Source organism: Pseudomonas weihenstephanensis, from assembly GCF_001043055.1.
Classification (GTDB): Bacteria; Pseudomonadota; Gammaproteobacteria; order Pseudomonadales; family Pseudomonadaceae; genus Aquipseudomonas; species Aquipseudomonas weihenstephanensis.
In genome coordinates this window covers 168992-284334 of record NZ_JYLF01000002.1, presented here as the reverse complement: position 1 = coordinate 284334, position 115343 = coordinate 168992, and the positions used below count along the sequence as shown (strand labels likewise).

General features: G+C 58.5%; 96 protein-coding genes and 2 pseudogenes (2 of these 98 running past the window's edge). 49 read left to right on the top strand and 49 right to left on the bottom strand.

All coding sequences use genetic code 11. The features are described 5' to 3' along the window. On the bottom strand, positions 1 to 1194 hold the 5' portion of the coding sequence (gene ffh / locus TU86_RS05510) for a signal recognition particle protein (protein WP_048363292.1). Its footprint begins 183 nt before the window's first position; only the first 1194 of its 1377 coding nucleotides appear in the window; it begins with the start codon at positions 1192 to 1194; the stop codon falls past the left edge of the window. 208 nt (positions 1195 to 1402) lie between these two features. Here ffh and TU86_RS05505 point away from each other — a divergent pair, with 208 nt between their 5' ends. The 3 genes and pseudogenes from TU86_RS05505 (at position 1403) to TU86_RS05490 (ending at position 4681) form a co-directional block, all read left to right on the top strand. Then, on the top strand, positions 1403 to 2215 hold the full coding sequence (locus TU86_RS05505) for a cytochrome C assembly family protein (protein WP_048363291.1): 813 nt from the start codon (positions 1403 to 1405) through the stop codon (positions 2213 to 2215). Positions 2216 to 2413: 198 nt separating this feature from the next. Next, positions 2414 to 3106 (top strand): annotated as a pseudogene (locus tag TU86_RS05500) (transporter associated domain-containing protein); the annotation flags it as partial. A 258-nt stretch (positions 3107 to 3364) separates the two neighbouring features. Continuing rightward, on the top strand, positions 3365 to 4681 hold the full coding sequence (locus TU86_RS05490) for an MFS transporter (protein ID WP_048363288.1): 1317 nt from the start codon (positions 3365 to 3367) through the stop codon (positions 4679 to 4681). Between the two features lie 68 nt (positions 4682 to 4749). Here the strand turns inward: TU86_RS05490 and purT are convergent, their stop codons facing one another. From purT to TU86_RS05465, 5 genes are all read right to left on the bottom strand, one after another. Beyond that, the gene (purT, locus tag TU86_RS05485; RefSeq protein WP_048363287.1) at positions 4750 to 5931 is read right to left on the bottom strand and encodes a formate-dependent phosphoribosylglycinamide formyltransferase; all 1182 of its coding nucleotides are present in this window, start codon (positions 5929 to 5931) and stop codon (positions 4750 to 4752) included. 99 nt (positions 5932 to 6030) lie between these two features. Further along, the gene (locus tag TU86_RS05480) at positions 6031 to 6495 is read right to left on the bottom strand and encodes a 7-cyano-7-deazaguanine/7-aminomethyl-7-deazaguanine transporter (RefSeq protein ID WP_048363286.1); all 465 of its coding nucleotides are present in this window, start codon (positions 6493 to 6495) and stop codon (positions 6031 to 6033) included. A 153-nt stretch (positions 6496 to 6648) separates the two neighbouring features. Continuing rightward, positions 6649 to 6855, bottom strand: a complete 207-nt coding sequence (locus TU86_RS05475) for a DUF1289 domain-containing protein (protein WP_048363285.1) — start codon at positions 6853 to 6855, stop codon at positions 6649 to 6651. Next, positions 6852 to 7376 carry a gamma carbonic anhydrase family protein gene (locus TU86_RS05470; protein WP_048363284.1) on the bottom strand — a complete coding sequence of 175 codons (525 nt, stop codon included), beginning with the start codon at positions 7374 to 7376 and terminating at the stop codon, positions 6852 to 6854. Before TU86_RS05470 ends, TU86_RS05475 begins: the two co-directional genes overlap by 4 nt. Positions 7377 to 7421: 45 nt before the next feature. Beyond that, positions 7422 to 8024: a CoA pyrophosphatase gene (locus tag TU86_RS05465; RefSeq protein ID WP_048363283.1), complete on the bottom strand. Its 603-nt coding sequence runs from the start codon at positions 8022 to 8024 to the stop codon at positions 7422 to 7424. A gap of 146 nt (positions 8025 to 8170) precedes the next feature. Between TU86_RS05465 and TU86_RS05460 the strand changes: the two genes are divergently transcribed. Both TU86_RS05460 and TU86_RS05455 read left to right on the top strand, forming a co-directional pair. Continuing rightward, positions 8171 to 8728 carry an NUDIX hydrolase gene (locus TU86_RS05460; RefSeq protein ID WP_048363282.1) on the top strand — a complete coding sequence of 186 codons (558 nt, stop codon included), beginning with the start codon at positions 8171 to 8173 and terminating at the stop codon, positions 8726 to 8728. A gap of 41 nt (positions 8729 to 8769) precedes the next feature. Beyond that, on the top strand, positions 8770 to 9336 hold the full coding sequence (locus TU86_RS05455; protein ID WP_048363281.1) for a L,D-transpeptidase family protein: 567 nt from the start codon (positions 8770 to 8772) through the stop codon (positions 9334 to 9336). 72 nt (positions 9337 to 9408) lie between these two features. Here the strand turns inward: TU86_RS05455 and TU86_RS05450 are convergent, their stop codons facing one another. Together TU86_RS05450 and purL are read right to left on the bottom strand one after the other, a co-directional pair. Then, positions 9409 to 9720, bottom strand: a complete 312-nt coding sequence (locus TU86_RS05450) for a YqfO family protein (RefSeq protein WP_048363280.1) — start codon at positions 9718 to 9720, stop codon at positions 9409 to 9411. A gap of 5 nt (positions 9721 to 9725) precedes the next feature. Then, complete coding sequence (gene purL / locus TU86_RS05445; RefSeq protein WP_048363279.1) at positions 9726 to 13622, bottom strand: phosphoribosylformylglycinamidine synthase; 3897 nt, start codon at positions 13620 to 13622, stop codon at positions 9726 to 9728. A 285-nt stretch (positions 13623 to 13907) separates the two neighbouring features. Here purL and mltF point away from each other — a divergent pair, with 285 nt between their 5' ends. Then, positions 13908 to 15365, top strand: a complete 1458-nt coding sequence (gene mltF / locus TU86_RS05435) for a membrane-bound lytic murein transglycosylase MltF (RefSeq protein WP_048363277.1) — start codon at positions 13908 to 13910, stop codon at positions 15363 to 15365. A gap of 75 nt (positions 15366 to 15440) precedes the next feature. On the opposite strand, the gene pdxJ is transcribed toward mltF, so the two are convergent. The 8 genes from pdxJ to lptF all read right to left on the bottom strand — a co-directional run bounded on the left by pdxJ (position 15441) and on the right by lptF (position 23926). Beyond that, on the bottom strand, positions 15441 to 16184 hold the full coding sequence (gene pdxJ, locus TU86_RS05430) for a pyridoxine 5'-phosphate synthase (protein ID WP_048363276.1): 744 nt from the start codon (positions 16182 to 16184) through the stop codon (positions 15441 to 15443). Positions 16185 to 16234: 50 nt separating this feature from the next. Beyond that, positions 16235 to 16924 (bottom strand): DNA repair protein RecO, encoded by a 690-nt coding sequence (recO, locus tag TU86_RS05425; protein WP_048363275.1) that lies wholly within the window; start codon positions 16922 to 16924, stop codon positions 16235 to 16237. Between the two features lie 161 nt (positions 16925 to 17085). Beyond that, positions 17086 to 17988 (bottom strand): GTPase Era, encoded by a 903-nt coding sequence (gene era, locus TU86_RS05420; RefSeq protein WP_048363274.1) that lies wholly within the window; start codon positions 17986 to 17988, stop codon positions 17086 to 17088. Then, a complete protein-coding gene (gene rnc, locus TU86_RS05415; RefSeq protein ID WP_048363273.1) occupies positions 17981 to 18670 on the bottom strand; it encodes a ribonuclease III in 690 nt (229 codons plus the stop codon). The genes era and rnc overlap by 8 nt, the downstream gene beginning before the upstream one ends. 261 nt (positions 18671 to 18931) lie before the next feature. Next, complete coding sequence (lepB, locus tag TU86_RS05410) at positions 18932 to 19786, bottom strand: signal peptidase I (RefSeq protein ID WP_048363272.1); 855 nt, start codon at positions 19784 to 19786, stop codon at positions 18932 to 18934. A 5-nt stretch (positions 19787 to 19791) separates the two neighbouring features. Further along, the gene (gene lepA / locus TU86_RS05405; protein WP_048363271.1) at positions 19792 to 21591 is read right to left on the bottom strand and encodes a translation elongation factor 4; all 1800 of its coding nucleotides are present in this window, start codon (positions 21589 to 21591) and stop codon (positions 19792 to 19794) included. Positions 21592 to 21753: 162 nt separating this feature from the next. Beyond that, complete coding sequence (gene lptG, locus TU86_RS05400; protein WP_048363270.1) at positions 21754 to 22815, bottom strand: LPS export ABC transporter permease LptG; 1062 nt, start codon at positions 22813 to 22815, stop codon at positions 21754 to 21756. Then, on the bottom strand, positions 22808 to 23926 hold the full coding sequence (lptF, locus tag TU86_RS05395; protein WP_048363269.1) for an LPS export ABC transporter permease LptF: 1119 nt from the start codon (positions 23924 to 23926) through the stop codon (positions 22808 to 22810). Before lptF ends, lptG begins: the two co-directional genes overlap by 8 nt. Before the next feature lie 320 nt (positions 23927 to 24246). Here lptF and TU86_RS05390 point away from each other — a divergent pair, with 320 nt between their 5' ends. The 5 genes from TU86_RS05390 to rlmF all read left to right on the top strand — a co-directional run bounded on the left by TU86_RS05390 (position 24247) and on the right by rlmF (position 30826). Then, complete coding sequence (locus tag TU86_RS05390) at positions 24247 to 25737, top strand: leucyl aminopeptidase (protein ID WP_048363268.1); 1491 nt, start codon at positions 24247 to 24249, stop codon at positions 25735 to 25737. 59 nt (positions 25738 to 25796) lie between these two features. Further along, positions 25797 to 26237 (top strand): DNA polymerase III subunit chi, encoded by a 441-nt coding sequence (locus tag TU86_RS05385; protein ID WP_048363267.1) that lies wholly within the window; start codon positions 25797 to 25799, stop codon positions 26235 to 26237. 7 nt (positions 26238 to 26244) lie between these two features. Continuing rightward, the gene (locus TU86_RS05380) at positions 26245 to 26619 is read left to right on the top strand and encodes a hypothetical protein (RefSeq protein ID WP_048363266.1); all 375 of its coding nucleotides are present in this window, start codon (positions 26245 to 26247) and stop codon (positions 26617 to 26619) included. A 196-nt stretch (positions 26620 to 26815) separates the two neighbouring features. Continuing rightward, complete coding sequence (locus tag TU86_RS05375; RefSeq protein ID WP_048363265.1) at positions 26816 to 29662, top strand: valine--tRNA ligase; 2847 nt, start codon at positions 26816 to 26818, stop codon at positions 29660 to 29662. Positions 29663 to 29809: 147 nt separating this feature from the next. Beyond that, entirely contained in the window at positions 29810 to 30826 is a 1017-nt protein-coding gene (gene rlmF / locus TU86_RS05370) for a 23S rRNA (adenine(1618)-N(6))-methyltransferase RlmF (RefSeq protein WP_048363264.1), read from the top strand. Positions 30827 to 31107: 281 nt separating this feature from the next. On the opposite strand, the gene TU86_RS05365 is transcribed toward rlmF, so the two are convergent. Then, a complete protein-coding gene (locus TU86_RS05365) occupies positions 31108 to 31389 on the bottom strand; it encodes an HU family DNA-binding protein (RefSeq protein ID WP_003440137.1) in 282 nt (93 codons plus the stop codon). 398 nt (positions 31390 to 31787) lie between these two features. Between TU86_RS05365 and yejK the strand changes: the two genes are divergently transcribed. Continuing rightward, a complete protein-coding gene (gene yejK / locus TU86_RS05360; RefSeq protein ID WP_048363263.1) occupies positions 31788 to 32792 on the top strand; it encodes a nucleoid-associated protein YejK in 1005 nt (334 codons plus the stop codon). Beyond that, on the top strand, positions 32792 to 33142 hold the full coding sequence (locus TU86_RS05355) for a glutaredoxin family protein (RefSeq protein WP_048363262.1): 351 nt from the start codon (positions 32792 to 32794) through the stop codon (positions 33140 to 33142). Before yejK ends, TU86_RS05355 begins: the two co-directional genes overlap by 1 nt. A 45-nt stretch (positions 33143 to 33187) precedes the next feature. Here TU86_RS05355 and TU86_RS05350 read toward each other — a convergent pair whose 3' ends face one another. From TU86_RS05350 to TU86_RS05320, 7 genes are all read right to left on the bottom strand, one after another. Continuing rightward, positions 33188 to 33571, bottom strand: a complete 384-nt coding sequence (locus TU86_RS05350; protein ID WP_238936304.1) for a GIY-YIG nuclease family protein — start codon at positions 33569 to 33571, stop codon at positions 33188 to 33190. Then, positions 33496 to 33966, bottom strand: a complete 471-nt coding sequence (locus TU86_RS05345; protein ID WP_048363260.1) for a nuclear transport factor 2 family protein — start codon at positions 33964 to 33966, stop codon at positions 33496 to 33498. Before TU86_RS05345 ends, TU86_RS05350 begins: the two co-directional genes overlap by 76 nt. Before the next feature lie 65 nt (positions 33967 to 34031). Continuing rightward, positions 34032 to 35351, bottom strand: coding sequence for a CynX/NimT family MFS transporter (locus TU86_RS05340; RefSeq protein WP_082152864.1), 1320 nt, complete (start codon positions 35349 to 35351; stop codon positions 34032 to 34034). Positions 35352 to 35743: 392 nt separating this feature from the next. After that, on the bottom strand, positions 35744 to 36508 hold the full coding sequence (locus TU86_RS05335; protein ID WP_048363258.1) for an amino acid ABC transporter ATP-binding protein: 765 nt from the start codon (positions 36506 to 36508) through the stop codon (positions 35744 to 35746). A gap of 12 nt (positions 36509 to 36520) precedes the next feature. Further along, positions 36521 to 37618, bottom strand: a complete 1098-nt coding sequence (locus TU86_RS05330) for an amino acid ABC transporter permease (RefSeq protein WP_048363257.1) — start codon at positions 37616 to 37618, stop codon at positions 36521 to 36523. A gap of 10 nt (positions 37619 to 37628) precedes the next feature. Beyond that, positions 37629 to 38810 (bottom strand): amino acid ABC transporter permease, encoded by a 1182-nt coding sequence (locus TU86_RS05325; protein WP_048363256.1) that lies wholly within the window; start codon positions 38808 to 38810, stop codon positions 37629 to 37631. 68 nt (positions 38811 to 38878) lie between these two features. Then, positions 38879 to 39907 (bottom strand): amino acid ABC transporter substrate-binding protein, encoded by a 1029-nt coding sequence (locus tag TU86_RS05320; RefSeq protein WP_048363255.1) that lies wholly within the window; start codon positions 39905 to 39907, stop codon positions 38879 to 38881. 419 nt (positions 39908 to 40326) lie between these two features. On the opposite strand from TU86_RS05320, the gene TU86_RS05315 reads away from it, so the two are divergent. Together TU86_RS05315 and rhlB are read left to right on the top strand one after the other, a co-directional pair. After that, on the top strand, positions 40327 to 40983 hold the full coding sequence (locus TU86_RS05315) for an alpha/beta hydrolase (RefSeq protein WP_048363254.1): 657 nt from the start codon (positions 40327 to 40329) through the stop codon (positions 40981 to 40983). An 84-nt stretch (positions 40984 to 41067) separates the two neighbouring features. Then, on the top strand, positions 41068 to 42558 hold the full coding sequence (gene rhlB / locus TU86_RS05310) for an ATP-dependent RNA helicase RhlB (RefSeq protein ID WP_048363253.1): 1491 nt from the start codon (positions 41068 to 41070) through the stop codon (positions 42556 to 42558). A 190-nt stretch (positions 42559 to 42748) separates the two neighbouring features. Here the strand turns inward: rhlB and TU86_RS23180 are convergent. The 4 genes and pseudogenes from TU86_RS23180 to moaC form a co-directional block, all read right to left on the bottom strand. Further along, positions 42749 to 42964, bottom strand: a pseudogene (locus TU86_RS23180) (hypothetical protein); the annotation flags it as partial. Positions 42965 to 43205: 241 nt separating this feature from the next. Next, on the bottom strand, positions 43206 to 43655 hold the full coding sequence (gene moaE, locus TU86_RS05305) for a molybdopterin synthase catalytic subunit MoaE (protein WP_048363690.1): 450 nt from the start codon (positions 43653 to 43655) through the stop codon (positions 43206 to 43208). A 5-nt stretch (positions 43656 to 43660) separates the two neighbouring features. Continuing rightward, on the bottom strand, positions 43661 to 43903 hold the full coding sequence (gene moaD, locus TU86_RS05300) for a molybdopterin converting factor subunit 1 (RefSeq protein WP_048363252.1): 243 nt from the start codon (positions 43901 to 43903) through the stop codon (positions 43661 to 43663). Further along, complete coding sequence (moaC, locus tag TU86_RS05295) at positions 43900 to 44373, bottom strand: cyclic pyranopterin monophosphate synthase MoaC (protein WP_048363251.1); 474 nt, start codon at positions 44371 to 44373, stop codon at positions 43900 to 43902. Before moaC ends, moaD begins: the two co-directional genes overlap by 4 nt. Before the next feature lie 201 nt (positions 44374 to 44574). On the opposite strand from moaC, the gene TU86_RS05290 reads away from it, so the two are divergent. The 6 genes from TU86_RS05290 to ribD all read left to right on the top strand — a co-directional run bounded on the left by TU86_RS05290 (position 44575) and on the right by ribD (position 50405). Beyond that, complete coding sequence (locus TU86_RS05290; RefSeq protein ID WP_048363250.1) at positions 44575 to 45021, top strand: DMT family transporter; 447 nt, start codon at positions 44575 to 44577, stop codon at positions 45019 to 45021. Positions 45022 to 45110: 89 nt separating this feature from the next. After that, positions 45111 to 45848 carry a class I SAM-dependent methyltransferase gene (locus TU86_RS05285; protein ID WP_048363249.1) on the top strand — a complete coding sequence of 246 codons (738 nt, stop codon included), beginning with the start codon at positions 45111 to 45113 and terminating at the stop codon, positions 45846 to 45848. A gap of 92 nt (positions 45849 to 45940) precedes the next feature. Next, a complete protein-coding gene (locus TU86_RS05280; protein WP_048363689.1) occupies positions 45941 to 46891 on the top strand; it encodes a formylglycine-generating enzyme family protein in 951 nt (316 codons plus the stop codon). A 41-nt stretch (positions 46892 to 46932) separates the two neighbouring features. Further along, the gene (locus tag TU86_RS05275; protein WP_048363248.1) at positions 46933 to 47532 is read left to right on the top strand and encodes a GTP cyclohydrolase II; all 600 of its coding nucleotides are present in this window, start codon (positions 46933 to 46935) and stop codon (positions 47530 to 47532) included. 69 nt (positions 47533 to 47601) lie between these two features. Further along, entirely contained in the window at positions 47602 to 49302 is a 1701-nt protein-coding gene (locus TU86_RS05270) for a WD40 repeat domain-containing protein (RefSeq protein ID WP_048363247.1), read from the top strand. Continuing rightward, positions 49299 to 50405, top strand: a complete 1107-nt coding sequence (gene ribD, locus TU86_RS05265) for a bifunctional diaminohydroxyphosphoribosylaminopyrimidine deaminase/5-amino-6-(5-phosphoribosylamino)uracil reductase RibD (RefSeq protein ID WP_048363246.1) — start codon at positions 49299 to 49301, stop codon at positions 50403 to 50405. The genes TU86_RS05270 and ribD overlap by 4 nt, the downstream gene beginning before the upstream one ends. Here the strand turns inward: ribD and TU86_RS05260 are convergent. After that, on the bottom strand, positions 50384 to 51310 hold the full coding sequence (locus tag TU86_RS05260) for a LysR family transcriptional regulator (RefSeq protein ID WP_048363245.1): 927 nt from the start codon (positions 51308 to 51310) through the stop codon (positions 50384 to 50386). The genes ribD and TU86_RS05260 overlap by 22 nt on opposite strands. A 47-nt stretch (positions 51311 to 51357) precedes the next feature. Between TU86_RS05260 and TU86_RS05255 the strand changes: the two genes are divergently transcribed. From TU86_RS05255 to TU86_RS05245, 3 genes are read left to right on the top strand one after another with little or no spacing between them, the layout of a single operon-like run. Beyond that, complete coding sequence (locus tag TU86_RS05255) at positions 51358 to 51771, top strand: VOC family protein (protein ID WP_048363244.1); 414 nt, start codon at positions 51358 to 51360, stop codon at positions 51769 to 51771. Between the two features lie 23 nt (positions 51772 to 51794). Then, a complete protein-coding gene (locus TU86_RS05250; RefSeq protein ID WP_053075985.1) occupies positions 51795 to 52922 on the top strand; it encodes an efflux RND transporter periplasmic adaptor subunit in 1128 nt (375 codons plus the stop codon). Beyond that, on the top strand, positions 52919 to 55996 hold the full coding sequence (locus tag TU86_RS05245) for a MexW/MexI family multidrug efflux RND transporter permease subunit (protein ID WP_048363243.1): 3078 nt from the start codon (positions 52919 to 52921) through the stop codon (positions 55994 to 55996). Before TU86_RS05250 ends, TU86_RS05245 begins: the two co-directional genes overlap by 4 nt. 274 nt (positions 55997 to 56270) lie before the next feature. Here TU86_RS05245 and TU86_RS05240 read toward each other — a convergent pair whose 3' ends face one another. The 9 genes from TU86_RS05240 to TU86_RS05200 form a co-directional block, all read right to left on the bottom strand. Beyond that, positions 56271 to 58910 (bottom strand): T6SS phospholipase effector Tle1-like catalytic domain-containing protein, encoded by a 2640-nt coding sequence (locus TU86_RS05240; protein ID WP_082152863.1) that lies wholly within the window; start codon positions 58908 to 58910, stop codon positions 56271 to 56273. Continuing rightward, entirely contained in the window at positions 58895 to 59428 is a 534-nt protein-coding gene (locus TU86_RS05235) for a Tli1a family immunity protein (RefSeq protein ID WP_239658768.1), read from the bottom strand. The genes TU86_RS05240 and TU86_RS05235 overlap by 16 nt, the downstream gene beginning before the upstream one ends. Next, positions 59413 to 59946 (bottom strand): Tli1a family immunity protein, encoded by a 534-nt coding sequence (locus TU86_RS05230; RefSeq protein WP_048363242.1) that lies wholly within the window; start codon positions 59944 to 59946, stop codon positions 59413 to 59415. The genes TU86_RS05235 and TU86_RS05230 overlap by 16 nt, the downstream gene beginning before the upstream one ends. Next, a complete protein-coding gene (locus tag TU86_RS05225) occupies positions 59931 to 60461 on the bottom strand; it encodes a Tli1a family immunity protein (RefSeq protein WP_048363241.1) in 531 nt (176 codons plus the stop codon). The genes TU86_RS05230 and TU86_RS05225 overlap by 16 nt, the downstream gene beginning before the upstream one ends. Next, positions 60446 to 60976: a Tli1a family immunity protein gene (locus TU86_RS05220; protein WP_239658767.1), complete on the bottom strand. Its 531-nt coding sequence runs from the start codon at positions 60974 to 60976 to the stop codon at positions 60446 to 60448. Before TU86_RS05220 ends, TU86_RS05225 begins: the two co-directional genes overlap by 16 nt. Positions 60977 to 61053: 77 nt before the next feature. Further along, on the bottom strand, positions 61054 to 61863 hold the full coding sequence (locus tag TU86_RS22115) for a toxin Tle1 chaperone Tla1 (RefSeq protein ID WP_053075984.1): 810 nt from the start codon (positions 61861 to 61863) through the stop codon (positions 61054 to 61056). Between the two features lie 35 nt (positions 61864 to 61898). Next, positions 61899 to 63974 (bottom strand): type VI secretion system Vgr family protein, encoded by a 2076-nt coding sequence (locus TU86_RS05210; protein WP_048363240.1) that lies wholly within the window; start codon positions 63972 to 63974, stop codon positions 61899 to 61901. Positions 63975 to 64060: 86 nt separating this feature from the next. Next, the gene (locus TU86_RS05205; RefSeq protein WP_048363239.1) at positions 64061 to 64579 is read right to left on the bottom strand and encodes an Hcp family type VI secretion system effector; all 519 of its coding nucleotides are present in this window, start codon (positions 64577 to 64579) and stop codon (positions 64061 to 64063) included. Between the two features lie 396 nt (positions 64580 to 64975). Next, positions 64976 to 66370, bottom strand: a complete 1395-nt coding sequence (locus TU86_RS05200) for a PhoH family protein (protein WP_048363238.1) — start codon at positions 66368 to 66370, stop codon at positions 64976 to 64978. Positions 66371 to 66970: 600 nt separating this feature from the next. On the opposite strand from TU86_RS05200, the gene TU86_RS05195 reads away from it, so the two are divergent. Next, on the top strand, positions 66971 to 67291 hold the full coding sequence (locus TU86_RS05195) for a hypothetical protein (protein WP_048363237.1): 321 nt from the start codon (positions 66971 to 66973) through the stop codon (positions 67289 to 67291). A gap of 42 nt (positions 67292 to 67333) precedes the next feature. On the opposite strand, the gene TU86_RS05190 is transcribed toward TU86_RS05195, so the two are convergent. Then, positions 67334 to 68461 carry a polysaccharide deacetylase family protein gene (locus tag TU86_RS05190; RefSeq protein WP_048363236.1) on the bottom strand — a complete coding sequence of 376 codons (1128 nt, stop codon included), beginning with the start codon at positions 68459 to 68461 and terminating at the stop codon, positions 67334 to 67336. 229 nt (positions 68462 to 68690) lie between these two features. On the opposite strand from TU86_RS05190, the gene yaaA reads away from it, so the two are divergent. The 15 genes from yaaA (at position 68691) to TU86_RS05115 (ending at position 88012) form a co-directional block, all read left to right on the top strand. Continuing rightward, on the top strand, positions 68691 to 69470 hold the full coding sequence (yaaA, locus tag TU86_RS05185; RefSeq protein WP_048363235.1) for a peroxide stress protein YaaA: 780 nt from the start codon (positions 68691 to 68693) through the stop codon (positions 69468 to 69470). Between the two features lie 703 nt (positions 69471 to 70173). Next, entirely contained in the window at positions 70174 to 71490 is a 1317-nt protein-coding gene (locus TU86_RS05180) for a nucleotide sugar dehydrogenase (protein WP_048363234.1), read from the top strand. Between the two features lie 90 nt (positions 71491 to 71580). After that, positions 71581 to 73062, top strand: a complete 1482-nt coding sequence (gene alg8 / locus TU86_RS05175; RefSeq protein WP_048363233.1) for a mannuronan synthase — start codon at positions 71581 to 71583, stop codon at positions 73060 to 73062. A 35-nt stretch (positions 73063 to 73097) separates the two neighbouring features. Further along, the gene (locus TU86_RS05170; protein ID WP_048363232.1) at positions 73098 to 74267 is read left to right on the top strand and encodes an alginate biosynthesis protein Alg44; all 1170 of its coding nucleotides are present in this window, start codon (positions 73098 to 73100) and stop codon (positions 74265 to 74267) included. Between the two features lie 2 nt (positions 74268 to 74269). Continuing rightward, positions 74270 to 75775 (top strand): alginate biosynthesis TPR repeat lipoprotein AlgK, encoded by a 1506-nt coding sequence (gene algK / locus TU86_RS05165; protein WP_204369775.1) that lies wholly within the window; start codon positions 74270 to 74272, stop codon positions 75773 to 75775. Continuing rightward, positions 75772 to 77244: an alginate export family protein gene (locus TU86_RS05160; RefSeq protein WP_048363231.1), complete on the top strand. Its 1473-nt coding sequence runs from the start codon at positions 75772 to 75774 to the stop codon at positions 77242 to 77244. Before algK ends, TU86_RS05160 begins: the two co-directional genes overlap by 4 nt. 26 nt (positions 77245 to 77270) lie before the next feature. Further along, positions 77271 to 78842, top strand: a complete 1572-nt coding sequence (algG, locus tag TU86_RS05155) for a mannuronan 5-epimerase AlgG (protein ID WP_048363230.1) — start codon at positions 77271 to 77273, stop codon at positions 78840 to 78842. A gap of 11 nt (positions 78843 to 78853) precedes the next feature. Continuing rightward, a complete protein-coding gene (locus tag TU86_RS05150) occupies positions 78854 to 80302 on the top strand; it encodes an alginate O-acetyltransferase (protein ID WP_048363229.1) in 1449 nt (482 codons plus the stop codon). Between the two features lie 8 nt (positions 80303 to 80310). Beyond that, entirely contained in the window at positions 80311 to 81429 is a 1119-nt protein-coding gene (locus TU86_RS05145; RefSeq protein WP_048363228.1) for a mannuronate-specific alginate lyase, read from the top strand. 234 nt (positions 81430 to 81663) lie between these two features. Next, complete coding sequence (locus TU86_RS05140; RefSeq protein WP_048363227.1) at positions 81664 to 83103, top strand: MBOAT family O-acyltransferase; 1440 nt, start codon at positions 81664 to 81666, stop codon at positions 83101 to 83103. A gap of 12 nt (positions 83104 to 83115) precedes the next feature. After that, the gene (locus TU86_RS05135) at positions 83116 to 84294 is read left to right on the top strand and encodes an alginate O-acetyltransferase (protein ID WP_048363226.1); all 1179 of its coding nucleotides are present in this window, start codon (positions 83116 to 83118) and stop codon (positions 84292 to 84294) included. A gap of 31 nt (positions 84295 to 84325) precedes the next feature. Beyond that, positions 84326 to 84982, top strand: a complete 657-nt coding sequence (locus tag TU86_RS05130) for an alginate O-acetyltransferase AlgF (protein ID WP_048363682.1) — start codon at positions 84326 to 84328, stop codon at positions 84980 to 84982. A gap of 108 nt (positions 84983 to 85090) precedes the next feature. Next, entirely contained in the window at positions 85091 to 86542 is a 1452-nt protein-coding gene (locus TU86_RS05125) for a mannose-1-phosphate guanylyltransferase/mannose-6-phosphate isomerase (protein WP_048363225.1), read from the top strand. Positions 86543 to 86691: 149 nt separating this feature from the next. Beyond that, a complete protein-coding gene (locus tag TU86_RS05120) occupies positions 86692 to 87156 on the top strand; it encodes a hypothetical protein (protein WP_048363224.1) in 465 nt (154 codons plus the stop codon). Between the two features lie 31 nt (positions 87157 to 87187). Next, positions 87188 to 88012 (top strand): SDR family oxidoreductase, encoded by an 825-nt coding sequence (locus tag TU86_RS05115; protein WP_048363223.1) that lies wholly within the window; start codon positions 87188 to 87190, stop codon positions 88010 to 88012. Positions 88013 to 88026: 14 nt separating this feature from the next. On the opposite strand, the gene TU86_RS05110 is transcribed toward TU86_RS05115, so the two are convergent. Then, complete coding sequence (locus TU86_RS05110; protein WP_048363222.1) at positions 88027 to 88911, bottom strand: LysR family transcriptional regulator; 885 nt, start codon at positions 88909 to 88911, stop codon at positions 88027 to 88029. Between the two features lie 109 nt (positions 88912 to 89020). Between TU86_RS05110 and TU86_RS05105 the strand changes: the two genes are divergently transcribed. Beyond that, complete coding sequence (locus TU86_RS05105) at positions 89021 to 90223, top strand: MFS transporter (protein WP_048363221.1); 1203 nt, start codon at positions 89021 to 89023, stop codon at positions 90221 to 90223. A 14-nt stretch (positions 90224 to 90237) separates the two neighbouring features. Further along, positions 90238 to 90633 carry a hypothetical protein gene (locus tag TU86_RS05100; protein WP_048363220.1) on the top strand — a complete coding sequence of 132 codons (396 nt, stop codon included), beginning with the start codon at positions 90238 to 90240 and terminating at the stop codon, positions 90631 to 90633. Positions 90634 to 90715: 82 nt separating this feature from the next. Here TU86_RS05100 and TU86_RS05095 read toward each other — a convergent pair whose 3' ends face one another. From TU86_RS05095 to TU86_RS05080, 4 genes are all read right to left on the bottom strand, one after another. Further along, entirely contained in the window at positions 90716 to 91600 is an 885-nt protein-coding gene (locus TU86_RS05095) for an efflux RND transporter periplasmic adaptor subunit (protein WP_048363219.1), read from the bottom strand. Positions 91601 to 91610: 10 nt separating this feature from the next. Beyond that, positions 91611 to 91811: a DUF1656 domain-containing protein gene (locus TU86_RS05090; protein ID WP_016781859.1), complete on the bottom strand. Its 201-nt coding sequence runs from the start codon at positions 91809 to 91811 to the stop codon at positions 91611 to 91613. Further along, positions 91801 to 93987: an FUSC family protein gene (locus TU86_RS05085; RefSeq protein WP_048363218.1), complete on the bottom strand. Its 2187-nt coding sequence runs from the start codon at positions 93985 to 93987 to the stop codon at positions 91801 to 91803. Before TU86_RS05085 ends, TU86_RS05090 begins: the two co-directional genes overlap by 11 nt. Before the next feature lie 112 nt (positions 93988 to 94099). Continuing rightward, positions 94100 to 95611, bottom strand: coding sequence for an efflux transporter outer membrane subunit (locus TU86_RS05080; protein ID WP_048363217.1), 1512 nt, complete (start codon positions 95609 to 95611; stop codon positions 94100 to 94102). A gap of 220 nt (positions 95612 to 95831) precedes the next feature. Here TU86_RS05080 and TU86_RS05075 point away from each other — a divergent pair, with 220 nt between their 5' ends. Together TU86_RS05075 and TU86_RS05070 are read left to right on the top strand one after the other, a co-directional pair. After that, on the top strand, positions 95832 to 96764 hold the full coding sequence (locus TU86_RS05075) for a LysR family transcriptional regulator (protein ID WP_048363216.1): 933 nt from the start codon (positions 95832 to 95834) through the stop codon (positions 96762 to 96764). Between the two features lie 210 nt (positions 96765 to 96974). Then, a complete protein-coding gene (locus tag TU86_RS05070; protein ID WP_048363215.1) occupies positions 96975 to 97964 on the top strand; it encodes a 2-hydroxyacid dehydrogenase in 990 nt (329 codons plus the stop codon). Between the two features lie 45 nt (positions 97965 to 98009). On the opposite strand, the gene TU86_RS05065 is transcribed toward TU86_RS05070, so the two are convergent. Then, a complete protein-coding gene (locus tag TU86_RS05065; RefSeq protein WP_157395881.1) occupies positions 98010 to 103529 on the bottom strand; it encodes an NEL-type E3 ubiquitin ligase domain-containing protein in 5520 nt (1839 codons plus the stop codon). Between the two features lie 1014 nt (positions 103530 to 104543). Further along, positions 104544 to 105449 carry a DMT family transporter gene (locus TU86_RS05060; protein ID WP_048363213.1) on the bottom strand — a complete coding sequence of 302 codons (906 nt, stop codon included), beginning with the start codon at positions 105447 to 105449 and terminating at the stop codon, positions 104544 to 104546. Between the two features lie 134 nt (positions 105450 to 105583). Between TU86_RS05060 and TU86_RS05055 the strand changes: the two genes are divergently transcribed. Then, positions 105584 to 106459, top strand: a complete 876-nt coding sequence (locus tag TU86_RS05055) for an AraC family transcriptional regulator (protein ID WP_048363681.1) — start codon at positions 105584 to 105586, stop codon at positions 106457 to 106459. A 33-nt stretch (positions 106460 to 106492) separates the two neighbouring features. Here TU86_RS05055 and TU86_RS05050 read toward each other — a convergent pair whose 3' ends face one another. From TU86_RS05050 to TU86_RS05040, 3 genes are all read right to left on the bottom strand, one after another. Further along, entirely contained in the window at positions 106493 to 108928 is a 2436-nt protein-coding gene (locus TU86_RS05050; RefSeq protein ID WP_048363212.1) for a TonB-dependent siderophore receptor, read from the bottom strand. 173 nt (positions 108929 to 109101) lie between these two features. After that, positions 109102 to 110091: a FecR family protein gene (locus tag TU86_RS05045; protein ID WP_048363211.1), complete on the bottom strand. Its 990-nt coding sequence runs from the start codon at positions 110089 to 110091 to the stop codon at positions 109102 to 109104. Further along, complete coding sequence (locus TU86_RS05040) at positions 110088 to 110642, bottom strand: RNA polymerase sigma factor (protein WP_048400158.1); 555 nt, start codon at positions 110640 to 110642, stop codon at positions 110088 to 110090. Before TU86_RS05040 ends, TU86_RS05045 begins: the two co-directional genes overlap by 4 nt. A gap of 184 nt (positions 110643 to 110826) precedes the next feature. Here TU86_RS05040 and TU86_RS05035 point away from each other — a divergent pair, with 184 nt between their 5' ends. The 4 genes from TU86_RS05035 to TU86_RS05020 all read left to right on the top strand — a co-directional run. Continuing rightward, a complete protein-coding gene (locus TU86_RS05035; protein ID WP_048363209.1) occupies positions 110827 to 111315 on the top strand; it encodes a sigma-70 family RNA polymerase sigma factor in 489 nt (162 codons plus the stop codon). Then, the gene (locus tag TU86_RS23835) at positions 111312 to 112277 is read left to right on the top strand and encodes a FecR domain-containing protein (protein WP_048363208.1); all 966 of its coding nucleotides are present in this window, start codon (positions 111312 to 111314) and stop codon (positions 112275 to 112277) included. Before TU86_RS05035 ends, TU86_RS23835 begins: the two co-directional genes overlap by 4 nt. A gap of 110 nt (positions 112278 to 112387) precedes the next feature. Continuing rightward, positions 112388 to 114712, top strand: a complete 2325-nt coding sequence (fecA, locus tag TU86_RS05025) for a TonB-dependent Fe(3+) dicitrate receptor FecA (RefSeq protein ID WP_048363207.1) — start codon at positions 112388 to 112390, stop codon at positions 114710 to 114712. Between the two features lie 203 nt (positions 114713 to 114915). After that, positions 114916 to 115343: the 5' portion of an HPF/RaiA family ribosome-associated protein gene (locus tag TU86_RS05020; protein WP_048363206.1), read on the top strand. Its footprint extends 1 nt past the window's final position; only the first 428 of its 429 coding nucleotides appear in the window; its start codon is at positions 114916 to 114918; the stop codon is cut by the window's right edge — 2 of its three bases fall inside, at positions 115342 to 115343.

The window sequence follows — 115343 nt, the reverse complement described above, 5'->3', positions numbered from 1 at the left end:
GCTGATCAGGTCAGGGTCGCGGCGCTCGGCCGGGGTCATGGAGTTGATGATGGCTTCCATTTGCTTGAACTGCTTCTCTGCTGCGCCCTGGGCATTGCCCATTTGCGCCAGATTCACGCCACCCATGTTCGGCAGTTTGTCCATGAGACCGCCCAGGCCGCCCATGTTTTTCATCTGTTGCAGCTGATCGCGGAAGTCTTCGAGGTCGAAGCCCTTACCTTTCTTGAGCTTTTTGGCCAGTTTGTCGGCTTTGTCTTTATCGAGGGTCTGTTCGGCCTGCTCGATAAGGCTGAGCACATCGCCCATGCCCAAAATGCGTGACGCAATACGGTCCGGGTGGAACGGGTCCAGCGCGTCGCTCTTCTCGCCCATGCCGAGGAACTTGATCGGCTTGCCCGTGATTGCACGCACGGACAGTGCAGCACCGCCACGGGCATCACCGTCGACCTTGGTCAGGATCACGCCGGTCAGCGGCAGCGCGTCACCGAAGGCTTTGGCCGTGTTGGCGGCATCCTGACCGGTCATGGCGTCAACCACAAACAGGGTTTCTGCCGGTTTGACCGCGGCGTGCAGCGCTTGAATCTCGGCCATCATGTCGGCGTCGATGTGCAGGCGACCCGCGGTATCGACAATTACGACATCAATGAACTTGAGCTTGGCTTCATTGATAGCCGCCAGCGCAATCGCAACCGGCTTTTGGCTGATGTCGGACGCAAAGAACGTAACGCCCACTTCACCCGCCAGGGTTTCCAGCTGTTTGATCGCCGCCGGACGGTAAACGTCTACCGAAACCACCATGACGCTTTTCTTTTTGCGCTCTTTAAGGAAGCGCGCCAGCTTGCCCGCGGTGGTGGTTTTACCCGCACCCTGCAAACCGGCCATCAAAATAACAGCGGGAGGCGTGACGTTGAGGATCAAATCCTCGTTGGCAGCGCCCATCAGGCTTTCGAGTTCAGCCTGGACGATCTTCACAAACGCCTGGCCCGGCGTCAGGCTGCGCGACACTTCTGTGCCCACAGCGCGCTCTTTGACCGCGTTGACGAAGTCTTTGACCACTGGCAAAGCCACGTCGGCTTCCAGCAACGCCATGCGCACTTCGCGCAGGGTGTCTTTGATATTGTCCTCGGTCAGCTTGGCCTTGCCGGTGACATGGCGCAGCGTCTGCGAGAGACGGTCGGTTAAATTTTCAAACATGCGCGATCCTTTCAGGCCCAAAGTAGACCGGGGTTATTGCGGCCCAGCCCGTGTAAAACTGATGCTCGGCGAGCCTGCGGCGTGGGCAGGTCGCGGATTATAGCGAAGACTGATCGCGGCGGACACCTTACCGTCAGCTTATGTGGCCTTTCGTGTTCAGGCGGTTGTATGCCAAACTCAGCCCTTTCGGGCTTGCCTAACAGGATTTATGCTCCCCTTGTCACCGAGTTTGCTCCCCAGCCTCGCCGCCGCCTGCTTATACGCCGCTGCGACCTTCTATCAAGGCAATTGCCTGCGCCACGGCGCGAAGGCAAACAATCGTCTGTTGGTGACGCTCGGCATCCTTGCCGTCCTCGCCCACGCTGCGAGCCTGTTTACCCATTTGATGACTCCTGCCGGGCTTGAGCTGGACTTTTTCAGCGCGGCCAGCCTGATTGCTGTTGCCGTCATCAGCGTGACGCTGGTTGCGTGTGCGCGTATCCCGGTCGAGAACCTGTTGCTGCTGTTATACCCGTTAGGGGCACTCACGGTACTGATGTCCGAGTTCGCCCCGCCCGGCACCGTACAGGTCATTAATGAACAACCCGGCATTCTGGCCCATATCCTGCTGTCGATCCTGGCGTACGGAATGTTCACCATTGCGGTGTTCCAGGCCTTGTTACTGTCATTGCAGAACTACCAGCTCAAACACAAACACCCCAAGGGCCTGATCAAGAACTTCCCGCCGCTGCAAACCATGGAGAGCCTGCTGTTTGGCTTTTTGTGGGCAGGCTGGGCATTACTGTCGCTGTCACTGATTTCGGGCTGGCTGTTTTTGGGCAACCTGTTTGCCCAGCATCTGGTGCATAAAACCCTGCTGGCGTGCCTGGCGTGGATCGTTTTCAGCGTGCTGCTGTGGGGCCGTCATCACCTTGGCTGGCGCGGCCACAAAGCCATCCGCTGGACGTTTGCCGGGTTCTGCCTGCTGATGCTGGCCTACTTTGGCAGCAAGTTGGTTCGTGAATACATTCTGCATATCTGACGGGCGTTGATTATGGATAGCTTGCCCCCCGGGCCATTACTCGCCCTCTTGGCGCTGGTGTTTGCAGGGCTGGGATTCTGTATCGGGATTGTTTCGCGCAAGCCTCAGGCCGTGACACAACGCGGCGACGCCCACCCGCCGCATAACGCCCAGCCCGCTGAGGATAATGAACAACCTGGCAGCCGCCCACAGCTGCTGTCGGGCATTCATGCACTGGACAACATCACGGTTAACGACATCCTTATCCCGCGCAGCGAAGTCGAGGGCCTGAACCTGGACGACTCGATCGAAGACTTGATCGAACAACTGCGCCAGACCAAGCGCACGCGACTGCCGGTGTTTCACAACGACATCAATCAGGTCGAAGCCATCCTCAATACGCGCCACATCCAGCACATGCTGCCCGATGCCAGCTTGACCAAAGAGGCGATTCTGGCCGTCTGCCACGAACCCTACTTCATTCCTGAAAGCACCCCGCTGCAATTACAGCTGCTCAACTTTCATAAACAGCAGCGGCGCATCGGCATCGTGGTGGATGAGTACGGCGAAGTGCTGGGCATCGTGACCCTTGAGGACATTCTTGAAGAGATCGTCGGTGAGTTTGAAGACGAGCAAAACGCCGACAATCCGCACGTAGAACCACTGCCCGACGGCCGTTACGTGGTGGATGGCGCCGCGTCCATCCGCGAGTTGAACAAAAGCCTGGGCTGGCAACTGCCTTGCGATGGCCCGAAAACCTTGAACGGCCTAGTCACTGAAGCACTGGAAACCATCCCCGAAACCACGGTGTGCCTGAAAATCGGTCGTTACAGACTGGAAATTCTAGAGACCGAAGAAAACCGTGTCAGCCGCGTACTGATCTGGCACAACAGCGTCAAGCCTGCGGCCTGATCCCAGCCGCGCAGCTTGTTCCACCCCACCGCCGCTCCCTATAATCACTCCCGCTTACCCAAGCCTGGCCGACACGCGTGCTACCCGCACTCAGCGTCGTCGGCCTGCCGCTGCTGGCTGTACCTGCGCACGCTCCCATCCCGAGCGGCGCTTGCACCCTGGTATCCCTCAGGGCCAATGACCATAAAAAATCGCTCAGCCTTGTCTGGCCTCACCGGCAGATAACGCCACGGGCACATAACTGTCAGGGATATGCACATGACCACAACCACTACGTTCAGCGAAGCCTCGTGCGATAAACCGGTTAACTCGGCCTCCCGCGTGGCCACTGCCAGCTTTATCGGGACGGCCATCGAGTTCTACGATTTCTACGTGTATGCCACCGCCGCAGCGCTGGTCATCGGCCCGGTTTTCTTCCCGCAAACCTCTGGCACCGCGCAAATGCTGTCGGCGTTTCTGACGTTCGGCATTGCCTTCCTCGCCCGCCCGCTCGGCTCCTTTGTGTTTGGCCACTATGGCGACCGCATTGGGCGCAAATCCACGCTGGTGGCATCGCTGCTGTTGATGGGCGTGTGTACCACGCTGATTGGCGTGCTACCGGGCTACGCCACAATCGGTGCCTGGGCACCTATTCTGCTGTGCGTGCTGCGTTTCGGGCAGGGCCTAGGCTTGGGCGGGGAATGGGGCGGCGCAGCGTTGCTGGCCACCGAGAACGCACCGAAAGGCAAGCGCGCCTGGTTCGGAATGTTTCCGCAATTGGGGCCCTCAATTGGCTTTCTGGCGGCCAACGGGTTGTTCTTGATGCTGGCAATGACCCTAAGCGATGAACAGTTTCGCTCATGGGGCTGGCGGATTCCGTTCCTGCTCAGCGCAGCCTTGGTCATGGTCGGTTTATATGTGCGGCTCAAACTCGAAGAGACCCCGGTGTTCGCCAAAGCCGTGGCGCAACACGAACGGGTGAAAATGCCGATCGTTGAACTGTTAAGCAACTACTGGGCACCGATGCTGCTGGGCGCCGCCTCGATGGTGGTGTGCTACGCGCTGTTTTATATCTCAACCGTGTTTTCGCTGAGTTACGGCGTGTCCACGCTGGGCTATACCCGCGAGACTTTCCTCGGGCTGCTGTGCTTTGCCGTGCTGTTCATGGCCGCTGCAACACCCCTTTCTGCATGGGCCAGTGACCGTTATGGGCGCAAACCGGTGCTGATCGTGGGCGGCGTGCTGGCGATCGCGTCAGGTTTTTTGATGGAACCGCTGCTCACCCACGGCACGACCTGGGGCGTGGCGCTGTTCTTGTGCATCGAACTGTTTCTGATGGGCGTGACGTTTGCACCGATGGGCGCGCTGCTGCCTGAGCTGTTTCCAACGCGCGTGCGGTATACCGGCGCCTCGGCTGCCTACAATCTGGGCGGCATTGTCGGCGCGTCAGCCGCACCCTTCTTCGCCCAAAAGCTGGTAAGCATGGGCGGTTTGAGCTGGGTGGGCGGCTACGTGTCAGGCGCGGCGATACTCAGTTTGATCGCCGTGCTGTGCTTGAAGGAAACCAGAGAGGCTGACCTGAACAAGGTCGGGTAAAAAAGCTATATCCCGCAGGCTGCGTTTTTTGATCTAAAAGATCGCAGCCTGCGGAAACTTCCAACTGTTTACAGCTCGACGACGACCGCTTTGGCAGCACGAGTCGCTTTGGCGCGAGCCGCTTCAATCGACTCGTCACGCGCCAGGGCCACGCCCATGCGGCGCTGACCATTGACTTCAGGTTTGCCAAATAGGCGCAAAGCCGTGTCCGGCTCACTCAACGCAGCACCCAGGTTGGCGAAGGCGGTCTGGGTCGACTGCCCTTCCACCAAAATCACCGCCGAGGCCGATGGCCCAAACTGACGAATCAAGGGAATCGGCAGGCCGAGAATCGCGCGGGCATGCAGCGCAAACTGCGACAAGTCCTGCGAAATCAACGTCACCAAACCCGTGTCATGCGGGCGCGGCGAGACTTCGCTGAACCACACTTGATCGCCTTTGATAAACAGTTCGACACCAAACAGGCCGCGCCCGCCCAACGCCTCAGTCACCGACTTGGCCACGCGCTCGGATTCAGCCAGTGCAATCGGGCTCATGGCCTGTGGCTGCCATGATTCCTGGTAATCGCCCTTCTCCTGACGATGACCTACCGGCGCGCAGAACGTTGTGCCGCCGACATGGCGCACCGTGAGCAAGGTGATTTCGTAATCGAAGTCGATGAAGCCTTCGATGATGACCCGGCCTTTACCGGCGCGGCCGCCTTCTTGCGCGTAGTCCCAGGCTGTTTGCACGTCATCGGCACCGCGCAACAGGCTTTGGCCTTTGCCCGACGAACTCATCACCGGTTTGACGACACACGGGAAGCCGAGGTCTTGCACAGCACGGCTGTACTCCTCGAACGTGTCGGCAAAGTGATAAGGCGAAGTGGGCAGGTCCAGCTCTTCTGCCGCCAGGCGACGAATGCCTTCACGGTTCATGGTCAAGGACGTGGCACGCGCGGTCGGGATCACGGTGAAGCCTTCGGCTTCCAGCTCAACCAGCGTGGCGGTGGCGATGGCTTCGATTTCCGGCACGATGAAGTGCGGCTTTTCAGCTTCGATCACGGCGCGCAACGCCGCACCATCCAGCATGTTGATCACGTGACTGCGATGCGCAACTTGCATGGCCGGTGCATTGGCGTAGCGATCTACGGCGATCACTTCGACACCCAAACGCTGCAATTCGATGACGACTTCTTTACCCAGCTCGCCGCAGCCACACAGCAATACGCGGGTCGCGGTCGGCGACAGTGGAGTTCCGATACGGGTCATTTCAGGTCCTCAAGGAAACAAATCATCGAAGGCGCTCGCCAGGCCAGCGCCTGCTGGGGGAGAAAGGCCGGCATTTTACATGATCTGGGGCGCGTGACCTTATTGAGCCGCGGCTTTGCGCAAACGCCAGGCCATCGCCAACCACACGCAGGTCACACCGGCGAACTTTGAACCCATCGCGGTGAGGATCACGCCGGGGGTGAAGGCGTCGATCATGCCGAAGAAGATGAAGGTATCAATCGGAATACTCAGCGCCGAACTGATCCACAAGCGGTCTTGCAGCGGGCGCTTGGTGATACTGAACACCAGCCAGTCAATGCATTCGGACACCGCAAAGGCGGTGGCGCTGGCCAGGGCAATCGAAGGGTCTGAGGTCACATACGACAGCACCAGCGCCGCGAGCATGGCCACAATGGCGCCGTGGCCAAAGCGGATTTGCACCATGTCGCGCAACACGAATACCAGCCCGCCCCAGGCCGACCAGATGATGTCCAGATGCGGGGCGGTAGAAAACGCGTAGTTGATCAGTACGACGCTGGCGATATAAGCGATAAGAAACAGCATGGGAACGGGCAGCACCTGTGAATAAGGCGCACAGGGTACTTGAGTCAATCACAACTGTGTAGTCGCTGCCGCAGGCTGCGACAAGGCCCATGCAGACGTCAAGTCAACGGGGTGTGCAACCCTTCGCAGCCTGCGGCAGCGACTCCAAAAGCATTACGCACTGCCCAGCAGCCACACCACCCCGCTGGACGCAGCACGCTCATTACACAACGCCAGCACTTCGCGCCGTTCAGGGTTGGTCATGCGGCTCCAGCGGGTGATTTCGGCCACGCTGCGCTGACAGCCGGTGCAGATGTCCGCCTCGTCCAATGCGCAGATATTGACGCAGGGGGATGCGACCGGGCGCTCCGGCTCGCTCACGATGGCTGCTCTTCAAGATCGCGGGCATAGCGCTGGCCGTTCTGCACATAGTGCGCAGCGCTGGCTTCAAGCAGTTTTTTCTGCTCATCCGTCAGGTCGCGAACCACCTTGCCCGGTGAACCCATGACCAGTGAACCGTCAGGGATGACCTTGCCTTCACCAATCAGCGAATTAGCGCCGATGATGCAGTGCTTACCGATGTGTGCGCCGTTGAGAATCACCGCGTTGATGCCTATCAGGCTGTAATCGCCCACGGTGCAACCATGCAACATGGCGTTGTGACCGATGGTCACGCCCGTGCCCAGCGTCAGCGGATAGCCCATGTCGGTGTGCATCACCGCGCCGTCCTGTACGTTGCTGTGTTTACCGATCAGGATCAGCTCGTTGTCGCCGCGCAACACCGCGTTGAACCATACACTGGCACCTTCTTCCAGCCGGACCTTACCGATCAGGGTGGCATTGGGCGCGGTCCAGCTGTCGGGGTGGGTGTCGACGAACGAGTCGCCCAAACGGTATTTCATGCGAATGTCCTCAAGGCAGGCGTGACCTTCTTTCTATAGAAGGCTCTAGATATTGATAAAACGTTCCGGCGGGGTGTGCAGGTTGATATTCACGTCGTCGTAAAGCAGGTTCATCAGTTCAACGATCATGATTGCCGTCAGCCCCCAGATCTTGTAATCGCTAAAACGGTAGCTCGGCACGTACCAACTGCGGCCCTGGTAATCGATACGGTGGGTATGCTCACGCGGGTCCTGGCGAAAGAAATCCAGCGGCACACTGAACACAGCGGCAATTTCGGCATCGTTGGCCAGGTATTCGACGTAATCGGGCACCACGCCAACATAGGGCGTGACGCGGATGCCATGCAGGGAAATCAAGGGACTGAGCGGGCCGATAACTTCGACCAAACCCGGCGGCAGGCCGATTTCTTCTTCGGCTTCACGCAGGGCGGTGAATACGAGGTCCAGGTCTTCGGGGTCACGCCGGCCACCGGGAAATGCCACCTCGCCACCATGGGTCGACAACCCGCTGGCGCGCAAGGTCAAAATCAGTTCGGGCTTGTCATTGCGGGTCACTGGCAGCAATACCGCAGCTTCGGGGAAACTACGCTCTGTTACCAGCGTTCGCGGGGTATAGCGGCGCACGCGGCCAAGCAGCTCGTCCAGCATAGGTCATCTCGATCCGTCACTTATCGGGCATCATGCACCAAATCACCCGGAGCACCCAAGCCCCACACTGTCGCAGTGTCGCGATGCAGCACTTGCCCAGGCCCTGCTTCAGCCCCCAAGATAGGCGCCACAACAGAGAGCACAGCATGAAATTTTGCAGCCAGTGTGGTCATTCCGTCAGCCAGCACATCCCGCAGGGTGACTCGCGCCTGCGGTATGTGTGTGACCACTGCCAGGTCATTCACTATCAAAACCCGAATATCGTCGCCGGTTGCGTCGCGACCTGGGGCACGCAGGTGTTGCTGTGCCGACGTGCAATCGAGCCACGCAAGGGCTATTGGACCCTGCCCGCAGGCTTTATGGAGAATGGCGAAACCGTCGAACAGGCCGCCCAACGCGAAACCCGCGAAGAAGCCTGTGCCGAAGTGGCCAACCTGAGCATCTATACCCTGATTGATGTGCCGCACATCAATCAGGTGCATATTTTCTACCGTGCCCAAATGCTGAACCCACACTATGCGGCCGGTGAAGAGAGCCTTGACGTGCGGTTGTTTGATGAAGCCGACATCCCTTGGTCCGAGCTGGCTTTTCGCACGGTCAGTCGTACCTTAGAATGCTTTTTCGCTGACCGCCCGAACCAGGTTTACCCCGTGCGCAGCGAAGCCGTTGCACCTTTGGCCGGTTTGGCCAAGCCCCAACAATAACGACGCCCGTCACCCATTTGTACCTTTAGGGATACCGCTCCATGCGCTGGTTGTTCGCCGCCCTTTGCCTCTCATTCGCTGTTACGTGCCAAGCCGCTGTTGTCGTCACGATCAACGGCAAACCTGTCGATAAAAATGCGGTCATAAAGCCGGTTCATACGGCTCAGCCCACCCGTGGCAGCAAGCCGGTGGAGAAAATCCTCGTGCTCAAGTCAGCGCGCCAGTTGCAGCTGATCAGCGACGGCAAGCCGATCAAGACTTACCGCATCTCGCTGGGCAAGCAGCCTAAAGGGCCGAAAACCCGCGAGGGGGACAAACGCACCCCAGAGGGGCTGTACTGGGTCGACTGGCGCAAAAAAAGCGAGAAGTTCAACCTTGCGATGCACATCTCGTATCCCAACATCAGCGATGCTGCCCACGCACGCCGTGAAGGTGTAAGCCCCGGCTCGATGATCATGATCCACGGCACGCCCGACACCGAAGAAAACCCGGAAAACCTGTTCCACACGCTGGACTGGACCGATGGCTGCATCGCCATGAAAAATGTCGAAATGCGCGAAGTGTGGAACCTCACCAAAGACGGCACGATGGTTGAGATTCGCCCTTAACAGCTGAATCCGCCGACAGCAAAAAGCCCGCTGACCGTTACCGGTTCAGCGGGCTTTTGGCATGGCAAAGGGCTAGAAATCAGCCAGGCGCCACACTTCATACGCCGGTGTTTCGTACGGGTGGCTGAGCTTGAGCGCAGCCACCACGGCTTGAATCAGATCATCGGCAACGACCAGCTCAACTTTCCACTCCCCCACATACTCAACCTGGCCGGTTTGCCCGATAAACGGCTGACTGCCGTCCAGCGCACGAAACTGGCCTTGGCCCATGGTCTGCCAGGCGCAGTGATCGTACTGGCCGATTCGACCGCCACCGGCAGCAAAGACGGCGTCCTTGACCCCGTCGACATGGCTGGGCGGCACGAAAAAGCTGAGCTTGTACATCGCGCTTAATCCACCCAGACGCGAGCGTTACGGAACATGCGCAACCACGGCGCATCTTCGTTCCACTCCTCGGGACGCCACGAGTTCTGCACGGCGCGGAATACCCGCTCCGGGTGCGGCATCATGATGGTCACACGGCCGTCACGACTGGTCAGACCGGTAATCCCGCGCGGCGAACCGTTCGGGTTGGCCGGGTAGTTTTCAGTCACTTTGCCGTGGTTGTCGACGAAACGCAGCGCCACCGAACCGGACAAGTCGGCTTGCAGCAAGGCTTCTTCGCTGGCGAACTCGGCATGGCCTTCACCGTGCGCGATAGCGATTGGCATGCGCGAACCGGCCATGCCTTGCAGGAAGATCGAGTTCGACTCCTGCACTTGCACCATTGCCACACGCGCTTCGAACTGCTCGGAACGGTTGCGCACAAAGTGTGGCCACAACTCGCTGCCCGGAATCAGTTCGCTCAGGTTGGACATCATCTGGCAACCGTTGCACACACCCAGCGAGAAGCTGTCGGAGCGTTCGAAGAAGCTCTGGAACGCATCGCGGGCACGGGTGTTGAACAGTGCTGACTTGGCCCAGCCTTCACCGGCACCCAGCACGTCGCCGTAAGAGAAACCACCGCAAGCCACCATGCCCTTGAACTCGTTCAGGTCGACACGGCCGGCCAGAATGTCGCTCATGTGCACGTCGATCGCGTTGAAACCGGCACGGTCAAACGCCGCCGCCATTTCAACCTGACCGTTGACGCCCTGCTCGCGCAGTACAGCCACTTGCGGGCGAATGCCTTTTTTGATGTACGGCGCACTGATGTTGTGGTTGACGTCAAAGCCCAGCTTGACGCTCAGGCCCGGATTGTCTTCTTCCAGCAACACGTCGAATTCCTGATCCGCACAGTCGGCGTTATCACGCAGACGCTGGATCTGGTAGCTGGTCTGCGCCCACTGACGCTGCAACGCGCCACGCTGACCTTCAAAGACGGTTTCGCCTTTGAGGCTGATGGTCACTTCGCTGTTGTTCAACGGCTGGCCAATCACGGCCACGCACTCACCCAGGCCTGCCACGCTGAACTGGGCCAGAATTTCGGCCGTAGCGTCCTGACGCACTTGAATCACGGCACCAAGCTCTTCGTTGAACAGGATGGCCGGGATTTCGCTGGCGTTTTGGGTCAGGCAATCGAGCGTCAAGCTCAGGCCACAGTGACCGGCAAAAGCCATCTCCAGCACGCTGGTCATCAAACCACCGTCGGAACGGTCGTGGTAGGCCAGCAAGTGACCGTCCGCGTTCAGCCCCTGAATCACGGCGAAGAAGGCTTTGAGGTCTTCTGCGTCATCGACGTCTGGCGCCTGCTTGCCCAGCTTGCCGTAGGTTTGCGCCAGGATGGAGGCCCCCATACGGTTTTGGCCACGGCCCAGATCGATCAGGATCAGATCGGTCAGCCCCTTGTCCATGCGCAGTTCAGGGGTCAGGGTTTGACGGATATCCACCACGGGGGCGAAACCGGTCACGATCAGCGACAACGGCGAGGTGACGCTCTTGTCGGCGCCCTCTTCGCTCCAGCGGGTTTGCATCGACATCGAGTCTTTGCCCACTGGAATGGTGATGCCCAACTCTGGGCACAGTTCCATGCCGACCGCTTTGACTGTGTCGAACAGGCGCGCGTCTTCACCGGGATGACCCGCAGCGGACATCCAGTTGGCCGACATTTTGATGTCAGACAGCTTGCCGATGCGCGACGCGGCAATGTTGGTCAGGGTTTCGCCGATGGCCATACGGCCCGATGCCGGAGCATCCAGCAGAGCCAGCGGAGTGCGCTCGCCCATCGCCATCGCTTCACCGGTGTAAACGTCAAAGCTGGTGGCGGTCACGGCCACGTCAGCCACGGGCACTTGCCACGGGCCAACCATTTGGTCGCGAGCAACCAGGCCGGTGATGGTGCGGTCGCCAATGGTGATCAGGAAGCTTTTGCTGGCAACGGCCGGGTGATACAGCACGCGCTCAACGCACTCGGCGATGCTCAGCGTTGCAGGATCGAAATCATCGCCCAACTCCGCTTCACGCACGGCCGAACGGTGCATGCGCGGTGCTTTGCCCAGCAACACTTCCAGTGGCATGTCCACCGGGTTGTTGCCGAAGTGGCTGTCGGTGACCGTCAGTTGCGGTTCAGCCGTAGCCTCACCGACCACGGCAAACGGGCAACGTTCACGTTCGCAAATGGCCTGGAAGCGCTCGAAATCTTCTACGCCCACTGCCAGGACGTAACGTTCCTGGGATTCGTTGCTCCAGATTTCGTGCGGGGCCATGCCCGGCTCGTCGTTTGGAATGTTGCGCAGTTCGAAGCGACCACCACGCTCGCCGTCATTTACCAGCTCGGGGAAGGCATTGGACAGGCCGCCTGCACCCACGTCGTGGATGAAGCTGATCGGGTTTTTGTCACCCAACTGCCAGCAACGGTCGATCACTTCCTGGCAACGACGCTCCATTTCCGGGTTTTCGCGCTGTACCGAAGCGAAGTCCAGGTCAGCCGAGCTTGCGCCCGTCGCCATAGAGGAAGCGGCACCGCCGCCCAGACCGATCAACATCGCCGGGCCGCCCAGCACGATCAGCTTGGAGCCGACCGTGATCTCGGCTTTCTGTACGTGCTCGGCGCGGATGTTGCCCATGCCGCCCGCCAACATGATCGGCTTGTGATAGCCGCGCACTTCGTCGCCATGCGGGGTGGTGATGGACTGCTCAAAGGTACGGAAGTAGCCGGTCAGGGCCGGACGACCGAACTCGTTGTTGAACGCGGCGCCGCCCAGCGGGCCTTCGATCATGATGTCGAGCGCGGTCACAATGCGCTCAGGCTTGCCGTACGGCACTTCCCACGGCTGTACGAAGCCCGGAATTTGCAGGTTGGACACGGTAAAACCGGTAAGGCCCGCTTTGGGCTTGGCACCACGCCCTGTTGCGCCTTCATCGCGGATTTCGCCGCCAGAACCGGTCGCCGCACCCGGAAACGGGGCAATGGCGGTCGGGTGGTTGTGCGTCTCGACTTTCATCAAGATGTGCACCGGCTCTTGTACCGCGCCGTATTGGCGGGTGTCAGGGTTGGGGAAGAAACGACCGGCCACGCTGCCGACAATCACCGAAGCGTTGTCTTTATAGGCCGACAACACACCTTCGCTGTGCATCACGTAGGTGTTTTTGATCATGCCAAACAGGCTTTTTTCCTGATTTTGGCCGTCGATGTCCCAACTGGCGTTGAAGATCTTGTGGCGGCAATGCTCGGAGTTGGCCTGGGCAAACATCATCAGCTCGATGTCGTGCGGGTTACGACCCAAACCGTTGAAAGCATTGACCAGATAGTCGATTTCGTCATCTGCCAGCGCAAGACCCAACTCGACGTTGGCTTTTTCCAGCGCAGCACGACCACCACCCAACACATCAATCGCGGTCAGCGGCTTGGGTTCGGCGTGGCTGAACAAACCAGCCGCCTGCTCCAGATCGCCCAACACAATTTGCGTCATGCGGTCGTGCAAGGTCGCGCCAATCAGCTCGGCTTCAGCGTCGCTGAATTGACCTGCCACATAGAACGCAATGCCACGCTCCAGGCGCTGGATTTTAGCCAGGCCACAGTTACGGGCAATGTCGCTGGCCTTGCTCGACCAAGGGGAGATGGTGCCAAACCGCGGCAACACCAGGAACAGTCGGCCGCTCGGCTCTTGGACCGGCACACTTGGACCGTACTTCAGGAGACGAGCCAGTACCAATTGCTCATCGCGGGTCAACTCACCAGTAACATCGGCGAAGTGGGCGAATTCAGCGTACAAGCCACTGACAGCTGGAACCTTTTGGCTCAGTTGTGCGAGAAGTTTGTTGTGGCGAAAGGCAGATAGGGCAGGAGCGCCGCGCAGGATCAACATCTTCGGGACAGCCTCGGGAGGGGTGTGCTTTGAGGCCCGGCATTCTAACGTAAACCTTTGGTCTCGGCACCCGAAACGGCACACCTTGCGCACGTCAAACGTCGTTAATCGATCAGGGCCTTATTCTTTATGGCTATCAGCGTCCCCAGGCCAAGTCTGTTTGGGTCTTTGAAGAACCCTAAAAGGCCCATTTCACAAGGGTTTGAGCTGATTTGAGGGTTATCAACCGGCTGACAGCAGATTGCCGTGATATGGCACTCGCGCTGCTTTGCGTATACTGCGCCCATGTTTTCTCTATCTGTATTCCGCCAGCGTTGCGCCAAATGGCTCCTCGCAACCGGACTCTTCCTGATGCTCGGTGCCTGCGTTGAAAAACCCAGCACCCTGGAGCGCGTAAAGGAGGATGGGGTACTGCGGGTGATCACCCGTAACAGCCCGGCCACCTACTTCGAGGATCGCAACGGCGAAACCGGCTTTGAATACGAGCTGGTGAAACGCTTTGCCGATGATCTGGGCGTGGAGCTGAAGATCGAAACAGCCGATAACCTGGACGACCTGTTTACCCAGCTCGGCCAACCTGACGGCCCGGTGCTGGCTGCTGCCGGACTGGTCAGCAGCGAAAATCGCCTCCAACAAGCCAAGTTTTCTCACCCCTACCTTGAGGTCACGCCGCAGATCATCTATCGCAACGGCCAGTCACGCCCTACCTCTGCGGCAGACCTGGCAGGCAAGCGCATCACGGTGCTCAAAGGCAGCTCCCACGCAGAGCAACTCGCCGAACTCAAAAAGCAATACCCCGGCATTGAGTACGAAGAGTCTGACGCTGTTGAAGTCGTCGACCTGCTGCGTATGGTCGATGAAGGTCAAATCGACCTGACACTGGTTGACTCCAATGAAGTGGCCATGAACCAGGTGTACTTTCCTAACGTGCGCGTGGCCTTCGACCTGGGCGATGCTCGCAGCCAGCGCTGGGCGGTGATGGCAGGTGAAGACAACAGCCTGTTGAACGAGATCAACGCCTACCTCGACAAGGTTGAAAAGAACGGCACGTTGCAGCGCCTCAAAGACCGTTATTACGGCCACGTCGATGTGCTGGGTTACGTGGGCGCTTACACCTTTGCTCAACACCTGCAACAACGCCTGCCCAAGTACGAAAAATTCTTTAAGGAGGCCGCCAAAAAAGAAGGCGTGGACTGGCGACTGCTGGCAGCGATGGGCTATCAGGAATCCCTGTGGCAACCCACCGTCACCTCAAAAACCGGGGTTCGCGGCCTGATGATGCTCACCCAGAACACCGCACAGGCGATGGGCGTGGCCAATCGACTGGACGCCAAGCAAAGCATTTATGGCGGCGCGAAGTATTTGGCACTGATCAAGAGCGAGCTGGACGACGACATTCAGGAGCCGGATCGAACCTGGTTTGCGCTGGCCGCGTATAACGTTGGCGGCGGGCACCTGGATGACGCACGCAAACTGGCGAAAAAAGAAGGCCTGAACCCGAACAAGTGGCTGGACGTTAAAAAAATGCTGCCGCGCCTTGCGCAGAAACAGTGGTACAGCAAAACCCGCTACGGCTACGCCCGCGGCGGCGAGCCCGTGCACTTTGTGGCCAACATCCGTCGTTACTACGACATCCTGACCTGGGCCACGCAGCCGCAACTGGAAGGCGACCAGGCCGCCGACAGCACACTGCACATCCCCGGCATCGACAAGACCAAGCCCAAAGAAGAGCCGCAGCTTTAACCCTGCACTGATAAAACCCGTCAAACCCTGTAGCCGCTGCCGAGCAACGAAGGCTGCGACTACAGTCAGAACTGCTTAAACTTTGGCAGCCGCCTCAATCAGCGCTTTCATCTCGGCCACTGCCGATTTGAAGCCCACAAACAGTGCGTGCGCCACCAGTGCATGGCCAATATTCAACTCGTTGATGCCCTTGATCGCTGCCACGTCTTGCACGTTGTGATAGTGCAAACCGTGACCGGCGTTAACGATCAGACCCTGGGCCAAACCAAACGCCACGCCATCAGCGACACGCGTCAATTCTTCAGCCACCTCGGTTGGCGTCTGTGCATCGGCGTAACGCCCGGTGTGCAGCTCAATCGCCGGTGCGCCCACGCGACGGGAAGCTTCGATCTGGCGCTCGTCGGCATCGATAAACAAGGACACTTCGCAGCCGATCCGGCTCAGGCGCTCTACGGCGGCCTTGATTCGTGCTTGCTGCCCCGCTACGTCCAGGCCCCCTTCTGTGGTCAGTTCCTGACGTGTTTCGGGCACCAGGCAGATGTGCGCCGGACGAATGCGCTCGGCGAATACCATCATTTCTTCGGTCACGCCCATCTCGAAGTTCATGCGGGTTTGCAGCACGTCCTTGAGCAGCAACACGTCGCGCTCTTGTATGTGACGACGGTCTTCACGCAGGTGCACGGTGATCCCATCAGCGCCCGCCTCTTCTGCGTCCAGCGCGGCCTTGACCGGGTCAGGGTAACGCGTGCCGCGCGCCTGGCGCAGCGTGGCTACGTGGTCGATGTTCACGCCGAGAAGAATGCGATTGCTGTGGGTCACGGTGGCTCTCCTGAAGAGTTGCAGATTCGGCGCACAGCATACCGGTCTATTCAGGGCTTGCGAAACAACTCGCGACTGGCCAGCGGCTTGCCCGCCAAATGCACGGCCAAGGCCTGACGCATCAGACGCTTGGCCGCAGACAAGGCACCGGGCGTGCTCCAGTCGGCATCCGCCATCGCGTGCAGTTCAACACCGTGAAACAACCCCGGCTGCACCAGATAAATGCGCTCAAGGCCAGCATCGACTTGCAAACGGTACATGCCGTCCACGGCGACGGGGTCACCGTGGATGTCTTGAGTCAGTGAGAAGCCATAGCCCAGGTCATCCAGCAGGCGCCATTCAAAGGCCCGCAACAATGGTTCAAGCGCACGACCTTCGGCGAGCGCCAGCAAGGTGGCGGCGTAGTGATCGAATACGGCGGGATGGGGGTCTTCAGCCGGTAGCAGGCGCACCAGCAACTCATTGAGGTAAAGGCCACTGAACAAGGCCTCGCCGCTGAGCCAGGTTGAAAGGCCTGCGCTTTCCATGCGCCCGACGTTCTTGAGTTCGCCCCGGCCCCGAAATTCGATTTCCAGCGGGACAAAAGGTCGGGCTTGAGAGCCGGCCTTGCCGCGCGCACTGCGCAAAACGGCCCGCAATCGCCCTTGCGGGGTAATAAAGTCGACCAGTGCACTAGTTTCGCGATAGGGGCGACTGTGCAGGACATAGGCGAGTTGGGGAGTGGGGGTTTTGCTGGACATGCCTGCCTGCTATCTCGGGGGCCAACAGACAATCTCTGTAGATACTTGGTTGGCGGTCAAGGATCGCGGAATCAGTACAGGTAGCCGCTGAGGAGCAAGCGAGGCTGCGTCATGCCTTGGCAGCTCCTCCAGCGCGCGGAAGGAGCTGCAGCGGGCTGCGATTACAGGTCGCCGTAGCCCAGCGAACGCAAGGCGCGTTCATCGTCGGACCAGCCGCCTTTCACTTTCACCCACAGGTTAAGCATGATTTTGGAGTCGAACAGCAGCTCCATATCTTTGCGCGCTTCGGTGCCAATGCGCTTGATGCGCTCGCCCTTGTCGCCAATGATGATTTTTTTCTGACCGTCACGTTCAACCAGAATCAAGGCATGGATATGCAAGGTTTTGCCCTGCTGCTTGAATTCTTCGATCTCAACGGTGATCTGATACGGCAGCTCGGCGCCCATTTGACGCATGATTTTTTCACGCACCAGCTCAGCGGCGAGGAAGCGGCTGCTACGGTCAGTGATCTGATCTTCCGGGAAGAAGTGCTCGTTTTCCGGCAAATGCCCGGCGATCACACGCTCAAGCGCTTCAAGGTTGTGGCCGTGCTGAGCGGAGATCGGAATGATCTGGGCGTTCGGCAGTTGCTCCTGAAGCCAGCTCAGGTGCGGCATCATTTCGGCTTTGTCTTCAATGCGGTCGGTCTTGTTCAACGCGACGATCAGCGGGCCGGTCACGTACTGCACGCGCTCCAGCACCATCTGGTCTTCGTCGGTCCACTTGGTGCGGTCGACCACAAAGATCACCACGTCGACGTCTTTCAACGCTGCCGAAGCGGTTTTGTTCATGTAGCGGTTCAGGGCTTTTTCGCCGCCTTTGTGCATGCCCGGGGTATCAACGTAGACCGCTTGTACAGCGCCTTCGGTTTTAATGCCCAGCATGTTGTGACGGGTGGTCTGCGGCTTGCGCGAGGTGATCGCCAGCTTTTGACCCAAAATATGGTTCAGCAGTGTGGATTTACCCACGTTTGGTCGACCAACAATGGCGACATAGCCACAGCGTGTTGCAGTTGAATCAGTCATGGCCATTCTCCACGCCAAGGGCAATCAGTGCTGCTGCGGCCGCTACCTGTTCGGCAATACGACGGCTCACACCCTGACCCCGGCTTTTTTCATTCAATAAGGCAATTTCACACTCCACAAAGAAAGTGCGGCAATGCGGTTCGCCCTGGATATCTACCACTTCGTAGCGCGGCAGATCACAGGCACGCGACTGCAAGAACTCTTGCAGCCGCGTCTTTGGATCTTTGTTGGTGTCGACCAGGGTTAACGTCTCGAACTCGCTGGCCAGCCAGGCCAATACGCGGTCGCGGGCAACGTCCATGCCTGCATCCAGGTAAATGGCGCCGATCAGCGCTTCGAGGGCGTCTGCCAGAATCGACTCACGGCGGAAACCGCCGCTCTTGAGCTCGCCCGAGCCCAAACGCAGGTACTCGCCCAGCTCAAAACCACGGGCCAGCACGGCCAGGGTTTCGCCTTTTACCAGGCGTGCGCGCAGACGCGACAGCTGGCCTTCACGGGCCAACGGGAAGCGGTCAAACAACGCCTCGCCCGCCACAAAATTGAGAATTGCATCACCCAGAAACTCCAGGCGCTCGTTATTGCGCCCCGCGAAGCTACGGTGAGTCAGGGCCAGAATCATCAGTTCCTGGTCTTTGAAGGTGTAGCCGAGCTGACGCTCTAAACGCTCTAAAGAAAAACTCACGATTTACCCACGCTGAGTTCGTGGCCGAATGTCACCACCGGACCGATATTAGGGATCAGTGATGCTCGTTTATCGCATAGCAAATGGACAGGGAACACACTGTTCGCCGCCGTCACACTTAACGCTTTGTTCAAATCCACATCCTGAATACTGTTGACCGCCCTGTCTGACGCGACAAAGCGGTTGTAAGAACCGTCAGGCAACCGATTTATTCGGACACCTGAAAAGCATTCGGCGCTGTTATTAACAGCGCCGTCTTGGCTACTTGATCAGACCCACTCGCGAGAAGTTCGGCAAATGGCTGGTTTTCGGTTCGGGCCAGCTCATCCAAACAGCGAAGGCCTTGCCGACAATGTTCTCGTCGGGGACCATGCCCAACTCGTCTTTGGGAATGTTCGGATCATCCCAGTAACGGCTGTCGTTCGAATTGTCGCGGTTGTCACCCATCATGAAGTAGTGCGCGGCCGGGACCGTCCACTCATGATCGGGCGGCGTGCGGTAGCGGCTCATTTCCTTGCGGATCATGTGCTCCACTTCGCCCAGCTTCTCTTTGTACAGCTCGGCACTGCCCAGCGTGCCAGGCTCCGAACCCACCAGTTGTTCAGCCACCAGTTGGTCATTGACGTACAGCTTTTTGTCGCTGGTGTAGCGAATCTTGTCGCCCGGCAGGCCCACTACACGCTTGATGTAGTTGACTGTCGGATCGCTTGGGTAGCGAAACACCATCACATCGCCACGCTTCGGATCACCCACTTCGATGATTTTCTTGTCGATCACCGGCAAGCGGATCCCGTAAGAAAACTTGTTCACCAAGATGAAGTCGCCCACATCCAGCGTCGGCTTCATCGAGCCGGACGGGATCTGGAACGGCTCAACCAGAAACGAACGCAGCACCAGCACGATGAACAACACCGGGAAGAACGACTTGCCGTATTCAACCAGCAACGGCTCTTTGTTGAGCTTCTCGATCACCTGCGTATCAGCCGGCTTGACGCTGGCTTGATAGTTGGCAATAGCCTTGCGCCGGCGCGGAGCCAGGAAGACCAGATCGAGCAGCGCCAGCAAACCGCAGACGGCTACAGCAATGACCAGCAACAGCGGGAAATTTAGTGACATAGGACCTAGCTATCCAACCTGAGCACCGCAAGGAAGGCTTCTTGTGGAATCTCCACGTTACCCACTTGCTTCATGCGTTTTTTACCGGCTTTCTGCTTTTCCAACAGCTTGCGCTTACGGCTAACGTCACCACCGTAGCATTTGGCCAGTACGTTTTTACGAAGCGCTTTAACAGACGAGCGCGCAATGATTTGGCCACCAATGGCAGCCTGAATAGCCACATCGAACATCTGACGCGGAATCAGCTCTTTCATCTTCTCGGTCAACGCACGCCCTTTGTAGTGAGCGTTGTCGCGGTGAACGATAAGTGCCAGAGCATCCACTTTTTCGCCGTTGATCAATACATCAAGCTTGACCAGATTAGCCGACTGATAGCGGTTGAAGTGGTAATCAAGCGAAGCATAGCCGCGACTGGTGGACTTGAGACGGTCGAAGAAGTCCAGAACCACTTCGTTCATCGGCAAGTCGTAGGTCACTTGTACCTGACTACCCAGGAACAGCATGTCGTGCTGAACACCGCGTTTTTCAATGCACAGGGTTATGACGTTGCCCAAGTGCTCTTGAGGCACAAGGATATTGGCGCGCACGATCGGCTCGCGAATGTCTTCAATCGAAGAAACGTCCGGCAGCTTGGACGGGTTATCGACGTAAATCGTTTCACCCGTTTTGAGCAGCAACTCAAAAATTACCGTCGGCGCCGTGGTGATCAGATCCAGGTCGTATTCGCGCTCAAGGCGCTCCTGAATGATCTCCATGTGCAGCATGCCGAGGAAGCCGCAACGGAAGCCGAAGCCCAGCGCGTCAGAGCTTTCCGGGGTGTATTGCAACGACGAGTCGTTCAACGTGAGCTTTTGCAGCGCCTCACGGAAGTCTTCGAAGTCGTCAGAGCTGACCGGGAACAGGCCAGCGTACACCTGCGGCTGAATACGTTTGAAACCAGGCAGTACGTCGACATCCGGGGTGGAGCTCAAGGTCAGGGTATCGCCCACTGGCGCGCCGTGAATGTCCTTGATACCCGCAATGATGAAGCCTACTTCGCCAGCTTTCAGATCCGTGGTGGCGGTGTGCTTGGGGTTGAACACACCCACGCTGTCGACCAGGTGCATCTTGCCGGTGGATTTAACCAGAATTTTGTCGCCCTTTTTCACGCGGCCGTGGCGCACGCGAACCAGGGACACAACGCCCAGGTAGTTATCGAACCAGGAATCGATGATCAACGCTTGCAGCGGATCTTCATAGTTACCGGTTGGCGCAGGAATGGTGTGCACCAGGCGCTCAAGCACCTCGTCCACGCCCAGGCCGGTCTTGGCGCTACAGGTCACGGCATCAGTGGCATCAATACCAATGATTTTTTCGATTTCTTCCTTCACCCGGTCAGGGTCGGCTTGCGGCAGGTCGATCTTGTTCAAGACCGGCATCACCTCAAGCCCCTGCTCGATAGCGGTGTAGCAGTTAGCCACGGACTGGGCTTCAACGCCCTGCCCCGCATCGACCACCAGCAAGGCACCTTCACAGGCCGCCAGGGAACGGCTGACTTCATAGGTGAAGTCAACGTGGCCCGGGGTATCAATGAAGTTCAGCTGATAGGTAATACCGTCTTTGGCCGTGTAATACAGCGTAACGCTGTGGGCCTTGATGGTGATCCCGCGCTCACGCTCCAGGTCCATGGAGTCCAGTACCTGGGCCTCCATTTCACGGGCGGTCAGGCCACCACACATCTGAATAAAGCGATCGGCCAGCGTCGACTTGCCATGGTCAATGTGGGCGATGATGGAGAAATTGCGGATATGACTCAAATCACTCACGGGTCAACACTCAAAAAAAGTCGCAGGCAGACTGCCCGCCGAAAAATAGCCGGGAATTGTACCTGATGATCGCGCCAAGCGTCACGTTCACAGGCCAATGCACACTGACAAAAAAGCCCCTATCGCGAGATAGAGGCTTTTGGTTCAAGCATTAATGAGCAATCAACCCGCCCGGCGCAGCAACCAGATGCCCGCCAACGCGCAGATGCCGGCAGGCAGCAGGACCGCAAACAAGGGCGAGAAACCGAATACCAGGCTGGACGGCCCTAGCAGGTCTTGCGCAATTTTAAAGGTGAAGCCCACCAGCACACCGGTGAACACACGCTGACCCAATGTCACCGAGCGCAGCGGACCAAAGATAAAGGAGATCGCCATCAACACCAGTGCCGCCGTAACCAGCGGCTGCAACACCTTGACCCAGAATGCCAACCAGTAGCGGCCATTGTTCAGCCCCTGGTCTTTGAGGTAGTGGATGTAGCTCCACAGACCACTGATCGACAGCGATTCTGGCGCCATGACCACGGTATTGAGCAATTGCGGGCTCAAGGCCACATCCCAGCGCTCGACCGGCGCACTGACCACTTCGGTGCTGCGATCATGAAACAGCGTGGTGGTGACATCCGAAAGCTGCCAGTGATCCTGATCAAACACCGCTTTTTTGGCGAAGCTCGACGATTGCATGTGCCGCTCTTTATCAAAGCGATAACGGGTCACACCAAACAGCGTGCCGTTAGGTTGCACGGCGTTGATGTGGATGAATTCCTCACCCTGGCGGTGCCACAGACCGTGCTTGGAGCTTTGTGCATCCCCGCCGCCCTGCGCCAGTGCGCGATTGGCCTGAGCCATGGTCTCGGTAGCCGGGGCCACATACTCGCCCACCAGCACACCCGCGACCATCAACACCAGCATGGGCTTCATCACCGCCCATACAATCCGGCCGATCGACACACCCGCCGCCCGCATGATGGTCAGCTCACTGTTGCTGGCCAGGCTGCCCAAACCAATCAGACAGCCAATCAACGCGGCCATCGGCAACATTTCGTACATGCGCCGTGGCGCCGTCAGCAACACAAAACTGAAAACGTCCATCACGGTATAGCTGTCACTGATGCTGCCCATCTCATCGATGAACGCGAACAACGACGCCAGACCCAAAATAATCCCCAGCACAGCCAGGATCGCCATAAAGACGCTGCTACCGATGTAGCGATCTAGCTTACCCACGCGCCATCTCCTTCACGCTACGGCGACTCGCCAGCTTCAAGCGCAGCGGCTCCCAGTACAGCAACAACAGGCCAATGGCCAGGAACAGAACGTGTACCCACCACAGGCCCAGTGTCGGCGACAGCTTGCCTTTTTCCAGCGCGCCACGGGCCGAAATCAGAATGGTCAGGTAACCCATATAAAGCAGAATGGCGGGCAGCAACTTGAGGAAGCGGCCCTGACGCGGATTGACGCGCGACAGCGGCACGGCAATCAAGGTCACGATAAACACCAGCAGCGGCAAGGAAATACGCCATTGCAACTCGGCAATCGCGCGCGGCTCCTTGTTACCGATCAGATCAAGGGTCGGGATCGCATCGCGGTCCGTCACTTCATCGCTGGCATCAGGCTTGGGCAATAGCACGCCATAGGTGTCGTACTTGATGGCGCGGTAGTCCGCCAGACCGGGGTTGCCGTCATAACGGTAGCCATTGTCCAGAATCAACCAGCGACTGCCATCGGGGCGTACTTCCTGACGGCCTTTTTCGGCCACCAACACAGAAATACTGCGGTCTTTGGCGTCCTGACCGAGATTTTTTTGCGAGATAAACACGCCTGACAGGTTAGTCCGGTCATTGGTCAGCTCTTCGGTGTACGTCACCCGGGAACCATCACTCAATGACTGAAAGCGGCCCGGCACCAAGGTGTCGAACTCGGTCAACGCGTCTTGCTTGTTGAGCAACAACTGGAACTGATTGGCACCCTGCGGCGCCAGGCTCAGGCTCAGCCATGCCACCAGCAAGGCGACAAAAGCGGCCGGCACCATGGTCATGCCCAGCAAACGTTGCTGGCTCATGCCGGTGGCGGACAGTACGGTCATTTCACTTTCGAGATACAAGCGCCCATAGGCCAGCAAAATGCCCAGAAACAGCCCCAAAGGCAGAATCAGTTGCAAGAAGCCGGGCAGACGAAAGCCCATGATCAGGAACAAAGAACCCGGGTCCAGGGCACCCGAAGCTGCCTGCGCCAGGTACTTGATGAAACGACCGCTCATGATGATGACCAGCAGCACAGCGCTGACAGCGCTCAATGTAAGCAGGACTTCGCGGGACAAATAACGGAAGACGATCAAACCAGACACTCCAGGGTCGTCAGGCTAAGGCGGCCAAACACACGGCATTACCAGCCAGCCAGACACTCATCATAGATGAGCGCAGCGGACTAAAAAGATGGCGCATTATCCTGTGAATACCCTCGCCTGTCACTGCGCTTGCTTACCCAAGGTTACAAAGCACTCATTGAAGACCACGCGAGGGTTGTCAGCCGCGACCGACGGGGTCCAAACTGCCCGCCTTGACGCATGCCCGCATAGACAGGTGAAGCGTTTCATCCATAAGCACTCAAACCGCAGGGTTTGGGCGCACGTTGACCATTTGATTCAGGGACCCGGACATGGAACTGGTTGTAAAAAGCGTTAGCCCAGAAACGTTGAAAACGGCCACTCTCGTGGTCGCCGTCGGCGAAGGCCGCAAGCTCAGCCACACCGCCAAAGCCATCGACGAACTCACCGGCGGTGCTATCAGCGCAGTCCTCAAGCGCGGCGACCTGGCGGGTAAAACCGGCCAAAGCCTGCTGCTGCACAACCTGGCGAACATCAAGGCTGAGCGCGTATTGTTGCTGGGCACCGGTAAAGATGAAGAACTGGGCGACCGTCCGTTTCGCAAAATCATCAGCGGCGCCCTGGGCGTCCTCAAGGGCCTGGGCGGCAGCGACGCCGTGTTTGCCCTCGACGAACTGGTGGTCAAAGGCCGTGACAGCTACAGCAAAACCCGCCTGCTGGCCGAAACCCTGGTCGATGGCGAGTACACCTTCGACCGCTTCAAAAGCCAGAAAGCCGAACCCCGCGCGCTGAAAAAAATCACCCTGCTGACCATCAAAGCCGCTCAGGCCGAGGTCCAGCTGGCCGTGACTCACGCGCAGGCGATTGCTGCCGGCATGTCCTTCACCCGCGATCTGGGCAACCTGCCGCCGAACATCTGCCACCCGGTGTTCCTCGCAGAACAGGCCAAAGAACTGGGCAAAGCGTTCAAGGGCCTGAAAGTCGAGATTCTCGACGAGAAGAAGATCAAAGAGCTTGGCATGGGCGCGTTCTACGCCGTGGGCCAAGGCAGCGACCAGCCGCCGCGCCTGATCGTGATGAACTACTCGGGCGGTAAAAAATCCGAGAAGCCGTTCGTGCTGGTCGGCAAAGGCATCACCTTCGACACCGGCGGCATCAGCCTCAAGCCGGGCGCCGGCATGGATGAAATGAAGTACGACATGGGCGGCGCGGCCAGCGTGTTCGGCACCCTGCGCGCCGTCCTTGAGCTGAAACTGCCAATCAACCTGGTGTGCATTCTGGCCTGCGCTGAAAACATGCCAAGCGGCGGTGCAGCGCGTCCGGGTGACATCGTGACCACCATGAGCGGGCAAACCGTTGAAATCCTCAACACTGACGCCGAAGGCCGTCTGGTGCTGTGCGATGCCCTGACCTACGCCGAGCGCTTCAAACCGCAGGCAGTGATCGACATCGCGACCCTGACCGGTGCGTGCATGGTTGCCCTGGGCGCCCACACTTCGGGCCTGATGGGTAACAACGACGAACTGATCAACCAACTGCTCGACGCCGGCAAACAAGCCGACGACCGCGCCTGGCAACTGCCGCTGTTCGACGAGTATCAGGAGCAACTGGACAGCCCGTTCGCCGACATGGCCAACATTGGCGGTCCTAAAGCCGGCGCCATCACCGCAGGCTGCTTCCTGTCACGCTTTGCCAAGGCCTATCACTGGGCTCACCTGGACATCGCAGGCACCGCCTGGGTCAGCGGCGGCAAGGACAAAGGCGCCAGCGGCCGCCCGGTTCCGTTGCTGACGCAATACCTGCTGGATCGCGCCAACGCTTGAAGCTGATGATCGCAGGCTGCGCCGCTTGAGGGCGGTGCAGCCCCGATTCAGGAACTGCAATGACCTCTGAAAAAACCAAAGTCGACTTTTATATCCTGCCCAGCGCCGACCCCGCCGCGCGACTGGACTTCGCCTGCAAACTCACCGACAAAGCTTGGCGCCTCGGGCATCGCGTGTACCTGCACTGCACGGACACAGCCCAACGCCAAGCGCTGGATGAACGCCTGTGGCGCTTTAAGGGCGAAAGCTTTGTGCCTCACAGCCATGTTGAGGACGAACCCGATGGCGTGATTGTGATGGGCATCGCCGACGCACCTGCCAGCCATCAAGACTTAATGATCAACCTGGACCTTAAAGTCCCCGAATGCTTCAAACGCTTCGCCCGCGTGGCCGAAGTGGTCGTCGAAGACCCTGCCGTTCGACAGGCCGCACGGGAGAGTTTCCGCTTCTACCGTGAACAGGGCTATCCTCTGCAAGACCACAAGTTACAACGACTCTGAGCACACGATGGACACCCCCAATTCACCGAAAAAAGCTGCACACCTGCTCGATGATCTTGAGTCCATTCGTCAGCTGCTGGGCGACGAGGGCCTGCAACCGCCCTTGCTGACCGAGATGGTGGGCGAGGAAGGCATTCAGATTCCGCTGCTCGACGACATGATCGCGCCGGCGCCCGTGCAAATCCCGCTGGCCATGGCGCCTGCCGCACACGCAGAAAAAGCCCCCGACGCCCTGCTGGTTCATCTGGACAAAGAGCTGCGCACCGCCGCCCAGACCATCATGCAAGACGTGATCAACGACTTCGCCCCGCACATCGAAACCGAGATCAAGCGCCGCCTTGATGCGCACATGGAGCGCCTGCTCGCCCAACATCAGAACTGATGCAGACTCAAACCCTGTAGCCCCTGTCGCAGGCTGCGATAAGGCCCGCAGGGCCTTCAAAACATCGGGATCGCTACGCACTCCATCGCCGCCTGCGGCAGCGGGTACATAAAGCAACCCACACCTCGCCCTCAGCGTCCCGCCCCGCTATACTTGCCGGCTTTCCTGAATTAATGCCAATAGGGTCCCGCCGCGCATGGATAAGACCTACCAGCCGCACGCCATTGAAACTTCCTGGTACAAAACCTGGGAAGAAGAAAACTATTTTGCCCCGCAAGGCGCGGGCGACCCGTACACCATCATGATTCCGCCGCCGAACGTCACCGGCAGCCTGCACATGGGTCACGGCTTTAACAACGCGATCATGGACGCCCTGATCCGTTTCCGTCGCATGCAGGGTCGCAACACCCTGTGGCAGCCGGGCACCGACCACGCGGGTATCGCCACCCAAATGCTGGTCGAGCGCCAAATCGAAGCCCAAGGCCTGAACCGCCACGATCTGGGCCGCGAAAAATTCCTCGACAAAATCTGGGAATGGAAAGACCAGTCCGGTGGCAACATCAGCCGTCAGATCCGCCGCCTCGGCTCGTCCGTAGACTGGAGCCGCGAGCGCTTCACCATGGACGACGGTCTGTCCGACGCCGTGAAGGAAGCCTTCGTACGCCTGCACGAAGACGGCCTGATCTACCGTGGCAAGCGTCTGGTTAACTGGGACACCAAGCTGCACACCGCGATTTCCGACCTTGAAGTGGAAAACCACGACGAGAAAGGTTTCCTGTGGAACCTGCGCTACCCACTGGCTGACGGTGCCAAAACCGCTGAAGGTCTGGACTACCTGGTGGTGGCGACTACCCGCCCCGAAACCATGCTGGGTGACGCTGCCGTCGCCGTGAACCCGGAAGACGAACGCTATAAGGCCCTGATCGGTAAATTCGTCGAGCTGCCACTGGTCGGTCGCCGCATCCCGATCATCGCCGATGACTACTGCGACCCAGAATTCGGCACCGGTTGCGTGAAAATCACCCCGGCCCACGATTTCAACGACTACGAAGTCGGCAAGCGCCACAACCTGCCGCTGCTGAACATCTTCGATAAAAACGCAAAAGTGTTGCCAGCCGCTCAGGTGTTCAACCTCGACGGCACGCTCAACGAAACCATCGACGGCGCCCTGCCAGCCCAGTACGCCGGCCTGGACCGCTTCGAAGCGCGCAAGAAAATCGTTGCCGACTTCGACGAAGCCGGTCTGCTGGTCAGCGTAGACGATCACGCCCTGAAAGTGCCGAAAGGCGACCGTTCGGGCACCATCATCGAGCCGTGGCTGACCGACCAGTGGTACGTATCGACCAAGCCACTGGCAGAACCTGCCATTGCAGCCGTTGAAGATGGCCGTATTGCGTTCGTGCCTAAACAGTACGAAAACATGTACTTCTCCTGGATGCGCGACATCCAGGACTGGTGCATCAGCCGTCAGCTGTGGTGGGGCCACCGCATTCCGGCCTGGTACGACGAGTCGGGCAAGGTTTACGTAGGCCGCGACGAAGCCGAAGTGCGCGCCAAGCACAACCTGGGGCCGGACGTTGCGCTGCAACAGGACAACGACGTGCTCGACACCTGGTTCAGCTCGGGCCTGTGGACCTTCTCCACCCTGGGCTGGCCGGAAAAAACCGAAGCGCTGAAAACCTTCCACTCCACCGACGTGCTGGTCACGGGCTTCGACATCATTTTCTTCTGGGTTGCCCGGATGATCATGCTCACCATGCACTTGGTGAAAAACGAAGATGGCACGCCGCAAGTTCCGTTCAAGACCGTGTATGTACACGGCCTGGTACGTGACGGTCAGGGCCAGAAGATGTCCAAGTCCAAGGGCAACGTGCTGGACCCGCTGGACATCATCGACGGCATCGAACTCGAAGACCTGGTGGCCAAACGCACCACCGGCCTGATGCAGCCAAAACTGCTGAAGAAGATCGAAAAGCAGACCCGCGACGAATTCGCCGACGGCATTGCCAGCTACGGCACCGACGCCCTGCGCTTCACCTTCTGCTCGCTGGCCTCCACCGGTCGTGACATCAAGTTCGACATGGGCCGCGTTGAAGGCTATCGCAACTTCTGCAACAAGATCTGGAACGCCGCCCGCTACGTGCTGGACAAGGGCGAAGACTGCGGCCAAAACGGCGAAGCCTACGAACTGTCGCTGGCCGACCGCTGGATCATCTCGCAGTTGCAACGCACCGAAGCCGAAGTGACCCGTCATCTTGACCAGTTCCGTTTCGACCTCGCGGCGCAAGCCCTGTACGAGTTCATCTGGAACCAGTACTGCGACTGGTACCTGGAGCTGTCCAAGCCTGTGCTGTGGGACGAGAATGCGCCCGCAGAACGTCAGCGTGGCACCCGCCGCACGCTGGTTCGCGTGCTGGAAGTCGCGCTGCGCCTGGCGCACCCGTTCATGCCATTCATCACCGAAGAAATCTGGCAGCGCATCGCGCCACTGGCCGGTGTTGAAGGCAAGACCATCATGCTGCAACCGTGGCCGGTGGCGAACGAGTCGCGTATCGACCAGGGCGCCGAAGACGATATCGAATGGCTCAAGGGCCTGATGCTCGGTATCCGCAACATCCGCGGCGAAATGAACATTGGTCCAGGCAAGCCTTTGCAGCTGTACCTCAAAAACGTCGGTGCCGAAGATCAGCGCCGTCTGAGCGAGAACGATGCACTGCTCAAAAAGCTGGCTAAACTCGAAGCGATCACCGTGCTGCAAGACGGCGCCGAGGCCCCTCTGTCCGCCACCGCACTGGTAGGCGAAATGGAAGTGCTGGTGCCAATGGCCGGTCTGATCGACAAGGATGCAGAGCTGGCGCGACTGGACAAGGAAATCCAGCGTTTGCACGGCGAAGTGGCCCGCGTAGGCGCAAAACTGTCGAACGCAGCCTTCGTAGACAAGGCGCCGGCCGAAGTCATTGACAAGGAACGCGCCAAATTGGCCGAGGCCGAACAAGCCTTGAGCAAATTGGCTGAACAGCACGCGCGGATTTCCAGCCTGTAATTAAGCTGCGCACCTGATCGCGGGCAAGACCTACTCTTGTGTAGGAGCGAGCTTGCCTCGCGATGGTCATCAAGATCATCGCGAGCAAGCTTGCTCCTACACGGTTTTAGGGCTTGCCCGCGATTGCTTTTGTGGAATGAATTGAACATGACTACCCCCCGCACTTCCAAAGCCACACGCCACAAGCCTAAGGCTGCCAGCGATGCCAAACCGGTCGAGCCGCGCGTCAAGCCCAGCCTGCACCCGCGCAACCGCCATCAGGGCCGCTATGACTTCCCGCAGCTGATTTCGGTGTGCCCCGAGCTTGCCGAGTTCGTCATCATCAACCCGTACGGCAAAGAGAGCATCGACTTCGCCAACCCGAGTGCTGTGCGTGTGTTCAACCGCGCCCTGCTCAAAGCGTTTTACGGTATTGCTCACTGGGACATCCCGGCTGACTACCTGTGCCCGCCCGTTCCGGGGCGCGCCGACTACGTGCACTTTCTGGCTGACCTGCTGGCAACCATGAACGATGGTCAGATCCCGCGTGGGCAAAACGTTCGCGTGCTGGATGTCGGCATGGGCGCCAACTGCGTTTACCCCTTGATCGGCCACAGCGAATACCGCTGGCAGTTCCTGGGCACCGAAGTTGACCCGACCGCCGTCAAAGCGGCCAAGGCGATCGTGCAGTCCAACAGCCTGAACAAAGCCATCAGCCTGCGCCTGCAACCTGATCCGAAGAAAATCCTGCTGGATGTACTCGACAGCAGCGAACGCTTCGACCTGAGCATGTGCAACCCGCCGTTCCACGCCTCGCTGGACGAAGCCACGCGCGGCAGTGAGCGCAAATGGCGCGCACTGGGCAAGGCCGATCCGAAACGCAAATTGCCGGTGCTGAACTTTGGTGGCCAGGCGGCCGAGTTGTGGTGCGAAGGCGGCGAACAGCGCTTTGTCAGCCAACTGATCCGCGAAAGCGTGCAGGTGGCCCGTCAGGTGCTGTGGTTCAGCGTGTTGGTGTCAAAAGCCTCCAACCTGCCGGCAATCCAGACCGCGCTGAAAAAGGCCGGTGCACGCGAAAGCCAGGTCGTGGACATGTCCCAGGGCAACAAGCAAAGCCGCTTTGTGGCCTGGACGTTCCATGACAAAGATCAACAGCAACTGTGGCGCGAAAAGAACTGGAAGTAATCGTGTGAGTACGCGAAACCTCGTAGTCGCTGACGAGCTGCGTTCGACGGCCCAGCCGTCTCAAAACCTTAAGTTGCGGTCTGCCCGTTAGATTACGGGCTCAGGTTTTACGAGCGCTGCGCACTCGAACGCAGCCTCGCGCAGCTCGTCAGCGGCTACAGGATTTGCGCGTCTAGTCCTGAAAATAGGTCAGAAGGTGTAAACCTTATTCAGGACGAGACAGCGCCCACAAAAAAGCCGCGCCCGGGATCACTCCCGGGTGCGGCTTTTTTACAGCAGTCTTACTTGTTAACAGCGTCAGTCAGGCCTTTGGCCACAACGAGCTTGATAACTTTTTTGGCAGCGATTTCGATGGCAGCGCCAGTCGAAGGGTTACGGCCAGTGCGGGCAGGACGCTCGGTCACTTTCAGTTTGCCAATACCTGGCAGAGTGATTTCGCCGCCATTTTCCAATTGATCAGCAACGATCTGAGCCAGTTGGTCCAGAGCGTTACGCGCGGTAGTTTTTGGCGCGTCGATAGCTTCAGCGATATCAGCGATCAGTTGGTCTTTAGTAATAGCCATTGAGATGTTCCTTCCCTATCAAATTCATTTGGTTTGCAGAGTGCAAAGTCAGCTATCGAGCCAGATATTTGGGCTCTGGCACGCCCGTTTGCTTTCACGACGAATCGCGGATGTAGAGTGCTAAAACGGGGTTTGGTTCGACCTGACACATGCTGAATCCGCGCTTTGCGCCGTTACCCGGCGCAAGACGGGGCAAAACTAGCACAGAGACGGCCAAATATCCGCCTCTACCTGCCCATTTGGTCTGCTTTATCGCGTTAAAACGGTAAAAAAACACCTTCAGCCGCACACTCGCCCCCTAAACCCCGGCGCAAAGGCTGCCCAGACGCTCAGGTGCGTTACACTGGGTGCTTTTGCGGGGCCCGCCCGTAACCCTCACATTATTCGCCGAGAAGCCCATGCCGATCCGTCATTGCATCGTCCACTTGATTGAGAAAAAACCTGACGGTACGCCCGCAGTCCTCCACGCCCGCGACACTGAACTGGCCGAGTCGCAGGCCATCGAGAACATGCTCGCCGACCTCAACGAAAGCTATAACGCCAAGCAAGGCAAAGCGTGGGGGTTTTTCCATGCTGAATCTGGCGCACATCCGTTTAGCGGCTGGCTCAAAGAGTATCTGGACGGTGGCACAGATTTCGCCGCGTTCAGCCGCGTCGCCGTTGAGCACCTGCAAAAGCTGATGGAGGAATCCAACCTCTCGGCCGGTGGCCATGTGCTGTTTGCGCACTACCAACAAGGCATGACCGATTATCTGGCCATTGCCTTGCTGCACCACAGCGAGGGCGTGGCGGTGAACGCCGAGCTGGACGTGACCCCCTCGCGCCATCTGGACTTGGGCCAATTGCACCTCGCAGCCCGGATCAATATTTCCGAGTGGCAGAACAATAAGCAGTCCAAGCAGTACATTTCGTTCATCAAAGGCAAAAACGGCAAGAAGGTGTCGGAGTACTTCCGCGACTTCATCGGTTGCCAGGAGGGTGTCGACGGCCCGGGCGAAACCCGTACCCTGCTCAAAGCTTTCAGCGACTTCGTTGAAAGCGAAGACCTGCCGGAAGAATCGGCCCGTGAAAAAACCAAAACCCTGGTCGACTACGCCAGCAGCCAGGCCAAAATCGGCGAGCCAATGGGCTTGGCCGAACTGTCCGAACTGATCGACGAAGAGCGCCCGAAAGCGTTCTACGATCACATCCGCAACAAAGACTACGGCCTGTCACCTGAAATCCCGGCTGACAAACGCACCCTTAACCAGTTCCGCCGCTTCACTGGCCGTGCTGAGGGCCTGTCGATCAGCTTTGAAGCGCACCTGCTGGGGTCCAAGGTGGAATTCGACGAAGAAGCCGGTACGTTGATCCTCAAGGGCTTGCCGACTCAGCTCCTCGACCAGCTCAAGCGCAACAAATAATGTTTAACGGGATCCTGAAAAAAGTCCTGTTTGTGCTGGTGGTCGTGGTGGTGTTTCAGAACTGGGGCAAGATCGAGCGCGTGCTCAACCCCTCCGGGGTGGTTTCACAGCACACGCAGGCCAACGCCCGCGTCGTGCTGTACGCCACCGACTGGTGCGGTTACTGCAAAGCCACACGACGCTTTCTCGACCAGAAAGGCATCCCGTACTCAGAATTTGATATCGAGAAAGATCCCGTTGCGCGCAAAGCCTATGAAGCATTGGGCGGGCGCGGGATTCCGATCCTAGACGTGAACGGCACGCTGATCCGCGACTTCAAGCCCGACGCGATCCTGCACGCGTTGAAATAAACGTCTCGCCGATCGCCACACAACCTGTCGCTACCGTCTTGAGCCTCATCGCGCAAGCGCGATGTCGGGGTCTGCTGCCTGGCTTTGCACCAAGCACTCCTTGGCGCTTTTGCGCAATTTTTTGATCAGCCGTTCCTGGCGCAGCGCTTCGCCTTTATCGGGCCAGCGCTCGATATAGACCAAGGCCACCGCCGGGCTGGAGGCAAAAAAGCGCGCACCTTTGCCCGTTTGGTGCTTGGCAAAACGCTTGACCGGATCATCACTGATACCGCAGTACAACGCGCCGTTAGCCGCCCGCACCAAGTACACAAACCAGGGTTTCGTCAAAACGGGCGCAGTCACTGTTTCAACCCTTAACCACGCGCCTGAAAGGCCTTGAGGCCTTGTTTCGCTTGCGCCCGGATTGCGTTTTTCACCAGCGGCGTCCATCCCAGCAACACACCTTTAATGCCCAGCGCCTGACGCGACCAACGCCACACGTCGAAGTGGTCATGGTGTTCGCATATTTTGCCGTCACGAAACACGAAGCGCGCCTGAATGTCGTTCACCACAATTGCCCCGGTCTGGCTGAACACGTAAGTGGCCACCCAATGTGCACTGCCGCGCTGCGCGTCGGCCTGAACCTGATCGAAGGTCAACGTAAAATCCTTGGCTCGCGAGGTGAGCATGCGCCACATGTCACCCACATCCTGGCCCCGCAACTGACCAAATACCGGATCACTGAACAGCACGTCATCGGTGTAACACGCGGCCATCGCTTGCGCGTCAAGCTGCTGAAAGGCTTGGTAGAAGCGGGTAATCAACGCGTGGTGGGCTTGGCTCATGGCAGGGTCCGTGCGGGGCTGGAATCTGAGCACGATAATCTGCAATGAGCAGAAACACTACGGTCTCAGACCTTCTCGCTGACGACATTCACGTACTTCGCACGCCCGGCGCCCAACCCGGCAATGATGGCTCCGATGCCCACCACGGCAAAAATCCAGCCGACCGCGTTCCAGCCACCTGTCAGCTCATGGACCAAACCCACCGCAAACGGCCCCATGGACGCCACGGTATAACCGATGCCTTGCGCCATGCCTGACAAGTTGGCGGCCACATGCGCGTCCCGTGAGCGCAGCACGATAAGGGTCAGCGCCAGACTGAAGGTGCCGCCCTGCCCCAACCCCAGCACAATCGCCCACCCCCACAAACCGTCCAGCGGTGCATACAGGCAGCCGAACAACCCTGCCAACGTCATGCTCATCACCAGCACAATGGCCAAGCGCTGATCCTTGCCCCGCGTGGCCAGCCAGGGCGCAGTCAGCGCCGTAACCAATTGCACGATTACCGAGCCCGACATCACCAGCCCCGCTTGAGTCGGCGTCAGGCCACGCCCGATCAGGATCGAAGGCAGCCAGCCAAACACGATGTACGACAACGACGATTGCAGGCCCATGTACAGCGTGACTTGCCAGGCCAGCGGATCACGCAGCAAACCGCGTACCCGATAGGCGACGTTGTGGGCGCCATTGCGTTTACCGGCCTGCGGTAACCAGAAAATCGCTGCAATGACGGCGGGTAAGGCCCAAAAGCCCAAGCCCAATTGCCAACTGCCATCGAAGTAATGGCTCAACGGCACGGTTGCCCCGGCGGCTAACGCAGCGCCCAGGCACAAGGCCATGGTGTAGACACCGGTCATGGTGCCGGCATGCCCGGCAAAATCGCGCTTTATAATGCCTGGCAGCAACACGCCAATAACGCCAATGCTGGCACCGGCCAAAATGCTACCGGCAAACAGCCCGGTCTCCCCCAGATAACTGCGCAATACGATGCCAGCGCCCAGTACCAGTAAAATGCCCAGCACCACACGCTCAGTACCAAAACGGCGGGCCAGAATCGGTGCCAGCGGCGCAAACAACCCCAGACAGAGCACCGGCAAGGTCGTCAGCAAGCCCGCCTGGGCGGCTGACAACCCCAAGTACTCGGACACTTCGCCCAACAACGGCGCCATGCTCGACAACGCCGGACGCAGGTTCAAGGCCACCAGCACCATGCCCAACAGCAATAACCACGCACGCACCACCACGGGCGGCATTTGCTGAACGGCTTCATCGTCCGCCTCGGCGTCAATCAGCAGTTCATCCAGCTCATCCAGATGACGCACAGGATCTACGCTGTCGTTAACAGGGGACGGGGGGCGGGTCATGGCCTTCTCCGGTTCAGGGTTCATTGATCAACGTCCGGCACAGCGCCATCGCCCGTTGTGGGTCTTGTTGTTCCGCGGCCTTCCAGTGATCGATGCGCAGGTCAAGCATCGATTGGCGACACGGATGTGTAGCAAGGGTTTACGCACTAGGCTGAAGACGGTGCGCAAGGTGCAGGGAAGTATGCAGCGCCGATAAAACGCGGGCGGGGTCAACCCGAGCATGCTTTATCAGGGGGATTCGTCTGTCACGTGTTCCGCCCTTTCATCCAATCACAGGGTGAATTTTCGGACATCTTAGCCAGACGACGGCGTAGGGGGCAATCCACATATACGCAGTAGCTGGCGCCAGCTGCGCGCTTTATAACCGTTTTACCCGATCAAAAGCTCGCAGCCTGCGCCTGCACAGAGGGGTTGGATTAATGCAGGATTTGGTTCAAAAACAGTTTGGTCCGGTCGTTTTGCGGGTTGTCGAAGAAGTCGTTCGGCGCTGCCTGCTCAACGATTTCACCTTTGTCCATGAAGATCACCCGATTCGCCACCGTGCGGGCAAAGCCCATTTCATGGGTCACGCAGAGCATCGTCATGCCGTCCTCGGCCAAGCCAATCATGGTATCGAGCACTTCCTTGACCATTTCCGGGTCAAGCGCTGAGGTCGGTTCGTCGAACAGCATGATCTTGGGCTTCATACACAGCGCCCTGGCAATCGCTACCCGCTGTTGCTGACCTCCTGACAACTGCCCCGGATACTTGTGCGCCTGCTCGGGGATACGCACTCGCTCCAGGTAATGCATGGCGATTTCTTCGGCCTGGCGCTTGGGCATTTTGCGTACCCACATCGGCGCCAGGGTGCAGTTTTGCAAAATGGTCAGGTGCGGGAACAAGTTGAAATGCTGAAACACCATGCCCACTTCCCGGCGCACGGTTTCGATCTGCTTGAGGTCGTTGGTCAGCTCGACACCGTCTACCACAATGCGACCCTGCTGATGCTCTTCAAGGCGATTGAGGCAGCGAATCGTGGTGGATTTGCCCGAGCCAGACGGGCCGCACAATACAATCCGCTCACCCGGTTGCACGTTGAGGTTGATATCTTTGAGCACGTGGAACTGGCCGTACCACTTGTTCACACCCAGCATCTGAATAATGCCTTCAGCGCTGGCCGTTTTTTTGATGGCTTCACTCATGTCACACAACTCCTAGCGCTTGTGGCCCGTGTCCAGCTTGCGCTCCAAATGCATGGAGTAGCGGGACATACCAAAACAGAAAATCCAGAACACCAACGCCGCAAACACATAACCTTCGGTCGCCATGCCCAACCAGTTGGGGTCGGCGGCCGCTTGTTTGACGCTGTTGAGCAAGTCGAACAGGCCGATGATGATCACCAGGCTTGTGTCTTTGAACAGGGCAATAAAGGTGTTAACGATGCCGGGGATCACCAGCTTCAAGGCTTGCGGCAAGATCACCAGCCCCATGCTGCGCCAGTAGCCCAGCCCCATCGCATCGGCCGCTTCGTACTGGCCTTTGGGGATGGCCTGCAACCCGCCGCGCACCACTTCGGCCACATACGCCGACTGGAACAAAATGACCCCGATCAACGCCCGCAGCAGCTTGTCGAAGTTCATGCCCTCTGGCAGAAACAGCGGCAGCATCACCGAGGACATGAACAACACCGTGATCAGCGGCACCCCGCGCCAGAACTCGATAAAGGTCACGCACACCACGCGAATGGCCGGCATGTCCGAGCGTCGCCCCAGCGCCAGCAAAATGCCCAACGGCAGTGCGCCCGCGATACCCACCGTGGCAATCACCAAGGTCAGCATCAACCCGCCCCACTGACTGGTGGCCACGTTGCTCAGCCCCCAATAACCGCCATGCAGCAGGCTGTAGGCCAAAACCGGGTACACCACCAAAAAGCTCAGCCCGTACACGGCCTTGTGTTTGAAGCGCGAGATAAACAGCGGCGCGGCACCGATCACGGCCAGCCACACCGTCACATCCACGCGCCAGCGCAACGCCTGCGGGTAATAGCCGTACATGAACTGGCCGAATCGCTGCTGGATAAACACCCAGCACGCGCCGTCTTTGGTGCAATCGGCACGCGTCGTCCCGACCCAATTGGCGTCAAAGACCGTCCAGCTCAGCAGCGGGGGCACGATCAGCCAAATCAGATAAAAGGCGAACAACGTCAGTAGCGTATTGAGCCCACTGGAAAACAGGTTGGCCCGAGCCCAGGCCACGATGCCGATGCGATTGCCCGGCGGCGGCATGTCGGGTTTAAAAACATGAGTGGTCATAAGCGCGTCCTCACCGTTCAATCAGCGCGATGCGCGTGTTGTACACATTCATGAGCAGCGAAATGCAGATGCTGATTGCCAGGTAAACGCTCATGGTGATGGCGATGACCTCAATCGCTTGCCCGGTCTGGTTCAGCACCGTACCGGCAAACAGCGAGACCATTTCCGGGTAGCCGATGCCCGCCGCCAGCGACGAGTTTTTCACCAGATTGAGGTATTGGCTGGTCAGCGGCGGAATGATCACGCGCAGTGCTTGCGGAATGATCACTTTACGCAACGTCGGCCCAGGTCTGAGGCCCAATGAGCGCGCTGCTTCGGTCTGGCCATGACTGACCGATTTGATCCCCGAACGCACGATCTCGGCGATAAAAGCAGCGGTGTACACCGTCAAGGCAATGGTCAGCGCCAGCAACTCGGGAATCAGTACCCAGCCGCCGACAAAGTTAAAGCCCTTGAGCTGCGGCATTTCCCAGTGCACAGGAGTGCCAACCATCAGCACACACAATCCTGGTATCACCAGCAGTAGCGCCAACCCGACCCAGAACTTATGAAACGGCACGCCGGTGTTTTCGAAGCGCTGGTTAGCCCATCGCACCATCCACACCACCGCGATCACCGCCAGCACCACGCTGGCCACAAACGGCCAGAACGCCTGGGTGCCAATCGCGGCCGGCATATTCAGCCCACGGCTGCTCATGTAGAACATGTCGGCAAAATGGTGGCTATTACGCGGCAACGGCATGGTCAAAAAGACCGCGAAGTACCAGAACAGGATTTGCAGCAACGGCGGAATGTTGCGAAACACTTCAACGTACACGGTTGCCAGCTTGTTGATCATCCAGTTCGGCGACAAACGCGCGATACCGATGATGAAACCCAGAATCGTTGCCAGCACCACGCCAATCACCGACACCAGCAAGGTGTTGAGCAGGCCGATCACAAAGACCCGGGCGTAACTGTCGGACTCGGTGTAATCAATCAAATGTTGCGCAATGCCAAACCCGGCACTGCGTTCCAGAAAGTCAAAGCCCGAGGTAATCCCCCGGTGCTGTAAGTTGGTCTGGGTGTTGTTGAACAAGTACCAGCCCATGAAGACCACCAACCCAACGGTGATGATCTGAAATAACCACGCACGCACACGTGGATCGCTGAGACTGAGCCTCGGCTTGGGTGCGCTGACTTTTGTCTGCATGAAGTGCCCCAACAGAAATGGATCAAAACACCATCACCCGGCAGTTGGCCTGCCGGGTGACAGGGCTATCAGCGCACAGGCGGTGCGTATTGGATGCCGCCGTTGTTCCACAGGGCATTCAGCCCGCGGTCAATGGCCAGCGGAGTGCTCTTGCCGAGGTTTTTCTCGAAGACTTCGCCGTAGTTGCCGACCTGGCTGACGATCTGCACCACCCAGTCTTTGGGCAGCTTCAAGTCTTTGCCGTATTCACCATCAGCACCCAGCAAGCGGGCAACGTCCGGGTTCTTGGTCGATTTGGCTTCTTCTTTGACATTTTTCGAGGTCACGCCCGCTTCTTCAGCGTTAAGCATGGCGAACAGGGTCCATTTCACAATGCTGAACCAGTCCTCATCGCCTTTGCGCACCACAGGGCCCAGCGGTTCTTTGGAAATGGTTTCGGGCAACACCACGTAGTCGTTCGGGCTGGCTAGCTTGCTGCGCTGGGCGTAAAGCTGTGATTTGTCAGAGGTCAGCACGTCACAGCGCCCGCTTTCCAGCGACTTGGCGCTTTCATCTGAGGTATCGAAAGTGATCGGCGTGTATTTGAGGTTATTGGCGCGGAAGTAGTCCGAAACGTTCAGCTCGGTGGTAGTACCTGCCTGAATGCAGATGGTTGCGCCATCCAGCTCTTTGGCACTTTTTACGCCCAGTTTGTTGTTCACCAAAAAGCCGACGCCGTCGTAATACGTCACACCGGCAAACACCATGCCCATCCCCGCATCACGGGAACTGGTCCAGGTGGTGTTACGCGAGAGCACATCCACTTCACCCGATTGCAAGGCAGTGAAACGCTCCTTGGCGTTCAACTGGCTGAATTTGACTTTGGTGGCATCCCCAAACACCGCAGCAGCCACCGCGCGGCACACATCCGCATCGATCCCCAAAATCTTGCCCGAGGCATCCGGTACCGAAAAACCGGGCAAACCATCGCTCACGCCACATTGCACAAAGCCTTTCTTCTTGACGCTGTCCAACGTCGCCCCCGCATGAGCAAAACCACTGACGCTCAGTACTACCACTGCGGTGGCCAGGGCCAAGGTGGATTTCAACTGCTTCATTCAAACCTCCAGTGCTGCTTTTGTTGTGTTTGAACAAGACCCGCCGCCCCCTTGTGAGGCGCTGTTGACCCGCGTTGGCTTTTTTATGAGGTCAAGCGGCTTAAGTCTTGGGCGATGGATGCATCGCACAAACCGTCAAACTGAAGCGCTCACGTGAGCTGTTGAATTCCTTGTCTAACTTCACCCTCAGGTTTTTTGCTATCCCCCCGTCGGCAGTTGCCTGTTAGTGTTACCGCCGGAGGGAACGCACAAGCGCCCAGACCACATAGCAAAGCGCGTACCACACTGGCGGCCTCAGTGATTTCGCCCTCCTATTTCAGAAAAAACGTTCAAGCAGTACACATTTTCGTCAAACGTTAAACGATCACGCACCGTAGCCGCGCACCCGAACTGCGCGCACGCACAACGATGGAGCAGCCATGCACACCCCTTTGACAATCGAGCCGCAAAAGCCCGCAGACGCCTGCGTTATCTGGCTTCACGGGTTAGGCGCTGACCGTTATGACTTCTTGCCAGTGGCTGAGGCGTTGCAAGAACAGTTGCTAAGCACACGTTTTGTTTTGCCGCAGGCACCCACACGTGCAGTCACGATCAATGGCGGTTATGCCATGCCCAGTTGGTACGACATCAAGGCCATGAGTCCCGCCCGCTCGATCAGTGAAGATGAGCTCAATGAGTCCGCCGATACCGTGATCGGTTTGATCGAAGCGCAGAAAGCCTCGGGCATTGATGCCAACCGCATTGTTCTGGCGGGCTTCTCTCAAGGCGGTGCGGTGGTGTTTCACACCGCCTATCTGAAATGGCAAGGCGCATTGGGTGGCGTAATTGCCCTCTCTACTTATGCACCGACCTTCAGTGATGAACTGGAACTGTCCGCCAGCCAGCAACGTATTCCGGCCTTGTGCCTGCACGGGCAGTACGATGATGTAGTCCAAAACGCCATGGGGCGTACGGCGTATGAACACCTGAAAACACGTGGCGTCACCGTTGCATGGCAGGAATACCCAATGGGTCACGAAGTGTTACCCGAAGAAATCCGTGACATCGGTGAATGGCTCGCCGCTCGCTTGGGTTAAATCCTAAACATCCAGTCGTTCACTACGCCGAGCACGCGACTTGCATTACACTGCCCGGCGTACACTCCTTAACCAACTGATGAGATGACCGTGCTCAAAGCACTCAAAAAAATATTCGGTAAAAGCGAGGCTGAGCCGCTCGCGCCAGCTTGCACACCTCCTTCCAGCAGCCCCAGCCCGCGAACCGACGCGCAACAGCCTGGCCACCCTGCTCCCGCTCAAGCCTCGGTGAACACACCCGACGCCCAGCCTGTTGAGCCACCCACGCGCAGCGAAAAACCAAAAATTGCCAAACCGCGGCGCGAGGCGGCACCCAAGCCACCGGTCATTCCCTGGAAACTCGAAGACTTTGCGGTTGAGCCGCAAGCAGGCAAAACCCGTTTCCACGACTTCAAGCTCGCACCTGAACTGATGCACGCCATTCAAGATTTGGGTTTCCCGTACTGCACGCCGATTCAGGCAGGCGTATTGGGTTACACCCTGAGCGGCCGTGACGCGATTGGTCGCGCACAAACCGGCACCGGCAAAACGGCGGCGTTCTTGATCTCGATCATCAGCCAACTGACGCAAACCCCGCCGCCCAAAGAGCGTTACATGGGCGAGCCGCGTGCACTGATCATCGCGCCGACCCGCGAGCTGGTGGTGCAAATCGCCAAAGACGCCGCCGACCTGACCAAATACACCGACCTCAACGTCATGACCTTCGTTGGCGGGATGGACTTCGACAAGCAACTCAAGCAACTCGAAGCCCGCCATTGCGACATTCTGGTGGCCACACCGGGCCGCCTGCTGGACTTCAACCAGCGCGGTGAAGTGCACCTGGACATGATCGAAGTGATGGTGCTCGACGAAGCTGACCGCATGCTGGACATGGGTTTCATCCCGCAAGTACGTCAGATCATTCGCCAGACACCCCCGAAAGCCGAACGCCAGACGCTGCTGTTTTCCGCGACCTTCACCGAAGACGTGATGAACCTTGCCAAACAATGGACCACCGACCCGGCCATTGTTGAAATCGAAGCCGAAAACGTCGCCAGCGACCGTGTCGAGCAACATGTCTACGCCGTGGCCGGTGCTGACAAATACAAATTGTTGTTCAACCTGGTCAACGACAACGGTTGGGAGCGGGTCATCGTTTTTGCCAACCGTAAAGACGAAGTGCGCCGCATCGAAGAACGCCTGGTACGCGACGGTATAAACGCCGCACAACTGTCGGGCGATGTACCGCAACACAAACGCATCAAGACCCTGGAAAACTTCCGCGAAGGAAAAGTCCGCGTCTTGGTTGCCACCGACGTGGCCGGGCGCGGGATTCACATCGACGGCATCAGCCATGTGATCAACTTCACCCTGCCGGAGGTTCCGGACGATTACGTGCACCGCATTGGCCGCACGGGCCGCGCGGGCGCTGACGGCGTGTCCATCAGCTTTGCCGGTGAAGACGACTCGTACCAATTGCCCGCAATCGAAACCAAGCTGGGCCGCAAAATCAGTTGCGAAACCCCGCCGACCGAACTGCTGCGCCCCGTGGTGCGGGCCGTACGTAAACCTCACGATCCGAGCGAAACGGCCTGATCGCTCCACGGAAAATTGCCGAGGTTGTGTAACCGTGGCCGAAGGCAACTTTCGATTGCGAAGTGATCATAAACCCGATGATTGCAGTGCATCTCAAGCACCGCATTGAAGGGTTTAGCGAGCGCTGCGCGCCCGGGCGCAGCCTCGCATTACTCGTCAGCGGCCACAGGTTCTTCTGCGCTGCCAGCTCCGCTTCGCGCTGAGCTATCGCGGCTTCAAGCTCAGGCGAACGTTTGGCCCATTGCTGGGGGGGTAATGGTTTCGACCATTCAATGATGTCGGGCTAGGTCAAATCAGGCGGTGGGTTTAACTTCCAGCGCTGCAAAGCAATGATCAGCACGATATTGAAAATAAATAACCCGAAAAAACCCTCCCACAGCAACGCCATCGGCCAGCCTTTCGGCCGCAAACTCATTACCACCGAGCCTACGGCGTATGTTCCAACATCCAAATAAACTTCGTTTTTACGCCTATAGGCAACGTAAGCGCCAAGGTATTGCTGACTCGGATTACGCGCAAGCGTGAGCCCCCCCGGTTTGCTCTGAGACCGAGAGCAACGCTCATGGATAAGCTCAGTCATTACGCATAGAAGGATTCTGAAACTTTTAGAAGAAACGGATCGATTTAATGATCGCGCGGGTTTGACGTTACGCCCAGCGATCCGCTGCGGCCTGATCGCTAGCCCGCCCTTCTACCCAACGCGGGCCGTCAGCGGTGTGTTCTTTTTTCCAGAAGGGTGCGCGGGTTTTGAGGTAGTCCATCACAAACGCACACGCGTCGAACGCCGCTTGGCGATGAGCGCTGGCCACCCCGACAAACACAATGGGTTCGCCCGGTTCCAGCGCCCCAACCCGATGCAACACGTGGAGTTTGAGCAGCGGCCACCGTTGTTGAGCTTCGACGACAATCTTGCCCAGCGCTTTTTCGGTCATGCCAGGGTAATGCTCCAAAAACATACCCGCCACGTCGCGCCCGTCATTGAAGTCGCGCACGTACCCGACAAAGCTCACCACAGCGCCTACACCCGCGTTGGCAGCATGCATGGCATTCACTTCAACGCCCGGGTCAAAGGCCGCTGCCTGAACTCGAAGGGTCATGTGCATCAGCCCCCCGTCACTGGCGGAAAAAAAGCTACCTCATCGCCATTGACTAGCGGCTCATCAAGTTTGCACAACTCTTCGTTACGCGCGCACATCAGATTAGCCTCCGTCAGAACCTGATAACCGCCGCGCTGCACCAGACACAATCGCAGTGCTTCAATCGTTGCAAAGTCGCCCTCAACCTCCTCGTGATCGCACCCCAAGGCTTCGCGGTAGCGAGCGAAATACTTGACCGCAATTGTCATAACACATCCGCCGTGAAATGCCCGCTCTTGCCGCCGAGTTTCTCCAGCACGCGCACGCTTTCGATGGTCATGCCGCGGTCGACCGCTTTGCACATGTCATAAATCGTCAACGCGGCAACGCTGGCTGCGGTCAGCGCTTCCATCTCGACGCCGGTTTGCCCGGCGAGTTTGCAACGCGCCACCACGAGTACCGCGTCAGTGCCGTGAGCGCTGAGTTCAACCTTGACGCTCGTGAGCATCAACGGATGGCACAAGGGAATCAAATCGGAGGTTTTTTTCGCTGCCTGAATGCCCGCTATCCGCGCAACGGCAAATACATCCCCTTTGGGGTGCCCACCACTGACGATCATGTCCAGCGTCTCAGCACGCATTCGTACAACGGCTTGTGCCACGGCCTCACGGGCTGTTACCGCTTTGTCGGTGACATCAACCATGTTGGCGCGGCCTTGAGAATCTAAATGAGTCAGCACAGGGTTACTCCATTCAAGTGCGCCGATTGTAAACCTCTGGGTTAATCAAGCGCACGTCCGATCAGCCAGTGGCCTCACACGCCTTATGCCCAAAGGGCTACAGCACGGCAATCCAGCGCGCGAATATCGCGTATTAGAACAAAGAATTGGCCCTGTTTTTACATTCCCCGTAAAAGATTAAAAAAAAGGACACCCCCGCCCATGAGCTTATTTGTTTCTATTGTTTTAAGTTTACTGGCAGGTTTTGCCGTGCCTTTACAAGCGGGCACTAACGCCAAACTGGGCGTTTTATTAGGTCATCCGCTGTGGGCCACGGCCGTTTCACTGCTGGTCAGTGGCGTGGCCATTATGCTGGTCATGCTGATATTTAAAGTGCCTCGTCCAAACCTGACGGCGTTGCAAGACGGTCCCTGGTGGATTTGGTTTGGTGGCGTTGCCGGGGTTTTATATATCACCGCCGCCCTCATTCTGGTGCCACGCCTGGGGGCTCTCAACTTCATCATGGCGGTGATTGTCGGCCAACTGACCATCTCGCTACTGATCGATTATTTCGGTTTGGTCGGGCTGCCTAAACAAGCGATCAATGTACAAAAAATCATTGGCGTGAGTGTCGTACTGGCCGGCTTTCTTATTGCCGTGCGCAGTTAACGTTGAATATCCAGACGTGCACCTGTAGACCCGGAGCAGGGTTATTGCAGCGGCATTTAATAACAGCAATCACATTTAATAGGTGAGCAATGAGTTCTTTTACTGCGTATGACGCCATTGGCGATCGTTTCGAAGTGTTCACGGACACCGCCTCACAACGGTCTGTTGAAACCGAGACATTCTTTCATATGGTGGGGGATGTCAAAGGCAAGTCTGTATTAGACCTGGCGTGCGGTTACGGTTATTTCGGCCGCGAACTCTATCGGCGAGGAGCCGCCCGCGTGGTAGGGGTCGATATCTCTGCAGCGATGATTGATCTGGCGCGCAAAGAGTCGGCACAGCATAACGAAGCCATTGAGTTTCATGTCGCCAACGTGTGCGACATGCCGGTGATGGGGCAATTCGAACGCGTGACCGCCGCCTGGCTGTTCAACTATGCCCAATCCACCGCCGAACTGGACGCCATGTTCAAGGCCGTGGCCGACAACATGCAAGCGGGTGGCAAGCTGATCGCCTACACCGTAGACCCGAGCTTTCGCCTGGACGACGGCAACTTCACTAAGTACGGCGTTCATGTCAAAAGTGAAAATGCCCACGAAGGCGGTTTCCGTTGCCCGTCAGAGTTTGTCACCACGCCACCCAGCGAGTTCACCTTTTACCGCTGGAGCCACGAAGACTACGAACGTGCCATTCGCAAGGCGGGTTTCAGTGACTACCACTGGCAACGCCCGTTGATCTCCAAAGCCAATCGTCAGAAATTCCCTGAAGGCTACTGGGGTGACTTTGAGCGCAACTGCCTGCAAACCGGTCTGGTCTGCACCTTCTGACACCCTTTTTACTTGTATTGGAGTTCGACGTGGCTAACCCACCCAAAGCATTTGCTCACTGGCCGGTGTTTGACGGCCCACTGACGGCGCAAATGACGGACCGCCAATTAATGGGCCTGGAAGAGCACTTCCAGCCCGGACTCAACCTGGCACTGCCGCTAGCTGAGTGGCAGCAATTGACCCAGGCGCCAGCCAGCCTGCTGTGCCATCGCGTAGAAGACCCAGAAGTTGCGTTGCCATTGCGCTTGGGCGCCGGGCGTTATTTGGCCGAAACAATGGACCCGCGTCTGGATGTGCTTAACCCGCCGATGATCACGATCGAAGGTGGCTGGGTCGAGAGCGGACTGGACGAAGCCAACGTCGACGGCGTGATGGATACCCTGCAAGGGTTGGGGCTGGACCGCAGCTGGATTGAAAAGGAAGTGCCGCGCCATACCCTGCACCTGCCCCGCTATGCGATCGGCAAGTACCCGGTGACCAACCTCGAATACAAAGCCTTTCTCGAAGACTCGCTACAGCCGCGCATCCCCAATAACTGGGCATTTGGGCAGTTTCCGGTCGAACGCTCGAATCACCCGGTCTATGGGCTGGAGGCCGAAGATGCCGATGCTTACGTGGCATGGTTGAGCGCTCGATCAGGACGCGGTTTTCGCCTGCCGACTGAAGCTGAGTGGGAATACGCCGGCGCCGGGCCTGAAAACTTCGAGTTCCCGTGGGGCGAGCGCTTTTTGCCGGAGCACGCCAACACGGCCGAGATGGCCATTTTCAACACCACCCCCGTGGGTATGTTTCCGTTGGGCGCATCGCCTTTTGGTTGCCTGGACATGGCTGGCAATGTCGAGGAATACGTGGCGGACAATTACGCGCCCTACCCCGGCGGCAAAGCCATCAACGATGACTTGGTGCAAGTGGTAGGCACGCATCGCATCGCACGCGGCGGCAGCTTTACGCGCTTTCGTGATTTGGCACGCAATTGCCGCCGCCATGGCAAATACCCGCGCGATATTTATGTCATGGGCTTCAGGCTCGCTGAAACGCTGTAACCCTGTCGAATAAAAAATGCTGTTAATAGGAAAGGAATTCTATGAACCCGCTGCGCGTTAGAAACCAAGTTGATATTCATCTGAATGAGTCGGGTATCCCGGGTACGTTCTTCAGTTTCACAGGGCTTGAAGCGGACAAAGAGCACATCGTTATTAAACTGGGACCGGCCTCCCTCAACAGTCCCTTGGTGCGTTTGCATTCGGAATGCCTGACCGGGGATGTGTTCAGTTCCCAACGCTGCGACTGCGGCCCGCAATTGTCCGAGTCCATTGAGCGCATGCACGAAGAAGGCGGTTATCTGATTTACCTGCGCCAGGAAGGCCGCGGGATTGGTTTATATGCCAAGTTAGAGGCCTACCGCCTGCAAGACACCGGCATGGACACGTTCGAAGCCAATCAGCATTTGAACTTCGGTGAAGACGATAGGGACTTCACCGAAGCCGCCAACATGTTGAAAGCCCTGGGCGTACAACACTGCCGCGTGATCACCAATAACCCGGAAAAAGTGGTCGCCTTGCAAAACAATGGCGTGCAGGTCGACGACGTAATCCCGACCGGTGTTTTTTTGACCCAACATAACCGCCCTTATTTACAAGCCAAGATCAATAAAAAGAATCACCACATCAACTTGTTCAACTAAGTCTGGCCGTTAATACCGGTGTGAACTCAACGGCATGACGCACGCTTACATTATTCAGGATGAATAACCATGAAACACTTCGGCCCTATCAGCGGTATTGCCACGTTTAAAGATTGCTATGTCGCCACCGCAGGTTATGACAATCAGGTCATTCTCTGGGACGCTAAAACCAAAACCCCCATCCAGCGCGTGGTGCATGACCACCTGGCCAACCAGTGTGCGTTCAACCCCACCGGCACACTGCTGGTCAGCGCCAGCAGCGATTACACCGCGCGAGTCTGGGAAGTCCCGAGCCTGCGCATGAAGGCTGTTTTAATTGGCCATGACGATGACATCGAAATGGCAGCCTTCTCGCCAGACGGCCAGACCATCGCCACCTGCTCACGCGACCATACCCTGCGTATTTTTGATCTCAATGGCCGCACTCTGCGCATCCTCAAAGGCCACACCGCCGACGTGATCTCGGTGTGCTGGGCGGTGGATGGCGCGACGCTGGTGTCGAGCAGCGACGACGGCTCGATCCGCCGCTGGGATGCAATGACCGGCGAGCAACTGGAAATCATCGACTTGGGTGGCGTTGAAACCGACACCGTGGCCCTGTCGCGTGACGGGATCATTTTCGCCGGGGATGACGAAGGCAAAATATCGTTGATCAGCGCTCAAGGCACTTATCTGCAACCGGCGCATACGGCGGGTATCAAGCGCATCATTTGGGATGACGCCCAACGCCTGTTGATCAGCCTCAGCTATGACCGCTCCGTGATGCTCTGGCACCTGAACAGCCACAATCGGCTGGAAAAAACCGCCGAGACCTCGCTGCCGAGCATCATCTGGCCACGCAGTTGCGCCCTGCTTGGCGAAGACCAAATCGCATTCGTGACCTTCGGCTCGTGCTACGCCACCTGGAACTTCCGCACCCAGATCTGGGACTTGGGCGGCATCGAACCTGCCATCAGCCTGAACGCGGTCGCACTGGTCAACGACGACATTTTCAGCATCGGCGACGCGGGCATCCTGCACGTCAACGGCGTCGCCAACACCAAGGCTGGCAGCCTGTGCAACTTCTTGCTGGCGTTTGGTGACAGTGTGCTGACCGGCGGCCAAATGGGCACCGTATTCGATGCACGCACCGGCCAGGCCATTTACCAGCACCGCTCACCGTTAAACTGTGGCACCACGTTTATCAAAGATGGCCAGTTGCACGCCGCCATTGGTACGTACACCGGTGAAGCATTGATCTTCAAGCTGCAACACCAGCAACCGGAGTTCATCACCGAAGTGGCCATGCACAACAACGCCATCAAAGGCATTGCCGCTGACGAGACCTTCATATTCAGCGTGTGCGCCACCGCCGCTGCCGCCTTTTTCAACATTGCTGACTTCACTGAACACACCTACCTGGACCAGGCGCACGACCGAATCTCCAACGGTTGCACACAAATCCAGGGCGGCTTCGCCAGCATCGGTCGCGACCTCAAGCTGCGCCTGTGGCGTGATGCCCAAAGCGAAGTGTTCGAGACACCGCATCACCACTCCATCAAATGCATTGCCATCTCCAAGGATCAGAACCTGATCGCCACCGGCAGTTACGGCGGCACCGTAGCCCTGTTTGATGTGCGCACCCGCCGTTGGGAGAAATTCGAAAAACCGACCGCCAGCGGGATCTCCTGCCTGACCCAGGCCGCCAACGGCAATGGTTTCCTGGCCAGTGCGTATGACGGGCGTATTTACCCGATCGCGGCCCGTGCAGGCGGGCATTTAGTGTCATGACTTATTTCACCGAAGTCGACTTTCAGCACATGCAACACGCGCTGTCGTTGGCCGAACGTGGCAGCCATTCCACATGGCCCAACCCGCGGGTGGGCTGTGTGATTGCCCACGGTAATTGTGTGGTGGGCGAAGGTTGGCATCGGCGGGCCGGTGGCCCGCACGCAGAAGTGTTCGCCTTGCGCCAGGCCGGTGCCCTGGCCAAAGGCGCCACGGCCTACGTCACGCTGGAGCCGTGCAGCCACGTTGGCCGCACGGGGGCGTGCCATCAGGCATTGATTGAAAGTGGCGTCAGTCAAGTCATGGTGGCCCTCGAAGACCCGTTCAAGCAGGTCAACGGCCAAGGCATCGCCGAACTCAAAGCGGCCGGTATCGAGGTCAAGGTGGGATTGATGCGTGAGGCGGCCAGTGAGCTGAACCGAGGTTTCCTCTCCAGCATTGAGCGCCAGCGCCCTTGGGTGCAGCTGAAAATGGGCATGAGCCTGGACGGGCGCACGGCGCTGAGTAATGGCCGTTCGCAATGGATCACCGGGCCCAAGGCGCGAATGGATGTACAACACTGGCGTGCCCGCTGTGCGGCCATCATCACCGGCAGCGGCACGGTGTTGGGAGACGACCCGTTACTGACGGTGCGCCAACCTTCATCGCCTGAAGCTGTGGCGCCCATGCGCGTAGTGCTGGACAGCAGCGCGCGCGTGCCGGCGGGTGCGCAAGTGTTTAACGCCAGCGCACCGAGCCTGCATGTGTTGCACAACGACACGCCGTTACCCCAGGGGCACAGCGCTGAAGTGTTGCGTGTGGACGGCGATATCTATGGGCTGGACCTGCATGAACTGCTGTGCCAACTCAGCCTGCGCGGTCTGCACGAGGTGATGGTTGAAGCAGGCCCCACCTTGGCGGGCGCCTTTCTAAAGGCCGGGCTGGTAGATGAAGTGCTGGTGTATATGGCGCCCAAACTGCTGGGTGATCTGGCCCGCCCGTTGGTGCACATGCCGGAGCTGGTTCACCTCAAGCAAGCGCTGAATTTCACCCTGTTTGACGTCACACAACTGGGTGAAGATTTGCGCTTGCGCTTGCGACCGGTTCAGGTAGCGGGCGCCCCATGACTCATCACTTGCCTGACTTGCTCGCGCAGCCAGATGTGGGCCGGGTCTTCGCCAAAACGGTTATGCCAGATCTGCACGAACGGAAACGGGGGAATCGGCAAGGGCGGGCTGAGGCTGACCAGGTCATCGTCAAGCGGGGCATTGTCCAGGGTGCGGGTGGCCACCGTGAGGATCAGGTCGGTGTTGCTGATCATGCTGGGCGCGGTGCGCCAGTGGGGAACGCTGACCGCTATGCGACGCTGCAACCCCTCGGCGCGCAACAGTCGATCAATTTCACCATGGGTGCAGCCGTCCACCGACACCGAAATATGCGGGCGCAGCAGGTAATTGTCCAAGTCCAGTTGGCCGCTGGCCGGCAACGTACTGCGGTCCAGCAGGCAAGAAAACGTTTCTTCAAACAGCACTTCACTGGAAATGTCCGCTGTCAGGTGGGGGAACACACCCAATGCCAGATCAATTTTGCCTTGAGCGATCTGTTCAAACATGCCGTGACGGCTGTCCTGAGTGACCACCAGCGTGGTGTTGGGCGCCTCGACGCGCAATTGGCGCAACAATTTGGGCAACACAATCGCGGCACCGTAGTCAGACATGGCCAAACGGAAAGTGCGATGGGAGTTGGCCGGCACAAAGTCGATCGACTTGCCGAGCAGGATTTCGATCTGGCTGAGGATCTCCTTGAGCGGTGCCTGAAGGTTTTGCGCCAGGGCACTCAACACCACTTCGCTGCCCTGACGAATCAGGATCGGATCGTCGAGCAGGACCCGCAGCTTGCTCAGCGAGTGGCTGATGGCCGGTTGGCTCAAATGCAATCGGGCGCCGGTACGGGTCACGTGTTTTTCAGTCAGCAACGCGTCGAGCACCACCAACAGGTTCAAATCAATATTGCGCAGTAAAACCATGACCATCCTGTCATTCACCAATCCGGGACTACCTGCCCGATACGGAGCGCATCATGCTGCAACTCAAACGGATTATTGAAACCGCGCTTTACGTGAAAGATCTTACAGCAGCGAAAAATTTTTACTATAAAACACTCCATTTGGAGGTCATGGTCGAAAGCGACGTGCTCGTTGCATTCAACGTCGGCGGGCTCAACACCCTGCTGCTATTTAGACGCGGCGCCTCACTGCAAACCAAATACCTGAGTGGCGGCGAAATCCCCCCGCACGATGCCCGTGGCTCGATCCACGTGTGCTTCGCCATCGACACCGATGACATGCCCGGCTGGAAGCAAACACTGAGCGACAGCGGCGTAGCCATCGAAGGCCGAACCGAATGGCCCAAAGGCGGCTCCAGCATCTATTTTCGCGACCCCGACCACAACCTCATCGAACTGCTCACGCCGGGCTGTTGGCCGATTTACTGACTGCATCTTTAAGGAAAAAGATCATGGCACACGTTGCAGCAAGCACTCGCCCGTTAATCCGGCACAAAACCCTTTGGGCCATGACTGGACTCGTACTTGGCGGTGTGGCATGGGGCCTGTGGTACGCGCGGCAACCGGCCGCAGCCGGTTATGTGGCGGCACCGGTCAAGGTCGCAGTCGCGCCCGTCAGTCAGCAGCCGTTTACCCGCTACCTGCAAGCCATCGGCGAACTGGAAGCGGTCGAAGAAGTCAGCGTGCCCGCCGAAGTGGGTGGACGTATCGTCGAGCTGCCGATTGAGTCCGGCCAACGCGTTGAACGCGGGCAGGTGCTGGTGCGCCTCAACGATGCGCCGCAACGCGGGCAAAAGGTGCGGCTGCAAGGTCAGGTCGATAACGCCCTCGTACGCCTTGATCGCCTGAAAAAACTGATCCATTCCAACGCTGTTTCGCGCGAGGCACTGGACGATGCCCAGGCCCAATACACCACCGCTCGCGGCGCCTTGCAGGAATTGATGGCGCAGATTGAACAACGCACCATTCGCGCACCTTTCGCCGGCACATTGGGCATCCGCAAAGTGCATGTGGGGCAATACGTCAATCCCGGCGATACGCTGATCAACCTGATCGGCAACCAAGGCCTGTACGTCAACTTCAGCGTGCCGGAGCAAGCCATGCTGCACTTCAAGACCGGCAGCCCTTTGCTGATTGAGCTTGATGCGCTGCCCGGCCAACCGTTAACGGCCGTGGTCAGCAGCGTCGACCCGTTTTTGGATCGCTCGCGCACCTTAAGCCTTCAGGCACGCTTGCAAGACCCGCCCGCCGCTGCCCTGCCACGCATGTTCGCCCGCGTGCGCCTGCCTCAGACCCTGCCGGAAAACACCTTGAGCCTGCCCGAAACTGCCGTGACCTACAGCGCCTACGGCGAGGACGTGTACCTGGTTCAACCGGCCCTCGATGCTCAGAGCGCACCCACCGTACGGCGCGTGTCAGTCAAGACCGGCGAGCGGCGCGATGGCTGGGTCGTGATCAATCAGGGCGTTGCGCCCGGCGATCAAGTGGTGACGTCAGGCCAGATCAAACTCAGCGATGGCGCCAGCATCGAGCCCATGACCAGCACCGCGCTCGCGGCCGATGGGGGAACAAACCCGTGAAGTTCACCGACATTTTTGTCCACCGCCCGGTGCTCGCGCTGGTGGTCAGCTTGATGATCCTGCTGGCGGGGCTTAAAGCCTATATGGGCTTGCCGGTGCGTCAGTACCCGCTGCTGGAAAGCTCTGTGATCACGGTCAGCACCGACTACCCCGGGGCACCCGCCGAGTTGATGCAAGGCTTTATCACGCAGCCGATCAACCAGTCGCTGGCCTCGGTAGAAGGCGTCGACTACGTCAGCTCGTCGTCAGTCCAGGGCCACAGTGTGATTACTCTGCGCATGGCCCTCAACCAAGACTCGGCCAAGGCACTCAGCGAGGTGATCGCCAAGGTTAACCAAGTCAAATACCGCCTGCCCGAGCAAGCCTACGACCCGGTCATCGAGCGCTCGGCCGGCGACGCCACCGCCGTGGCCTACGTGGGGTTTGCCAGCACAACGTTATCGGCGGCGGCCATGACCGACTACCTGAGCCGTGTGGTGCAACCCTTGTTCGCCACGATTGAAGGCGTGGCCAAGGTCCAGACATTTGGCGGCCAACACCTGGCAATGCGCCTGTGGCTCGACCCGCAACGCATGGCGGGTCACGGCATCAGCGCCGAGCAGGTGGAACAGGCGATCCGTGCCAACAACTTTCAGGCGGCGCCCGGTCAAATCAAAGGCCAGTACGTGGTGTCGTCGATCCAGGTCAACAGCGATCTCAATACCCTCGAAGAATTTCGCGACATGGTGATCAGCAATCGCGGCGATCACCTGCTACGCCTGCGCGACATCGCCGAGATAGAACTGGGTTCCGCCGCCTACGAAACCAGCGCCCTGATGGACGCCAAGCCCGCCGTTCACCTAGGGCTATACGCCACCCCCAAAGGCAACCCGCTGCTGATCGTCGCAGGCATCAAACGCCTGCTGCCCGAGATCCAGAAAACCCTGCCGCCCGGCGTCGACGTGGCGCTGGCCTTCGAGACGGCGCACTTTATCCAAGCCTCGATCCTGGAAGTAATCGAAACCTTGCTCGAGGCGATTTTGATCGTGGTGGTGATCATCTTCCTGTGCCTGGGCTCGTGGCGCACGGTGCTGATTCCGATCCTCAGCATCCCGCTGTCGATGCTCGGCGCACTGGCACTGATGGCGCTGTTCGGCTTCAGCATCAACCTGCTCACATTGCTGGCGATGGTGCTGGCCATCGGGCTGGTGGTGGACGATGCGATTGTGGTCACCGAAAACATTCACCGCCACATCAAGGGCGGCCTCGCGCCGTTGCAGGCCGCCTTGATCGGCGCGCGGGAAATCGCTTCGCCAGTGATTGCCATGACCATCACCCTGGCCGCGGTGTACATGCCCATCGGTCTGATGAACGGCCTGACTGGCGCGCTGTTCAAGGAATTCGCCCTGACCCTCGCCGGAGCGGTACTGGTATCGGGCGTCATCGCCCTGACCTTGACCCCGGTAATGTGCGCCAAACTGTTGCCCGCCGGCCAAAGTGAAGGCCGCATGAGCCTGTTGGCCGAGCGCTTCTTCGAGCGTTTATCGCGCCGCTATCAACGCGGTCTGTTGCGTTCACTGCGCGCACGCGGTGCAGTGCTGGCGTTCGGGGGGCTGGTGCTGCTCAGCTTGCCGTTGCTCTATGGCCAGGCCGATAAAGAGTTGGCGCCCAATGAAGACCAAGGCAACTTGCTGCTCGCGATCAAGTCTCCGCAACACGCCAACCTCGACTTCGTGGAGCGCTACGCCGCCCAATTGAGCGAGCTGCTGGCCAAGCTTCCGGAAACCACCAGCACCTGGATCATCAACGGCACGGATGGTGTGGCGGCGAGTTTTGCCGGGGTCAACTTCAGTGAGTGGGATAAGCGCGAGCGCAGCGCCGCCCAGATTCAAAGCGAGCTGCAACAGGCTGTCGACGCAGTGGAAGGCGACTCGATCTTCGTCTTCCAGATGCCACCGCTGCCCGCCTCCACCGGTGGCTTGCCGGTGCAATGGGTGATTCGCAGCACCGAAGACTACCGCGCGCTGTATCAGGCCATGCACGAGATCAAACAACAGGCACGGGCCAGCGGGTTGTTCGCCGTGGTCGACAGCGACCTGGACTTCAACAACCCGGTGACCGAGGTGCGCATCGACCGCAGCAAGGCCAACAGCCTGGGCATTCGCCTGCAAGACATCGCCAGCACCCTGGCGGTGCTGGTGGGCGAAAACTACACCAACCGTTTTGGTTTGCAGGGCCGCTCCTACGACGTAATCGCGCAGACCCAGGCCAATCAGCGCCTGACCCCGCAATCGCTCAATGGCTTCTACGTCAGCACCGACCGCGGCGTGCAAGTACCGCTCGCCACCGTGGTCAGCCTGCACAGCGACATCCAGCCCAACCGCCTCAAACAGTTCAACCAGCAAAACTCGGCCACCTTCCAGGGCATCCCGGCGCCGGGCGTGAGCCTGGGCGAAGCGGTGGCCTTTCTGACCACCCAGAGCGCGCACCTGCCTGCCAGCTTCAGCCATGACTGGCAATCGGATTCGCGGCAATTTATCCACGAAGGCAACGCGCTGATGCTGACCTTCCTGTTCGCCCTCATCGTCATCTACATGGTGCTGGCCGCGCAGTACGAAAGCCTGCGCGACCCGCTGATCATCCTCATCACCGTGCCGCTGTCGATCTGCGGCGCCTTGATCCCGTTGGCGCTGGGCTGGGCGACGCTCAACATCTACACGCAAATCGGCTTGGTGACCTTGATCGGCCTGATCAGCAAACACGGCATCCTAATGGTCGAATTTGCCAACGAACTGCAACAGGCCAGCGGCTGCTCACCGGCCCACGCCATCATCCGCTCGGCGCGCATTCGCCTGCGGCCGATATTAATGACCACCGCAGCAATGGTGGTGGGCCTGGTGCCGCTGCTGTTTGCCAGCGGCGCGGGTGCCAGTAGCCGTTTCGGGCTGGGCATCGTGATCGTGGTGGGCATGGTGGTGGGCACGTTGTTTACGCTGTTTGTATTGCCGTCGATTTATACGTTGATTTCCAAACGTCGTGTGCCGGAGCACGCCCCCCAACCCGCTGAGCTTAAGCCCCTTTACAGCAAGGCATAACGGGCTTAAGCCTCATGTTGTAGCGGCTAAACAGCTTCGAAAAAAGTAGAAATCCCCTGACACAAGGGGCATTTCTACTTTCAATGTCTGCTTTCAATTTTCAAGCGACTCAGCACATCCCTCACGAGCGGAGCCAGCCACAAGCCATCGTCATTCTGCATACGGTGATGGCTTGGGAGCCCGAATTACGCGCCCATTACGCCGAACAACGGGCCGGGGTGGACATCAGGCAGCGATCAAGCCCCCTACGCGCACGTCCGAGCCGCAACCGCCTCTACACACACGAATCAATATCGAAATCGACCGCCTGGCCCACCACATGGCTCCCGATCAACGCAGCAATGGCTTGATCGTCTGCGTTCACTGCGACGGGGCGGCGTGTCAGGGCTTGCCAGGCGACGCTCTGCACGGCCTGCGCCGGGTGCAACGCGGGTGTCGCTGCCGGGTCGCCTTTTTCGCCTTTGAAGATGGCCATCAGATCATCCGTAATGGCGGTTTTCTCCGTCAACGCGGCAGGTAATGGCAAGGCCTGTACCGCTTTCACTGCACTGCCTGGGTCTTGGGTGAAGTTGCGGATGGACGTCAGCCCTTCCAGCATAGGCAGCGCACGGCCGGTGACGGTGTCAAAGGCTGTGATGCTCGGCAAACCCACCTTGCCGCGAAACACCGGGGTGCCCAGGCTCGGGATAATCAGCCCCATCAGGAAGCGCGGGTCATGGCGTTTCACGCTCAGGCCCACACTGGCCACGGCAATGGCTACACCCACCACCCGCTCGGTGGTCACCAACAGCGACAACTCGTTGTTGGACTCATTGTCGAAAAAGATCCCGCGATAACGAAAGTAGTCACTGAATATCTCGCGCTCATTCAAGGCCGCATTCATGAACCAGGCGCGGGAGTCGTGCACATGCTCATCAAACAGACGGATGATCGGCAACACGTTGTCGTTCCGTGATTTGCCATCTTCCCCAAACAGCTTGGCGTAGCTGAGTTCTCCGTCCCGGCGCATGTCGGCATAGTGCTGCGCTTCATCTTGCTCGTTGGTCATGTAGACCAACCCGCCGACCGCGGTATTAATGAGCGTGCCAAAACTGAAAATCTCACTGGCGGTCATGTTCCATTCCGGCACGTAATCGCGTCGAAAGTCGGCCATGCCGTTGAGCAACTGACGGCAATCCAGGTTGGGCTCGTACATCTTGCTGGTGTTGAAGGTGATCGGCTCCTTGGTGTTGGTGCGGCGCTCATATTCCAGCTTGGTGGCTTCGTGGGCTGTTTTGGTGGCCTGCTGGCGCTCGGACAAGACAGGCGCAGGATCGCCCGCAAAGATGGCGACATCCTCCTTCAACTGCATGGCGTGTAATGCCGAAAAAGCAGTGATTTCATCGCGGGTCATGTCGTTAGCCGTGCCGTACTTCGTGACATTGCCGTACGCCTGCGTATGACTGGCCCGCCCCTTGGCGTAACGACTGATGCGCCAACCCGTGATCAACCCCGCTTCGCGCTTCATCACTTCTTCCAGAGGGCCATTGTCCATAGCGTCCAGCCAGGTGTTGAAGCGGTGGGTGACGGTGGGGCCGACTGCGAATTCAAGATAAGTCGAATCGCTCATAACCAGCCAAGGCTTTTCATCTTTTAACTTTTCAGAAAGAACCTTAACGGGCGCCTGCAACGGAGCGCCGACTTTGTATGCTTCGTCATACATATGGTGCAAAGCGATCTGCGACAACACCTCTTTTCCGCCCTCCGATGCCCTCCCCTGATCGCCGGGCGGGTAACCGCCGCCCACGTCGGAGTGCATGCCGGGGTAAATGTATTCCGCAGTGCCTTTGCGGTAGGTGGACGGGCACATCGGGTCGTCAGGGTTGGCTTTGCGCCGGATCGAATCCACCGGGAAACAACTGCGTTGCTCATGGGCCGCCACCATGTGCACGCAGTGCTCAAGGAACTTTTCGTCATCACTTAAACGCAGGCTGCCATCGGCCCAGCCCATGTGCCCGGCGGCAAAAGGCACCAGATAAGGCAGGCCCACCGACGCCACGGTATCGAACAGCCCCAGGAACACAATCTTGATCGGCAGGCCGGCAAACAGGTAACAGGTTTCGCCTGCTACTTCGACCTTGGTCAAGGCTTCGAGCCAGTTGGCAAACGCCCGCGCCTCGGCTGCACCCCGTGAAAAACCGTACACGAACAGGCGCACGGCTTTTATTTCGGGAGTGGTCTTGGATGCGTGCACCGCATCAATTTGGGTTTTAAGCGCTGCCAGCGGTGCTTGCAGCACTTCTTTGCGCCGGCCATAGCTGTTTTTAAATATTGATGCGCCAAGGAGGTCTTCGGTGAGGCTGGTGCCCATTTTCTGCACAAGAGCATATGCATCCCCCGTATCCAGAAAGGTTTCGCCGGAAGCTCTTTTTAACGCGTCAATCAAGCGGGTGATCCCCCAGTTGACCCGTTTCTCACCGCCCACCGACATGGTCAGGCCCTGATTATCAGGCGCGAACTCGCCTATTTCTTTGAACTCGGTGCCTACACCTTGCATGTAATAAGCATAAAATCCTTCACGGATTGTGGCTTCATCACCGTTACGGCCCACACTCGCATGGTAAAGACGAGCGACATTGGTCGTCGTCGAAGGCCGCGCCTTGCTATCTGACGGTTCATGGTTGTTAGTGCCGTCAAAGCAAAGGGTGACGGTAATGATCTTCATGCAGGGTGCACCCGCGTAAACCTTGCCCGCCGCACGCGCCTCATCCATCGCCTTTTGCTCAAACGGCTGGTAAGCCGCCTGTTGAATTCGATAGTTACGTAGCACATCAACCGGGGACTCTGGCAATAAGCCACCCTCTTTGAAATCAGGCGTCGGGCTAAGGAATGCTGGAGATGGTTTTCTAACGGGCGCAGTTATGGCTTCGGACATGTGGCCGGCTCCTCCATTTTTTGAGGGAACTTATAAGGGTAGTTAGGCGTGCCGGGCATCATGAGTCCTGCGGTAACCGCCACTTGGTTACAGGGTAAGAAATGCACATTCACCACGCCCAATCGTTCATACCGCGCAACAGGTACAACGGCTCGATGGTGGGTGTAGTGCGTCTCGTGCTCTCTGGCTGCCTTGCTCCAAGCATCAGAAAAAGGCGGATCAGGCCAATTGGCTGAGTCATGTGGATTAGGGTCCTTCTCCCACTCAACCACCACCGTCAGCCCCGGTTGCCATTTCACCGGCATCGGCGCACAGCAGTTCTGCTTACCGCCGCCGCCATACGGCCCGATATTCGGCCCGCCATTCCCGTTCACGGAAAACCGGTTAATCGCCGCCGAGGTATGGCTGTAGCCCTCAATGGGAGCACCCAAGCGCTCGGGTTTGGGCTGGGCGCAGCCTTGCAGCGAAAGACCGCTGATCAACGTCAGCAACAGTGCTCGAATCATGATGTTGGACATGTGGCCGGTTCCTCCATTTTTTGAGGGAACTTATAAGGGTAGTTAGGCGTGCCGGGCATCATGAGTCCTGCGCTAACCGCCACTTGGTTACAAGGTAAGAAATGCACATTCACCACGCCCAATCGCTCATACCGCGCAACAGGTACAACGGCTCGATGGTGGGTGTAGTGCGTCTCGTGCTCTCTGCCTGCCTTTCGCCAAGCCTCCGAATAGCGGGGTTTAGGCCAATTGACATAATCATGCGGCTTGGGATCCTTCTCCCACTCAACCACCACCGTCAGCCCTGGATGCCATTTCACCGGCATCGGCGCACAGCAGTTCTGCTTACCGCCGCCACCATACGGCCCGATATTCGGCCCGCCATTCCCGTTCACGGAAAACCGGTTAATCGCCGCCGAGGTATGGCTGTAGCCCTCAATGGGAGCACCCAAGCGCTCGGGTTTGGGCTGGGCGCAGCCTTGCAGCGAAAGACCGCTGATCAACGTCAGCAACAGTGCTCGAATCATGATGTTGGACATGTGGCCGGTTCCTCCATTTTTTGAGGGAACTTATAAGGGTAGTTAGGCGTGCCGGGCATCATGAGTCCTGCGCTAACCGCCACTTGGTTACAAGGTAAGAAATGCACATTCACCACGCCCAATCGCTCATACCGCGCAACAGGCACAACGGCTCGATGGTGGGTGTACTTGGCCGCATGCAACTTGTAAGCAGCCCGATATCCATCAGTTCCGAGTGGAGGCCAATTCACATAAGCATACGGATCAGTGTCCTTCTCCCACTCAACCACCACCGTCAGCCCCGAATGCCATTTCACCGGCATCGGCGCACAGCACATTTGACCGCCACCGTACCCATACGGAGCCAGATTTGGCCCGCCATTCCCATTCACCGAAAAACGGTTAATCGCCGCCGAGGTATGGCTGTAGCCCTCAATGGGTGCCCCCAAACGCTCAGGTTTGGGTTGGGCGCAGCCTTGCAGCGAGAGACCGCTGATCAACGTCAGCCACAGTGCTCGAATCATGATGTTGGACATGTGGCCGGCTCCTCCATTTTTTGAGGGAACTTATAAGGGTAGTTAGGCGTGCCGGGCATCATGAGTCCTGCGCTAACCGCCACTTGGTTACAGGGTAAGAAATGCACATTCACCACGCCCAATCGCTCATACCGCGCAACAGGTACAACGGCTCGATGGTGGGTGTACTTGGCCGCATGCAACTTGTAAGCAGCCCGATATCCATCAGTTCCGAGTGGAGGCCAATTCGCTGAAGCATACGGATCAGTGTCCTTCTCCCACTCAACCAACACCGTCAGCCCCGAATGCCATTTCACTGGCATCGGCGCACAGCACATTTGACCGCCACCGTACCCATACGGAGCCAGATTTGGCCCGCCATTCCCATTCACCGAAAACCGGTTAATCGCCGCCGAGGTATGGCTGTAGCCCTCGATGGGTGCCCCCAAGTACTCAGGTTTGGGCTGGGCGCAGCCTTGCAGCGAAAGACCGCTGATCAACGTCAGCCACAGTGCTCGAATCATGATGTTGGACATGTGGGCGGCTCCTCCATTTTGTTCTGCTCGCCATTTTGCAACGCTAAGCCGCCGGTCAACCTCACACACGGCGCACCTCATAAAACAACGTTGCCAGGGCTAAGGCTCAAGGGCGGGTGTTCACTCAATGCACTGGCGATGAAGTCTTCGTGGAGGTGTTTTGGCAACTGCTGGCGACTGACTTCCAGATGTATACCGGTCAGGCAGCGGATCAGGCCTTCGTGCGAGGTGAAGCCATGTGCGTGCGGCGTACACTCATGGCTGTTGAGCCATAAAAGGGCTGCGCTCACAGCTTGCAGGTGCTGCACCTGATCATCGCTCAGGGACAAGCCGGTCAACCCGCTCTGCTCCTGAATACGGGCATCAAAACCTGAGAGCGAGGCCTGTTTTCCGTCGTGGTCGATCCAGTGCCACTGGCTCACCGGGGCGTGGAATTGCCCGAGTTGCTGAGGCTCGAGCTGCTCGCAAAAATGCCGGAACAGGCGCGTGTCGTAGTAGCGCAACACACCGCTGCTGGCGCCTTTGTTCCAGGTCGCCTGCGTAGCGCCGCGCAGGTGCGCCGCCAACGCCTCGAAAGGCCAGCGGCTGGTCAGGGCCAGCACACAAAAGTGCGTGTGGACGGCATTGAGCAACTGCGCCGCCTCTGCACACTGCGCTTGATTGCCCAATGCAATGCGCAACAACAGCGGCCCTTGGTGCGCCAATGCGTGCTCAAGGGTGTGCTCGAACAACCAGGCACACTCAGGGGCCGGAACCTGTTCCAGCAGGGGCGCTAACAGCCCGTGCGGCAACACGGCGCCATTGAGCAGCAAGTCCAGGTGATTGAGGCCAGCGTTGCGCGCCTCATCCATCAAGTGATGCAGCCAGTCCTGTGCGGTCGATAACATGACCTTTCCTTGTTTTTGTGTGCGTCACATAAACGTTAACGTGCCACCAGCGCATCAGCCTTGGCCTGCGCGGCGAGTAAACAGTCTTTGCACACCGGCTTGAGCGGCGCTGGCGTCTCGGGCTGCTCGGGGGCTTGAGCGGTCTGAGCCTGCTTTTGTTCAAGCAACGAGGGCACAGCCAACAACCCGAGCAAACCGGGTAACAACGGTGCGGCAGCCGTGCCGCTGGCGGGTGCCCCGCCGATTTGAATGGGGGTGCTGCTGAATATCCCCCCGCCTCCAATGACGATGTGTTGGCCGCCCGCTTTAAGGGTGATGCTTGCGCCCGCGTCGAGGATCAAATTGGCACCCGCCTTGAGGTGCACTTCCTGCCCCGCTTCGGCCACCAGCGTCTGCCCGACGCGGGTGTGGCTGCTGCTGGCGACCTGCAAATAATCATTGGCCTTGAGTTCGACCTTGCGGTCGGCAGTGACCGTACGCTGATCTTCGGCCTCAAGCACCACGATGTTGTTGCCCATGATGGTTTCATGCCGTTCGTTACCGACTTCCAGGCGACTGTCATGTTCGACCTTGTGTTCCATGTCGCGCTGGGCGCGCAGGTAGATCAGTTCCTGACCCGCACGGTCTTCAAGGTGCAGCTCGTTGAACCCGGTGCTCTGCGGTGAGCTGCGGCTGCGGAACACGCTGCGGGTCTTGTTGGCCGGCAAGGGGTAAGGCACCGGGTTAAGGCTATTGGCCAGACAGCCACTGACCACCGGCTGATCCGGGTCCCCCTCCAGAAAGGTCACCAGCACTTCCATGCCGACCCGCGGGATCGTCACGCTGCCGTGGTTGCTGCCCGCCCAACTGGAAGCCACCCGCAACCAGTAGCTGGACTTGTCATCGACCTTGCCTTCGCGGTCCCAATGGAACTTGACCTTGATCCGGCCGTGGGCATCGCAATAGATTTCTTCCCCCGCAGGCCCGGTCACCAAGGCGGTCTGGCTGCCCAGTACCCTGGGCTTGGGGTAGGCCTGTTGCGGGCGGTAAAACACATCCCACGGGGTGGCCACGAAGCGGTTGCGATAGCCCTGCTCAAACGCTTCGGTGTGCGTATCGCTGTCGTGGGTGATGTGCTCTTCCAGCACTTGCGGCTGATAGCCCTGATGATGGACCTCAGTCAGCAACCACAGGGCATTCCACGCCTTGCGCGGGTGTTCGGTAAGGGACAAGAAATGCCCCGAGACCAACGTCGGCTGATCGCTTTTGCCTTCGGCCAGACGGTAGTCGGCGCGATGGCGCTCAAGGGCGCGCTGGGTCAAGGGTTTGCCACGTTCGCCCTGCACGAACAAGCCTGGATAGTCGTAGTCTTCCAGATCGGGTTGCGGGCTCTGCGCTTGCGGGCTGTGGGCGGCCTCGACCCGAAAGCCGGCTTTCTGGAAATCGTAATCACGGCGGGTGGTACGGCTGGTGCGGGTTTCAAGGCGCACATTGAAATGCTTGACGACCGGCTCATCCGCCACCATGCCGCTGCCCTGCACGTAGGCCGTAGGCATGCCCAACTGAGGGAAGACCGTCTGGTCGTCGCCGAACACCAGCAGGTGCGCCTGTTCTGAATGTTGAAAGTGGTAGTGAATGCCTTCTTCGTGGCACAGGCGCTGAATAAAGTGCAAGTCCGACTCGTCGTACTGAACACAGTACTCACGCGCCGGGTAGGTCGAATTCAATTGAAACTGATAGGCATCGCCATGAATCCCGTGCTCTTCGAGGATGCTGGCAATGATCTGCGCAACCGTGCGCTGCTGAAAAATACGTTGGTTGGAGCGATGGCGCAGGTACGCCAGTTGAGGCACCAGTGTCAGGCTGTAACGGGTCAGGCGCTCGCCAGAATCGCCTTGGGCAATGCGATAAATCTGCCCGTGAATACCGTTACCGCTGTGGTTGAATGCCAGAAATGCCTGTTGATGCAGCAGGCTTTCAAGGTCGAGATCGGGGCGCTCGCTCACCAGCTCCACCTTGATTGCAAACGGTGAGCTGATCGTCTCTTGCCCCTCAAACTTAAGCACACGCAAATCGTGAGCAAGCCCCGTGATGGTCAGAGTGAATTGCGTTTCGTTGGCAGGGCTGAACATCCATTGTTCCTCAAGGTGAACACCTTAACGGCTTCATCGGCACCCACCGTGATCAACGATGGATGCCGTCAAGCAGCAGGTCAGTTTCAGCCCGCTACAGGCGAACGCCAGTCATCGGAACCGGATGTGCCGCACACTTCGTGCGTCCAGGTGATTTTGCGGTAGGTGAATTCCACGTCTTGCAGGTGCGTGAAGTGCGAGTTCGACGGGTCCTGGCAGTTGAACATGTAGTCCTTGATGTCAACGATGATCGCGTCTTCAAGTTTGGTGGTGTAGTAATGCTCTTGAGTACCGGCAGCCGAGGTGCGGAACCACTGGATTTCGATCTCGGTCAGGCGCTCGCCGGAGGTCAGCGCAGCCAGCAGCAGCGGCGAGGACTTGTCGAACACCTTGGTGATTTTTACCGGTTTGTGAACGCGTTGGCCGGTCGGTTGGCCGGACTGCGGGTCGCGAGGAATGATCAATTCGTGGCTGAAGCCCTGAACCATGACCTGGTCTTCATGACCTTCCTGATAGGTATTGCCTACTGAATCCGCGGTGAACGCACCGGCAGTGATCAGACCCTGTTTGGTGCCCGTGATGGATATATACGCTGGCGTGGCCATGGTGGCTCTCCTTGCTGAAAATGCGCTGAAAAATAAGGGCTTGGAACGAGCAAATGCCGCCCAAGTACTGATTAGACACATCAAGGTTCGTGCCACAGTTTAAAAAGCCATTAAGAACAGAAAGTTAGATCAATCATGTCGTTTGGAAGACTGATTTTCATATAGAAAGCATGAATAAAGTGCGCAAGAAGTTGCGCAGTACTGCGCAACTTCTTGCGCACTCGCCTACAGGCCAATATCTATATGAGCCACACAAAGGTATGCACAGGTTTATCCACAGATGAGTGCGCAACTTCTTGCGCATACTGGCCATTAGCTTCCATCTGGACCTGCATGCGAAATCACACACAAAACGGGCGGCTCAAGGCCGCCCGGATCAGAGGTGTAAACGTAGGTTTAAAGGTGCGATTCGGCGTACTCGGCGAGTATCGAACGCGGCACCCCTTGCAGGGCAATGTGAACACCGTTCGGGAAGTCCTTGAAACGCTCCGTCAGGTACGTCAACCCAGAACTGGTGGCTGACAGGTAAGGTGTATCAATCTGCGCCAGGTTGCCCAGACACACTACTTTGGAGCCCGCCCCCGCACGGGTAATGATGGTTTTCATCTGGTGCGGCGTGAGGTTCTGGCACTCGTCGATCAAGATTAAACTCTGCTGGAAGCTACGACCCCGGATGTAGTTCAGGGATTTGAACTGCAATGGCACCTTGCTCAGGATGTAGTCGACGCTGCCGTGGGTGCTTTCATCCTCCATGTGCAACGCTTCGAGGTTATCGGTGATGGCGCCCAGCCAAGGCTCCATTTTCTCGGCTTCGGTGCCGGGCAAGAAGCCGATTTCCTGGTCCAGCCCTTGCACACTACGGGTACAAATGATGCGCCGGTAGCGCTTGCTGACCATGGTTTGTTCAATCGCCGCCGCCAGCGCCAGGATGGTTTTACCCGAACCTGCCGCACCCGACAGGTTGACCAGATGAATGTCCGGGTCGAGCAAGGCATACAACGCCAGCCCTTGGTAAATATCCCGAGGTTTAAGCCCCCAGGCTTCCTGATGCAGCAACGGTTCCTGATGCATGTCGAGGATCAGTAGGTGGTCCTTGCGCACCTCTTTGATCCAGCCGACAAACCCCTGTTCGTCAATGATGAATTCGTTGATATGCACCGACGGCAGGTTCTCGATCATCTGCACTTGATGCCAGGTACTGCCGTGACCCTGACGGGTTTCCACCTTGCTGACACGGTCCCAGAAGGAACCGGTCATCGTGTGGTAGCCACGCGACAGCATCGACACATCATCGACCAACTGGTCGGTGCTGTAGTCCTCGGACTCGATCCCGCACGCACGGGCTTTGAGGCGCATATTGATGTCTTTGGTCACCAGCACCACCTGAATTTCAGGCGAGCGGGCATGCAAATCAATCAACTGGTTGATGATGATGTTGTCGTTAAGGGTTTCGGGCAGCAGCGCGTTAGGTTCTCGGCGCTTGTTCATCAAAATCGACAAAAAGCCTTTAGGGCCACTTTTACCGCGCTGAATGGGCACGCCCTTTTCAACGTTTTCCGGCGAAGCCACGCCCAGCACCTGGTCAATCAAACGAATGGCCTGACGGCATTCGGCGGCGACCAACAGCTTGCCGGTTTTGAGTTTGTCGAGTTCTTCAAGCACCGTCATCGGGATTGCGACGTGGTGTTCCTCGAAGTTGAGCATGGCATTTGGATCGTGAATCAGAACATTGGTATCGAGCACATAAAGGATTGGCTGGTTGGAAGAAGGAGTGCGTCCGTGATCATCCATACTCGGTCACCTTTGTGGGAGCCATTCGACGCAATACCGCAACAGTGCTGCGCCTCGATGTGACTGCCGGCTCATCTGCCCATGTCAGATGAATCCCTGCCCGATAGGTCTTGGAAGACGCCACCTGTGTGGCAGGTTTCGGCGGTCTGTCTTCGTAATACTCCAAAACGTGTGACAAGAAAAAGTCTTTTTAGCGGTTTGGCACTATTTTTTTCTGAATGACGAACAGCCCTTGGCGCAATGCCAAACCGCTACTAGGCTGAGGGATCAACCTGTAACAAAAAAGTATCCAATGTGATTTGCAAGCCGTTCAAAAGGCTAAGCGTTCGCCCCAACACAAAACATTGAAATCTCGCCACCAAAGACCGGCCCGCGCCGACAGCAAGCAAAGATCCGACCTACACCCCCCGCCCTTTTGCCCGCACTAAGCTTCACCTCGCACCCGCCAAGACTGCGCAATGCGCCACGCCGTGGTGGTTGTGCCGACACCGGCCCGTGCAACCACTTTCATTTATGACCGTGTTCGTGTCGTGACATGCCCTGCAAAAACACAGGGTACGCGCCAATACGCCGACCGCGCCCATACAAAAGGACGACGCTATGACCCCTATTTCCAAAACGCTCGAACAGATGCTGCTGGAGATCTATAAAGACGACAGAGTTTCATTTACCGAGTTCAAGCAACTGCGCGACAGTGCCGACGAACGCATGGACAGGGTTATCGAACACTTTGGTCAACACAACAATATGACGGCCTTTCAAAAGTCGATGGACGTGACCATGCAACTGCTGCAACTGTCGGTCATTGACGCTAAAAACGGCAAACTGTCTGACACCGGCGAAGCCATCGTCAAAGACGCCATCACCGCCCAGGTCCAATACCTGCGTGCAGGCAGCGAACTGGCGCTGCGGCTTTTGTAAGACTCTTCACTGCCCGCCCTGATCCAGTGCGGGCTATCGACGCTACGGCTGAGCCAGCGCCGAACACTCCTGCCACCCCAGCCCGCTTTGCGCAGTGGCTTTCATCAGCCAGGGCAAAGCGCTGCGCACCTTGCTTTGAGTGTCGTGAAAGCTGATCACGCCGTGGCGCCATAACAGCATCAGGCTCAATACGCGTTGCGCAGACTGTTCAGCACTCAGGCTGCCGGCCAAGTCCTGGGAGTCAATATTCCACAATGCAACCTGCATACCCTGGGCCTCAAAAAAAGCCCCGCTGTCGGCACGGCGATGCCCGTAGGGCGGGCGGAATAAAGGCACGTAATTGTCGGGCAATACTTTTTTGACCAGCGCCGAGCTGCGCACAATCGAATCTTGCCAGTCGGTCCAATGGCTGTGCGAGCGGTACTCCCAGCCTTGCACCCCTACGCATTGCCCTTTGTAGAGCGCTTGCAGTGCCTGCACGGACTGTTTGTCCAACCGCGCCTGAACGCTGTTGCCCAAGACAAAAAACGTTGCACTCACCGATTGCTTGCGCAGATAGTCGGCCACCCAATCAGTAGTGCCCGGCTGGTGAGTCGGGCCGCTGTCAAAGGTCAGCATAAACAGTCGGTCGTTCATGCCCTCGCCGTTGAACTCCCGATCGTTGAACAGCTCGACCTCGCTACCGATTTGCGGGAACAGTGCCGCAAGGCGCAACTGCTCATCCAGATAGGCGCGGTGAAACTCGGCGCTCGGTTGCGCCCAATCGGCGTAGAACGAGTCTGGGGCGATTTCAAACTTGCCTGCCTGCTCACGCAAGCTGTCCATGCCGTCCACGTAATAACAGAACGAGGCATCCTGATCGCAGCTTTGCTGGGCGAAGTTGTAATTGGTCAGCAGACGTTGCCACATACGCTGACGGACCGTATCAATCGCGTCCATGTTGATGATTTTCAAGCCCAGCCGCTGGCTGAGCGCACGCTCGTCCAGCGCTTCACTGCTCAACAGGGCATGGGCGAAGGTCAGTATTTCGGCCCGTGACGCCACATCAAACAGCGCCGGGCTGATCAATTGCTCAGGCCATGTGCTGCGATCCAGCGTCGCTGGCTCAGTGGGCGCCGCCACCGCGCTCAGGCACACCAGCCAGGCCGACAAAAAAAGAGCAATACGCACGGGTCAATCTCCCTGTAAAAACTGTGCGCACTATAACCTGCAACCTGGCAAATACCTGTAGTCGCTGCCACAGGCTGCAATAGCGCGGCAAAACCTGCGCCTTCCATCGCAGCCCCGTCCCTCGACGGCGACGACTCAATTGCGCGGCATACGTGCTATCAGCGTGATAGGTGGAGTCAAACCGCCCAACCCCCTAGAATCCCTCCCACGCTAAAAGGAGACGATACCCATGCTGATGGTGATTTCACCCGCTAAAACCCTCGACTATGAGACGCCGCCGGCCACCCAGCGCTTCACTCAGCCGCAATACCTGGATCATTCCCAAGAGCTGATCGGGCAATTGCGCGAATTAAGCCCGCAACAGATTGGCGAGCTGATGCACCTGTCCGACAAGCTGTCCGGCCTTAACGCCGCACGCTTCGGCTGCTGGACCCCGGCCTTCACGCCCGACAACGCCAAGCAAGCATTGCTGGCCTTCAAGGGCGATGTGTACACCGGATTGAATGCCGTGGATTTCAGCGAAGCGGACTTCGACTACGCGCAGACCCATCTGCGCATGCTCTCCGGGCTATATGGCCTGCTGCGCCCGCTGGACCTGATGATGCCTTATCGCCTGGAAATGGGCACCAAGCTGCAAAACCCGCGCGGCAAAGACCTCTATGCTTTTTGGGGCACGCGCATCAGCGACTGGCTCAATGAAGCACTGGCCGAGCAAGGCGATGACGTGCTGCTCAACCTGGCCTCCAACGAGTACTTCTCGGCGGTCAAAAAGTCAGCCTTGAACGCACGCATCATCAACACCGAATTCCGGGACTTTAAGAACGGCCAGCACAAAATCATCAGCTTTTACGCCAAAAAAGCGCGCGGCATGATGAGCCGTTTCGTGATCAAGGAACGCATCAACGACCCTGAGCAGCTCAAGCAATTTGATGCCCAGGGTTACTATTACAGCGCCGAACACTCCAAACCGGATCTGTTGGTCTTCTTACGCGATCACACCCCCGAATAACCCCCCGCCTTTTTGACGCCCTCGGCCTGATCGAGGGCGCGTCGCGCTGTGAACCCCTTCACACTCCTGCTTAAATAGCCAAATAATTGACGCCAAAAATACGACTTGAAATTTCTATCAACATAAATTCACTCGACAAATGTGACTTTTTTTCATAGTGGCACCTAATTTTTTTATCAGTAGTGGCACTTAACTATCCTCGCCGACGAACGCCCTTAAATTAAAGGACGAAACCTTAAGTGCTATCAATATGGAACCAGTGCCATCTTTTTCCATTTTGTTAATTTTCGTCGAAAACGGGATAAACGGCCCGGAACTATGTTTGGTACGACTGCTCATACAACCCGTAACGATTCTTACAGAGTTTGTGAGATATCGCTTACAACGATAAACCTAACTTTCAGGTTTTATCCGCTGTAATCAGGCCCAGGCAAAGGTGATCGAAATTCAGCTATAACCCTTTGTTTATAAAGGCTAAAAAATAAGAAACATCGCGGCGCACAGCGCCCGCCCAAGGCCGTCCCCATCATCTGACATGCCTTAGTAATAGTGATGAGCTGCACTTTAACTGTGCAACTTTCAACAACTTGAAACTTAACGATGCCTGCACTGGGCATTGCGGCTTATATGCGCCGTAGTTCCCTGTGAGCCCACACTTTAAGTCCGGTCATTAATTGGCCTATACACGACAGAGGTAATTGCGATGCGCATCAGCATATTTGGTTTGGGTTACGTCGGTGCAGTGTGCGCCGGTTGTCTTTCCGCTCGCGGCCATGAAGTCATCGGCGTTGACATCTCACAAGACAAGATCGACCTGATCAACCTCGGCAAGTCGCCCATCGTTGAACCGGGGCTTGGCGAACTGCTGGCCCAAGGCATCCAGAACGGCCGTCTGCGAGGCACCACCAACTTTGCATCGGCCATTCGCGAGAGCGACCTGTCGATGATTTGCGTCGGTACGCCGAGCAAGAAAAACGGCGACCTGGAGTTGAACTACATCGAAGCCGTGTGCCGCGAAATCGGCGCCGTACTGCGCGATAAAACCTCGCGCCACACCATTGTGGTACGCAGCACCGTGTTGCCGGGGACCGTGAAAAATGTGGTGATCCCGATCCTCGAAGAGTGCTCGGGCAAAAAAGCCGGCGTCGACTTCGGCGTCGCGGTCAACCCTGAATTCCTGCGTGAAAGCACGGCCATTGCCGACTACGACCAGCCGCCGATGACCGTGATCGGCGAACTCGACACAGCCTCGGGCGATGTCCTGCAATCGCTGTACGAAGAGCTCGACGCGCCGATCATCCGCAAGGACATCGAAGTGGCCGAGATGATCAAGTACACCTGCAATGTGTGGCACGCCACCAAAGTGACGTTCGCCAACGAGATTGGCAACATTGCCAAGGCCGTCGGCGTTGATGGTCGCGAAGTCATGGAGGTGGTGTGCCAGGACAAAACCTTGAACCTGTCGCAGTACTACATGCGCCCCGGCTTTGCCTTTGGCGGCTCCTGCCTGCCCAAAGATGTGCGTGCCCTGACTTACCGTGCCAGCTCGCTGGACGTGGACGCACCGTTGCTCAACTCGCTCATGCGCAGCAACGTGTCGCAAGTGCAAAACGCGTTCGACATCGTCGCCAGCCATGACAAACGCAAAGTTGCCCTGCTCGGTTTGAGCTTCAAGGCCGGGACTGACGACCTGCGCGAAAGCCCGCTGGTGGAACTGGCCGAAATGCTGATCGGCAAGGGGTTTGACCTGAGCATCTACGACACCAACGTCGAGTACGCCCGCGTTCATGGTTCGAACAAAGACTACATCGAATCAAAAATTCCCCACGTCTCCTCCCTGCTCAACTCGGATTTCGACGCGGTGATCAACAACAGCGACGTGATCATTTTGGGTAACCGCGACGAGAAGTTCCGCGCACTGGCCCAAAACGCCCCGCATGGCAAACAGATCATCGACCTGGTGGGCTTCATGTCCAAAGCCACCTGCACCGTAGGCCGTACCGAAGGCATCTGCTGGTAACACGCCGCCCACTGCAGGCACTGGCGCAGGCTGCGCCAGTGCCTGCAGAGCTTGTGCACCACAGCCTTCATGCTCACACGGAACCTCATTATGCTCAGGCTAAAACACGGCCTTCTTCAAGCCGCCGGTTGGCTGTTTTACCTCACGTTGTTGATGGGCCTCGCGCTGGCGCTGCCAACATCGACCTTCGACGCCGAGTCGAAAAACTTTATTTTCCTGATTGGCGCCGTGGGTATCTGGCGCTACTCAATGGGTGCCACGCACTTTTTGCGCGGCATGCTGTTTTTATATGTGGTGTACCCGCACCTGCGACGCAAGGTGCGCAAACTGGGCAAGGCCGCTGACCCTTCCCATGTATTTTTGATGGTCACCAGCTTTCGTATCGACGCCCTGACCACCGCTCAGGTGTACAGCTCGGTCATTCGCGAAGCCATTGACTGCGGCCTGCCCACCACCGTGGTCTGCTCGCTGGTTGAGATGTCCGATGAGTTACTGGTCAAGAGCCTGTGGGAGCGAATGAACCCGCCAGAGCGGGTCAAACTCGACTTCGTGCGTATCGCCGGCACTGGCAAACGCGACGGTCTGGCCTTCGGTTTTCGCGCCATCTCACGCCATATGCCGGACAGCCGCGCCGTGGTTGCCGTGATCGACGGCGACACCGTGCTGGCACCCGGCGTAGTACGCAAAACCGTGCCCTGGTTCCAGTTGTTCGGCAACGTCGGCGGCCTGACCACCAACGAATTCTGCGAAGTGCGCGGCGGCTACATCATGAGCGAGTGGCACAAACTGCGCTTCGCCCAGCGCCACATCAACATGTGCTCGATGGCCCTGTCCAAGCGCGTGCTGACCATGACCGGACGCATGTCGGTGTTCCGCGCCAACGTGGTGACTGACCCCGACTTCATCGCCGACGTCGAAAGCGATTCGTTGCAGCACTGGCGTCTGGGCCGTTTCAAGTTTTTGACCGGCGACGACAAATCCAGCTGGTTCAGCCTGATGCGCCTGGGCTACGACACTTTTTATGTGCCTGACGCAGCCATCCACACCGTGGAGCACCCGCCGGAAAAAAGCTTCATCAAGGCCAGCCGCAAACTGATGTTCCGCTGGTACGGCAACAACTTGCGCCAGAACGCCCGCGCACTGGGCCTTGGGGTCAAACGCCTCGGCCTGTTCACCAGCGTGGTGCTGTTCGACCAGCGCGTGTCGATGTGGACCTCGTTGCTGGGGCTGACGGTTGCACTGATTGCCAGCCTCAAATACGGCATCACGTTCCTCATCGCTTACCTGCTGTGGATCGGCATTACCCGCCTGATTCTGACCCTGCTGCTGGCCTGCTCGGGACACACCATCGGCCCGGCCTACCCGGTGATTCTTTATTACAACCAGATCGTCGGTGCGCTGGTGAAGATCTACGTGTTCTTCCGCCTCGATCAACAGTCCTGGACCCGTCAGGACACCAAATTGACCCGTGATCTGGCCAGCTTTCAACGTTGGTTCAACACCTGGTCGTCTCGCACCATGACCTTCTCAGCCGCCAGCATCTTTGTGGCCGTGCTGCTGACGATGGTCTGAACCGACACGATCGAATTAACCAGGAACAAGACCTTATGAACACTCAAGTAAACACCAACGTTGTCCACGAATCCGAAGCCCAGCGCCAACACGCACGGGTCAAAATCCCGGCCAAATTACGGTTTACAGGCAAAGACCGCACGCCGATGGACGTCAACATCATCGACCTGTCAGCGGGCGGCCTGAGCTTCTACGCGGCCAATCAGCCACTGAGCGTGGGCGAAGTCCATAAAGGTCGCTTGCAGTTTGTGATCGACAACCTCGGTCTGGCGATGGACGTCGATCTGCTGGTGCGCAACGTCGACCGACAGTCCGGGCGTGTCGGCTGCCAGTTCCAGAACCTCGACCAGCAAGACATCTCGACCCTGCGTCACCTCATCACCTCGCACCTGAGCGGCGACCTCGTGACGATGGGCGACGTGCTCGCCACCTTGCAGCGCGATAACTTCACCAAGGCGCGCAAGGTCAAGGACGGCGGCAGCGGCATGACCCCGTTCGGGCGCATGAAGGCCGTGGTGTTGAGTGCGGGCGTATTTGTCGTCGGTCTGGTGGCGTTCGGTTTTGTCGTCAAATCGGTGTACGGCCTGTATTTCGTCACCCACGCGCAGTCGGCGCTGGTCAGTGTGCCGGGCATGAACATCACCATGCCGCGTGACGGCACCGTGCAAAGCCTGGTCAAGGACGACAATCTGGCAGCCAACGGCGCGCCCATTGCCACCTTCAGCACCAGCATGCTGGACGTGCTCAAAGGCCATCTGGACGAAAACCAGTTGCAGCCGGCCAATATCGAAACGCTGTTTGGCAAGCAAATGACCGGCACCCTGACCTCGCCGTGTGACTGCGTCGTCGCTGAGCAAGTGGTTGCCAACGGCCAATACGCCAGCAAAGGTGACGTGATCTTCAAACTGGTGCCGCGCACCAGCGAAGCCAACATCGCCGCGCGCTTCAGCTATCGCCAGTTTGACAACGTACTGCCCGGCACCCCGGTCAACTTCAAAGTCGCCGGTGAAGACTACCTGCGCACCGGCAAGATCATCAGCAGCACCAGCCTCAACAGCGATGACCTGTCCTCGGACATCCGCGTGCAGATCAAGCCCGATGCACCTCTGGACAGCGCCCTTGCCGGCCGCCCGGTGGACGTGCGCAGCGACCGTGGCCCGTCGATGAACTGGCTGATCAGCAAAGCCTCGGCGGCAGGTCTGTAACCATGAAAAACTCATTCCCGGTAGTCGCTGGCGCAGGCTGCGATCCCGAGCCAGGCGCTCGCCAACCACGCGACGGTTTTTTTCGCATTCACAGCGGTTTCGCAACCGCTCGCAGCCTGCGGCAACGACTACAAGGGCCAGCGCTTTGCTTGTTGTCCCTCGCACTCGCCGGTTGCGCGGGCCTGCCCGATCAGCGGCTGGCCAATGAAGCCTTGAAAAACGGCGACACCGCCACCGCACAGCGTAACTATCAGGCACTGGCGGATTTGGGTTACACCGAAGCGCAGGTGGGGCTGGCCGATATCTGGATGCAAAGCCCGGACGCCGAGCAGTTGAAACAGGCCGAAGCCACGTACCGTGAAGCCGCAAAAACCTCGCCTCGCGCTCAAGCGCGCCTGGGGCGTCTGCTGGCCAGCAAACCCGGCGCTACCGAGGCCGAGTTGCACGAAGCGCAAGCCCTGTTGCAACAAGCCTTTGCCAGTGGCGACGCGAGCAGCCTCACGCCGCTGGCGATGCTGTATTTGCAACACCCGCAAAGCTTCCCCCAGATCAATGCCCAGCAGCAAATCAGCCAGTGGCGCGCCGCAGGTTATGCGCAAGCAGGCCTGGCCCAAGTGGCGCTGTACCGCCTCGACGGCACGTACGATCAGCATCTGGATGAAATCGCATCCATCTGCCGTCAGGCGCTGTCCGCCAACGACAGTTGTTACGTCGAGCTGGCCACGGTGTATCAGAAACAAGGCAACACCGATCAGCAGGCCGAGCTGATCCAGCAACTGCAAAGCGCTTACAGCCGTGGCAGCGCCTCGGCGCAAAAGGTCGATGGCGTGGCCCGCGTGCTGGCCGATGCCACCTTGGGCACCCCCGACCCGGACACCGCCAAGTCGCTGCTGGAACGCATTGCACCGGCCTACCCCGCAGCCTGGGTCAGCCTTGCGCAGCTGCTCTATGACTTTCCCGATCAGGGCGACGTCGCGCAGTTGCAGGAATACCTGGACAACGGTCGCGCCGCTGACCAGCCGCGCGCCGAACTGTTACTGGGCAAGCTCTATTACGACGGCAAATGGCTGACCCCGGACGCGCAAAAAGCCGAAGCGCACTTCCTGCGCGCCGTGGACCAGGAAGTGGCTGCCGATTACTACCTTGGCCAACTCTACCGTCGCGGTTACCTGGGCCAGGTGTACCCGCAAAAAGCCCTCGACCACCTGCTCAAGGCCGCGCGCAACGGTCAGAACAGCGCCGATTTCGCCATCGCCCAGTTGTTCTCGCAAGGCAAAGGCACGCAGCCCAACGCCCTGAACGCCTACGTGTTCAGCCAACTGGCCACGCTGCAAAACACCCCGCAAGCCAACGAACTGGCCGCCCAACTCGACGAGCAATTGCCCGCCGAGCAACGCGCTGGCGCCCAGCGCCTGCTGCAAAAAGAGCAAGCCTTGCGCGCCACCCTGAGCCAGAACGCCGTGGCCGTACAGGCACTGCAAGCAGAAAACGGCGAGGAAGCCCTATGACCCTCAATCCTTTTGTAAAAGCCGGCATCGGCCTGACTTTCGCATTGCTGTGGTCATGCCCGACCCTCGCGGCCCTGACCGATGAAAAAAACTTCGGCCTTCAGACCAAAATCACTGCGCAATCGGAAGACGACCGTGACCTTGGCACCCGCGATGGCGGTGACGTCAACGGCATCGGTCTGGACCTGCGCCCGTGGGTGTACGGCGAACGGGGCAACTGGAGCGCCTACGCCATGGGCCAGGCCGTGACCTCCAGCGACATCATCGAAACCGACACCTTGCAACAGTCCGATCTTGAGCAAAACAGCAGCAGCGATGCGCGCAAACAAGACAAAAGCTACCTGGCCCTGCGCGAGTTCTGGGTCGGCTACAAAGGCTTTACCGCCTACCCCGGCGAACAGCTCAAGTTCGGTCGCCAACGCCTGCGCAATGACGACGGCACGTGGCGCGACACCAACATCGAAGCGCTGAACTGGACCTTCGATACCACCCTGCTCAAGGCCAATGTGGGCGCGGCTGAACGTTTTAGCGAGTACCGCACCGACCTGACCGAACTGGCCCCGGACGACAAAGACCGGCTGCACCTGTTTGGCGATATTGCCGCGCAATGGACACCCGGCCAATGGGTCGGCCTGCGCGCCCACCACAGCCAGGACGATGGTTCGCTCAAACATCAGGGCGAAGAAGTCGATGCGCTGGACAAAACCCAAAACGGCGACCTGACCTGGCTCGGTATCGAAGCCAACAGCGACGCCTACAACTACCGCAACACCCACACCGTGAATTACTGGGCCAGCGTCACCGGCATGAGCGGCACGCGCGACACACTCGCCACCTCAACCGTGGGCGGGCGCAACATCGCCGGCGCCAAAACCCGTGACGATGTGGATGGCTGGGCCACCGATCTGGGGGTGCGTTTGCGCCTCGATCCCAACTGGCAAGTCGGCGCTGCCTATTCGCGCGCCAGTGCCAACTATCAGCAGACCGGACTTGAGAGCAACCGCTCCAACTTCACCGGCACGCGCTCGCGGGTTCACCGTTTTGGTGAGGCGTTTCGTGGCGAAATGCAAAACATCCAGAGCGCCAGCCTGTTCGGTTCATGGCAACTGCGCGACGACTACGACGCCTCGCTGGTCTACCACAAGTTCTGGCGGGTCGATGCCAGCAAGCCGATTGGCAGCAACGGCATCAATGCCGTGCAAAACAGCGAAGACCCTACCAGCGGCCTGCTCTCCAGCACGTCATTACCGATGATGGATGGCAAAAAAGACCTCGGTCAGGAGATGGACCTGGTCGTCACCAAGTACTTCAAGCAAGGCCTGTTACCAGCCGCGCTGAGCCAGTCCATCGACGAGCCTTCAGCGCTGGTGCGCTTTCGCGGCGGGGTATTCAAACCCGGCGATGCCTACGGTAAAGGCGTGGACTCATACATGCACCGCGCGTTCGTTGACGTGATCTGGCGCTTTTAATGACAACGCCAACGGGAGTGCGTGACATGAATCATCCTGCCTATCGCGGCGCGATCAGCCTGCTGGCCGGCGCGCTGCTGCTGGCCAGCGCCCCGGCGTTTGCCAGCGCCGAACCGGTAAAACCGAGCGTGGCCAAAGAACTGCAACACGCCAAAACGTACACCGTCAGCACAGCGCCCACCGCCCCGCTGAATATCGCGAAACCGGCGCTGCCCGACCTCTCGGGCTACACCGCCGAGGCGGCAGCGGCCAAGATCGTGCGCAGCACCGCAGGCAAGGTCAGCGTGCGCCGCATGATGCAAGAAAACGCGCTCAAGGACTTTATCGGCGGCGACAACAAAATGGCCGAATGGGTGGTGCGCCAAGGCGGCATTCCGCAGGCGATTTTCATCGACGACGGCTATGTGAACCTCAAGGATTTGGCCAAGCGCCTGCCCAAACAGTACTTCAGCGAAACCGCGCCGGGCGTTTACCTGGCACGCTTGCCGATTGTGGTCGGGCACAAGGGCATTCTGGAAGTCGACGCCACTACCCAAGAGCTGCGCTTGTCCCAGGAAGCCGGTTCGTTTCTGGTCAACGATGGCCAGTTATTCGTGCGTGATAGCCGCGTCACAGGCTGGCGTGAAAAAGCCAACGGCCCGGCGACCTTTCGCGATGCCAAAGAGTTTCGCCCGTTCCTGCTGTCGTGGGGCGGCACCGAGACGTACATCATCAACAGCAAAATGGCGAGCTTGGGCTATGCCAACAGCAAGTCGTACGGGGTGAGTATTTCCCAGTACACGCCCAACATGGCCAAGGTGGTCAAACGTGACGAACCCACCGGCTGGATTGTCGGCTCCGAGTTCTCGGACATGTGGTACGGCTTTTACTGCTACGAAACCCGCGATTTCGTGGTCAAGGGCAACACCTACCGCGACAACATCGTCTACGGCATTGACCCGCATGACCGTTCCCACGGCCTGATCATTGCCCAGAACGATGTGTTCGGTACTCAGCGCAAACACGGGATCATTATTTCCCGTGAGGTCAACGACAGCTTCATCTTCAACAACCGCAGCCACGACAACAAACTCTCGGGGCTGGTGATTGACCGTAACAGCGTCAACAACCTGATCGCCGACAACGAGATTTTCCAGAACCACACCGACGGCATCACCCTCTATGAGAGCGGCGACAACCTGCTGTGGGGCAACAAAGTCATCAACAACCGTCGTCACGGTATTCGCGTGCGCAATAGCGTCAACATTCGCCTGTACGAGAACGTGGCGATGGCCAACGGCCTGACCGGCGTGTACGGCCACATCAAAGACCTGACCGACACCGACCGTGACATTGACCTCGATCCCTTCGACGCCGAGGTGTCGCTGATCATGGTCGGCGGTGAGCTGGCCGGGAATGGCAGCGGCCCGCTGGCGATTGACTCGCCGCTGAGTATCGAGCTGTACCGGGTGTCGATGCTGGCCCCGACCAAATCCAGCGGCATCAGCTTCAACGGCATTCTGGGTGAGCGTCAGGACGAAATTCTCGACCTGATGGTGCGCCAGCAAAAAGCCGTGCTGATCGACCCCGTTGAACGCCAGACCGAATTGCGCCACTGAGGATGACTGTTATGCCCCCCCATCTGATCAAGATCTTGAGCCTGTCGGGCCTGACAGCCGCCCTCCTCGGCGCCGCCGCAGGCGCACAGGCAGACGCCATTCAAGCGCCAGCCTTTACCGCCCAGGCGTGCTGCAACCTGTGCCCCGAAGCCCACGACGCCAAAAACTACACCACGCGCTATCAGCAGAACTTCACCACCCTGGTGCAGGCTGAAGGCGACTGGTTGTTCCGCACCCAAGAAGACCTGCGCACCGAGTTCGACACCACGCCTGCCGGATACAAACGCATGCAGCAGTTGCACGACGCCTTCAAAAGCAAAGGCGTGGAACTGGTGGTGGTGTACCAACCGACTCGCGGGCTGGTCAATCGCAACAAACTGATGCCCACCGAACGCGATAAGTTCGACTACGACAGCGCGCTGAAAAACTACCAGGCCATGCTCGGGCGCTTCGCCAAGATGGGCTACCACGTACCCGATTTGTCGCCCCTGACTGATGAATCTGATACCACGGGCAACAGCGCCCACGATTTCTACTTTCGCGGCGACCAGCACTGGACGCCCTACGGTGCCCGGCGCACGGCGAAAATCGTGGCGCAGACGGTGAAAAAAGTGCCGGGCTTTGCCGACATCCCGCAGCGTGAATTCGAAACCAAAATCACCGGGCGCATGGGCAAAACCGGCACCTTGCACAACATGGCCGGCCAACTGTGCGGCACCAGTTACGCGGTGCAGTACATGGACCAGTTCAGCACCGAGCCAAAGGGCGAAGCGGCTGACGGTGACCTGTTCAGCGACGCGGGCAACCCGCAAATCACCCTGGTGGGCACCAGCCACAGCGGCAAGAACTACAACTTTGCCGGTTTTCTGGAGCAATACATCGGCGCTGACGTGCTCAACGTCGCCTTCCCCGGCGGCGGCCTGGAAGGCTCGATGTTGCAGTACCTGGGCAGCGACGAATTCCAGAAAACCCCGCCCAAAATATTGATCTGGGAGTTTTCGCCGCTGTATCGCCTCGACCAGGAAACCATCTACCGCCAGATGATGGCCCTGCTCGACAACGGTTGCGAAGGCAAGCCTGCGCTGATGAGCAGCAGCACCACGCTCAAACCGGGCGCAAACCAGATGCTGGTCAACAGCAGCAACAAAGACCTGCGCAACGCCAATCACCAAATCGACATCCGCTTCGCCGACCCGTCGGTGAAAACCCTGCAAGCCACGCTCTGGTACATGAACGGTCGGCACGAAGATTTGAAAATCGACAAACCGACCACGTCCGACACAGACGGGCGCTTCGCCTTTGAACTGCGCACCGATGAAGACTGGGCCAGCCAGAACCTGCTGGCCATTGAAATTCAAGGCCCGCAAGACGCGGGCGACGCACAGAAAGTCGACGCCAAAATCTGCAAACGCAACGTTTTCCCCACCTCTGCGCAGCTCAATGCGCAGGCCGGACGATGAGGTTTCTGATGCCTACTGCACCGATCAATTTGCGCACCTTGCTGGCGCCGACGTTGCTCGGCCTGGCGATGTTTGCCAGCACCGCCCATGCCGCCGCGCCCTTACGCCCACCCCAGGGCTACTACGCCCCGGTCGAAGCCTTCAAGACCGGCGTTTTCAAAAACGACTGCGAGTCAATGCCCCAGCCGTACACCGACAAGCTGGAGTTTCGCAGCAAGTACGAAGGTTCGGACAAAGCCCGCTCGACCCTCAACGTGGCCTCGGAAAAAGCCTTTCGCGACGCAACGTCCGGCATCACCACGCTTGAGCGCGGCACCAGCAAACGCGTGATGCAGTACATGCGTGACGGGCGCCCGGAGCAGCTCGACTGCACCCTGAGCTGGCTGACTGCGTGGGCACAGGCCGACGCACTGATGAGCCAGGAGTTCAACCACACCGGTAAGTCGATGCGCAAATGGGCGCTGGGCAGCATGGCCTCCTCGTACTTGCGCCTGAAATTCTCCGCGTCGCAGCCATTGGCGCACCATGCGCAGCAAGCCCGCGAAATCGAAGCCTGGTTCAGCAAAATGGCCGATCAAGTGGTCAGCGACTGGGACAACCTGCCGTTGGAAAAAACCAACAACCACTCGTACTGGGCTGCGTGGTCGGTGATGGCCACGTCCATCGCCACCAACCGTCGCGACCTGTTCGACTGGTCGGTAAAAGAGTTCAAGGTCGGCGCTCATCAAGTCGACGCCCAAGGCTTTTTGCCCAACGAACTCAAGCGCCAGCAGCGCGCCCTCGCCTATCACAACTACGCCCTGCCGCCCTTGGCGATGATCGCCAGCTTTGCGCAGGTCAATGGTGTGGACCTGCGCAACGAAAACAACGCGGCATTGAAACGCCTGGGTGAGCGCGTGTTGAGCGGGGTGAAAGACCCTGAAACGTTTGAAGCGAAAAACGGCAAAGCACCAGACATGACGGATTTGAAGATCGACGCCAAGTTTGCCTGGCTGGAACCGTTCTGCACGCTCTACACCTGCGCGCCCGAGGTGATTGAAATGAAGCGCGGCATGCAGCCGTTCAAAACCTTTCGACTGGGCGGGGACCTGACCAGGGTCTACGACCCGGCGCACGAAAAAGGCTGACAGCAGCCCTCACCCTAACCCTCTCCCGGAGGGAGAGGGGACTAAAAGCAACAGCAACAGCAGATACGCGCAGCACCACACATCAAGCCCCCTCTCCCTTTGGGAGAGGGTTGGGGTGAGGGTCGATCAAACGACACCCAAACCTCAAAAGAAACACATTCACCTCCCCACTTTTTCTCGGGGGGGTTGGGGGGGGCTGAGCCCTTTATTGTTGGTCCACACGGAGAGGTCAGGATGGTTTTTTCATCCAATGTGTTCCTGTTTTTATTCTTGCCGGTGTTTCTCGCCCTGTATTACTTGAGCGGGCAACGCTATCGCAACCTGCTACTGCTCATCGCCAGTTACGCGTTTTACGCGTGGTGGCGCGTGGACTTTCTGGCGCTGTTTATCGGGGTCACGGTCTGGAACTACTGGATCGGCCTCAAAGTCGGTGCCGCAGGTGTTCGCACCCAACCCGCGCAGCGTTGGCTGCTGCTGGGGGTCATCGTCGACCTCGCCATTCTGGGCTATTTCAAGTACGCCAATTTCGGCGTCGACAGTATCAACGCGATGATGGGTTCGGTCGGTCTTGACCCCTTCATCCTCACCCACGTGCTGCTGCCGATCGGGATCTCGTTCTACATCTTCGAGTCCATCAGCTACATCATCGACGTGTACCGCGGTGACACCCCGGCCACCCGCAACCTGATCGACTTCGCCGCCTTTGTCGCGATCTTCCCGCACTTGATCGCAGGCCCCGTGCTGCGTTTTCGCGACCTCGCCGATCAGTTCAACAACCGCACCCATACCCTCGATAAATTCAGCGAGGGCGCCACGCGGTTCATGCAGGGTTTCATCAAGAAGGTGTTTATCGCCGACACCCTGGCGGTGGTCGCCGATCACTGTTTCGCGCTGCAAAACCCGACCACCGGCGATGCCTGGCTCGGTGCGCTGGCGTACACCGCGCAGCTGTATTTCGACTTCTCGGGTTACAGCGACATGGCCATCGGGCTGGGCTTGATGATGGGTTTTCGCTTCATGGAAAACTTCAAACAGCCTTACATCAGCCAGTCGATCACCGAATTTTGGCGGCGCTGGCACATCAGCCTGTCGACCTGGCTGCGTGACTACCTCTACATCACCCTGGGCGGCAATCGCAAAGGCACGCTCATTACCTACCGCAACCTGTTCCTGACCATGTTGCTGGGCGGTCTGTGGCACGGCGCAAACATCACTTACATCCTGTGGGGCGCCTGGCACGGCCTGTGGCTGGCCATCGAAAAAGCACTGGGCCTGAACACTAACCCGCGGGCGCTGAACCCGATCCGCTGGGCACTGACCTTCTTGATCGTGGTCATCGGCTGGGTGGTTTTCCGCGCCGAAAACCTGCATGTAGCCGGGCGTATGTACAGCGCCATGTTCAGCTTTGGTGAATGGTCGCTGTCGGAACTCAACCGCGCCAACCTCACCGGTCTGCAAGTCGCCACGCTGGTGGTGGCCTACCTGACGCTGGCCTTCTTCGGTCTGCGTGATCTGTACCGCAAGCCCACAGAGCTGGACCTGAGCAAGGATCAAACACTGCCCGCTGACTGGTCACGTTATGCACTGCGCAGCGTGATCGGGCTGTTGTTTGTGGCCTCGATTTTCAAACTCTCGGCGCAAAGCTTCTCGCCGTTCCTGTACTTCCAGTTCTAAGGGGAGCCGACCATGAACCGAACATTACGCATCGTCTACGTCACCAGCTTCTGCGGCCTGCTGCTGGGTTTGGGCGCGGTCTCGCTGCGCAGCTTTATCGGCTTTGACACGCCACCGCAAACCACTGTGCTTAATGGCCATTGGAGCAAAGCCGTCGAAACCCATTACGACGACGAGTTCCCGATCAAGCGCCTGGGCACCAATCTGTGGGCCGCGCTGGATTTCACCCTGTTCAACGAAGGCCGTCCCGGCGTGGTGCTGGGCCGCGATCAATGGTTGTTCAGCGACGAAGAGTTCAAACCGTGGCCCAACGCGCAGCAGAACGTGGCTGACAACTACGCGCTGGTCGAAGGGGTGCGCAACACCCTCAAAGAACAGGGCGTGAAACTGGTGATGGCGGTGGTGCCGTCCAAAGTGCGCTTGTACCCCGAGCACATGGGTGAGCAGCGCCCTGCCCGCATTCATGCCGATCTGTACCGCGACTTCCACGCGCAACTGGCTGCCAGCCAGATCATCGCCCCCGACTTGCTTGGCCCCCTGCAACAGGCCAAACAGGGCGGCGCGCAGGTGTTTTTGCGCACCGATACGCACTGGACGCCAGACGGCGCGCAAGTCGCGGCCCAGCAACTGGCCGCGGCGATTGGCAGCCAGTTCCCGCTCAGTGGCGAACCGCAGCCATTTGTCACCGAAGCTCAAACAACCGAACAGCACAACGGCGACCTGGAGCGCTTCCTGCCGCTTGACCCGTTGTTCAGCCACCTGCTGCCACCGCCCGAGCCGCTGGAAAAACGCACCACCCGCGCCGCCGATACGGCCGCCGACAGTCAAGACGCGCTTTTCGCCGACAGCGAAGTGCCCGTCACGCTGGTGGGCACCAGTTACAGCGCCAACCCGAACTGGAACTTCGTCGGCGCGCTGAAACAAGCGCTGCGCAGCGACGTGATCAACGATTCCAAGGATGGCCACGGGCCGATCCTGCCGATGCTCGCTTACCTGAAAAGCGATGCCTTCAAGAACACCCCGCCCCAAGTGCTGATCTGGGAGTTTCCCGAGCGTTACCTGCCCGTGGACAACGAGATCGGTGACGCCGACCCCTCGTGGGTCGCCACCTTGAAAGAAGCGGGCGCACGCCAACCGCAACTTGCACAAAACACTGCGAAATCCGAGACGCCCAACCGGGCGCAACACTGAAAGAGAGGTTCGACTAATGACTATTAAAACCCTGCCGTTCACACCTGCTCCACGTCGTCTCGCCAAATCCTTTGCGCTGATCGCCGGTATGAGCCTGCTGTCACTGCAAGCGTGGGCCGGTGGCGATGCCGCCCTGTACGGCCCCAGCGCACCAAAAGGCTCAAGCTTTGTGCGCATGTTCAACGCCAGCAATCAGCAAGTCAGCGCCACCGTGGGCAATACCGCCCTCAACGACATCGCGGCGCAAGGCAGCAGCGATTTCAGCTTCCTGCCACAGGGCGATTACAGCGCCAAAGTCGGCAGCCACAGCCTGCCCGTCAAACTGAGCGCCGATCACTACTACACGCTGGTCAACACCAGCAGCGGTCAGCCGCAATTGATCGAAGAACCGCCGTTCAAGAACAAGCAGAAATCATTGGTAAGGGTGCAGAACCTGACCGACAAGGCGCTGACCTTGAAGACCGCCGACGGCAAGACCGACGTGGTCAAGCCCGTGGCCGCTCGAGGCCGTGGCGAGCGCGAAATCAACCCGGTGAAAGTCAGCTTCGCGCTGTTCGAGGGCGACAAAAAAGTCAGCGACCTCAAGCCGGTAGCCCTGGAGCGCGGTGAGGCGGCGGTGCTGTACGTCACCGGCAGCGGCAGCAACGTGTCACCGACCTGGGTCAAGCGCCCGGTTTCGACCCGCTAACCCTTTTTTGCTCTGTAGCCGCCAAGTGCTTTCAAGATCAAGAGATCGCAGCCTTGGGCGGCGCCTACAGGGAAGCCAGCAACCCATTTCAGTTTTTGGAGAGACATCATGATTCCGGTAATTCTTTCAGGTGGTAGCGGTTCGCGTCTGTGGCCTTTGTCGCGCAAGCAGTTCCCCAAGCAGTTTCTGGCCCTGACCGGCGATCAAACGCTGTTCCAGCAAACCCTGGAGCGTTTGGTGTTTGATGGCATGGACGCACCGATTGTGGTGTGCAACAAAGAGCACCGTTTTATCGTCAACGAGCAGTTGGCCAACCGCAACCTCGACACCCAGCGCATCCTGATGGAGCCGTTCGGCCGCAACACCGCACCCGCCGTGGCACTGACCGCGATGATGTTGATCAATGAAGGCCGCGACGAGCTGATGCTGGTGCTGCCGGCCGACCACGTGCTGGAAGACCAAAAAGCCCTGCAACGCGCACTGGCACTGGCCACCGTGGCAGCTGAACGCGGCGAAATGGTGTTGTTCGGCGTGCCTGCGCTCAAGCCTGAAACCGGCTATGGCTATATCAAGTCCACTGCCGATGCCTTGCTGCCCGAAGGCGTGAGCCGCGTGGCTTCGTTTGTCGAAAAACCCGATGCCAAGCGGGCCGCCGAATTCGTGAAAAGCGGCGGTTATTTCTGGAACAGCGGCATGTTCATGTTCCGCGCCAGTCGCTTCCTCGAAGAGCTGAAAAAGCACGACCCAGACATCTACGACACCTGCCTGTTGACCCTTGAACGCAGCCAGCAAGACGCCGACACCGTGGACATCGACGACGCCACCTTCGCCTGCTGCCCGGACAACTCCATCGACTATGCCGTGATGGAAAAAACCCAGCGTGCCTGCGTGGTGCCGTTGACGGCGGGCTGGAGCGACGTGGGTTGCTGGTCTTCGTTGTGGGACGTGAACGAAAAGGACGCCAACGGCAACGTCAGCAAAGGTGACGTGGTGATTCAGGACAGCACCAACTGCATGATCCACGGCAACGGCAAACTGGTGTCAGTGATTGGCCTGGACAACATCGTGGTGGTGGAAACCAAAGACGCGATGATGATTGCCCACAAGGACAAGGTTCAGGGCGTCAAACAGATGGTCAACACCTTGAACGCGCAGGGCCGCAGCGAAACCCAGAACCACTGCGAGGTGTATCGCCCGTGGGGCTCGTACGACTCGGTGGACATGGGCGGGCGCTTTCAGGTCAAACACATTTCGGTCAAGCCGGGGGCTTGCCTGTCGCTGCAAATGCACCACCACCGCGCCGAGCACTGGATTGTGGTCTCGGGCACGGCGGAAGTGACGTGTGACGACAATGTGTTTTTGCTGACCGAGAACCAATCGACTTACATCCCGATTGCCTCGGTACACCGCCTGCGCAACCCTGGCAAAATCCCGCTGGAAATCATTGAAGTACAGTCCGGTAGCTACTTGGGCGAGGACGACATCGAACGTTTTGAAGATGTGTACGGTCGCTCGACGCCGATTGAGCGCGGCATTTCAATCAAGACCATTGCCCAGTAAACAGGTGATCGGGTGTGGCTGACCTTTTACCCGCCCCCCAACCCTCCCCCAAAGGGAGAGGGTTGGGGTCGCATCTGGTGCAACACCGATTCGCCATTCCCACCTAAGCTTCAGTAGGATGTCCCTCCACTCTTTGCGAGGCGAGCGTCATGCTTATCGGCGTTCTACTGATCATCACCTGGCTGGTTCTTCTGTTGCGCTACCCGTCCAAGGCGTTGCCGGTTTCAATGGCCGCACTGGTGGGACTGGGCCTCGTGGCCGCGTCGGTCGCCTGGCTCGATCACCGTGAAGCCCAGCAACTGGCCCGCCTTGAGCTGCGTATGGTCTACGCGCCCGACCAATGCCCTGCCGATCGCCCCCTGCGCCTGACCCTGCGCAATGGCAACGAAGTGCCGCTGCTCGCACTCGGCTGGCGGGTGGCCGCTTATGCGCCGGGGGACACGGTCAACCTCGCTGACAATTTGTACACCGCCCCGCGTTACCGTGGGCCGGGTGAACTGCAAGCAGGCGGCGTGTGGCAAGACTGCCTGCCAGTGCCGCCCCTGCGCACCGGTTACCGCCCGCAAACCCTCGAATTTCGTGCTGAGCGCCTGCAAGGCAGCTTTTCCAACTGATTGTTTTTTTGCTTTGATCAAGGATGTTTTGATGCCTCTCGTGTTGATTACTGGCTGCTCCAGCGGCATTGGCCGCGCCCTGGCCGATGCCTTCAAACAGGCCGGTTACGAGGTATGGGCCACGGCCCGTAAAACGGCCGATGTGGCACAGCTCAGGGCCGACGGCTTTGTCGCGGTGCAAGTGGACGTGAACGACAGCCTTGAGATCGACCGTTTAAGTGCGCGGCTCAAGCAGCATGGCAAAGGTCTGGATGTGTTGATCAACAATGCCGGCTATGGCGCGATGGGGCCCGTGCTCGATGGCGGCGTGGCGGACATGCACCTGCAGTTTCAAACCAATGTATTTTCCGTGGTCGGCCTGACACAGGCGTTGTTTGAACCGCTGCGCAGCAACCGTGGATTGGTGGTCAATATCGGCAGCGTTTCCGGTGTGCTGGTAACGCCGTTTGCCGGGGCCTACTGCGCGTCCAAAGCCGCCGTGCATGCCTTGACCGAGGCAATGCGCATGGAGCTGGCTCCCTTTGGTGTGCGGGTGATGGAAGTGCAGCCAGGCGCCATTGACACCTGTTTCGCGAAAAACGCCAGCGCTCAGGCCGAAGTGCACATTGGCGAAGACTCGCCCTGGTGGCCCATGCGCGAGGGGATTCGCGCACGCGCCAAGGCCTCGCAAGACAACCCCACGCCGGTCAGTGAGTTTGCCAACGCAGTGTTCAAGGCCACCCAAAAAGCTCGCCCGCCTGCACTGTTGCGCTACGGCAATGGCAGCCGCGCCATGCCGCTGCTGGCGGCGCTGTTGCCGCGCAGGTTGCTGCAAAAAATCTTGATGAAACGCTTTGGTCTGAACACCTGCGCATAACGCCCCTACGTTCATCAGGCATGGTTTTTCATGAAGTCGATAAACACCCGCACTTTGAGCGGCAGGTGACGGGTGTCGGGGTACAGCGCGTAAACCCCTTGGCGGGTGAAGTGCCAGTGGGGCAGCAAACGCAGCAGTCGCCCTGCGCGCAGGTCGTCTTCAATCAGCCAGTCAGGCAGGATCGCCACGCCCTGCCCGGTCAGTGCAAAAGCACGCAGCACCGACGAGTTATCGGCCTTGATCCGTGCCCTGCCCGGATTGGGCTGATAAGGCCGCACGCTGGCCGTGCCGACCTCGGTCATACTCAACTCCCCGACGCGCCCATGTTCAAGCCACGGCGTTTGCTCAAGGGCATGCACGCTGTCGATGGGCGGCTGGCCCTGCACAAAGCCCGGCGAGGCCACGGGCACAATCTCGAATGTACTCAACTGCACGGCGCGATGGCTGGAGTCCAGAATGCGGCCCAAACGTAGGGCCACGTCAAACCGCTCGGAGATCAAGTCGGCGTGGGTCGATGAGGTCGAGAGGTGCACATTGAGGTCCGGGTGCAGGGTACGAAACACTTCCAGCGCTGGCACCACTTTGGCCAGCGCATATTCCACAGTGGTGGTAATGCGCAGCGTGCCCTTGAGTTCGGTGTGCTCGCTGCGCGCCTCGTCAATGGCGAGTTGCGCCGCTTCAAGCATGCTCAGGCAGCGCTGATAAAACCGCTCGCCCGCCTCTGTCAGGGCCAGCCTGCGGGTGTTGCGCGTGAGCAAAGTAACGCCCAGCTCAGCTTCCAGGCGCTTGATATTGAAGCTCACCACCGCCCGGGTTTGCCCTAACAAATCGGCGGCCGCAGTGAGGGACCCGGCCTCGACCACGGCTTTGAAAGTGTCGAATCGGTCAAGACTGACCATGCTGAATACCGCCCATTGTCAAAATAATTTTGACAATCTAGCAGCGTCGGCGCCGTTCCTCCATGGGCAAAACCCGCCTACTGTGTGGCTTCGCATCAAGGAGCCGGTCATGGCCTATCGCAACAAAATCGCAGGGGTGTACCTGTTGGGCTATGCGCTGGATCTGGTGAACATGTTTGCCGTTTCGATTGCATACCCGCAGATCGGCCTGGAACTGCACGCCTCTGTCACACAACTGGCCTGGATCGGCAATGCCTACATGCTGGGTCTGATCGTGGTTATTGTGCCCAGCGTGTGGCTGGCGGCGGCAGTGGGTGAAAAACGCCTGTTGCTGATTTCACTGCTGCTGTTCACGGCGGCCTCATGGGGGGTGGCACAGGCCGCGTCGATTGAAACGCTGATTGGCTGGCGCTTGCTGCAAGGGCTGGGGGGCGGGTTGTTGATCCCGGTGGGGCAAGCAATGGTGTATCGCGAGTTTCGCCCCCATGAACGCGCTCGCCTGACCTCGGTAATTTTGCTGGTGGCGCTGCTGGTGCCCGCCCTTTCGCCTGCGCTGGGCGGCTGGGTGGTTGAGGCGCGGTCATGGCGCTGGGTGTTTTACGCCAATGTGCCGCTGGCCCTGCTTGCGTTGTTGCTGGCGCAGTGCTGGATCAGGGCGAAGGAGCAATCAACGCGCCCCACCCCCGTCAAATTCAGACAAATGGCTCAGCTGCTCAAAAGCCCGTTGCTGCGCATTGCGATGCTGACGTACCTGTTTATTCCGGGGGTTTTTATCGGCACCCAGCTGGTGAGTATTTTGTATTTGCATCAGTTGGGTTACACCCCTGCACAAACGGGTGCGCTGATGTTGCCGTGGGCATTGGCTTCGGCCCTGGGCATTGGCCTGAGTCGCTATCAATTCAACCGGGGGGGGCCCAAGCCATTATTGCTGCTGGGCATGAGCGCTCAGGCGCTGGGCATCGCGCTGTTAATGCAGCTGGAGGCGGGGCACACGCTGCTGCCGATGGCGCTGTATGCCTTGATGGGGTTCGGTGGCAGCCTGAGCAGCAGTACCGCGCAAAGCACCGCCTTTATTGATGTAGCTACCGAGCACATGACCCACGCCAGTGCCGTGTGGAACCTCAATCGGCAGTTGAGTTTTCTGCTCGGCCCGGCGTTGATGATGGCGCTGTTCGCGGCCTTGACCGCGATCACCTCGACGCCCCACGCCTTTGCCCTATGCTTTGCCATCGGATGCGCGTTGACGCTGGTGCCGCTCATGCCTGCGTTACGCCTCGATACTCCACGCGTGCTGGCCTTGCTGGCACCCTGACCCAAGAGAAAGTGATGACTGATTATTCGCGCTACTTCGACCTTGTAAAAGAAACCCATGTCGAGATTGAAGGCTGGTTCAGCGGGCTGGAACCGGGGGTATTGCCGACGTTGCTGGCCCGTTTTTCAGCGCAATTTACGATGATCACGCCCCACGGCAAGGTCCTGGATATCGACGGTGTAGAACGCCTGTTCGAACCACTGCGCGGTGCCCGGCCGGGTCTGGCCATTACGCTCAGCGAGTTCAACGGCATTGCCCTGCACGCGGGCGGCGCGGTGGTCAGTTACCGCGAGGTGCAAGAAGAACACAACGGCAACCGTACTGATCGGCGTGCCACCGTGGCGTTTGAACAGGACGCGGCAGGCAACGTCCTGTGGCGCCATTTGCATGAAACCTTCTGCGCGGTTTGATCCTGCACCACAGTTGTCGCTGAGATGCAGCGCGAGGCGGCGATCTTCCACTCGTGATCGCCGCCTCGTTCCTCGACAGCGACTACAAAGAATGTCCCGGATGCGCGTCAACCTCATCCTGCTGCACGATCACGGTGCAGGTGGTGCCCGCCGCCAGCAAAAAGCCGTCCGGAATTTCGTCGATGTGGATACGCACCGGGACCCGCTGCGCCAGACGCACCCAGTTGAATGTCGGGTTGACGTCAGCCACCAGTTCGCGGCTCTCAGGGTTATCACGGTCATAAATGCCCCGCGAGATGCTTTCGACGTGACCTTTCAATACTTCGCCACTCATCATTTGCAGGTCAGCTTTGTCGCCCACACGGATATGCGGCAGCTTGGTCTCTTCGAAGAAGCCATACACCCAGAACGAGTCTTTATCGACCACCGCCATTTTCGGGTCGCCGATGCGCGCGTAGTCACCGCGGTGCACATTGAGGTTGGTGACGTAGCCATCGACCGTCGCCAGCACACGCGTGCGCTTGAGGTTGAGCTGCGCGCCATCCAGTTGCGCCAGTGCGTGCTGGTAATCGGCCAATGCGGAGTCCGCGATGTTGCTCGCGTCGTCACGGTTTTCTTTGGAGATGACCAGGTTGTCCAAGTCCGCCCGGCGATGGGCATTGAGCTTGCGCATCTCCCACGTGGCCTTGCGTGAGGCCACCAGCGACTGAGCCTGTTTGACCGCAATTTCGTAGTGCTCGGGGTCGATTTCCAGCAGCACGTCGCCCTTTTTCACCAGTTGGTTGTCTTTGACCGGCACGTTGACCACGTAGCCGTTGACGTCGGCCGCCACGTTAATGATGTCGGCACGCACGCGGCCGTCGCGGGTCCAGGGGGTGTTCATGTAATGCACCCACAGGGTTCGGCCGATCCATATCGCAAGGGCCAAAACCAGCAAGGTGGCAAGCAGGCTGAAGAACTTTTTCATCGGATCGGTCTCAACGGTAAACAGTGAGCGCCATGGCGCCAAAAAGACAAGCAAACAGGCTCAGGCGCAGCAGCGCCGGATGCCAGAAGAAGCGGTACAGGTCGTAGCCGGAAAACAGTCGGTCAAAGCCCCACGCCAACCCCGCCGCGATAAAAAACATCAGGGTCATGGTGGGCATATAGACGCCGTGGAAGGCGATTTCACGAGGCATGGTTCAGTCCTTGCGGCTGCGCGTAGGCCGCCAGTGGCGATTGCGGGTCAAGCAGTGAGGTACGAATGAAGTGCAGGTAGCTTTGCACCCGCACCAGCGCCGAGGTGTCGAAGTTGCGGGCAAAGGGTTCGTCGGTGGCCTGCACGCGGCTGATGGCGTGGTCAACGGCGATCAGGGCGCGTTCAAGGTTGCTTTCGCCGGGGCTGATAAACAGTCGCACCAGGGCGCGGCCCATGACGCGGATCGCCTGCCGCCAAGGCTGAGATTCGGCATAGGCTGGGTGAATCGGCAGAATCGCCTGCTCTTTGCGCAGCTCAATAATCGCGTGGCCCACTTCCAGCACGACAAACATCCAGCGCAGCAGCTCGCGTTGCACCTTGGGCTGGCCAGCGGCCAAGCCATACGCCTGGTTCATCAGGTCGCGGGTGCGGCTTTCAAGACTGGAACTCAAACCTTTGAGCTTGCCGCTGATGGCGTACACCACTTGCTCACGCAGGTCTTGCTCCAGGCGGCTCCACAACCAGCGGCTGTTGGGCGGCAGGATGATTGCGCCCGCGGCGGCGCACACCAGCATGCCAATCACCATGGCGATGTAGTCATTGATGAACTGGTACGGGTTGTAAATAGTCAGGTTGTCCGGCACCGAACCGGTGCTGAAAAAGATCAACAACCCCAGCCCCACGCCCGCGTAGTTGGCCCGCGAGGTCAAGAAAGAGCCGAGCATGATCACCGGCGTCAGCACCAGGCACAGCAACGGGAAGCCGTCGATGTGCGGCAACACGAAGAACATCTCGAAAAAACCCACCAGCGCACCGATGAACGTGCCGCAGGCCATTTGAAAGGCCATGCGTTTAGGATTTGGCGTGGCGGCAGACAGGCCCACCGTCGCCGCCGCGATCAAGGTCATGGTGGCGCCGCTCGGCCAGGCGGTCATGACCCAGTACGTGCCCAGCACCACCAAAATGAACGAAGCGCGAATACCCGACGCCGCCGCCGACCACCAGTTGGTTTGCGATATAAACGGCTGGTCCCAGCGCTCCCGTTCGTGAGTGTGGTCGGCCAGCGAGGCATGGGTCAGCGCGTAGCTGTGCATGTCGTCGACAAACCGGTACAGCAGTTCATAAGCGGTGTTGAAGTCCAGAAAGTCCGAAGGGCTTGGCTCGGTGTGCAGAAATTCAACGCGCAAACTGCGCACATGCTCTGGCAGGCCCGCTTTGAACGCGGCCAATTGCTCGGCCAGTAAGGTGGCGTCTTTGTCGGTGAGCGAGCGAGCGTTGTAGGTGTCGAGCAGTTGCGCCAGCAGTTCCAGCTCTGGTTCGATGGCAGACACCACTTGCACCACGCCCCGGCTGCGCAACCGCGCGAGCAACTGGTGCAAGGCGTTGAAGCGTGTGGTGATGGCCATGAACTCGCTGTTGAGGCGGCTCAGGCGACCGCTGCGCCGACGCATGTGCGGGTCTTCAAACACGGTCACGCTGCGCATGCCTTCAAGGCCCACGCTTTCACCGATAAAGCGCACGTTGCTGGCTTCGTAGTCTTCCTGGGACGACTGGCCGCGCAAACCCTGGGCCACAAAACCGGCGAACACCCCGAAGCGCTGGTACAAGGCGTTGTGCATGGCCGCGCCTGCGGTTTTGGGCAGGATCGCGGCACTGATCACCGTCGAACAAAGAATGCCGAGGGAGATTTCCAGCACCCGCCACACCGCCGCCATGAATGCGCCATCGGGATGCGCCAGCGCAGGCAAGCCCACCATCGCGGCGGTGTACCCGGCCAACACAAACCCATAGGCACGAAAGTTACGGCAGCGCGCCGCACCGGCCGAACAGAGACCGACCCAGATCGCCATTGCACCGAGAAACAGCACCGTGTTTTGCGCGAACAAGGCGATCAGCGCCACCATCACCGCCGAGCCGGTCAGGGTGCCTAAAAAACGGTAGAAGCTTTTGGCGAACACTTGGCCGCTTTGCGGCTGCATCACGATGAACACGGTGATCATCGCGGTACGCGGTTGCGGCAATTCCAGGCGCATGGCCAGCCACAGGGTCAAGAACGCTGCGACCAGCACTTTGAAGATATGCACCCAGGTCACGCCATCGCTGCGTGCCCAGTCAAAAAAGCCCCGGCGCCATTCCAGCGAATACAGCCAGCGTACCGGGGCGGGCAAATGGTTCATCTACAGGCTCTCAAAATTAGCCATCAGGGGTGATGGGCTGTTGCAGGCGGGGATCGAAGCATAAAAAGATCGCAGCCAGCGCCAGCGCCTACGGGGGTTATTCATCCGATCGTCAAGGGTTGAAAATCGCCATCACGGCGGGCGGTTTGTCCGGCACGTAACGGTCGTCTTTGGGCACATCGTTGCCCGCCCCCAGACCGCCACCCAACGCCGTCACCAGTTCAGCGTGAGCACTCAAGCGGGCGGCCTGAACCTGCTGCTCGATTTGCTGCTGCTTGAACAACAGGGTTTGGGCGTTGAGCACGTTGAGGTAATCGGTCAGGCCGCGCTGAAAGGCGACCATGGCGATGTCGTAGGTTTTTTGCGCCGCTTGCACCGACTCGACGGCGAAGGCCTGCTGTTTTTCCATCGACTCACGCTTGATCAATTGATCGGAAATGCCCTTGAGCGCGCTGACCAGGGTTTGGTTGTACTTGGCCACGGCCATGTCATAACCGCCTGAAGCCACGCCCAGTTCAGAGCGCAGTCGACCGCCATCGAAGATCGGCAACGAGATCGCCGGGCCGACGTTGTAGTTAAGCTTTTTACCGCTCAGGAATGACAGTGCGCCGCCACCCGTGGCCATAAAGCCGATGCTGCCCACCAAGTCGACGTTGGGGTAAAAACCGGCGTGGGCGACGTCAATCCCGCGCGCTTGTGCGGCCACCTGCCAGCGGCTGGCGACCACGTCAGGGCGCTGACCCAGCAGCTCGGCAGGCAAGACCGAGGGCAATTTGAGGGCGGTGCCCAGCGCCAGTGTTGGACGCTTCAAGCGCGCACCTTCACCCGGTCCTTTACCCGCCAGTGCTGACAATTGGTTACGGGTCAGGGCGATTTCTTCTTCCTGAGCGTCGATCTGACGATGAATCTCGGGCAACGGCGCCTGCGCCTGGCTGACTTCAAAGTGCGTACCAATGCCGCCGTCCAGACGTTTTTGCGCCAGGTCGAGGATCTGTTCCTGCTGGTGCAGGGTCGACTCAGTGATATCAAGCTGGGCGTAATGCAGCGACAACTGGATATAGGCGCGCACCACGTTGTTCTGCAATTCGAGCTGGGCCTGACGCGCTTCGGCGACGCTCATGTGGGCCATGTCCACGGCCTGTTCGGTGGCATTGCTTTCACGGCCCCACAGGTCGAGGGCAAAGCTCAAGCCCAGTGCGGCGTTGTTATCCCAGGTCGTGGAGTTGTCGAGTGCGCCCGGCCCATAAAACTGATCGGACGGCCAGTTATGGCGTTTGAGCGTGGCGTCAGCATTGATCTGCAACGACTCGGCAGACTCGGCCACGCCCGCCATCGCCTTGGCCTGACGCACCCTGGCAGCGGCCATGGCCATGCTCGGGCTGCCCTGCACCGCGAGGCTGATCCAGGCATCCAGCTGGGGGTCGCCATAGGCGTGCCACCATTGGGCTTTGGGCCAGTTTGCGTCTTTCGCGGCGCTTGCAATCGCCTCGTCAGTGGCCAACGTATTGGCGGTCAACATCTGGCTTTTGGGGCCGATGCCACCAAAACCGATACAGCCGTTTAATGCTAACGATAAAGCCAGAACACTGAGGGCTTTAAGCTCTCTGCTGATGCGACGCGGCACTGCTGCAAATTCCTGCATGAGGGGAAGGAGGCTTGAGTCGGATAAGTCTATGGGTTGGCAGGCGCAACGATAAGCTGGCATAACTGTGAATCTTTATTACCGTTATCAGGATAATCCGTTGGTCGAATGCATAACCCTCGGTAAACACTGAAACTTCATGTCACAATTTGTTGCTGCCTACTTTGTTGCTGTCCCTTTTATTGCCCTCTGAGAGCACCCCATGGACACCTTGCAAAACATGCGCGCGTTCAGTTGCGTGGCCGAAGCCGGAAGTTTTACGGCCGCCGCCGCCATGCTGGATACCACCACCGCCAACGTATCGCGCGCGGTCTCAAACCTTGAGGCCCACCTGCAAACTCGACTATTGAACCGCACCACCCGGCGCATCGCTTTGACTGAGGCCGGTAAACGTTATTTGCTGCGTTGCGAGCAGATACTGGCCTATGTAGAAGAAGCCGAAGCCGAGGCCAGCGACGCTCATTCGCGTCCTGCCGGGCAACTGAAAGTGCACACCATGACCGGCATCGGTCAGCACTTTGTGATCGACGCCATTGCGCGCTATCGCAAGACCCACCCGGACGTGACGTTCGACCTGACCCTGGCCAACCGCGTGCCGGACTTGCTCAACGAAGGCTATGACGTGTCGATCGTGCTGGCCAGCGAACTGCCGGACTCGGGTTTTGTGTCCCAGCGTCTGGGCATTACCTACAGCATCGTGTGCGCCTCGCCGGGTTACGTAAAAGCCAACGGCACCGCCACCAAGCCCAGCGACCTGCTCAACCACGCCTGCCTGCGGCTGGTCAGCCCGGTGATTCCGCTGGATAAATGGGTGTTCGACGGCCCTGAAGGTCAAGAAATGGTGTTGATCAACACCTCGCCGTTTTTGGTCAACTCGGCGGATGCCATGAAAACCGCGATCACCAGTGGCATGGGTGTGGGCGTGTTGCCGGTGTATGCGGCTATCGACGGTTTGCGCAACGGCACACTGGTGCGCATGCTGCCCAAATATCGCTCCCAAGAACTGAACCTGTACGCCATCTACCCGTCGCGCCAATACCTGGATGCGAAGATCAAGACGTGGGTGGAATACCTGCGTGGTTCGTTGCCAGAAATCTTGACCGCGCACCAGACGGAACTCGCGACGTATAGCTGAGTCACAGCCCTCACCCCAACCCTCTCCCGAGGGAGAGGGAGCAGACAGGTGGTGTTTCAGACATTGGCGCCCCGCTTTTAGCCCCCTTTTCACTGAACACAAGACCGCTTTTAGCCCCCTCACCCTCTGGGAGAGGGGTTGAGGCGCTGCAATCTTCAGCCATGAATGTTAGCGTGCTTGCATTCCCGACAGCCGATGAGTCTTGTTCCGATGAGCCTTCCCAGCACCAAAAAAACTGTTCTCGCCTTTAGCCGTGTCTCCCCCGAGATGATCGAGCGCCTGCAACAGGACTTCAACGTCATCGCGCCCAACCCCAAACTCGGCGATATCAACCAGCAGTTCAACGACGCCCTGCCTCACGCCCATGGCTTGATCGGCGTCGGTCGCAAATTGGGGCGCCAGCAACTGGAAAACGCCAAACAGTTGGAGGTGGTGTCCAGCGTGTCGGTGGGTTACGACAACTACGACGTCGATTACTTCAACGAACGCGGGATCATGCTCACCAACACCCCCGATGTGCTCACCGAAAGCACCGCCGACCTGGCCTTCGCCCTGATCATGAGCAGCGCCCGCCGGGTGGCTGAACTCGACGCCTGGACCAAGGCCGGTCAATGGCAAGCCAGCGTTGCGCCCGCTCTTTTCGGGTGCGATGTGCACGGTAAAACCCTGGGTATCGTCGGCATGGGCAACATTGGCGCCGCGGTGGCACGCCGTGGCCATTTCGGTTTCAACATGCCCATCATCTACAGCGGCAACAGCCGCAAGACGGCGCTTGAGCACGAGTTGGCCGCGCAATACCGCAGCCTCGACCAACTGCTGGCCGAAGCTGATTTCGTGTGCCTGGTGGTGCCATTGAGCGACAAAACCAAACACCTGATCGGCCAGCGCGAATTGGCACTGATGAAGCCAAGCGCGATTCTGGTGAACATTTCCCGTGGCCCGGTGGTGGACGAACCCGCACTGATCCAGGCCCTGCAAAACGCTACGATTCGCGGTGCCGGGCTGGATGTGTACGAGAAAGAGCCACTGGCTCAATCGCCATTGTTCCAGCTCAAAAACGCCGTCACCCTGCCGCACATTGGTTCGGCCACCCATGAAACCCGCGAAGCGATGGCCAATCGTGCGCTGGCTAACCTGCGCAGCGCATTGCTCGGTGAGCGTCCGCAGGATCTGGTGAACCCGCAGGTGTGGACAGCCTGATGCGGCTCCGGCGTCTTGATAACAAGGCGCCGGGGTTGTTTTAAATCACGTCAACTTGCCCAGCGCGGTGTGAGTCAAGGCATTAAGCAAGACCTGACGCTCTCGCTTCCAGCTCTCAAAATTGCCCACGGTCGCGGTGTAGCGCTCGTTCTCGGTATCGCCCATTGCCTCAAAATCAATTTCAGCCTTTGCGGCATTCAACGCTTTGAACTGATCGGCGTAACGTTTCTCTAAAAAGCCGACCCAAAACTGGTTCAGCGTCATGTAATTGATCATTAACTCGCCCCCCTCCAAAACCAGCACCGCATCTCGCGCCCGCTCAATTACATGCGCATCTACGGTGCCAAGGGTATTGAATCGCATGTGTTTAGGTTGCGCCGGCAACTGCAACACATCGGCTAATTGCAGTCGGTAATAAAGGGCGATTTCAAGCTCATCCACCACGTCGGTGCCGCCTCTTTTTCTACCCTCCACGCTTGCCAACCGATCCAGTTGATGCCCGCGAAACTCCCCGCGTATAAGGCGCGCTAGGTTGAGTTCAGCCTGGACCGGATCATCAGAGGCCAGCGCAGCACTGACGTGCACGTGCAGCTCAAGCCTGCTAAATAGCATCGAAACTGAATCACAGCATTGCCTGGGCTCGGCTGCCAATTCAAAGAGTGCGCTGCGCAGGCCCTCGTCAAGGGCGGCTGCGTGGAGCAGTGACTGAACACGCAGGGCCAGATCCTGCGGGGCATTGGTAAAGTCAGCCGTCGTGGTCAACCGGCCAAGCCATTCAAAAAAGGCCTCTGCCTGAGGGTCTGTTTGCAGCAATTGGCATTCCTGCTGCCGGACTGTCCTTACGCGAGGATCAAGCCCGTTGAGCCAAACCCCAGCGTCAAACGGCTGTAGTGATGGGTGGCTGGCATTGTGATGCAGACCAAAACTGATACCGGTGCGCCTCTGGTAAGCCTGCAACTCACTCAAAGCAGCGGGTTCCAACGGGTTGCCTTGCAAAAAGGTAGTGCGATTGATGGCCTCAGAACCTAGCAGTACAGCGGGCGGTAACTCATGAATGTGGTTATCGGTTAAATCCAGACGTGTGAGGTGAGGCAATTGCAACGCGCCCAGTGGCCAGGTCGTTGTTTCGGTATTGGCAAGGTTTAATACCCGCAACGCTGTCAGATTTTGGGCATCGAATTTCGTCGATAACTTACAGCCTTGCAGGTTCAGACGCTGCAACCGAATCAGCAGGGCTAACGCATTTAAATTAGCTTCATCCAAACGCATCGCATTGTGGGAAAGGGACAGCTCAGTCAGGTTGTCAAGCTGACCAATGGCCTCAGGAAAGTGAGACAGGATGCAGCGTTCCATTTTCAAAACACTCAGCGCGGGGAAACAACGCAGGAACTGATTGATATTTTCTGTCACTCCCTGCCCCATTCCGGCGCCGACCCGTGTGTCGTTCAAGGTCAGTTGCCTGATGCGCCCAAAGTTCGCCGTCAGAACTGGCAAGGTAGCAACCCGCCACCCCTCCAGGTTCAGGGTGTACCCCACAATCGCCCCGTCTTCATTTGTAAGGACCGGTGTTTCTTTGCGCCACGCGCGAACCAGTGCGCGGGCTATCTCGGCCTTGTGGTCACTGGCACTCAGGTTCCACGTTTCAAAGTCAACTTTTTGTGACACCCACTCTTTCAGCTGCTGCTCCAACACAGCGAACTCGGCTTCGAGTCGAGTAAATTCGACGCCCATGTTCAATCCGCGATCACGCATTCTTTGAATGGCCCGCGCTGGCTCGCCCTGGTGACTGGCGGGGTACAGGTTTTTATAACGCCTGATTAATGAAAGATCGCCCGACCAACGCTCGGTGGCGCCTCCCCGGCCACTCAATGTGTAGCCGATACGCCCGCCGGCCAATCGTTGGGGAGGCGAAAACCACGGCTTGGGGAAAACCATGCCCAGGGCTTGAAACGCCACATCACGATTCTCGGCGGCTTTTAACGTCAACTGCTCCTTGAGCAAAACGGCTGCGCCCACATCGGTATCCCCCAATGCTTGACGCTCGTTATTGGGCAGGACTGCTAATAGCACACTGAAAAGGTCAGGCCCTCTGACGCTGACAGCCTCATCTGATACCAGAGATGCGCTCCAGCCCTGCCTTGTTTTCAAAACCGTGATCTGCACAGCAGCACTGTCAGCCCCCAGCGTACTGATCAAGGTCCCGCCAAGGGCGTCTTCATGCACGTTGATCTTGACGCTGGCTGGCCACGTGGGGAGCTTTGCGAGCCAGTGCATCATTAACTTCACACTGTCGTTATTTTGCAGAGCAGGTAAATAAAAGCCTTCAATGGCGCGGTTGATCCGCAGCTCCCGTCCATACCATCGCGCCTCTTGCGCCAAACGCAAAGGCACATGCCCCTGATTTTTCATCTGCGCAACTTCAAACGCTTTCGCACTTCCCACCAGGTCTGCGGCGATGCAGCCAGGCAGGCTCGGGTAAACACGTTTGATTAATGCCACGCCAGGGTCAGGCTGGCGCTCGGAAAGTTGATCGATGAGGTCAAACAGAGCGGGGGTAATGAGACCGTCAGATCGGGTTAGATAGTGGTAAAGCACATGGGCATTCACCACTTTATTCGGGGTTTGGGTCAGCACGTCATAAAAGAGGTCACCCGGTTTTAGTAGCTGCCTGAATGCCTGTAACTGCTCAAAGGTTAAAGCCGCCATAACGCCCTGCTGTTGCGCCCCCTCAAACGCGTCGGTGATGTCGTTGAGAAATGAGCCGTCAACATCGCCAGCCGCTTTAGACAGCAAGCTCTCAAGGCTGCGCACGAGCTTGAATCGCTGCTGTGTATCGACCAATAAAGGCGGCGGTTTTTCATGGTTGACGTGCACGCGCCTGAGCATCTCTTCGCTCGTACCGCTGGTGTGCAAAATGGCCGTGATTTGGTCGGAGTCAAAGTGCGAGGCGTCATACCCCAAACGCCTGAACAAATACTGTCCGTCCCACTCCATTGGCTGCTCAAATTGATGACGCCAGGCCCCGGCGCCGTTGCCATAGGCACGTATCGGTGCCTTGGCAAAACTGTCGGGATCAATGATTGAAGTGACTACGCCATTGAAGGGCCGCTGCACTTCATAGCAGTGAGCGTCAATGACGATGGCCGAAGCATTATCAAGGGTGTACTGCCCTTGGTTGTCAGGCTGCACATCGGCTATCACCCTTGCATCCTTCAGTGCATAACTCTTTACTTGTGGCCGCTTGGGATCAATGAACCCCTGCGCGGTTCGTTGGCCTATAAGCCGCTTGAACACGGCTGTACGCCAGCCTTGTACCGTTAACATGTGATCACTGAGCCGTCTTTCGTGCAGGGGAGAGGGTTTATACCCCGCGATCAATGCTTCAAAAAAGCTGTCCGGGCCCTCTATCGCCGGGATAGGCGCATGGGTGTGCGTGTCATAAGCGGAGTACTTGCCGCGGCCATGGTCGATAATCACCCACCCCGTGTTGCTGTATTTGTAGGGAGCGGCCCCCTTGTCGATAGCGCTCATGTCAATGATCAACTCCGCGCCCTGCCACTCTTTGATCAACGCTGCACTGGTGAGGCGAGACCATTGATCTACATCCGGGTTAAACACCCGCGGGTAGTAAATACCATCCAGCATGCGCTCGACCCGGGCCGTGAAGATGGCCTGGCGGATCGCGTTGTATAGCGTTTCAGGCAGGTGGTAAATCTCAGAGGCGACACGCGGTGTACGGCTCTCATCAAGGTGGGCCATGTAACGCACAAGCTCGGGAAAAGACCGTATTAATTCAGCACATCGAGCCTGTGACAGACCCACATGCAAATCCCGTAGCGTGCGGATAACGGGCAACTCCGGCACCTTCCTTGGGGACTCCAGCGGGAGAAAATTGAGGTCCAGGCTGCTTGCCACACCACTTGGCGGGAGACGGCCATGGTTGAGGGTCAGGGCATTGAATAATGCGGCTTTATGGGTAATGAGTTGTGTTGAGAGCAACTGGAGCATCTGTGCTTTAGTGGTCGGTAACGAGAGCTCCCGGATGACCGCGCTAAAAAAATCCTCACCAAAGGCATTGAGGACTGAAGGCGAATTCAATACAAGCTCGCCGTCATCCAGACGTTTGATGTCCAACGTGTTGGATCCGTCGCCCGCTCGCCAGGACTGGCCATAGACCTCGTTCAAATGACCGTCGTGGTCAAACACACGCAGACGCTTATCTTTAGGCCAATAGTCAAGTTGCGTCATTAACGCCAGCACAGGCCGCTCAATAACGGATAAAGCCGAGGCGTCATCTTTCAAACTTTGCGAACAGTGCTCGAGCAACCTATCTGCCTGGGCTCGGGTGACCGCATCGACCAATGACGGTGGAGCCGTGCCACCCGCCCACATGCCTTGCAACTGGTCGCGCGTCACAGCGCTGATACCCAGCGCGACGCTGGCCGATTGCTCGGTCAAATCAAGCGTCATCATGCGCAAAAATTGGGCATCGCTTAAGGCACTCAGGTCATAGGCTTTTAAGGACCAGCGCCGTTGTGTGCTATCCCACACCACTTGCGGTCGATATGACGCCGGTGCTGCGCTGGCGATGGCTTGCCATGTGCCTTGTGGATTGCGAACAACCTCAACGACCGATTTAAGGCCGTCCTTTTCAATCCACACATAATCACGCCCGGCGTGCCGGTAAATACCGTGCTCATCGGGCGCCATATTGTGTGTGACGTCCTGAGGTACGGCTGCAAAGCGGGCCGGATCGCTCATCCATAAATCGGTGGTCCCGTCACTGCGAGCATAGGGTCGGGGCTGCCCCATGCTTTGCAACACGTTTAAGTGCCTGCGGTGCGCCAGTCGCCCTGCTTTTGAGTGCAACACTGAGGTAATCAGAATATCCAGCGCATCGACCAGCGTCTGAGCCAGACCCGCATGGTTGCCCTGGCTAGCTTGCTGTAATGCGCCGAAGACATTACGCGCCGTCGCACCGAGAAATAAAAATTTAATCGCCCGCGACAATCCCGTTGTCGCGCCGGGGATCGGGATCAACAAGAGACTCGACACTTCGTCAAGCAACGTGCTGGCCATCGTCACCACGTCTTCCCAATCCTTGACCGACCTTTCTACTGCCATTTGCGTGAGGCGGTAGAGGTATTGCTCGCGGGTGAAGGTGTACAGCGTCTCTTCCAGCGAGGTACGAACACTCATTGGCTTGAACCCCAACTCGTCGAAGGCGATCCAGCCACGTTTGATGCTGGGCAGTCTGCCAACGAAGTTGAAGTGAGTGGCGTCAATGACGTCGGGAATAACCTCGGTCAGCTTCTCGTAGAAGGGAGCGGTCAAATGCGCCTCAAACCAATCCAACATATTGTCCGCGCGGGCCTTGAGCAGTTGAGCCCTGAAATCGGCAATCAATTGGCGTTGATTGGCGTGCAAACGCAACTCACCGTTTGGACGCCCTGGGAAAAAACTGAACAGCCCCTGCCCGCCCACATACTCAATCTGATAGAGCGGAATAGTAATGTGATGCTCTTCCCACTCAAATTCAGGCGCGGGACGGTTCGAGATAGTCATTCCGCTTTGCGGACGAAAACCATGACCCAACCAATACTCCGCCACTTTAAACTTTTTTGTCAGGACGATAGGGGTGACACGCAATCGGCCCAATGGGTTAACAAGCACGTCACTGAGGGCCTGGATATCCGTTCTCGCGCTGCGCGAGCGCGCAGACGTTCGGTATAGCTCCATTAAGCAAAACTGTAGGTGGGCTTTTGTATACGTGCGCAAAAGCGTCTGCAAACTTGCGCCTTCGGCCATTGAAACCTCAAGTTGCTCTCGAAGTTTCATCCCCAGGTTCAGCGCGCGTGCCACGTCAACAAATGTTCTGACGGAGATAATTGAAGTTGAATCAATACTTTCGGGGATTTGAGGGTGCCGAAAGTCAGTGCCCTTAGAGGCATTGATATAGCTGGCGTTTATCAGGCTGCCGCCTCTGAAACTGGCGAAATAAGACAGGAAACCAAAGTTCATACAGGCGGCTTGCCACAGGCTCATGCTAAGGACATGAACCACAGGCGCATGTTCATCACGAATCGGCTGCGGCTCAGGCAAAACGTCTACGTCGCTTTCATCCTCTGCTGCGCCGGAGGAGCGTTTTAATCGCGTCGCCAACGCAGAGAACCGTTCTGGTATATAGAGAAACCGGGTGTGTATATAGACCTTATGAGGGTCTAGGTCTTTGCCCGTCAACGCTAACAGTCGAGCCCGAATCAATCCCGCACCTCGGGTTTTGAATGCCTCCTTGATCGCCTGATCTTCTTTTTCAAGGTTGTTTAACGACGTCAAATGCTGGCGCACAAGCTGACGGTATCGACGTTGCTCTGCCTGTGTAAGTGAGGCCAGTTGAACGGTGATTGACTGACGCAACATATCCAACACGCGACCATCTACCCACTCTGACTCAGAAGTAAACAGAGGGAGAGCTTCATTGGCTGACAGGGTCATAGGGCGTACTCAGGGTGATAAACCTTGAGATTAACGACCTGAGCCGGCGTAAAACGTTAGATATGTACGACCTATGACAACTCGTTACGCCAACTGGGCCGCCTTGTCGTCGGGCATGACACGCGTGGGTTTGCGAAACACCAGCACGTTGCCGAGCATCACCAGCACCAGCCCCGCCAAGGCCGGTGCTGTCCATTGATAACCTTCGGCGAACGCCGATACGTTCAGCGCCACCAACGGGAACAGCACCGTGCAATAGGCGGCCCGCTCCGGCCCCATGCGCCCAACCAGGGTCAAATACGCGGTAAAGCCAATCACCGAACCCGGTATGACCAAGTACAACAACGAACCGATGTAACGGGTGTTCCATTCCATGGTGAAGGGAATGGCGTTAAATACGCAGTACAGCGCCAGCAGGCTGGCACCGTAAAGCATGCCCCACGCGTTGGTGGTCAGCGGTTTAAGCCCGGCCTTCTGTTGCAGGCTCGACAGCATGTTGCCCGCCGAAAAACACATCGTGCCAAGCAAGGCCAGGCCCAGCCCGAGCAAGGTGTCCGGGGTCGCGGTATGGGCACTCAGTTCCGGCCAGAATAAGAAACCCAGCCCCAGCAACCCCAAACCACCGCCGAGCAACACGTTACGGGCGATTTTTTGCTTGAAGAAAATCCGCGCATTCAGCGCATTCCACAGCGTCGCGGTAGAAAACACCACGGCAATCAAACCGGTGGTCACCCACTGACTGGCCGTTAAAAAACACATGAAGTTGACACAAAACAGGCACACCCCCTGCGCCAGGCAAATCAGGTGCCCGCGCCGGGTCATCACCTGCAATTTGCGCGTGAGCAGCAGCAACACAAACAGCACCAGCGCCGCCAGACCGAAGCGGTACACAATCGACACGGGGATCGCCACCCCCCCCAACTGCAACTTGAGCGCCAGCCAAGTGGTGCCCCAAATCAGCACGGTCAAAAGATACAAAGATAGGTTCATGGCACGCTCCTGAAGATGACCTTCAGTGTGAATGGCGCCCTGCCCGGGCACTTGCAGATTCTTGCGCTTTTGTCGCTCGGGGGCTGGCGGCGCTGACAAGGCAGCGTAGGATGCAAGGCGTTGGAGAAATGACCATGACCGCGTTCGACACCCTGCAAGTGTTTCAGTCCATGAGCCGCTCGCCCAATGCTCGCCTTGAGCACTGCGCCGAGCTGGGTGACGGTATGGCCGCCGCTTTGTGGACCAACCATCACGATGCCCGCGACTATGAAGCGCCCACCCATCACACCCTGTCGTGCTACATCTCGGGCGGCACCGGTACGTTTCGGCGTGAGCAACCCAGCGCCCGAGGGGCACCGGGCAAACTGTGCGTGTTGCCTGCCGAGCACCAATCGGCATGGGTCATCAATGGCGAAATCCGTCTGGCCCATGTGTATGTCAGTCAGGCGCAATTCGCCCTCGGTTGCATCAGCCTGCTCGATAAAGAACCGCGCACCCTGCAATTGCGTGAATACACGTTTCTGGACGATGCGCAGCAAACCTTGCGCTTTCATCAATTACTGAAGATGAACTGGACTGAACCGGGCGAGCGCATGCTCACCAGCAGCCTGGCCAACGAATTGCTCGACCACGCCGTACTGAGCCAGGTGGGGTTACGCGAGGGTTTGCAACTCAAGGGCGGACTGGCGGCGTATCAGCGCCGCCAGTTGGTGGACACCATCGAACAGCAACTGGCCGAGCCGTTAAGCATCGGCCAGCTAGCGGCGCAGTGCGCGCTGTCGCCTTATCACTTTGCGCGTATGTTTCGTGAAAGCTTTGGTGTGGCACCGCATCAATACGTGCTGGCACGGCGCTTGAGTCGAGCGCGCTCATTACTGCGGCACAGCTCGCTGGCATTGGGCGAAATCGCGCTGAGCTGCGGTTTCGCCAGCGCCAGCCACTTCACCAACCGGTTTAAACACACGCTGGGCGGTACGCCGGGCGAGTACCGCGCGGCGTTCAGGCCATAAACCCGCAGTCGCTGCCCAAGGCGGCGCAGTGAGTTAAAACTCCAGCGTGCTGGCCACGGACACTTGCCGCGAGTCGCCCATCGAAACGAAGGTGCGACTGGCCGCCGAGGTGTAGTAAGTGCGGTCGAACAGGTTTTTGATGTTGAGTTGCAATTTGACCTTTTGCCCTTCTACCTGCGTGTCGTAGGTCGCAAACGCATCGGCCACCGTGTAGCCCGGCAGGTCGAAGTCGTTGAGCGCGTCCCCTGCACGTTCGCCGACATACCGCGCACCCGCACCGAGACGCAATTGATCGCCGCCAAACACGCTGCCGACCTCATACACGGCCGACAGTGAACCGCTATTTTTGGCCACGTTTTGCAGGCGCATGCCGTTGTAGACCGGGTCTTTGGTCACCTCGGCATCGGTGTAGGCGTAGCTGCCAATCAGGCTCCATTGGTCGCTGAGCTGGCCACTGACGTCCAGCTCCAGGCCCCGCGAACGAACTTCGCCCGCCGCTGAATACACCGTGTCTTCGCCCACGGTGGTGGACACCAGTACGTTGCGTTTTTTAATGTCATACAACGCCACGGTGCCGGTGATGCGCCCCGGCATGTCCAGCTTGGCCCCCACTTCCCAAGACTTGGACTGCTCAGGTGCGATGGCCGAGTCCAGCACCACGCCGCTGGTCAGCGGGGCGATGGTGGAGTTGGGTTTGAACGATTCGGTGTAGCTGGTGTAGAACGACAGCTCGTCGGTGTAGCGATACACCAGCCCGGCACGCGGGATCCACTTCTGACCGTTGTTGTCGGTGTTGGCAGTAAACGGGCGACCTTTGCCCGCCAACTGGTCGTACTTCTGGAAGCGCCCGCCTGCGACGAAAATCCATTGGTCGGTAAGGTGAATCGAGTCCTGCATAAAGAGCGAATCGCTGCGCAGCAGGTCGGTCTGGTTACTGTCGCTGGCGCTGACGGTGGTGCCGGCCACTTCACGGCCATACACCGGGTTGAGGTAGCTGAAGGGGTATTGGCTGGTTTGGCGGATTAAATCGGCGCGGTAAATCTTGCGGTATTCATCGTCCAGCCCGAACACCACGTCATGCTGCATACCTGCCGCCTGCACCTTGCCTTGCAGGCTGAGCGTGGCAAAACGATCAGTGGTGATTGCGCCTTGAGTGCCGTCCATTTTGCGCGTGAGGGTGCCGGTCTTCGGGTTGACCGCCGTGACCCGCACTTGGCTGGCGTCGTAGGTTTCGCGGTTCCAGCTGTAGCCGAAGTGGGTTTTCCAGTCATCGTTAAGGTCGTGATCGACTTCAAAGCGGTACAGGTCCGAGCGTCCTTGCATGTTGTTGAACGGCTCGTCCAGACGACGTGTGGCCGGAATGTCCAACGGGTGGTTGGTCGCAGGATTAATGGCGGTGCCCCGGTCAAACGGCGACAGGAACTCGCGGTGTTCGTAAGCCAGCAACACTTGGGTCGTGTCGCCGTACCACGCCAGCGACGGGGCAATCAGGGTCTCGCGGTGCGTGCCGAAATTGCGCCAGTAATCCTCATCTTCGTGATCAACGATCATGCGATACGCCAGCCCCGAATCCCCCAGCGCGCCGGTGCTATCAAAGCTGCCACCGCTGCCGTTTTTTCCCGAGCCGTAAGTTGAGCCGCGCACCGTCAGGGCGTTGTACTGCTCCAGTTGCGGTTTTTTGCTCACCACGTTGACCACCCCGCCGGGGTCCTGAATGCCATACAACAACGAGGCCGGGCCTTTGAGCACTTCGATTCGCTCGGCGGTGGCATTCAATGCGCGCCCCTGCACGAGCGGCATGCCGTCGCGCATGATCGAGCCGTCGCGGTTGTCGCCAAAGCCGCGTTTCATCACGGAGTCCTGGGTGCTGCCCAGCGTGTTGCCCTGGGTGATGCCGCTGATGTTGTTCAGTGCATCGTCCAGATTGCGCGGCACCTGATCGCGGATCACCTGCGCTGCCACCACGTTAATGGTGTGTGGGATTTGCAGGGTGTCGCCCTGCCCACGCATCACCGAGGTCACGGCGGGGGGCTGGTAGCTGGTGTCGTTGTGCGCCAGCGAAGTGATGCGGGTGGCGCCCAGGTTCAAGGCACCTGCGGTCGGCGCGGGTTCGAGGGCGAAGGTGTGGGCGTCTGTGCGTCGAGCCGTGAAGCCAGACTGCGCGAGCAAGGTAAGCAATGCCTGTTCGGCACTCATGCGGCCCTTGAGCGCGGGGGCTTGCAAACCATACGGTGCTTCGTCGGTGTAGACCACGCTCAGGCCGGTCAGCCGACTGAAGTCATTCAACGCCTGAGGCAAGGATTCGGCAGGCAGGTTGAAGGCAAATTCACGCTCGGTGTGATGGGCGGTGGCCTCTGCGGCCACAGCCACGCTCAACGGGGCCAATGCCAGACCGGCCATCAATAACGCAGACGCACCTAACCACTGTTTAACCAAACCGCTTGGCGCTGACATTGCCTTGGACTTCATGCTCATGACCTGTGTGTCGACCTGTTACGTAATGCGAATTTTTCGCATTTTCAAGCACTACACGGATCGGCGAGGGGTTTACCTCACCCAGGATTGAAAAAATAATCGCGGTGACGATTTTCCCCTCATCGCCATCCTCTCCCGAAAGGAGAGGATGGCGATGGGCGAAGGCGTCAACGCAACACAATCACCCGTCCAAGCACGCTGTGCTGTTCAAACCCCAGCACGCTCTGCAAAGAATCCAGCACCGCTTGCGGGTCGCGACTGGGGAAACTGCCACTGATACGCCGACGCCCCAGCTCGGCATTGAGCAACACAATGTGCCCCGGAAAATAACGTTCGAGGTCCGCCACTACGTCTACCAGCGGCGTTTTTGCATACGTCAGCCACCCGGTTCGCCACCCCAGCTGACTTTTAGCGTGCGCGGCATGCAGCGTCTGCGTAACGCCGGCACTGTATGCCACTTGCTGGTCAGCGGTGAGAATCTGCTGCGGCGCGCCTTTGCCAGCCGTCACACCCACCCGCCCGGACAACACCGTCACTTGCGCACCGGTGGGCTGCAAACGCACTTCAAACTCAGTGCCCAGCACCCGCGCTTGCCCCTCATGGGCATCGACTACAAACGGCTCGCCCGTGTGGGTGACATGGAAAAAAGCCGCGCCACGGCGCAGCTGCACATGGCGCTCGCCAGCGCTGAAGTTCACCGCGAGGGCGCTGTCGGCATCCAGTGTGATGTGCGAACCGTCCACCAGCGTGATGGTGCGCACTTGCCCCGGCGCACTCACATAGTCGGCGCCCAAATCATCGACCCAGCGTGCTGGCTGCCACCCGGCAAACACGCCAACCATCAGCAGCAGGCATGCGGCGACGGCCAGCCCACTGGACCACTGCCACACACGACTGCGTTTGGATTCGTTCATGGCTGACAGGTAACGCTGCATCGCCAACGCGTCTTCATCAGCCAACTGGCTACCTGCGACTTCGGTCAATTCCCACACCACTTGCGCCTGGGCGTAGGCCTCGGCATGGGCTGGGTCTGCCTGTAACCAACGGCTGAAGGTGGCCTGGTCGCCGCTGTCGGGCTGGTCGTGCAATACGCTCAACCACGCCAGCGCCGTGCGCTCTTGCTCAGCGGTAATGGGGATGTTCGAACGGTTGATCACGGCGCTGTCCCTGTCGGTGGCTCACGCAAGCTGGCCTTGCAGGCTTCAAGGGCGCGCATCATATGTTTTTCGACGGCACTTTGGGACACGCCCATGACCTTGGCGATGTCGGCGTAGGTACGGCCATGAATGCGATTAAGCAAAAAGATATGCCGCGTGCGCTCGGGCAAGGTGCGCAACGCGGCTTCGACCTGACGTAAATCGTTGCCCGCCTCAAGCGCTGCCTGCGGCTCACAGCCGTGGCTATCGGGTTCAGTCTGCCACTGCTGGTTGATTCGCCCGCGCGAGCCTTCACGGCGTAAATGATCAATAGCGATGTTGCCCGCGCACCGCAGCAGGTAGGTGCCCAGCTCTTCGACCTGCACCAGAGGGCGGCGCCAAAAACGCACAAATAAGTCCTGTACCAAATCAGCTGCCGTCGCACGACAACCCACGCGGCGGCTGACCAGCGCTTCCATTTGCAAGCGTTGGGATAAAAAAACCTGCAGGAAATGCGCACGTCCATGGCGCGATTCGCTGTCGGGGCCTTCCTGAAGGTCGGGAGGATTCATGGGCGTCGCAAGCAGATGTTCAAAAGGAAAGCGATACTAATGATAAATATTCTCATATGCAAAAGCAGATGACGGCCTGCACGCACGTTGCTGATCAAGGGTGATTGCCCAATGCAATCACACACCCCTACAATGCGAACAATTCTTGTTCTCTAAAGCGTTTTTAGCGCAGTCGGAGTGTTGGTTGTCGCCGTCAAATCACGTTGAGGTCCTGTATGTGGACCACCACAGCTGGCTCACAGGCTGGTTGCGGCGCAAGCTTGGCTGCCCGCAAAGCGCCGCTGACCTGGCTCAGGACACGTTCATGCGCCTGCTCACGGCGCGCGAAACCCCGACCCTGACCGAGCCGCGCGCGTTTTTGACCACCGTCGCCAAGCGCGTGCTGTTTAATCACTACCGTCGCCAGGACCTGGAGCGCGCCTACCTGCAAGCCCTGGCCGATCTCCCCGAAGCCGTCGCGCCGAGTGAAGAAGAACGCGCAATCATCCTGCAAACCCTGGTGGCGCTGGACCAATTGCTCGACGGCCTGCCCTCCCCGGTCAAACGCGCGTTTTTGCTGGCGCAACTCGATGGCCTGAGCTACGCGCAGATCGGCGCGCAACTGGGCATTTCCATTGCGACGGTCAAACGTCATTTGAACAAAGCCGCCCTGCGCTGCTATTTCGCTTTATGAACGGCACATTCAACAATCCCCCGGATATCGCGCCGCAGGTGGCTGAGCAAGCGGTGAGCTGGCTGGTCGAAATGCAGGGCGGTGCACTCAGCCCGCGTCGTCAGCAGGCGTGGGAGCACTGGCTAGACGCTCACAGCGAACATCAGCGTGCGTGGGATCACATTCAACGGGTCAATCAGCGCCTGCGCGGGTTGCATTCGCCCCTCGCCCACGCCGCCCTGAACGCGCCTAAAAGCAACACTCGGCGCCAAGCCCTCAAAGTGTTGCTGCTAGTGGGGGCAGGCTCGGCCGTGACTTATGGCCTGCGCCAACAACTGCCCATCACGCCTCTGTTGGCCGATTACAGTAGCCCGGTGGGTCAACGCCGCACGGTGACGTTGCAGGATGGCAGCCAGATCCAGCTCAACACCGCCAGCGCGGTGGACGTGACCTTTGACGCACAACAGCGGCTGATTCGTTTGCTTGAAGGCGAGATGCAACTGACCGTGGCTGACGATCCGCGCCCGTTGCAGGTTGTGACCGCGCACGGTCTTTTACAGCCCCAAGGCGCGCGATTCAATGTGCGCCAGTTGCGTGACCACACTCAATTGGCGGTCTTTGCAGGGCAGGTAACACTATCGCCTGTGGCGCACAGCGGCGGTGCGCTGGTGGTCGAGGCTCGCCAGCAAGTGAGTTTCACCGCAAAGGCGTGGAATGCGACGCACGCACTGGATGCAGGCAGTGGCGCCTGGGTCGACGGCATGCTGGTGGCCGCGCATATGCGTTTAGGCGACTTTCTCGCCGAGCTGGGGCGCTACCGTCGTGGTCAGCTCAACTGCGACCCTAAAGTCGCCAACCTGCTGATCTCCGGCACTTACCCGATTGACGATACCGAGCGCGTGCTCGATGTGTTGCCCCTCAGCCTGCCGGTACGGGTCAGGCGCTTTACCCGCTATTGGGTCACGGTTGAATCCAACGTTTAGCCCCTCATTGGCGCACGGTGCGATTTATTTTTGCGCGGTTGAGCTGATTTCACATCTGGCGTGACAGAGAAGGTAAGCCACTTCGATTCTCATCTTCTCAGGACCACTTCATGCCCGTTCAGCCTTCGCGTCTCACCTGCCTGGCCCGTTTAGTGTTAGGTGCCAGTCTCACTCTGGGTGCCTTACCCATGGCGTTTGCCGAGGCCAGGGCCTATCACATCGCGCCCACCTCACTGGAAGCGGCCTTGAACCAGTTTGGTCGCGAAGCCGGGGTGCTGATCTCATTTGGTTCGTCCACCGCCAGTGGCATTCAGAGCCGTGGCCTGGAAGGCAACTACAGCCCGGAGCAAGGCTTGCAAGCCTTGCTCGAAGGCACTGGCCTGCAAGCCCGCGCTGAGGGCCAAGGCGCGTTCAGCCTGCAACCGGTGACCCGCGCCAGCATTGAGTTGGGCGCCTCCAGTGTGGTCGGCGACTGGTTGGGTGACGCCGCACAGACGGACGTGTTCGAACACCCCGGTGCACGTGACGTGATCCGCCGCGAAGACTTCGAACGCCAGGGCGCCACCTCGGCCCGTGAGGTGCTGAACCGCATCCCCGGCGTCAACGCCCCGGAAAACAACGGCACTGGCAGCCATGACATGGCCATGAACTTTGGCATTCGTGGTCTCAACCCGCGCCTGGCCACCCGCTCCACGGTGCTGATGGACGGCATCCCGGTGCCGTTCGCCCCGTATGGCCAGCCACAACTGTCGTTTGCGCCCGTGAGCATGGGCAACATGGACGCCGTCGACGTGGTGCGCGGTGGCGGCGCGGTGCGCTATGGCCCGCAGAACGTAGGCGGCATCGTCAACTTCGTGACTCGCGCCATTCCCGACGAGCCGACGGTCAAGGCCGGTTTCCAGACCGAGACCAGCCCGTCGTCCAGCCATGACGGTTTCAAGACCACCGGCAACCTGCTGGCCGGCGGCACGGCCGACAACGGGCTGGGTGGTGCATTGATTTATTCCGGCACACGCGGCGGCGACTGGCGCGAACACAGCGACACGCGCATCGATGACTTGATTCTCAAAGGCAACTACCCCATCGATGACGCCAATAGCCTGCACGCGATGGCGCAATACTACGACGGCGAAGCCGATATGCCGGGCGGCCTGAGTACAGCGGACTACAAAGCAGACCCGTATCAGTCGACACGCCCGAACGACAAATTCTGGGGCCGTCGCACCCTGGTCAATTTCGGTTATCGCTATCAGCACGATCGCCGCGAATTCACGGTCAACAGCTTCTTCACCAAAACCCTGCGCAGCGGCTATCTGGATCAGGGTTCATTCCTGTCCTTGTCACCCCGCGAATATTGGGTGCGCGGCATTGAAACTCGCTTCTCCCAAGGCTTTGATCTGGGCAACACGGCCCATGAATTCGGCGTGGGGTATCGCTATATCAGTGAGGCCGGTCACGAGTTGCGCTATCGCACTCCGATTGCGGCCAACCAGTTACCGACCACCAACAGCCGCAACGACCGCGACACCCGTGGCGCCACCGAAGCCCATGCGTTCTTTATCGATGACAAGATCGACATCGGTCAGTGGACATTCACCCCCGGCATTCGCTACGAAATGATTGAGCAAGAGCAAACCAACCTGCTGACCCACGTTAAATACAAAGGCGACTACAACACCCCGCTGCCTGCCTTGAATGTGCTGTACCACGTGACAGACAGCTGGAATATCTACGCCAATACCGAAAGTTCGTTCGGCAGCGTGCAATACAGCCAAATGCCGAACCGGGTCAGCGGCGGCGAAGTCAAGCCAGAAAAAGCCCGCACGTGGGAGCTGGGCACACGCTACGACAATGGCAACCTGCGGGCGGAGATCGGCGCGTTTCTCATCAACTTCAACAACCAATACGACAGCAACCAGACCACCGACACGGTGATCGCCCGCGGCAAAACCCGTCACCAGGGCATCGAGGCCAGTGTGAACTACGCACTGGACGGCCTGACCCCTGCGCTGGCAGGGTTTGACGTGTATGCCACCTACGCTTATGTCGACGCGACCATCCGCGAAGACGGCCCGAACAAGGGCAATCGTGTGCCGTTCTCCTCCAAAAACAAAGGCACATTGGGTATCGGTTACACCCAGGGCCAATGGAAAGCCAACCTCGACAGCAGCTACCAGACCGACCAGTTCGCTGACAACGCCAATACCCGTAAAGAAAGTGCTGACGGCAGCACCGGAAAGATCCCCGGCTACATGCTGTTCAACAGCCGCGTGGGCTATGACTTCGGGCATCAATTGTCAGACCTGAACGTCGCGGTCGGGGTTAAAAACATCTTGAATCACGAATACTTCACCCGCTCGTTTGACGACAACAACAAGGGCAAATACGTGGGGGAGCCGCGCACGGTGTACGTGCAGACATCTGTCGCATTTTGATATAAATCGGCAAAGGCCCGCACCCACGGGCCTTTCCTACAAACCGAAGACTGACGCCGATCACGGCATATGATCTTTCCTGAAAATAGAGCTTGAAATATTTGTCCATCGGCTCAAACACTGTAACTGAGCGATGACGATGAACCTTTGTCCACTCAAGGCCGTCAGACCTCACACGAGCACGCTGAAATAAGGGAAGCACTATGCAAATCCAGGTCCATTGCGATACACACATCACCAATGACGTTCGACTGGAGGAGTGGGTAAAGACCACTGTTGTAGAGAGGCTCGACCGTTTCGAAGATGACATCACACGTGTCGATGTTTTCCTGAGTGATGAGAATGGTGGCAAGTCCGGGCCAAACGACAAGCGCTGCAAAATGGAAGCGCGCCCAAAAGGTCATCAACCACTGATCGTCTCTGAAGACGCCGACTCCGTATACCGAGCCATCGAGGGCGCTGCCGAAAAACTGCAACACGCACTTGAGCACTTGTTTGGCAAACTGCGAAACAAACCTTCGGCGAAACTGCCCGCTGAAGGTTTTGGTGAAGAAGAGTTAAAAGAAAGCGCTGACGACTTGCTCGAAGAAGAGTTTTTGGAAAAAGAAAAAGAACTCGACAAAATCAGCTG

Coding starts and splice junctions, on each gene's coding strand:
- TU86_RS05390 (WP_048363268.1), top strand. CDS start 24,247: ATGGAACTGGTTGTAAAAAGCGTTAGCCCAGAAACGTTGAAAACGGCC.
- TU86_RS05145 (WP_048363228.1), top strand. CDS start 80,311: ATGCCTACTGCACCGATCAATTTGCGCACCTTGCTGGCGCCGACGTTG.
- TU86_RS05380 (WP_048363266.1), top strand. CDS start 26,245: ATGGACACCCCCAATTCACCGAAAAAAGCTGCACACCTGCTCGATGAT.
- TU86_RS05365 (WP_003440137.1), bottom strand. CDS start 31,389: ATGGCTATTACTAAAGACCAACTGATCGCTGATATCGCTGAAGCTATC.
- TU86_RS05170 (WP_048363232.1), top strand. CDS start 73,098: ATGAACACTCAAGTAAACACCAACGTTGTCCACGAATCCGAAGCCCAG.
- TU86_RS05135 (WP_048363226.1), top strand. CDS start 83,116: ATGAACCGAACATTACGCATCGTCTACGTCACCAGCTTCTGCGGCCTG.
- TU86_RS05330 (WP_048363257.1), bottom strand. CDS start 37,618: ATGACCACTCATGTTTTTAAACCCGACATGCCGCCGCCGGGCAATCGC.
- TU86_RS05270 (WP_048363247.1), top strand. CDS start 47,602: ATGAAACACTTCGGCCCTATCAGCGGTATTGCCACGTTTAAAGATTGC.
- TU86_RS05205 (WP_048363239.1), bottom strand. CDS start 64,579: ATGGCCACGCCAGCGTATATATCCATCACGGGCACCAAACAGGGTCTG.
- TU86_RS05350 (WP_238936304.1), bottom strand. CDS start 33,571: ATGGACGCCGCTGGTGAAAAACGCAATCCGGGCGCAAGCGAAACAAGG.
- TU86_RS05040 (WP_048400158.1), bottom strand. CDS start 110,642: ATGAATCCTCCCGACCTTCAGGAAGGCCCCGACAGCGAATCGCGCCAT.
- TU86_RS05200 (WP_048363238.1), bottom strand. CDS start 66,370: ATGGATGATCACGGACGCACTCCTTCTTCCAACCAGCCAATCCTTTAT.
- TU86_RS05235 (WP_239658768.1), bottom strand. CDS start 59,428: ATGTCCAACATCATGATTCGAGCACTGTTGCTGACGTTGATCAGCGGT.
- TU86_RS05490 (WP_048363288.1), top strand. CDS start 3,365: ATGACCACAACCACTACGTTCAGCGAAGCCTCGTGCGATAAACCGGTT.
- TU86_RS05250 (WP_053075985.1), top strand. CDS start 51,795: ATGGCACACGTTGCAGCAAGCACTCGCCCGTTAATCCGGCACAAAACC.
- TU86_RS05450 (WP_048363280.1), bottom strand. CDS start 9,720: ATGTACAAGCTCAGCTTTTTCGTGCCGCCCAGCCATGTCGACGGGGTC.
- TU86_RS05275 (WP_048363248.1), top strand. CDS start 46,933: ATGAACCCGCTGCGCGTTAGAAACCAAGTTGATATTCATCTGAATGAG.
- TU86_RS23835 (WP_048363208.1), top strand. CDS start 111,312: ATGAACGGCACATTCAACAATCCCCCGGATATCGCGCCGCAGGTGGCT.
- TU86_RS05180 (WP_048363234.1), top strand. CDS start 70,174: ATGCGCATCAGCATATTTGGTTTGGGTTACGTCGGTGCAGTGTGCGCC.
- TU86_RS05280 (WP_048363689.1), top strand. CDS start 45,941: ATGACGGACCGCCAATTAATGGGCCTGGAAGAGCACTTCCAGCCCGGA.
- TU86_RS05345 (WP_048363260.1), bottom strand. CDS start 33,966: ATGAGCCAAGCCCACCACGCGTTGATTACCCGCTTCTACCAAGCCTTT.
- algK (WP_204369775.1), top strand. CDS start 74,270: ATGAAAAACTCATTCCCGGTAGTCGCTGGCGCAGGCTGCGATCCCGAG.
- TU86_RS05240 (WP_082152863.1), bottom strand. CDS start 58,910: ATGTCCGAAGCCATAACTGCGCCCGTTAGAAAACCATCTCCAGCATTC.
- TU86_RS05090 (WP_016781859.1), bottom strand. CDS start 91,811: ATGCCTCGTGAAATCGCCTTCCACGGCGTCTATATGCCCACCATGACC.
- TU86_RS05060 (WP_048363213.1), bottom strand. CDS start 105,449: ATGAACCTATCTTTGTATCTTTTGACCGTGCTGATTTGGGGCACCACT.
- fecA (WP_048363207.1), top strand. CDS start 112,388: ATGCCCGTTCAGCCTTCGCGTCTCACCTGCCTGGCCCGTTTAGTGTTA.
- TU86_RS05065 (WP_157395881.1), bottom strand. CDS start 103,529: ATGACTATCTCGAACCGTCCCGCGCCTGAATTTGAGTGGGAAGAGCAT.
- TU86_RS05455 (WP_048363281.1), top strand. CDS start 8,770: ATGCGCTGGTTGTTCGCCGCCCTTTGCCTCTCATTCGCTGTTACGTGC.
- TU86_RS05340 (WP_082152864.1), bottom strand. CDS start 35,351: ATGAACCCTGAACCGGAGAAGGCCATGACCCGCCCCCCGTCCCCTGTT.
- TU86_RS05375 (WP_048363265.1), top strand. CDS start 26,816: ATGGATAAGACCTACCAGCCGCACGCCATTGAAACTTCCTGGTACAAA.
- recO (WP_048363275.1), bottom strand. CDS start 16,924: ATGTCCAGCAAAACCCCCACTCCCCAACTCGCCTATGTCCTGCACAGT.
- TU86_RS05285 (WP_048363249.1), top strand. CDS start 45,111: ATGAGTTCTTTTACTGCGTATGACGCCATTGGCGATCGTTTCGAAGTG.
- TU86_RS05085 (WP_048363218.1), bottom strand. CDS start 93,987: ATGAACCATTTGCCCGCCCCGGTACGCTGGCTGTATTCGCTGGAATGG.
- TU86_RS05070 (WP_048363215.1), top strand. CDS start 96,975: ATGAGCCTTCCCAGCACCAAAAAAACTGTTCTCGCCTTTAGCCGTGTC.
- yejK (WP_048363263.1), top strand. CDS start 31,788: ATGCCGATCCGTCATTGCATCGTCCACTTGATTGAGAAAAAACCTGAC.
- TU86_RS05120 (WP_048363224.1), top strand. CDS start 86,692: ATGCTTATCGGCGTTCTACTGATCATCACCTGGCTGGTTCTTCTGTTG.
- era (WP_048363274.1), bottom strand. CDS start 17,988: ATGACTGATTCAACTGCAACACGCTGTGGCTATGTCGCCATTGTTGGT.
- TU86_RS22115 (WP_053075984.1), bottom strand. CDS start 61,863: ATGTTATCGACCGCACAGGACTGGCTGCATCACTTGATGGATGAGGCG.
- purT (WP_048363287.1), bottom strand. CDS start 5,931: ATGACCCGTATCGGAACTCCACTGTCGCCGACCGCGACCCGCGTATTG.
- moaD (WP_048363252.1), bottom strand. CDS start 43,903: ATGACAATTGCGGTCAAGTATTTCGCTCGCTACCGCGAAGCCTTGGGG.
- TU86_RS05150 (WP_048363229.1), top strand. CDS start 78,854: ATGCCCCCCCATCTGATCAAGATCTTGAGCCTGTCGGGCCTGACAGCC.
- TU86_RS05460 (WP_048363282.1), top strand. CDS start 8,171: ATGAAATTTTGCAGCCAGTGTGGTCATTCCGTCAGCCAGCACATCCCG.
- TU86_RS05335 (WP_048363258.1), bottom strand. CDS start 36,508: ATGAGTGAAGCCATCAAAAAAACGGCCAGCGCTGAAGGCATTATTCAG.
- TU86_RS05195 (WP_048363237.1), top strand. CDS start 66,971: ATGACCCCTATTTCCAAAACGCTCGAACAGATGCTGCTGGAGATCTAT.
- TU86_RS05230 (WP_048363242.1), bottom strand. CDS start 59,946: ATGTCCAACATCATGATTCGAGCACTGTTGCTGACGTTGATCAGCGGT.
- TU86_RS05075 (WP_048363216.1), top strand. CDS start 95,832: ATGGACACCTTGCAAAACATGCGCGCGTTCAGTTGCGTGGCCGAAGCC.
- TU86_RS05480 (WP_048363286.1), bottom strand. CDS start 6,495: ATGCTGTTTCTTATCGCTTATATCGCCAGCGTCGTACTGATCAACTAC.
- TU86_RS05255 (WP_048363244.1), top strand. CDS start 51,358: ATGCTGCAACTCAAACGGATTATTGAAACCGCGCTTTACGTGAAAGAT.
- TU86_RS05465 (WP_048363283.1), bottom strand. CDS start 8,024: ATGCTGGACGAGCTGCTTGGCCGCGTGCGCCGCTATACCCCGCGAACG.
- TU86_RS05160 (WP_048363231.1), top strand. CDS start 75,772: ATGACCCTCAATCCTTTTGTAAAAGCCGGCATCGGCCTGACTTTCGCA.
- mltF (WP_048363277.1), top strand. CDS start 13,908: ATGTTTTCTCTATCTGTATTCCGCCAGCGTTGCGCCAAATGGCTCCTC.
- moaE (WP_048363690.1), bottom strand. CDS start 43,655: ATGACCCTTCGAGTTCAGGCAGCGGCCTTTGACCCGGGCGTTGAAGTG.
- lepB (WP_048363272.1), bottom strand. CDS start 19,786: ATGTCACTAAATTTCCCGCTGTTGCTGGTCATTGCTGTAGCCGTCTGC.
- TU86_RS05110 (WP_048363222.1), bottom strand. CDS start 88,911: ATGGTCAGTCTTGACCGATTCGACACTTTCAAAGCCGTGGTCGAGGCC.
- TU86_RS05505 (WP_048363291.1), top strand. CDS start 1,403: ATGCTCCCCTTGTCACCGAGTTTGCTCCCCAGCCTCGCCGCCGCCTGC.
- purL (WP_048363279.1), bottom strand. CDS start 13,622: ATGTTGATCCTGCGCGGCGCTCCTGCCCTATCTGCCTTTCGCCACAAC.
- TU86_RS05320 (WP_048363255.1), bottom strand. CDS start 39,907: ATGAAGCAGTTGAAATCCACCTTGGCCCTGGCCACCGCAGTGGTAGTA.
- TU86_RS05385 (WP_048363267.1), top strand. CDS start 25,797: ATGACCTCTGAAAAAACCAAAGTCGACTTTTATATCCTGCCCAGCGCC.
- TU86_RS05125 (WP_048363225.1), top strand. CDS start 85,091: ATGATTCCGGTAATTCTTTCAGGTGGTAGCGGTTCGCGTCTGTGGCCT.
- rlmF (WP_048363264.1), top strand. CDS start 29,810: ATGACTACCCCCCGCACTTCCAAAGCCACACGCCACAAGCCTAAGGCT.
- TU86_RS05325 (WP_048363256.1), bottom strand. CDS start 38,810: ATGCAGACAAAAGTCAGCGCACCCAAGCCGAGGCTCAGTCTCAGCGAT.
- rhlB (WP_048363253.1), top strand. CDS start 41,068: ATGACCGTGCTCAAAGCACTCAAAAAAATATTCGGTAAAAGCGAGGCT.
- algG (WP_048363230.1), top strand. CDS start 77,271: ATGAATCATCCTGCCTATCGCGGCGCGATCAGCCTGCTGGCCGGCGCG.
- TU86_RS05095 (WP_048363219.1), bottom strand. CDS start 91,600: ATGAAAAAGTTCTTCAGCCTGCTTGCCACCTTGCTGGTTTTGGCCCTT.
- yaaA (WP_048363235.1), top strand. CDS start 68,691: ATGCTGATGGTGATTTCACCCGCTAAAACCCTCGACTATGAGACGCCG.
- ribD (WP_048363246.1), top strand. CDS start 49,299: ATGACTTATTTCACCGAAGTCGACTTTCAGCACATGCAACACGCGCTG.
- TU86_RS05115 (WP_048363223.1), top strand. CDS start 87,188: ATGCCTCTCGTGTTGATTACTGGCTGCTCCAGCGGCATTGGCCGCGCC.
- TU86_RS05055 (WP_048363681.1), top strand. CDS start 105,584: ATGACCGCGTTCGACACCCTGCAAGTGTTTCAGTCCATGAGCCGCTCG.
- TU86_RS05260 (WP_048363245.1), bottom strand. CDS start 51,310: ATGGTCATGGTTTTACTGCGCAATATTGATTTGAACCTGTTGGTGGTG.
- alg8 (WP_048363233.1), top strand. CDS start 71,581: ATGCTCAGGCTAAAACACGGCCTTCTTCAAGCCGCCGGTTGGCTGTTT.
- TU86_RS05225 (WP_048363241.1), bottom strand. CDS start 60,461: ATGTCCAACATCATGATTCGAGCACTGTGGCTGACGTTGATCAGCGGT.
- TU86_RS05050 (WP_048363212.1), bottom strand. CDS start 108,928: ATGAAGTCCAAGGCAATGTCAGCGCCAAGCGGTTTGGTTAAACAGTGG.
- TU86_RS05290 (WP_048363250.1), top strand. CDS start 44,575: ATGAGCTTATTTGTTTCTATTGTTTTAAGTTTACTGGCAGGTTTTGCC.
- TU86_RS05100 (WP_048363220.1), top strand. CDS start 90,238: ATGACTGATTATTCGCGCTACTTCGACCTTGTAAAAGAAACCCATGTC.
- TU86_RS05140 (WP_048363227.1), top strand. CDS start 81,664: ATGGTTTTTTCATCCAATGTGTTCCTGTTTTTATTCTTGCCGGTGTTT.
- TU86_RS05315 (WP_048363254.1), top strand. CDS start 40,327: ATGCACACCCCTTTGACAATCGAGCCGCAAAAGCCCGCAGACGCCTGC.
- TU86_RS05105 (WP_048363221.1), top strand. CDS start 89,021: ATGGCCTATCGCAACAAAATCGCAGGGGTGTACCTGTTGGGCTATGCG.
- TU86_RS05470 (WP_048363284.1), bottom strand. CDS start 7,376: ATGAAATACCGTTTGGGCGACTCGTTCGTCGACACCCACCCCGACAGC.
- TU86_RS05355 (WP_048363262.1), top strand. CDS start 32,792: ATGTTTAACGGGATCCTGAAAAAAGTCCTGTTTGTGCTGGTGGTCGTG.
- TU86_RS05210 (WP_048363240.1), bottom strand. CDS start 63,974: ATGTTCAGCCCTGCCAACGAAACGCAATTCACTCTGACCATCACGGGG.
- TU86_RS05220 (WP_239658767.1), bottom strand. CDS start 60,976: ATGTCCAACATCATGATTCGAGCACTGTGGCTGACGTTGATCAGCGGT.